Below are 115,343 nucleotides of genomic sequence, written 5' to 3'. Positions count from 1 at the left end.
CGCGGTCGGCTGCGAGTGCGGGGTGGTGGAATTCCTCACCGAAGGCGAAGGCGCCGAGCAACCCTGCGCCCAGGGCGGCCGGCGGCAGGGGAAGCACCTGCGGCCAGGCCGCGATCAGACGTGGCTGCGGTGTGTGTCCGGCACGTGCGAGCAGCACGGAAAGGACCGCGGAGACGGCGAGCACGAGTGCGACGGTGACGTGACCGGTGGCGATGCCGGTCGCGCGCCGCAGTTCGTAGCGCACCGGGCGCAGCGGGCCGCGGGCGGTGCGCACGGTGATCGGTGGCGGCAGCGTCGGCAGGGCGACGGACGTTTCGCGTGCGGATTCGGCCTCAAGCGCACGGCCGTTCGAAGCGGCTCGGCGCCGCGCCACCGGGGCCGACGCCGCATCGGCAAGTGGCACGAATGTGCTGGTGGGGGTGAGGGCGTTGAGGGGCGTGGCCACCGCGGGGGGATGCGCCGGGCCGTCGGTGCCGGTGCCGGTGCCGGTTTCGGCGTGGGTGCCGGTGCCGGTTTGGGCGTCGGTGCCCGCCTCGACGTCGCCACCGCCGTTGCCCGACCGGTCTTCGGTCGCGACAGATGCCGCCGCCGAAGGGCCCGCGTCGCCGATCTCGTCGGCGAGTTGGTGCACGAGGATGCCGTGCCGGAACGCGATGTCCCCCACGTCCGCGCAGGTGCTGCCGTACACCGACAGCCGACTGCCGTCCTCCGTGACCACTTCGACCGAACGTTTGGCCGTGCGCGCTTCCTTCGCCAGGAGGACGCCGAACCTCGCGGCGTGCGGGCTGCGGACCGCGATCCGGGGCCGCAGCCGGGTCCGGGCGAAGTCGGCGACGTCCTGGTCCGCCACCACCTTGCCCTCGTCGAGCGTGACGACGCGGTCGGCGACCCGCGCCGCCTCCTTGGCGTCGTCGGTGGTGAAAAGCACCGTGCCACCGAGCGCGGCATACTCCCTCAGGATGCCGTGCAGCCAGCTGCTCTCCCGGGCGGAGAGGCCGGCCACGGGATCGTCGAGCACCAGCGTGTGCGGGTCGGCGAGCAGCGCGCAGGCCAGGCCGAGCCGTCGGTCCATGCCGCGCGACAGGCTGCCCAGGCGTTCCTCTCGCAGGCTCACGAGGCCCACCACCTCGAGCACGTCGTCCGCGCGTCGCACAGGTACACCGGCCGCGGAGCAGAGCATGCGCAGGTGTCCACGGACGGTTCGGGCCGGATGGCCGGGCACGTCACCGAGCAGTACGCCGACTTCCCGCGCGGGATGAGCGATGCGGTGCAGCGGGCGGCCTCTGAAGTAGGTGACGCCACGGCCTTGTTGGAGTTCGAGCATCAGGCGTACAGCTGTCGTCTTGCCCGACCGCCGTGCGCCGAGCAGGGCGGTGACACGGCCGGCGCGCGCGTCGAAGGACACGTCGTCGACTGCGGGCGGGCTCCCCTTGCGTGCGTTACTCGTCAGTCCGGTGGCCTGGATCATCGCTTCTCTCGCAGGATGGGCGACCGCTCGGCGGCCGGGGTCCGCCCGCAGGCAGGGCGACGGGCAAACCCCTCGGGTACTTCAGCAAGATAACGCGATATTTAGCACTTTTCGGGCATCGCGCTTACGTGAGTGCCCACGATTCCGGGCCTCTTCCGGTGTCGCCGCGACCCACCGGGCGCCGCCCGCACCGCGCGTGAGGTGGCTGCCTCACCGCGGAATCGATCAGGCTTCCGGTCGCAGCATCGGCGGGTTGAGGAGCGTGGCCCCACCGGCACGGAAGAGCTGGGCCGGCCGACCACCCTGGCGGGTGGTGGTGCCGCCGGTCGGCACCAGGAAACCCGGGGTGCCCGTCACCTTGCGGTGGAAGTTGCGCGGGTCGAGGGCGACGCCCCACACGGCCTCGTAGACGCGGCGCAGCTCGCCGACGGTGAACTCGGGCGGGCAGAACGCCGTCGCGAGCGAGGAGTACTCGATCTTGGAGCGCGCCCGCTCCACACCGTCCGCCAGGATCTGCGCGTGGTCGAAGGCCAACGGCGCGGCCTGCTCGTCCTCGCGCCCATAGCCGCCGTGCTTCAGCAGCGCCTCCACCGGGGCCCACCGTGCGCTGTGCGCGTCGCCGCCGGGGCGCGGCGCGGGCAGGTCCGGGGCGAGCGCGAGGTGCGCGACGCTGACCACACGCATCCTTGGATCCCTCTTCGGATCGCCGTACGTGGCCAGCTGCTCCAAGTGTGCGCCGTTGTCCTGCGCCGGTGCCATCGGGTCGTGGGCGCACAGCCCCGTCTCCTCGATCAGCTCGCGCGCGGCCGCCGCCGTCAGGTCCTCGTCGTCCCGTACGAACCCGCCGGGCAGGGCCCAACGCCCTTGAAACGGCGGTTCACCACGGCGTACCGCCAGCGCACACAGTGCGTGACGACGCACGGTCAGCACGACCAGATCGACGGTGACTGCGAAGGGCGGAAAGGCCGACGGGTCGTAGGGCGACATGGAACGATCATAGTCGTCTGCCTGACGATAAACACTCCCTTCGCTCCCCTGCCCCGCCCTGGGTCGGGCGGTGCGCAGTGGTCCCGGCGCGCCGTGCTCCGCGCCCTCACACTCCCAACTGCAGTTCGTCCGCGGCCTCCTCCACCATGGCGAGGCCGAGCCTGCTGACGCGTACGGAGAACACCTGGCCGGCGACCCGCAGCCCGGTCAGCCCGATCTCGCCCAGCGGGGCACTGCGCATCGGCGACAGCGCCACCGTCCGGGCCGGTACGTCGGGGCGGATGCCCGCGAGCGTGGCCAGAAGGTGCACTCCGGCCGCGGCCGAGACGGCAGCGGGTCTGCACGCCGCGGGGTGTGGCAGCGGAACGCCTCCCTCGACCCGCTGCAGCCCCGCGTACATCTCGGGCAGCCGGCAGTCGAAGGCGTCGGCCGCGTCGAGGACGCCCCTGATCAGGGACGCCGCCTCCTTCTCGTACCCGGCGGCGGACAGGCCCGCGACGGCGACAGCGGTCTCGTGCACCCGCACCGCCCCCGAACGGTGCCCGAACGGGTTGTACGACGCCTCCTTCACGCCCAGACTTCTGAGCCCCCATCCGGAGTCGAGCCCCGGCCCGCCGAACAGTCTGGCGAGGTGCTCGGTCTGCACCTTGTCCAGCAGGCCCGGCGCCCACGCGCCCGAGCCGAGCAACCCGGTGTCCAGAAGGTGGGCGGCGCCGCTGCCCAGCCATGCCGACCTGCGCCCGTCCGCCGTGCGCACGGCCGCCGGTCGACCCCCGCCGCGGTCCTCGACCCAGAAATCCTCCTGGAAACGCCGCCGCAGTTCCTCGGCCCAATGGCGCAGTTCACCGCCGCCAGGTCTGTCATGGGCGTCCAACAGGTCGGCGCCGAGCAGGGCGGCCCGGTGAGCATGTGCCTGGGTCTCGCACCGCTGCGGGCCGCCCGGGCCGGGGTCCGGGATGTAGGGGCCTTCGCGCGCGGTGGTCCGCAGCCACTGCAGACAGCGCTCGTCGGCCGGCAGCAACTCCGCCACCTCGGACTCGCCCAGCCCCCAGCGTCTGGCCTCGGCGAGCAGGACCGGGAACAGGAGAGTGGCCTCGATCCCCGTGCAGCTGGGCGGCAGTTGCTCACCCGCCTGCCGCCACGGCCCCGGCAGCTTTCCGAACGCCGCTCCGGGCTCACGCAGCTGCGTACGGGCGAGCGCTCGCAGGGTGCCGAGGGCGAGCCCGGCCCCCAGCGGCAAGGCCATCCGGGCGGCCACCAGCGCCTCGGCGGGAGCCGGACCACAGCGCCACGGAGCGCCCGCGGCCGCGCAGACGTCCGACGGATGCGCGGGATCACGCACCAGGAGCGCCTGCAGGTCGGCGACGCAGGCGCGCAGCAGCGGGCCCACGCGCGGGTCGTCCCCCTGCGCCGTGGCCGGGGCGAACGGTCGGATCGCGCTGTGCCCCGCCGCCCTGCCGACACCCTCGCCGGTTGCCCGCACCTGCAGTCGCACCGTGTGCCTGCCGCCCGGCGGAAGCTCGAACTCCCAGCGCAGCAGGCCCGCGGATGCCAGGGCGTCCATCGGCGGAGGCGTCACCGTGACCAGGACGGTCGGCCCGCTGCCCGTCGGCGACGACCAACGCAGTCCGGAATCATGGACCATGGCGGGCAGTTCACGCCCGCCGTTCCCGGCCGCCACGGCGCCGAGGTCGGCGAGGTCGGTACCCAGGGCCACTTCGAGCGGCAGCCGCAGCGTCCGCTGCGCGGAGCTGTGCAGCGTGATGTCCTCCGTGCCCTCCGCGTGCCGGATCCGCTCGACGACGACGTCCGGGTCGGGCCCGGCATCCGAGGACACCCGTAGGGTCGCCGTGAAGCAGGACCGGTCCGCGGAGATCATGCGCGCCTGCACGGCGAGCGGTTCACGCCCCGCCACTCGAATCTGACAGCGCGACAGCAGGCGTCTGCCCCGGTGGTAGAAGCCTTCAAGCCCTTGCCCCGTCAACTGGCCCTGGCCCGAGGAGATCGCGAGTCCGGGCAGGGCGACACAGATCAACGCCTGGTGAACCGGGGCGAGTTCCGTACTCCGCCGCAGCGCACGGGCCGGTCCCGTCGAAGGAGCCTGGAGACCGGGGTGGCCCGGCGGCGTACGCGGTCGCCCTTGCGCAGGATCGGGCGGCACGGCACCGGGGGTCCGATGCGGGGCCGTTGCCCTCGGTGCCTCACGGACCGCCAGGAGGCGACGGGGCTCGTCAGTGTCACGCACCGTAGACGCGTACTGCGGCGAAGCGTCGGACGTCATCTTCGCTCCTCTCCCGCTGCGGGTACGGCACGCGGCCGACCTGCCCTGCACCTCGGCGGCGCGGCCCGGCCGCCGCCACCGCTCCACGAGATGAACGGGGCGCGCCCACTCCAAGTAACGCCACAGGGTCGCGAAGCGAGAAAGGGGTCCTGCTGGGCAGCTGGTCCTCATCCGTCGCCCCTGCTCCGGTGGCGCCTGGGGCGGCGGAACTCCGTCGGCCGCCGAGGTGCACGCGCACCCGCCCGCGCAGGGCGCGTCCCGGCTCCGGGACGCCGCTCACCCCGCCGGCGCAGGGCGGCCTCCAGGCCACGGGCGGCACGGGACATACCTGGATCGGCGGCGCCTCCGGGGACGGCCACCGCCGAAGGTCGAGGTCCGTCGATTCCGCCCGCACTCGTGGCTTCGCCCTCGGCTACCCCGGTCGGTGTGTCCGATGCCGATTCCGGGTCCAGGCCCAGGTCCGTGTCCAGATCCAGGTCGGTGTCCAGGTCCATGTCCAGGTCCGGGTCCGTCCGCTTCGCCCGCAGGATGCGTCGCACGGGCTCGGGGTCGAGCCCGTCGGCCCGTGCTTCGTTGAGCAAGCGGGCGAACACGTAGCGCGGGTCGGCGCCGAGGGCCATCTCCAGTGCCTGGTCCGCCTCAACGGTGTCGCCGAGCGACCAGGCCACCCAACCCACGAGTGCCAGCGGCGCGGCGGCGTACTCCCCGTAGGAACCGACGCACCGGCGCGCCAGCGCCCGCCACAGTCGCAGGGCGTGGACGGCCTCCTCGCCTTCCATCCACTCCGCCGCCCGGTCTCTGGTCATCCGGTCCTGGATGCCGAGAATCAGCGACGCGGCCTCGTCGTGCGCCAGCAGTTCGTCGTCCTTCAGGTCGGCCGCGAGCGCGTCGACCGCCCCCGGCGCGTCCGCGAGGCGCCGCATGACCAGGCGGGCCAGATCCAGCGTCTCCGTCTCCACCTCCTTGCGGGGAGTCCCCTCGAGGATCCTCGGCACGAGCTCCATCGCCGCCGCGTCGAGAGCACGCGTCTGATCCGTGACGAGCGCTGTCTCCCAGGGGGCCAGGCGCGCCCTCATCCTCCCCAGCGACCCTCGTACCTGAATGCCGGCGAAGGCCGCCGTGGCGGCCATCACCGAGGTGCCGTCGGTGGCGATCGCGTTGCCCTCCACCGGGCAGCACTCGGCGCGTGCGCAGCAGTAGGACCAGTACCTGCCCTCCGAGAGGCACAGCGCTTCCGTGACCGGCACGTCGAGACCTCCGCACTCGGTGCGGAGCAGCTGCGCCAACGGCCTGAGCTGCTGCATGATCTGCCGCCCCGCGCCGGGGCCCGGGGTCGGGGCGTCCTGGCAGAGGAACGCGACGACGCTGTCGGGGTGGCCGTCCCTGCGCTCGCACTCGCCGATCAGGCACTGGGCCATCTGTCGCGCCACGGCCTGCCAGTCCTCGGTGCGCTCGGGAATGCCGAGGCGCACCCGACCGCCGAAACGCCCCTTGTGCAGGGCGACCAGGACGATGCTGTCGTCGGGTCGGAACCCGAGCAAATACGGGAGTGCTTCGGCGAGTTCGCCTGCCGTGCGGAGGGTGATCTTTGCTTCGCCGGTCATCCCGGCCGGCTCGCTGTGATTCGTCATGGGCCGACCATGCCCCGGAACACGATACTCCGGTTCGTCCTGTGGATAACCTCGATCAGGGACACGACAGGAGTTGTCCACAGTCGGCGAGCTCGTTCGCGTGATGTCAGTACGATCGGGTTGCATGGGGGCATGAGCAACGAAGAGCTGCGGACAGCCGCCGATACCGTTCTCGCCCGTCTCGTCGGCGATCCGAGCGGCAAGGCCAGACTGCGTGAGGACCAGTGGCGCGCCATCGAGGCCCTGGTCGCCGACCATCGGCGGGCCCTCGTCGTGCAGCGCACCGGCTGGGGCAAGTCCGCGGTGTACTTCGTCGCGACCGCGCTGATCCGCCACCGCGGCGGCGGCCCGACCGTGATCGTCTCCCCGCTGCTCGCGCTCATGCGCAACCAGGTGGAGGCGGCGGAGCGTGCGGGCATTCGCGCCCGCACCATCAACTCGTCGAACACCGAGGAGTGGGACACCGTGCGGGCCGACGTGGCGGCCGGCGAGGTCGATGTGCTCCTGGTCAGCCCGGAGCGGCTCAACAATCCCGACTTCCGGGACAACGTGCTGCCCCAACTCGCCGCGGCCACGGGCCTCCTCGTCGTCGACGAGGCCCACTGCATCTCGGACTGGGGGCACGACTTCCGGCCCGACTACCGCCGCCTGCGCACGATGCTGGCCGAGCTTCCGCAGGGCGTTCCCGTCCTGGCGACGACGGCGACTGCCAACTCTCGTGTGACGGCGGACGTGGCCGAACAGCTCGGAACCGGATCCGGCTCGGACGCCCTGGTGCTGCGCGGCCCGCTCGACCGCGAGAGCCTCAGTCTCGGGGTCCTGCGGCTGCCGGACGCCGCACACCGCTTGGCCTGGCTCGCCGACCATCTGGACGACCTTCCGGGCTCCGGGATCATCTACACCCTCACCGTCGCCGCGGCCGAGGAGGTCACGGCCTATCTCCGTCAGTGCGGCCACACCGTGTCCTCGTACACAGGGAAGACGGAGAACGCCGACCGGCAACAGGCCGAGGAGGACCTCCTGGCGAACCGCGTGAAGGCGCTGGTCGCCACGTCGGCGCTCGGCATGGGCTTCGACAAGCCGGACCTCGGGTTCGTCGTCCACCTGGGCTCCCCGTCCTCGCCGATCGCCTACTACCAGCAGGTGGGCCGTGCCGGGCGTGGCGTCGATCACGCGGAGGTGCTGCTCCTGCCCGGCAAGGAGGACGAGGCGATCTGGCGCTACTTCGCCTCGCTCGCCTTCCCTCCGGAGGAGCAGGTGCGGCGCACGCTGGACGTGCTCGCGCAGGCCGACAGGCCGCTCTCCCTGCCCGCGCTCGAGCCCCTGGTGGAGCTGCGCCGCTCACGCCTGGAGACCATGCTCAAGGTCCTCGACGTGGACGGCGCGGTGCACCGGGTGAAGGGCGGCTGGATCGCCACCGGGCAGCCCTGGGCCTACGACACCGAGCGCTACGCATGGGTCGCCAAGCAGCGCGAGGCCGAGCAGCAGGCGATGCGGGACTACGCGACGACGGACGGTTGCCGTATGGAATTCCTGCGCCGTCAGCTCGACGACGAGGAGGCGGCCCCGTGCGGCCGCTGCGACAACTGCGCGGCACCGCGGTTCTCCGACACTGTCTCGCCCGAGGCACTGAACTCGGCGCGCGGTGAACTCGGGCGCCCCGGCGTCGAGGTGGAGCCCAGGAAGATGTGGCCCACCGGCCTCGCGGCCGTCGGCATCGAGCTCAAGGGCCGCATCCCTGCGGGAGAGCAGGCCGGGACCGGGCGGGCGCTCGGTCGTCTGTCGGACATCGGCTGGGGGAACCGGCTGCGCCCCATGTTCGCTCCGCAGGCCCCGGACGGACCGGTGCCGGACGACGTCGCGGGAGCCGTCGTCGACGTGCTCGCCGACTGGGCCAAGGGGCCGGGCGGCTGGGCGTCCGGTTCCGCCGATGCCTCGCCGCGCCCCGTGGGCGTGGTGACGATGGCGTCCTACACCCGCCCGCAGCTCATCCAGTCCTTGGGCGCCGGCATCGCACAGGTCGGCCGCATGCCGCTACTCGGCAGCATCTCGTACGCGCCCGGCAGCGACACCGCACACATTCCGCGCAGCAACAGCGCACAGCGACTGCGCGCCCTCGACGGCACGTTGACGCTCCCGGCCGAGCTGTCCGAGGCACTCGCGCGCGCGGGTGGCCCGGTTCTGCTCGTCGACGACTACACGGAGACCGGCTGGACGCTGGCCATGGCCACCCGGCTGCTACGCAGGGCGGGAGCCGAGGGCGTGCTGCCACTGGTCCTGGCGGTACAGGGCTGAGGAACGCGTAGCGATCCAACCTTTGGGCAGGGATATTGGCGACGCATCGTCAGATACAGGAACGCGGTCCCAATTGCTCGTTGCCGTCTGCCACTACGACGGGAAGAATTGGAGCTGCTCCCCGCGCGGCTCCCCGTGATCCGGTGGACGGTAGAGCTGTGTCGCGGTGCGCTCCCCAGTCCGACCCCGCCCTCAGTGTGGGCGTGTAGCCGAAGGGAGGACCGTGACCTTCGGATTCGCTCCGTCCTCGGTGGCATCGATGTCCGCGTCCTTGATGCGCGCCGAGAGGTCCGCCGATTCCGTCAACCGACCGACAAGGCTGCTCGATCCCGCGGAGTGGGCGGCAGCCAGCATCCCACTGCTGCGCAACCCGCGCGAGGTCGTCAGCGGGCTGCACACCCGCCACCGACCGATCCCACAGACCGTCGTCATAGCCGTGCTCGACCCCGACGAGCGACTGCGGGCCAGCGCCTCGTTCGTGCGCCGCGAGAGCACCACCGACGGCTGGACGTTCCGCAACGCCCTGCTGTTCCAGCTGCGCCGGGTGATCCCGCACGACCTGCGCCGACGCACGCCGGTGCGCACCGCGGTGATGCTGTACTGCCGCGAGGGGGACACCCGTTGGACAGAAGAGGACGGGGCCTGGATGTGGGGACTGCGTGACGCGTGCACCCTGCACGGCCTGCGCTGCGGCGCGTACATCACGATGACGCGGGACGGCTGGCAGGTACTCGGAGAGGGCAGGGCCGGTCGGCGCCCGAGCATGGGCTCAGTGGCCGAGGCCCTGGGTGCCGAGGAGCCGTCGGCGCCGCGCACCGGCGGCGCCGCGACGGAGGTGCTCCGCCGCGCCGCTGCGCGCTGAACGGCACTGCGGCCGTCGCGCACCCGCCTGCCGGACTCCCCGGACACCGCTTCGCGGTGCGGGCAGCCGGCAAGCGGCGCGTCAGACTCCGGCGCCCAGCAACGAGTTGATGCGCTCCGGGTCACCGCACACGACGAGCAGCGCACCGGCCCGGCCGAGCGCGATCGCCAGCGCTGTGGTGGCCACCTCGCCTGCTCCACCGTTCACGGCGACGACAACCACCGGGCGGGACGCCGCGCGGCCCAGGGCGGAGGCATCGGCGTAGAAGACGTCGTCACGCGCGTCGTGCTGCGCCCAGTAGGAGTCCTCACCGAAGGACAGCTCGTGGGCCGCCCACGGGTGCGGGTCCCCGGTGGTGACCACCAGGACGTCGCCGGGCGCGCGGCCCGAGTCGAGCAGCATGTCGAGGGCCTCCTCCGCGGCGTCCAGCGCGCCCTCGGCCGAGGCCGGGATGAGCTGGATCTGTGGCTGGGAGGCCGAAGTCGGCGTGGCGGCAGGGGCGTTCGGCCCCGGCTTGTGGGCACCCGCCGACTCGCGCGAGGTTCGCTGCGCGGGCGGCATCGGCCTGGAGGGACCCGGACGTCCGGGTCGCGGTGGCGCCGCGGGACGCGGGCCGGGTACGGGGCGGGGGGTCGACGCTGTACGGCCGCTGGCGGGCGTGGCGCGGGGACCCTGGGCACTCTCGGGAATCTGAGGCTCCTCGGGACTGAGAGGCATGAGCTGATATCTATCAAAACGCAGGTGCGGCTCGCGTCAACGGGTGGCACGTCAGTGCGAGCGTGGCGGTCAGAAGTCGAAGCCGAGCTGGCCCTCGATCTCCGGAACGCCGACGTCCGCCCAACTGCGGGCCTTCTTGAGGTGCCGCCACTGGGGCAGCGCATCAAGATACGCCCACGAAAGCCGGTGGTACGGGGTGGGCCCCCGTTCCTCCAACGCGGCGCGATGCACCGGCGACGGGTATCCGGCGTTCGCCGCAAACCCGAAGTCTGCATGGTCGATGCCCAGTTCGGCCATCATTTTGTCGCGGCGGACCTTGGCGATCACCGACGCCGCGGCGACGGCAATGCAGGAACGGTCCCCCTTGATCACCGTACGAACCTGCCAGGGGGAACCCAGGTAGTCGTGCTTCCCATCCAGGATGACCGCGTCCGGCCGCACCGGCAGGCCCTCGAGGGCGCGCACGGCGGCGAGCCGGAGGGCTGCCGTCATCCCCAGGGCATCGATCTCTTCGTGTGAAGCGTGCCCGAGGGCATGCCCGGACACCCAGCTCTCCAGCTCGACCGCGAGAGTCTCGCGGCGCTTGGGGCTGATCAGCTTGGAGTCGGTGAGGCCCTCCGGCGGACGACGTAGCCCGGTGACGGCGGCGCAGACGGTGACAGGACCGGCCCAAGCACCGCGACCGACCTCGTCGACACCGGCAATGATCTTGGCACCGGTAGTGGCGCGCAGTGAGCGCTCGACGGTGTGGGTGGGTGCTTCGTACGGCATGGCGGCAGACAGCGTACGCCGCCCGAGTACCGTCGCGACACCCGGCTCGCCATCAAGGCGTCTGGCGGCGCAACAACGGGATCATCACGTGGTCGATCATCTCCACCAGATCCCCCTCTCCCCATTCGCTTCCGCAAACCTTCGAGCGGTACATCATCAGCGCCGGAATCACGTCACACACGCTCGCCTCGTCGACATCCGGGCGCACCTCGCCTCGCTCGACACCGCGACGCACGACTTCCTTGACCAGCTCGACACTGGGCTCGATGACGCCCTCGGTGATCACGCTATGGAAGCGCTCGGCGGTGAGGGTGTCGCATTCGTGAAGCACCGCGCGCAGCGCGTAGCCGGGCCGCGAGTACATGGCCGCCCGCAACCGGCGGCACAGCTCCAGCAGGTCCTCGCGCACGCTTCCGCACTCCGGCGCCGAGTCCAACGCGGGCAGTCCCGCCTGGAGCGCGTCGACGACGAGGTCCTCCTTGGAGGGCCAGCGCCGATACACCGCGGCCTTGCCGGTCTGTGCGCCCGCGGCGACGCCTTCCATCGTGAGGCCGTTCCAGCCGACCGTACTGAGCTGATCCAACGCCGCTTCCAGAATGGCCCGTTCGAGCACGGGGCCACGCCTGCGAAGCGCGGAGGCCGCCTGAGCGGGGGCGACCGTCCGACGTGAACTAACCATCATCATCTCTCCGTTGAGCCGTCCGAGAGCGGTTCGGACGCGCGGCAGCGAGCTCAGCACACGCTCACGTGCACTGATGGGGAGCCACCACCGAGCATCTCAGGCTTCACCCCTTCCTTTCGATGGGTCGACAGCGATGTTCTTCCCGCGCGCTCCCAACTCCCGTAAAGAACGCTTGTGTTCACTATGACGGGGACGCTACGATCCCACACAGGGAACGTGACCGTTCTCTAATCATGCCCATGGGGGATCGCTCGTGACACAGGATCAGATCCAGGCACATCCGGCTCCGCCCAGTAAGCCCCGCGCCACCGCGCGCCCACCCCGACCCGGCATCGCGCTGACGGTGATCGCCGCATGCCAGCTGATGGTCGTGCTCGACGCCACCATCGTGAACATCGCCCTGCCACATATCCAGACGGAGCTGGGCTTCTCCACCAACAACCTGACCTGGGTGATCAATGCCTACGCGCTCACCTTCGGCGGACTGCTGCTCCTGGGCGGCCGGGCCGGCGACCTGCTCGGGCGCCGCCGCATGTTCATCACCGGTATCGCCCTGTTCACCCTCGCATCGCTCGTAGGCGGCTTCGCCCAGGAACCTTGGCAGTTGCTCGCGGCCCGCGCGCTTCAGGGCGTCGGCGGCGCGATCGCGTCACCCACCTCGCTGGCCCTGATCGCCACCACGTTCCCCGAAGGGCCCGAGCGGAACCGGGCGTTCGGGGTGTTCGCCTCCGTCTCCGCCGGTGGCGGCGCCGTCGGGCTGCTCGCAGGGGGCATGCTCACCGACTGGCTGGACTGGCGCTGGGTGCTGTTCGTCAACGTACCCATAGGCGTACTGATCGCACTCCTCGCCCCTCGCTACATCAAGGAGTCGCAGCGCCACCCCGGCCGGTTCGATCTGCCGGGCGCCTTCACTTCGACCCTCGGCATGGCCGCCCTCGTGTACGGATTCATCCGTGCCGCCTCCGAAGGCTGGAGCGACGGCCTCGCCATCGCGTCCTTCGGTGCGGCCGCGGTCCTGCTGGTCGCCTTCGTCGCCATCGAGAGGCGCACCAGCCAGCCGATCACGCCCCTGAGGCTGTTCAGGGACCGCAACAGGTCCGGCACCTACGCGATGATGCTGAGTCTCGCCGCAGCGATGTTCGGCATGTTCTTCTTCATCGTGCTCTTCGTGCAGAACGTGCTGCACTACAGTCCGATCAAGGCCGGTCTCGCCTTCCTCCCGGTGACCGCCGCCATCGTGCTCGGCGCCGGGATAGCCACGAACCTGCTGCCCCGGCTCGGCCCCAAACCCTTCATGACCGTGGGCAGCCTGCTGACCGCCACCGGCATGGGCTGGCTGACACTCATCGACCCCAGCAGCTCCTACCTCAGCGGCATTCTCGGCCCGATGCTCCTGTTCGGCTTCGGCATGGGCCTGAACTTCGTCACGCTGACCCTGACCGCGGTCTCCGGCATAGCCGACAGCGAGTCCGGTGCGGCGTCCGGCATGCTCAACACCACACAGCAGGTCGGCGGCGCCCTCGGCCTGTCGGTCCTCACCACGGTCTTCAGCAGCGCCAGCGAGAGCGAGGCCAAGAAACAGATCCCGAAGTTCCTCGCCGAAGGCTCCCCGGAACAGAAGGCCGAGTTCGCCAGGACCCACCGGCTGCCCGCTCCGTGGAACGACTCGGTGCTCGCCCACGGCATCAGCAACGCCTTCATAGCGGCCGCCTCGCTGGCCGTGGTCGCGGCGCTCATCGCTCTGTTCATCATCCAGGTGCGCAAGAGCGATCTGGAGGCGCTGAGCGGGAAGCCAGGGGCCTCGGTCTGAGGGGCACTCCCCCGGACCTGTGCCGTGCCCTACGCGGTCGGCGCCCAGGCCGGCAGTGGCTCGGTTCGCCCGAGCCACTCGGCCGAGGGCGCCCCGTCCGCGCCGGAGGCGACGATGCCGCCCACGATCGCGCAGGTCGTGTCCATGTCGCCGCCGACCTGGGCCGTGCTCCAGAAGGCCCCCTCGAAGTCACCGAGGCCTTGCGCCGCCGACCAGACGGCGAACGGCACGGTGTCGTGCGCGGTCGTCCTCCGGCCGCAGCCGAGGACCGCCGCCACCGTGGACGCGTCCCCGTAGTCGAGCATGTCCTTGGCGCGGCGCAGGCCGGCTCCCACAGCGCTGCGCGGCACGAGCGAGATCACTCCGTCCAGCAGGTCCTGCGGCGTGGGAGGACCTGCGGGATCGGCCACCAGAGCGGCAGCGGCCGCCACGGCCATCGAACCCACGACGGCCTCCCGGTGCTGGTGCGTCGGGTAGGCGGAGATCTCCGCCTGATGCGTGGCCTGCTCGGGGTCGTCGGCGTAGTAGGCACCGAGCGGCGCGATCCGCATCGCCGCGCCGTTCCCCCACGATCCCCGCCCGTTGAACAGCGCGGAGGCCAGGGTCCGCCAGTCCTCACCCTCCCGGACCTGCTGCAGCAGCCGGTTCACGGCAGGGCCGTACCCGCGGTCGACGTCCTGGCGCTCTGCGAACGCTCGCGCCAGCTCGTCCTGGTCGACGCGCTCGTGAGCGGCCAGGACGGACACCACAGAGGCGGCCATCTCGGTGTCGTCGGTCCACTGCCATGTGCCGTCCGGCAGCGCGCGGGCCTTGAGCAGCGGATAGTTCGCGGGGACGAAGAATTGTGATCCCAGCGCGTCTCCCACGGAGAGTCCGCGCAGGCTGGACAGGGCGCGGTTCAAGCGCCCGTCGGGTGAGGAGTCAGCGGTCATCGCCCTGCCACTCTATCCGGTGACTCCGTACGATTCCGGTTCGCACCAGCGGTCGAACGGGCGGTCCATTTTGTACTTTCCGTTCTCCCCGAGAACGAGCAACCGCATCTCCGCGTTCCCCGGGTTCGACAGCGACTCGAAATCCGCGACGGACCAGTGGAACCAGCGCATGCAGAACAGCCGCATGGTCAGCCCATGCGTCACGAGCAGGACGTTCGGCGGATGGTCCGGGTCCTCGAAGCTGCGGTGCAGGCTCTCCAGGAACGCGCCCACCCGGTCGTACACGTCCGCCCCCGACTCCCCCTGGGCGAAGCGGTAGAAGAAGTGCCCATAGGCGTCGCGATACGCCTTCTGCAGCCGTACGTCCTCGCGGTCCTGCCAGTTTCCCCAGTCCTGCTCCCTGAGCCGGGGTTCTTCTCGGATGCGTACGAGATCGGGGTCGAGCCGGAAGGCACGGAAGGTCTCGTGGGTGCGCCGGTACGGCGAGACGTACACGCTCACCCGCTCCCGTCCGAAGAGCCGCCGGAGGTCCTCGCCGGTGGTCTCGGCCTGGCGCCATCCCTTGTCGGTGAGCGTCAGGGCGTGATCGGGCTCGCGCTCGTAGATGGTGTCGTCGGCGTTGCCTTCGGATTCGCCGTGCCGGACAAGAACGATGCGCCGCGGTCGTGCCATGCACACGACCCTAGATCGCCGGGCGGGTTCGAGCACCCGTGCGGGCTGTGCAGCGTGGATCACAGCGGTCGACGGACGTGCAACGCGCGCGTGGTCACACGTTCAGACCGTCCAGGTCGACTCCAGTTCCACGATGTCCCCGGTGACGGCCGCGATGTCGACATCCGTCTGGGCGCGCACCGAAAGCCGCTCCACCCGGTCGACCTGGTACTTGCCGTGCTCGGCCGCCGAGCGCCACATGGAGAGGACCAGGAACTCGTCTCCTGGGGCGTCACCGAACAGCCCCCGGACCATGCCGGGCGAGCCGGCCATCGCCGGGTTCCACACCTTCTGCTGCATCAACGTGTAGTGCTCGGCCCGATCGGCGCGCACCGTGCAGTGCGCCACCCGCACGACGTCCGCGTCCGTGAACCGCGGCTCGAACCCGGTCTTCACATCGAAGCGATGGTCGAAGAGCTTCACCTGGATGTTCTTGAACGTCCCCGACTGTGCGGCCGCGAGCCGGTCGTGGGAGCGGGCCATGAAGGAGTCGTAGAAGGCACGGCTCTCCCAGAAGCCGAAGACGTGGGCCACATCGGCCCGTTGCCTGCTCCAGCCTCCACCCTGACCTCGGAAACCCGGCTCTCCCAGAAGCCCTGCCCACTTCCGCTGTCCCCGCTCGAAACCCCGACGGTCCACCACAGTGCAACGAATCCACTTGACCAGCACCGCGCCATCGTACGGCGCGCCGTCCATCTGCCGCGGTGGTCCCGAACCCACGGTCGAGACGCTCTGCGGGGATGGTCGTGTTGTTGTCAGTGGGACCACGTAGCGTATCCGTAGCACTCAACATCGCACCGAGGAGGGGGAGTTCGGTGAGCAGCCTCCGCAAGGGAATCGAGAAGATCGAGATCGGTCTGAAGTGGGACCCGAGCCCGATGGGTTCGGCTCCCCACGACCTGGACCTGATCGCCGCGGCGTACACGGAGGACGACCCGCACGGCAGCCCCGCGTACATCGTCCATTTCGATAGCCGTTCGCCCGACGGGACCATCACGCTCAACAGGGACAGCAGGACCGGGCAGGGTTTCGGTTTCGACGAGGTCATGACGCTCGAACTGGAGCGCCTCGCGCCCTCGTACGCGCGCGTGGTCGTGGGAGTGGCCATCCAGCAGGACGAGCAAGCGACCGGCCGCGCCAAGGTCTTCGCTGACATCCCGAACACGGCAGTACGTATAAGAGAGGGCTACACCGACCTGTCGCTGCACGACTTCGCGGTGGTCTCCGGCGCCTCTGCGACCACGGTCGCGGAGTTCACCCGGGGCATCGACGGGGAGTGGGTGTTCCACGAGGCGGTGCGGGGCTTCGACGACGGCGATCTGAACGCGTTCGCCGGGGCGATGGGCGCTCTGTAGGCACATCCGGCGGGGCCGCGGCGGGTCCCGGGTGACTACGCCGAAGGGCGGCGGAACCGTGATGGTTCCGCCGCCCTTCAGTTCAGGCGTTCAGCCGGATCGGACGTTCCGTCGGATCAGCTGCAGCCGCTGGTCGAACCGCAGCCCTCGCAGATGTAGCAGGAGCCGGCCCGCTGCATCTTCGTGCCGCAGGAGAAGCAGAGCGGGGCGTCGGCCTGGATACCCAGCTGCATCTCGACGAGCTCGGCGCTGGTGTGCGCCTGCTGCGGCACGGACTGCGCGGTGGCGTCCCCGGCCTTCGGCGTCTCGACGGCCTTCAACTCCTGGGCGCGGGGCGCCGACTGGGCCAGGGCCTCGACGTCGACCTCGTCCTCGTTCGGCTCGTAGGAACCCGTCTCCAGGTGACGCTGACGCTCCTCGGCGGAGTGGATGCCGAGCGCGGAGCGCGTCTCGAAGGGCAGGAAGTCGAGCGCCAGGCGGCGGAAGATGTAGTCGACGATCGACTGCGCCATCCGCACGTCCGGGTCGTCCGTCATGCCGGCCGGCTCGAAGCGCATGTTGGTGAACTTCGAGACGTAGGTCTCCAGCGGCACGCCGTACTGGAGGCCGACCGAGACGGCGATGGAGAAGGCGTCCATCATGCCCGCGAGGGTGGAACCCTGCTTCGACATCTTCAGGAAGACCTCGCCAAGACCGTCGTCCGGGTAGGAGTTGGCGGTCATGTAGCCCTCGGCGCCACCCACCGTGAAGGAGGTGGTGATGCCGGGACGGCCCTTCGGGAGGCGCTTGCGGACCGGGCGGTACTCGATGACCTTCTCGACGGCCTCGCGGATCGTCGCCTCGGTCTTCTCGGTGACCTCGGCCTTCTCCTGCTCCTTCTTCTTGGCGGAGAGGGGCTGGCCGACCTTGCAGTTGTCGCGGTAGATGGCGAGCGCCTTGACGCCCATCTTCCAGGCCTCGAAGTAGACCTCCTCGACGTCCTCGACGGTCGCCGTCTCCGGCAGGTTGACCGTCTTGGAGAGCGCGCCGGAGATCCACGGCTGGATGGCCGCCATCATGCGGACGTGGCCCATCGCGGAGATGGAACGCTCGCCCATGGCGCAGTCGAACACCTCGTAGTGCTCGGGCTTGAGGCTCGGGGCGTCGATCACATTGCCGTGCTCGGCGATGTGGGCGACGACCGCCTCGATCTGCTCCTCCTGGTAACCCAGGCGGCGCAGGGCCTGCGGCACGGTGCCGTTGACGATCTGCATCGAGCCGCCGCCGACCAGCTTCTTGAACTTGACCAGGGCGAGGTCGGGCTCAAGACCGGTGGTGTCGCAGGACATCGCGAGACCGATGGTGCCGGTCGGGGCGATGACGGACGCCTGAGCGTTGCGGAAACCGTTCTTCTCGCCGAGGCGGACGACGTCCTGCCAGGCCTCCGTGGCGGCGGCCCAGATCGGGGTGTCCAGGTCGTCGATGCGGACGGCCGCCGTGTTGGCGTCGGCGTGCTGCTTCATGACGCGCTGGTGCGGCGTGGCGTTCTTCGCGTAGCCCTCGTACGGGCCGACGACCGCGGCGAGCTCGGCCGAGCGCTTGTAGGACGTACCCGTCATCAGCGAGCTGATCGCGCCGGCGAGGGCGCGGCCGCCGTCCGAGTCGTAGGCGTGGCCGGTCGCCATGAGCAGGGCGCCCAGGTTCGCGTAGCCGATACCCAGCTGACGGAAGGCGCGGGTGTTCTCGCCGATCTTCTGCGTCGGGAAGTCCGCGAAGCAGATGGAGATGTCCATCGCGGTGATGACCAGCTCGACGACCTTGGCGAAGCGCTCGACCTCGAAGGACTGGTTGCCCAGACCGTCGTCCTTGAGGAACTTCATCAGGTTCAGCGAGGCGAGGTTGCAGGACGTGTTGTCCAGGTGCATGTACTCGCTGCACGGGTTCGAGCCGTTGATGCGGCCGGACTCCGGGCACGTGTGCCACTGGTTGATGGTGTCGTCGTACTGGATGCCGGGGTCGGCACAGGCCCAGGCGGCCTCGGCCATCTTGCGGAAGAGGGACTTGGCCTCGACCTCCTCGATGACCTCGCCGTCCATGCGGCCGCGCAGGCCGAACTTCGAGCCGGACTCGACGGCCTTCATGAACTCGTCGTTCACGCGGACCGAGTTGTTGGCGTTCTGGTACTGGACGGACGTGATGTCGTCGCCGCCCAGGTCCATGTCGAAGCCCGCGTCGCGCAGGGCGCGGATCTTCTCCTCTTCCTTCACCTTGGTCTCGATGAAGCCCTCGATGTCGGGGTGGTCGACGTCGAGGATGACCATCTTGGCCGCGCGGCGCGTGGCGCCACCCGACTTGATCGTTCCTGCAGAGGCGTCGGCACCGCGCATGAAGGAGACGGGACCCGAGGCGTTGCCGCCGGAGGACAGCAGCTCCTTGGAGGAGCGGATGCGGGAGAGGTTCAGGCCGGCGCCGGAGCCGCCCTTGAAGATCATGCCCTCTTCCTTGTACCAGTCGAGGATCGACTCCATGGAGTCGTCGACGGACAGGATGAAGCAGGCGGAGACCTGCTGGGGCTGTGGCGTGCCCACGTTGAACCACACCGGCGAGTTGAAGCTGAAGATCTGGTGCAGGAGGGCGTACGCCAGCTCGTGCTCGAAGATCTCGGCGTCGGCGGGCGAGGCGAAGTACTTGTGGTCCTCGCCGGCCTTCCGATACGTCTTCACGATGCGGTCGATGAGCTGCTTGAGGCTCACCTCGCGCTGCGGGGTGCCGACGGCGCCCCGGAAGTACTTGCTGGTGACGATGTTGACCGCGTTCACCGACCAGAACTCGGGGAACTCGACGCCACGCTGCTCAAAGTTGACCGAGCCGTCGCGCCAGTTGGTCATGACGACGTCACGATGCGCCCATTCCACCTCGTCGTACGGGTGCACGCCGGGGGTGGTGTGGATGCGCTCGACACGCAGACCCTTGTTGGCCTTGGCACCCTTGGCTCGGGAGCCTCGTGCCGGGCCGCTCGCCGTCTCTGTCATGCCGCCTCCCATATATCGGGCTAAAACGCCCTAAAGTGCCCGGATCTTCCCGTGCACGGTGTCTGTCTTGTGTTGCGGCCGCCGCTCTTGCCGCCCGCAACAGGTCTTGGGGTCGCCGCCGCCCGGCCCGTGGCCGTCAGTCGGCAGCGTGGGCGGGCACCGGGACTTCTACAGTCCCTCCGGGCCCGCACTCGCTCTGTGTGCGCTCTTCGTCCGCGCCGTCCGTTTCGGCGCCGGGCGTCTGTTCCCTCAGTTCCGCGATCGCCGACTCGAAATCCTCCAGCGAGTTGAACGCCCGGTACACGGACGCGAACCGCAGGTAGGCAACGAGGTCCAGCTGCTGAAGCGGGCCGAGTATGGCCAGGCCCACGTCGTGCGTGGTCAGTTCGGCGCTTCCGGTGGCGCGCACCGCCTCCTCGACCCGCTGGCCGAGCTGGGCGAGGGCGTCCTCGGTGACCGGACGCCCCTGACACGCCTTGCGTACGCCATTGATGACCTTGGTGCGGCTGAAGGGTTCGGTCACCCCGCTCCGCTTCACGACCATCAGCGAACACGTCTCCACCGTCGTGAAACGACGGGAGCAGTCCGGACACTGACGGCGCCGGCGGATCGACGTGCCGTCGTCGGTGGTGCGGCTGTCGACGACACGGCTGTCGGGATGCCTACAGAAGGGGCAGTGCATGAACTCCCAACCCTCCTTCACGGCACGACTCGATAGCCCCGAGAGGCTGGTTCACGTCTCTCGAAGCAGCCCCAAGCATAGGCGATGACCACGACCGAGTTGGACCGGGGACCACAACTTCTGGGCTGCGGATCCAATCCAACCACTACATCTGGGGTTCGGCCGCAATTTGCGCCCTATCGCGTGTCGCGCGTGTCGCGCACACGGAACGCGTCGCACCAGGGGGGGCGGCGGGGTCGCGTGACGCCCGAATCCGTACCGGCACGGCACAAGAAAAAAACGAGGGCGGTGCCTGGTTGACGGGGAGGCGAGTGGCAGACTGGGGGACCCACGGGCCGAACCTCGACTCCAGCCAAGAAGCGTACCGGATTGAGCTGAATTGCCACTCCGCTTCGAGGGTCGCCATACACCCAGGTGCATGATCACGACAAGCAATCAACGGTTTTTCACTCGAACGTGTGTTTGGCGCAACCTTTCGAAAGGAACTACCGTTGGCTAGCTAGGGAGACATTCTCGAGAGGGGCCGACCGACGTGACCACGACTGCAGACAGTGCCACCATCACTGCCCAGGGCCGCGCCCAGGGCCGCGCCCAGGGCCGACTCGAGCCGGTGCATGCCATGAATGACACAGCCATGAGCCAGGAGGGCCCCAAGCCGGGGCGCTCCCTGCCCGGCCGGCCGCCAGGAATCCGCGCGGACAGCTCGGGGCTCACGGATCGGCAGCGCCGCGTCATCGAGGTCATCCGGGACTCGGTGCAGCGTCGGGGGTACCCGCCGTCCATGCGGGAGATCGGCCAGGCGGTCGGCCTGTCCAGCACGTCGTCGGTCGCGCACCAGCTGATGGCACTCGAGCGCAAGGGCTTCCTGCGCCGGGATCCGCACCGCCCGCGCGCGTACGAGGTCCGTGGCTCGGACCAGCCCAGCGCGCAGCCCACGGACACCGCGGGAAAGCCCGCGGCTTCGTATGTGCCCCTGGTGGGCCGGATCGCCGCCGGTGGCCCGATCCTCGCCGAGGAGTCGGTCGAGGACGTCTTCCCGCTGCCCCGGCAGCTCGTCGGTGACGGTGAGCTGTTCGTCCTGAAGGTCGTCGGCGACTCGATGATCGAGGCCGCGATCTGTGACGGGGACTGGGTCACGGTCCGCCGCCAGCCCGTCGCGGAGAACGGCGACATCGTCGCCGCGATGCTCGATGGCGAGGCCACCGTCAAGCGCTTCAAGCGGGAGGACGGCCATGTCTGGCTCCTGCCGCACAACTCCGCGTACCAGCCGATTCCCGGTGACGAGGCGACGATCCTCGGCAAGGTAGTGGCCGTTCTGCGGCGCGTGTGACGCTCCCTCCCTGACCGGGCCCCGGAACCAACTGCGCCGGTTCCGGGGCCCAGCGCTGTCCGCGCCGGGCCCGTGCGTGCGTGCGTACGGGCCGGTTGCTACTCCGCGTCCGCCTTCTCCGCATCGGCCTTCTCCGAGGCTGTCTTCTTCGCCGCCGCGTCGATCGACGAGAGTGAACGCCGTACCTGATTCCGGTCCGTCGTGAACCAGAAGTCCGGCATCGAGGCCTTCAGATAGCTGCCGTAGCGCGCCGTCGCCAGACGGGGGTCCAGGACCGCGACCACGCCGCGATCGCCCGTCGCCCGGATGAGGCGGCCCGCGCCCTGTGCCATCAGCAGCGCCGAGTGTGTCGCGGCCACGGCCATGAAGCCGTTGCCACCCGCTTCCTCGACCGCCTTCTGGCGCGCGCTCATCAGCGGATCGTCCGGCCGCGGGAACGGGATCTTGTCCATCACGACCAGCTGGCAGTTCGGACCCGGTACGTCCACGCCCTGCCACAGCGACAGCGTGCCGAACAGACAGGTCTCCGGGTCCGCCGCGAAGGCCTTGATCAGCTCACCCAGGGTGTCCTCGCCCTGCAGCAGGATCGGATACTCCGGAATCCGCGTGCGCAGTTCCTCGGCCGCCGCCTGGGCCGCCCGCATCGACGAGAAGAGGCCGAGCGTACGACCGCCGGCCGCCTGGATCAGCTCGCTCAGCTCGTCCGTCATGTCCGTGCGCGTACCGTCACGCGTCGGCTTCGCCAGATGCTTGGCGACGTAGAGGATGCCCTGCTTGCGGTACTCGAACGGCGATCCGACGTCGACGCCCTTCCAGACCGGCAGATCCTCGCCCTCGGTGCCTTCGGGGGCGAGGCCCATGGAGGCACCCACCCCGTTGAAATCGCCGCCGAGCTTCAAAGTCGCCGAGGTCAGGACGACGGAGCGGTCGGTGAAGAGCTTCTCCCGCAGGAGACCGGACACCGACATGGGGGCGACGCGCAGGGAGGCGCCGAAGCGGTCGTGGCGCTCGTACCAGACGACGTCCCACTCCGAGCCGTTCGAGATCCGCTCCGCCACGTCGTGGATGTTCTCCACGGCGGCGAGGGCCTGCTTGCGGACGGCGTCCTCGTCCTGAACCGACTTGTCGCGCGTGGTGCCGATTGCGGTGATCACCGCACGAGCCGCATCGCGCAGGGCCATGAGCGCGTAGCCGAGGTCCTCGGGGACTTCCTCGAGACGGCCGGGCAGGGCCAGCTCCATGACCCGCTCGAAGCCTTCCGAGGCGGTCTGCAGCTGGTCCGCCGCCTTCTCGTTGACGAGCTTCGCCGCGCGCTTCACCGCACGGTTGACCTGGCCCGGAGTCAGCTCCCCCGTCGCCACGCCGGTGACCCGCGAGACGAGTTCGTGCGCCTCGTCCACGATCAGTACCTCGTGCTGCGGCAGCACCGGCGCGCCTTCGATGGCGTCGATCGCCAGCAGCGCGTGGTTGGTCACGATGACATCGGCGAGCTTGGCGCGCTCACGCGACATCTCGGCGAAGCACTCCTGGCCGTACGCGCACTTCGACGCTCCCAGGCACTCGCGCGAGGAGACCGAGACCTGCGCCCAGGCCTTGTCCGATACGCCGGGCGTGAGGTCGTCCCGGTCGCCCGTCTCCGTCTCGTCCGCCCAGTCGCGCATGCGCAGCAGGTCCTGACCCAGCTTGCTGGTGGGCGCGGCCGCCTCGAACTGGTCGAAGAGGCCCCCTTCCTCCTCCTGCGGTACGCCCTCGTGGAGGCGGTGCAGGCACAGATAGTTCGACCGGCCCTTGAGCATCGCGAAATTGGGGCGGCGCCGCAGCAGTGGGTGCAGCGACTCGACCGTGCGCGGCAGGTCCCGCTCCACGAGCTGGCGCTGCAGCGCCAACGTGGCGGTCGCCACGACGACGCGCTCCCCGTGAGCCAGGGCCGGTACGAGGTAGCCCAAGGACTTACCTGTGCCGGTGCCCGCCTGGACGAGAAGATGGGAACCGTCGTCGATCGCCTCGGCGACGGTCTCGGCCATGGTCACCTGGCCAGGGCGCTCCGTGCCGCCGACAGCGGTGACGGCGGCGTGCAGGAGCTCGGGGAGTGAGGGCTTCGTCATAGCTCGACCACCCTAAACGGACCCACTGACAATCCGGCGATCACGGCTGATGCAGCGGATTGGCGACGGTGCCGTGCACGGCCGCGTGCGGGCGGTCGGCGCGGTCGCGGTAGCCGTCGAGATGCAGCCGGTTGCGGTTGAGGCACAGGCGCTCGATCTCCGGGGTGAGCAGGTCGAACATCTCGTACCGCTCCTTGAGCTCCGGGAAGCGGGCGTGGTGGCGCAGGATCTCGGCGCGCACCAGGGCCCAGAACTCGTCCTCGGGCAGCCCGAGTTGCTCCTCGTACAACGGCGCCAGGTAGCGGAAGACGCCCACGAAGAGTCCCGAATGGATGAACTGGGTGAGGAACGCAGGGTCCTCCGTGAGCAGGACCTCGCGCACGTCGTCGGGCATGGAGTCGTGCTCGGGCAGCGGCTCCGAACTGATGTTGACGTCGTCCACGAAGTCCTTGACCGCGAGCCGCACGGGCACGTCCTGGTCGTCGAAGACGACGATGGCGTTCTCTCCGTGAGGAGAGAAGACCGTTCCGTAGCGGTAGAGAAAGCGCAGCAGTGGGGGCAGCAGGGCGGCGAAGAGCCTACGGAGCCATGTCTTCGGGTCCAGGCCCGAGCGGTCGACGAGCTCCGCAACGAACGCGCGCCCTTCAGTGTCGCTGTGCAACAAGGAGGCGAGCGTTCGGGCGCGCTCTCCGGGGGCGAGGTGCCGGGAGAGGGGCTCGCGCCAGATCGCGCCCAGCAATTCCTTGTACTGGTAGGGGACTTCGTCGAGCCCGTCGTACAGCGGGTGCTCCACGGTCACGGACGCGACCTCGCCCAGTAGGACGACGCGGCATTCGTCACTCAAGAAGGGGTCCGCATCGCGCAGTGCGTGCACCCATGCGGTGACGGCAGGAGCGGCCCAGGTCCGCTCTGTCGGAAGTCCGCGCCATACAAGGGTGTTGAAGATGGACAGCGGCAACTTCACTGTGTGCCGGTCGGGACGCGCCGTGTTCAGGAACGTACGGATGGACTGCTGGGGCAGGCGCAGATCACCGTCCGTGGGCAGTGGAACGATGTCGTTCGTGGCGATGGACGGCGCGAAGAGCGGCAGCACGATGTCGTCCCACTGCCAGGGGTGCACCGGGAGATAAAGATACGCCGCCGAGTCCAGGTCGCGATCCCGGAGCGCCTGCGCGAACAACTCACGGGTCGGACCGTCGAGTTCGCCGTCATAGAGGGAGGCGGGGTCCTCCAGGGCCGCGACACCTCGGTAGGTGGCGAGGCCGGTGTGCACGGCGATCCACGGGAGGCGGGTGGGGCGGCGCGATTCCGGTGCCCAGCGCGAGGTGTCGGTTGCGGAGAACCCGAGACGCCCCTTGTTCAGTACGAGCCAGGGGTGGCCGGTCTGGTGCCCCTCGAGTTCGGCGTATCCGAGGTCGGCCAGCTGCGGCGCGGTGAGCGACGTGTGGTCGAGGCGGGCGTCGGCGGCGAGGGTGACGGTGAGTTCGCGGATGAGATGGCCGAGGGTGCTGCCGTCGAGGCCGAGAGCGTACTTGGCACGGAGGAGGAAGGTGAGCGGATCGGTGACGGGCTCGCGTCCGCCTTGGGCCGAGGCCGTTTCGGCTGTTCCGGTCGGCTCGCGTTCCGCATGGCCGGTCGGCCTGTCCTTGCCCGGCAGACCGGGTTCCCATTCCATGCTCGCCGGGTCGACCTGCCAACTGCCGTACGCGCCGCGGCGGGCGCGGAAATGAAAGGTGCCGCCGGCCGCATCCTTCGCGCCGGCCTCCTCGCCGCTGCCCTCCCTCGCGTCGGCCTCTTCGCCGCTACCCTCCCTCGCACTGACCTCCCCGCCGCCCGCTCCGCCTGGCCGGCCAGCCGGGAGCGGCAGGGCGTAGGGACGGTATCCGGGGCCGGCCGGGGTGAGGGCCGTCGGTCGCAGGATGTCCTCGTAGGCGAATTCACCGATCAGCTTGGCCAGCAGTCGGGCGCCCGCCCTGGCCCAGTTCCCGGACGTCAGCTCGGGCGGGTCGTACAGCTCGGTCGGCTCTTCGGAACTCGGGGCGACGGGCGGATTCGGCACGGGGACTCCTCGGACGGGAACCGGATCGGGTCGAGGTTCGTTACAGAGAGTGACTGGCCTGGAGCACGTTGCGCAGGGCGCGGTCACGGACCATGAGCGCGGCCCGCTTGTCGGGGAGGTCCACCTCGGCGAAGAAGCGGAATCCCGCGCCCAGGAAAGCGGAGACGGAGGGGGTGTTGCGAAGGTCGGGTTCCGCGATGACGCGCGCGCAGCGCGGGCGATGATCGAGTACGAGGTCGGCGACGGCTGTGAGCAGCGTGGTGCCGAGTCCTCGTCCGCGGTCGGCGACGCCACCGATGAGGAGGTGGATTCCGGTGTCGTGCGGGCGGGCGGGGTAGTGGCGGGCCAGCGGGTCGAGGTCGGCGCGGTAGATCTCCCAGTAGCTCATGGGCGCGCCGTCGAGGACGCCGAGGCAGGGCACGCTGCGTCCGTCGCCGTCGAGTTGGGGGCTCAGGTGGTCCGCGGTGACGGTGTCGGGTCCCGCGAGCTCCCAGAAGGCGGCCACGGCGGGGTCGTTCATCCAACGGCTGATGAGTGCCAGGTCTCGCTCGACGCGCACGGGAACGAGCTGGAACACGCCTGAGGGAGTGGTGACCGGTCCCCACTCCCCCACGTCGTCGAGCAGGTCGTGCTCGGTCGGAGCCGTGGGGTCGGGGGCGAGTCGGTGCCCGCCGTCCTGCTCCGCGATGAGCGCGAGCAGTTCGTCGGGGAGACGCAGGTCCAGGGTGTCCTGGAAGTCGGCGCTGTCCGCACCGTCCGCGCTCCGCGTGTGCTCGGCGTTCTCAGCGCCCTCCGCCTTCTCCGCGCCCTCCGCCTTCTCAGCACCCTTCGCCTTCTCCGCGGGTGGGGCGGGGGCGTGGGAGGCGGCGGTGGGAGTGGTGTCGGCGTCGGTGCTCGCATCGGTGGGAGGCACGGCGACGCTCCTCTCAGGTACGACGGGAATGAAAGGGGTTGGCGATGGTGACATAGACGGACTGGGTGTCGACGGGACCGACGAGTTCGTCGAGGCCCTGCAGCCGGGTGAGCATGTTGGCCTTGCAGCGCAGCGTGGGCGAGTCGAGCAGCAGGCTCGGCAGTGTGCTGCGCTGTCGGTTCGGCCCGGCGGCGGCTTCGCCGAGGAAGCGGCGGAACGCGGCGATCAACAGCTGTTCGTCGGCGAGCCCTTGGGAACCGAAGGCTCCGATCAGGCCGAGGACGTTGTTGATGGCGAGGTAGTAGGCGAATCGCTCGTCGGTGACGTCGTCGTCGACGAAGGTGTCGCTGTGCGTGCCGATGCCGGGCAGACGCCGGTCGAGTTCGGCGCGGCGGGACTCGCGGAAGTAGAAGCCCTGGTTGTCCCGGTAGCGCCCGCCGACGGGCCAGCCGTCGCCGTCCAGGAGCAGCAGAGTGTTCTGCTGATGGGCTTCCAGGGCGACGCCGGCTTCGCCGTCGAGCCAGAGCACGGGGCGTACGACGTGTTCCAGATAGCGCAGGAACCACTCGGCGGCCACGGCTCCGCGGGAGCGTCCGGTGCGGGTCGCGAGCCGGGTCACGGTGTCGGCGAGGCGGGAGCTCATGGCCGGGTTGCCGGTGCGGCCGGCCAGGTGGTCGGTGCGACCGTCCTGGCCGGCGGTCGGCCTGGGCGAGACGAAGCCGGCGACGCACGCCGCGTCGTCGTGGGAGCGGAAGGGGTTGGCGCGGATCATCACGTCCAGGCCCTGCACCGGTTCGCCGTCCGGGCCGTCGACGGCGAGCCAGGCCGGGTCGCGGACGACGTCGAAACCGGGGTGCGCGGACTGCCACTGCGCGGCGAGACCGGTGCCGAGGAGCCGGTGGACCTCGACGCCCCGGTGGAGTTCCTTGCGGAGGTTCTCCCGGCGGGAGTTGGTGATGCGCAGGCCCAGGGAGAGCTTGAGCATGGCCGGCGCGCCGGGCCGGTACAGCGTGCGGACGGAGGAGGTGGGGAACCAGGGCTCGCCGTACGGGCCCAGGTCACGCAGCAGGCCGGCGTCCAGAAGGGCGGCGGTGGCGGGGCGCTCACGCAGTTCGCGCAGCTGCCATGGGTGCACGGGCAGCGCGGCGTGCCCCGCGGGCAGTGGGAGCCCCGGTCCTGCCAGTTGGGAGGTGAGTTCGGCGGCGGTGCGGGCGCGGTCTTGTTCGGTCCAGGCCGAGTCGTGGGCCAGGACGTCCGGGGCTACAGCGATCCAGTGCAGGGGGAAGGAGCCACGCAACTCCGGTGAGTAGCGGCCCGCTTCGGCGTCGGAGAGCCCTTCGCGGCTCTTCGGAGTCGGGTGCAGCGGGTGCCCGAGGAGCAGCGCCTGCTCCGCGGCGAGGAAGGGATCGGCCTGGTCCGCGGGGTGGCGGCGGCGGTCCGCGATGAAGTCGGTGGTGCGGCGCATCGAGTCGGCGACGCGGACCACCAGTTCACCGCTGTCACCGCCGGGGGCGGGGGCTCCCTGGGCGGGGCCACCGGCGGCGGCGGGGGCGTCGGCCTCGCCGTGGGCCGACTCCCTGCTCAGGAGGGCGGCGAGTGCGACGGCGTCCACGCCGGGGGCGTGCGGCGGCGCGTCCTCCAGGCAGGGCAGGCCGAAGCGGTGCCAGCCGGAGGGCGACCAGTAGTGGGCCGGGACGAGGAGGACGGTGCCGCTCGCGGGCAGCGGGATGCGGAGCGCGCCGAAGGAAGGAGGAGCGATGTTGTTCTCGCGCACCCAGCAGCGCAGCAGGTTCTCGACCGCTGCCGCCTGGGCGGCAGTCGCGGGGTCCGGGTGTTCCAGGAGATCGACGACGGGGGTGCGGGGACGATCGGTCTCCTGGTCGCCGCCCTGCTGCCGCGGGATCGAGTCGCGCTCCTGGGTGCGCGGGGCTTGCGTGTCACAGGATCCGCCGGCGGTGGGACAGGGACGGCCGTCGGAGGCGGGGGTGGCGTTCAACTGGCTTCCTTGCGTGGGGTGGTGGGCTCCATGAGGCGGTGGTCAGGCCGGTCCGGCGTGTCACTGCCGTCGCTGGTGGTGGCGTGTCGTCGGGCGCTCCTACGACTCGTGACGGCGGGTGCGGGCGACGGACGCCAGGGCGTCGGCGAGCCGGTCCACGATGGCCGCGGCCTGCTCGTCGGTGATGGTGAGAGGAGGAAGCAGGCGTACGACGCTGGAATGACGGCCGCCGAGTTCGACGATCAGGCCGCGGTGGAGGCAGGCGTCGCGCACGGCGGCGGCGAGTTGGGGCGCGGCCGGGAGCGGGGCGGACCCGGCGAACAGCAGGTCGTCGGCGAGTTCGTCGGCACCGGGAGCGGGGACGGCGCCCTCCGGGTCGACGAGCTCCACGCCGATCATCAGGCCACGCCCGCGGACCTCGCCGACACACGCGAACTCGTCGGACAGCCGCCGGAGTTGGTCGAGCATGCGGGCGCCGAGAGTGGCGGCACGCTCGGCGAGGGCATTCTCGCGGACATACGAGAGGGTGGCGGCGCCCGCGGCCATGGCGAGCTGGTTGCCGCGGAACGTGCCGGCGTGCGCTCCCGGAGGCCAGACGTCGAGGTCGTCGCGGTAGACGACCACGGCGAGCGGCAGGCTGCCTCCGATGGCCTTGGAAAGGACCATCACGTCGGGCACGACACCACTGTGCTCCACGGCCCAGAAGGCGCCGGTGCGGCCGACGCCGGTCTGTACCTCGTCGACGACCAGCGGGATCGAGCGCTGCTCGGTGACGGCTCGCATCCGGCGCAGCCAGGCATCGGGGGCGGGGATGACACCGCCCTCCCCCTGCACCGGTTCGAGGATCATGCCCGCCGGCTGCGGCACCCCGGACTTGGTGTCGTCGAGGAGCGATTCGGTCCAGCGGGCGGCGAGTTCGGCGCCGCGCGGGCCCCCGATGCCGAAGGGGCAGCGGTAGTCCTGCGGATACGGCAGGCGCGTGACGCGGACGTCCTGCGCTCCGCCGGAGGCTTCGAGCGCCCCCGCGGTCATGCCGTGATAGGCGCCCGCGAAGGACAGCAGGCCCGAGCGCCCGGTGGCGGTGCGGACCAGTTTCAGCGCGGCCTCGACCGCGTCGGTTCCTGCGGGACCGCAGAACTGGATGCGGGCCCGGTCGGCCAGTCCGGGCGGCAGCGTGCGGAACAGCTCGGTGGTGAACGCGTCCTTGACCGGGGTGGCCAGGTCGAGGACGTGCAGCGGCGCACCCGAGTCGAGCACCTTGCGGATGGCCTCGAGCACCACCGGGTGGTTGTGGCCGAGTGCGAGGGTCCCCGCGCCGGACAGACAGTCCAGGTAACGGCGGCCGTCGGCGCCCTCGATGGTGAGCCCGCGTGCCCGTACGGGCACGATCGGCAGGGCGCGCGCATAGGTGCGCGCCGCGGACTCCCGCGCGCCCTGACGGCGCAGGATCCCCTCGTGCGCGACGGTGTCGCGGACAGGGGTTTGCGGTGTCCCCCCGCCATACGGGGCCGGCACCACCAGGGTCTCAGGATCGGTCACAGGCACAGGATCGGTCACCGCCACGGCTGTTGGTCCTCCCGCTGGATATACGGCCGAAAAGGCCCCTCGACTCACCCATCGGCGGGGCGAGTCGGCGCGCGCTGAACGCCGACTGCGGTTCCCCCGTACGTACCAACGACGGGACGGGCGGAGGAACACGGCTCGTACGGGACTCATGAGCAGACCTTTGCCAGGTGTCCGCGGCGCCGGCGGGCCACCGCAGTCGCCGCTCCCCCACCGCAGACCCGAGGCGCGCCGCCCCGTAACGATCCGTACCGGCCGGAAGATCCCTCCGTGACGGAACCGTTGCTGTTCCGTCGGCCGTCGCCGACGGCACCGACATAGGGTGGTGTGCCGTTCGGAGGCGAGGTTTCGACCCGACTCCACCGCACACGTACGACAGTTCAACCTTTTCGAAGCCCAGGGGGATTCACGACATGCGACCCATACGCCCGCAGTTCGCCGCGCGCCGCGCTCGAGGCGCGCGAAGCAGAACGTCCCCCGTGGCGGCGGCGGTCGCGCTCGGTGCTGTGGTCGCTCTGACCGCCACGGCGTGCGGTCCGAGCGAGAACCACGCGAACGACAAGCCCACCGCCTCGGCATCCGCGGGCGGTGGCAAGTTCAAGATCCCGGACGACATCCAGGACCGGCTGAAGGAACACGGGATCGACCCGGACAAGTGGAAGGGCGGCGAGTGGAGGAATTGGGACAAGGACAAGTGGCTGCGTGAGGCGCAGGACTTCGTCAACCCGATCATCCAGGGGCTGTGGGACTCCAACCGGATGCGGGACGCCGACAAGAACCCCGGTGGCGAGGTCGACGAGAACGACCTCTCCGGCGACCAGGGTGTGACGGACCCGGAGCCCAGGCCGGTGGCGGCCGCGGGCGTGTCCACTCCGTACCACGCGAACGCCCCGTACGCGGGCAAGCTGTTCTTCGACGGCCCCAAGGGCTCGATGGTCTGCTCGGCGACCGTGGTCACCGACCCCGCGCACCCCGGCAGGTCCAACATGCTCTGGACGGCGGGCCACTGTGTGCACGCGGGCAAGAACGGCGGCTGGTACCGCAACATCGCGTTCGTGCCCTCGTACAACGACAGCGGCAAGTCCGAGCAGGAGCTGCAGAACGCGCCCAGGAACGAGGTCGCGCCGTACGGCGTGTGGTGGGGCGACGCGGCACTGACGTCCGACCAGTGGATCGCGCAGGGCGGCCCGAGCGGCGGGGCGGGCGCTTCGTACGACTTCGCCGTGATCCATGTGACGCCGGAGAAGGGCGGCACCACCAAGTCCCTCGAGGAGACGGTGGGTTCGGCGCTTCCGGTGAACTTCAACGCGCCGGCGGTGCCGAAGGTCTCGCAGCTGACCGCGAAGGGCTACCCGGCGGCGGCGCCGTTCGACGGGCAGAAGCTGTACCAGTGCGCCGACAGGCCGGGCCGTCTTTCGCTGAACGACGCGGACCCGACGATGTACCGCATCGGCTGCACCATGACGGGCGGTTCGTCCGGCGGTGGCTGGGTCGGCCAGGGCGCCGACGGCCAGCCGGCCCTGGTGTCCAACACCTCGATCGGCCCGGTGACGGCGGGTTGGCTCGCGGGCCCGCGGCTCGGCAAGGAGGCCAAGGGGATCTACGACTCGGTGAGCAGGAAGTTCGCCGGGCAGTAGTCAGAAGGCCGCCGGGCAACAGTAAGAAGGCCGCCAGGCAGTAAGAAAGCCGCCGGGCGGCAAGGACGTCACCAGACGGTGAGCAGTCGCCGCGCGGCCGACCGACCTCATGGCTGAGCCCCTCTCCGGTCCACCGGGGAGGGGCTCAGCCATGTTCGATACGTCGGTACGGGCCGTCAGCCCGCGACCACCGCCGGAACGTACGGCGCGAATTCCGCCGCGAGTTCCTCGTGGACGCGTGCCTTCAGGAGCGTGCCCTCCGGGGTGTGCTCCTCGGAGATCACCTCGCCGTCGGCGTGCGCCCGCGCGACCAGCTGGCCGTGCGTGTACGGCACGAGGGCCTCGATCTCGACCGCGGGGTGCGGCAGTTCGACGTCGATGAGCTCGAGCAGCTCCTCGATGCCCTGGCCCGAGCGGGCAGAGACGGCGATCGCATGCTTCTCCACGCGCAGCAGCCGCTGCAGCACCAACGGGTCGGCCGCGTCCGCCTTGTTGATCACCACGATCTCCGGCACATCGGTCGCCCCGACGTCGCGGATGACCTCACGTACGGCGGCGAGCTGCTCCTCCGGCACCGGGTGCGAACCGTCGACCACATGCAGGATCAGGTCGGAGTCACCGACCTCCTCCATGGTCGAGCGGAACGCCTCGACGAGGTGATGCGGCAGGTGCCGTACGAAACCGACCGTGTCGGCCAGCGTGTACAGCCGACCGCTCGGGGTCTCGGCCCGGCGCACGGTCGGGTCCAGGGTGGCGAACAGCGAGTTCTCCACCAGGACGCCCGCGCCCGTGAGGCGGTTGAGGAGCGAGGACTTGCCGGCGTTCGTGTATCCGGCGATGGCTACCGAAGGCACCTTGTGCCTGCGGCGCTCCTGGCGCTTGATGTCGCGGCCGGTCTTCATCTCCGCGATCTCACGGCGCATCTTCGCCATCTTCTCGCGGATCCGACGCCGGTCCGTCTCGATCTTGGTCTCACCGGGACCACGCGTGGCCATGCCGCCACCGGAACCGGAGGAGCCACCGCCACCCATCTGCCGGGACAGCGACTGACCCCAGCCGCGCAGCCGCGGCAGCATGTACTGCATCTGCGCGAGCGCGACCTGCGCCTTGCCCTCTCGGGACTTGGCGTGCTGGGCGAAGATGTCGAGGATCAGGGCGGTCCTGTCGACCACCTTGACCTTGACGACGTCCTCGAGGTGGATGAGCTGGCCGGGGCTGAGCTCACCGTCGCACACGACGGTGTCCGCTCCGGTCTCGAGCACGACGTCACGCAGCTCCTGGGCCTTGCCCGAGCCGATGTACGTCGCCGCGTCCGGCTTGTCGCGGCGCTGGATGACGCCGTCGAGCACGAGCGCGCCCGCTGTCTCGGCGAGGGCGGCGAGCTCCGCGAGGGAGTTCTCCGCGTCATGAACCGTTCCCGACGTCCACACGCCGACGAGTACCACGCGCTCCAGGCGGAGCTGTCGGTACTCGACCTCGGTGACGTCCTCGAGCTCGGTGGAGAGGCCCGCGACACGGCGCAGGGCCGCGCGCTCGGAGCGGTCGAACTGCTGGCCGTCCCGCTCTCCGTCGATCTCGTGGCTCCAGGCGACGTCCTCTTCCATCAGGGCATCGGCCCGAAGGCTCTCGGTGTGGTTCTGCACCATGTTCTGCGCGTCCTGGGAAGGGGAAGAAGAGGAGGTCATTGGGTCCTTACGTCTGTGGGATTCGGGAAACGCGACGGGCGTCCCACCCGTCATTTGTCACAACGCTCGGCCTGCTCCGGGGATTCCCGCGAGCGCCGATCCGGTGGCCCGCGCCGTCGACGTCGACGATATTCGCACGGTACGGGCCGTCTCGTCATCTGGATTGTTTCCCCGTGTCAGTGCTTCGACACCGGGTCGACCTTCCAGTCCGGATGGCCCGGCATGGGCGGCGTCTTCTTCCCGTAGAGCCAGGCGTCGAAGAAGTCGCTCAGGTCCCGCCCCGACAGCTGCGAGGCGAGCCGCACGAAGTCCGCGGTCGTGGCGGTGGAGTCACGGTGCGTGCCCACCCACGTGCGCTCCAGGCGCTGGAAGGCGTCCGCGCCGATCTCCTGGCGCAGGGCGTAGAGGACCAGGGCGCTGCCGTCGTAGACGACCGGCCGGAAGATGCTGATCTTCCCGTCGCTCGTGGGCGCCTTGGGCGCGGCGGGCGGTCCGCCGTCGGCGCGCATGGCGTCGGACGCGCGGTAGGCGGCGCGCATCCGCTTCACCATGGGCCGGTCCGCCTTCTCCTGGGCGTACAGGGACTCGTACCAGGTGGCGTGGCCCTCGTTGAGCCACAGGTCGGACCAGGAGCGGGGGCTGACGCTGTCGCCGAACCACTGGTGTGCCAGCTCATGGACCATGATCGACTCGACGTACCACTTCGGGTACTCGGGGCGCTCGAACAGGTCTCTCTCGAAGAGAGAGAGCGTTTGCGTCTCGAGTTCGAAACCGGTGGACGCATGGGCGATCAGCAGCCCGTAGTTCTCGAAGGGGTAGTGGCCGACCTTCCCCTCCATCCAGGAGATCTGACCCGGCGTCTTCTTGAGCCACGGCTTCAGCGCCTTGACGTCCTTGGCCGGCACGACGTCGCGTACGGGGAGTCCGTGCGGGCCTTCCTGGTGCAGCACCGCGGAATGGCCGATGGAGACCTGGGCGAGCTCGGTGGCCATGGGGTGGGCGGTGCGGTAGGCCCACTTCGTGGCACCTCCTTGTCGCGTTTTCCCGACAGGGAGACCGTTGGCGACCACCGTGTACTTCTTGGGTGCGGTGACCCGGAAGGTGAAGTAGGCCTTGTCGGAGGGGTGGTCGTTGGACGGGAAGACACGGTGCGCGGCGTCGGCCTGGTTGGCCATCGCGAGCCCGTCCTTGGTGCGCAGCCAGCCGACTTCCTTCTTGCCGGACCTCGGGTCGCTGGTGTGCTGCACGGTGATGTTCAGGGCTTGGCCGGGGGCCACGGCCGCGGTGGGTGTGACGACCAGGTCCTCGCCCTTGGTGGCGTAGTGCGCCCGCGCCCCGTTGACCGTCACCGAACGCACGGTGCCGTGCGAGAAGTCGAGGTTGATCCGGTCGAGCCAGGAGGTCGCCCGCGCGTTGATCTTGGTGACGGCGTCGAGGGGCTTGTTGTTGTCACCGCGGTACGTGAAGGAGATGTCGTAGTCGGTGACGTCGTAGCCGGGGTTGCCGAGATGCGGGAAGAGCCGGTCGCCGATGCCGAGCGGCTCGGCGGGTGCGGCCGCGGCGACAAGGGCGAGCGAGGCGCCGGCGGCCAGAAGTGCGGCGACGCGGGGCGTTCGGGAGCTGAGCAGCATGAACTACGGCTATCAGCGCGCGCCTCGGCGCACGGTGCGGCACGCGCCGCACCACCCGAACGAGGTTTCCGGGTGGGCCTACAGGGCGCCTGCCGCCGCGTGGCGCGTGCGCCCCACGTCGTACACGCCCGGCACGTTCCGCATCGCCCGCATGAGGCCCTGGAGGTGCGCGGCGTCCGGGAGTTGGAGCGTGTACGTGTGCCGGACGCGGCCCTGGTCGGGCGGGTCGACGGTCGCCGAGATGATGGCGACGCCCTCCAGCGCTATGGCCTCGGTCAGGTCGGCCAGCAGATGGGGACGGCTGAACGACTCGGCGATCAGGGTCACCCGGTACTCGGCCGCGTCCGCGTCCGCCCAGCGCACGCCGACCTCCGCACGCCCCGCGTCCTTCATGCGCGCCACTCCGGAGCAGGAGACGCGGTGCACGGTGACGACGCCGCCGCGCACGGCGAACCCGGTCACCTCGTCGGGCGGTACGGGCGTGCAGCAGCCCGCGAGGCGCACCGTGGCGCCCGGCTGGTCGACCACGGCGTTCGCCGCGAAGGGCCGCGCCGAAGGACCGCTGTACGGGGCGCGGGGCGCCGAGGGGGGCGCGCTCGGCCCCTCCGGGTGGGTGGCGAGCCAGCGGCGGATGGCGATGCGGGCGGCGGGCGTACGGGCGTGGTCGAGCCAGTCGATCGACGGCTCGGACGCGGCGCTGCCCTCCACCCCCGCCATGAGCAGCTGGACGGTGTCACCGTCGCAGAGGACCGTACTGAGCGTCGCCAGGCGGCCGTTGACCCGCGCGCCGATGCAGGCGTGGGCGTCCTCTCCGTACTGCGCGTACGCGGCGTCCACGCAACTGGCGCCTGCGGGGAGGCCGATGGTGGCTCCGTCGGGCCTGAACACGGTGATCTCGCGGTCCTGGGCGAGGTCCTCGCGCAGCGTCGACCAGAAGGTGTCGGTGTCCGGCGCGGACTGCTGCCAGTCGAGCAGCCGGTTCAGCCAGCCGGGGCGCGTGGGGTCGGAGCGCTCGCCCACGGTGTCTAGGTGCTCCTCGCCGGAGGGCGTGTACGGATTGCCGAGCGCCACGACGCCCGCCTCCGCCACCTTGTGCATCTGGTGCGTACGGATGAGGACTTCGGCGACCTCGCCGTCCGTGCGGGCGACCGCGGTGTGCAGCGACTGGTACAGGTTGAACTTCGGTACGGCGATGAAGTCCTTGAACTCCGAGACCACCGGCGTGAAACACGTGTGCAGCTCGCCGAGGACTCCGTAACAGTCCGCGTCCTCGGACACGAGGACGAGAAGGCGCCCGAAGTCGGCCCCGCGCAGCTCGCCGCGCTTACGCCGCACTCGGTGGACGGACACGAAGTGCCGCGGCCTGATGAGGACTTCGGCGCTCAGGCCCGCCTCGCGCAGCACTGAGCGCAGCTCGGTCGCGAACCCGGCCAGGGAGTCCTCCGTGCGCTGCGCGTAGGAGGTCATGAGCTCGCGGGTCTGCCCGTACTCCTCGGGACGCAGGATCGCGAACACGAGGTCCTCGAGCTCGGTCTTCAGTGCCTGCACACCCAGCCGCTCGGCGAGCGGGATCAGGACGTCGCGGGTGACTCTCGCGATGCGTTCCTGCTTCTCCTGGCGCATGACGCCGAGGGTGCGCATGTTGTGCAGGCGGTCGGCGAGCTTGATCGACATGACGCGCACGTCGTTCCCGGTGGCGACGAGCATTTTGCGGAACGTCTCGGGTTCCGCCGCCGCCCCGTAGTCGACCTTCTCCAGCTTGGTCACGCCGTCGACGAGATAGGCGACCTCCTCGCCGAACTCCTTGCGTACCTGGTCGAGCGTGACCTCGGTGTCCTCGACGGTGTCGTGGAGGAGGGAGGCGGTCAGCGTCGTGGTCTCCGCGCCCAGCTCGGCCAGGATCAGCGTCACGGCGAGCGGGTGTGTGATGTACGGCTCGCCGCTCTTGCGCATCTGGCCGCGGTGCGAGGACTCGGCCAGTACGTAGGCGCGGTGCAGGGGCTCCAGGACGGCGTCGGGGTAGTGGGCCCGGTGGGCCTCCGCCACGTGGCCGATCGCGTCGGGGAGGCGGCCGCGGGCGGCGGGGCCGAGGAGCGCCGCGCGGCCGAGACGGCGCAGGTCGATCCGGGGGCGGGCACGCCGACGGTGCGCTCCGGGCGTGATCGGTCCCGGGTTCGCGGGGTTGGTCGCCTCCGCACTCATGAGCACCTCCGGCTTTGTCGACCGGCGGCGGGCTGGCGGCGGCACCCGTCCGGACCGGTGCTTGATGCTACCGAGCCCATCACGTGGCGCAGTCCCGCTCTCGCCGAGCGTGAAACGGATCACCCATTCGAGCGAAGGTTCACTGGTTTACGGTTTCGACTGCCGCGAACCAGTCGGTGTCGAGCCGACCTTCCGCGACGATCACGGCGGGACCGGTCATCTCGATCTCGCCGTCCGCACGCTCGGTGATCGTCAGCCTGCCTCCGGGCAGATCGATCTCGTACGTGACAGGGGCCCCGGTCACAGCCGGGTCCAGGCCGTCCCTGCGGGCGGTCGCGACGGCCACTGCGCAGGCGCCTGTGCCGCAGGAGCGGGTCTCGCCCGAGCCCCTCTCGTGCACGCGCATGGCCACGTGCCGAGGGCCTCGGTCGACGACGAACTCGACGTTCACACCCTCCGGGTACGCGTTCGCCGGCGCGAAGAGGGGCGCGTCGTACAGGGCGCCCGCGTGCGCGAGGTCGGCCACGAAGGCCACCGCGTGCGGGTTCCCCATGTTCACGTTCGTCGCGGGCCAGGTCCGCCCGTCGACACTGACCGTGACGTCGCCCTCGGGGAGCGTCGCCCTGCCCATGCCGACCGTGATCAGGCCTTCCTTGTCGATGTGGACCGCCTTGACGCCGCCCCGGGTGGCCACGGCGAGGTCTCCCTCGCCGACGTGTCCCGCGTGCTGGAGGTAGCGGGCGAAGACCCGCACTCCGTTGCCGCACATCTCGGCCACCGAGCCGTCGCCATTGCGGTAGTCCATGAACCACTCTGCCTCGTCGGCCATGTGCCGCGCCTCGGGGTGCGCGGCACTGCGCACGACATGGAGCACGCCGTCGCCCCCGATGCCGGCCCGACGGTCGCACAGTGCGGCGACGACGGTCGGCGAGAGCGCGATGGCGTTCTCCGGGTCCGGGATGATCACGAAGTCGTTCTCGGTCCCGTGACCCTTGAGGAAAGTGCTCATTTCTCGATCGTACGAGATCGGTGCGACAACCTGGTCGGCGGAGTGCCGCCAGGGGCGCTGAGCACGGTCAGCGCAGGCGTGCCACGCGCCACACGGCGAGCACCGCGACGGCCGCGACCACGACGACGTACGCGCCCACGACCCGCCAGTCCGGCCAGCGGCCCGAACCGCGCGGCGGCAGTCCCGGCAGCGTGTAGCCCACCCTGCGGGCCGCCATCATGCCCCAGCCCGCGGCGCAGGAGCTGATCAGGAGGCCGAGCATCGCCACGACCGCGCCGCCGTCGCCGAACTCGAAGAACAGCGGGAACGCGAACATCAGGGAGCCGATCGCGGCCAGCATCACGATGGGTGCCAGCTGCCAGATGCGGAGCCTGCGCTGCGGGCGCAGCTCGACCTCGACCTCTTGGCCCTCGTCCTGCGCGGCGAGTTCCTCCGCGGTCGGGCCGTCGGCGATCACGCCGTCGGCGGTCGCCTCAGGACCATCGGTACTGAGCTGCTCTCCGCCTGGTGCGGTGTCACGAGGGCCGGCCTCCATCGCCACGCGCCCTCCCACTTCGGACTCCACTGGTCGATCGATGGTCGATGATGGCACGCCCATAGAGGCCGCGATGACGGGCGGAGCGTCCCGATGCCATCACGTGATCAGGCTGTAACCGGTCGTTCGACCAACGACATTGCGCGAGCCGGGAGTTCCCCGCGTTCCGCCACGGCCCCACTGAGCCAATGCACCCGTGGGTCGCGCCGGAACCACGAGTCCTGGCGGCGCGCGAAGCGCTTGGTGGCGCGGACGGTCTCCGCGCGCGCCTCGTCCAGCGTGCACTCGCCGGCGAGCGCCCCGAGCACCTGCTGGTAGCCGAGGGCACGCGACGAGGTACGCCCCTCGCGCAGCCCCTGGGACTCCAGCGCGCGCACCTCCTCGACGAGACCCGCCTCCCACATACGGTCCACGCGCGTGGCGATGCGTTCGTCGAGTTCGGGACGCCCCACGTCCACGCCGATCTGGACGGTGTCGTAGACGGAGTCGTGTCCCGGCAGGTTGGCGGTGAACGGCTTGCCGGTGATCTCGATGACCTCCAGGGCGCGGACGATGCGTCGGCCGTTGCTCGGCAGGATCGCCGTGGCGGCCTCCGGGTCGGCGGCGGCGAGCCGCGCGTGCAGGGCGCCGGAGCCGCGCAGCCGGAGCTCGTCCTCCAGGCGGGCGCGGACCTCGGGGTCGGTGCCGGGGAACTCCATCTTGTCGACGGCGCCCCTTACGTAGAGCCCTGATCCACCGACGAGGACGGGCCAGCGGCCCGCCGCGAGCAGCCGGTCGATCTCCGCGCGGGCGAGGCGCTGGTACTCGGCGACGCTGGCGGCCTCCGTGACATCCCAGATGTCCAGGAGGTGGTGCGGCACCCCGTCGCGCTCCTCGGGCGTCAGCTTCGCGGTACCGATGTCCATCCCCCGGTACAGCTGCATGGAGTCGGCGTTGACCACCTCGCCGCCGAGTTCCTTGGCGAGGAACACGCCTAGATCTGACTTTCCTGCCGCGGTCGGCCCGACGACGGCGATGACCCGCGGGGCGGGAGCTGCGCTACTCACCGCCCCAGTCTCGCAAACCCGGGCACCTGTTCACGAATGAGCGACGTGACGCCACAGGTTCGGGTTCGTTGCCTGTTGCGAGGTTCCAGCCGCCGGTTTCGAGAGCCGGCGCCCCGGTCGCCGCAATGGGACGCACCGGGTAGGGCGGGATTTCGCCCACACGAGTACCGTATGGAGTTGACATGGGCGTTTTTGCCAGGTTTCGCCGGAAGGCCAATGCTGCGGAGGAGGCGTCAACCGCCGAGCCGCAGGCCGCCACTCTGACGGCCGCTCCGGAGGTGGCGGACGCCGAGGAGTCCACCGAGGCCGCCGCGGCTTCCACCGGGGAGCAGGAGGCCACGGAGGCCGCAGCCGACGGCGAGCCGGCGGAGACCGCCGTGGCGGAGGGCGTGGAGATCCCGAAGCAGCAGTCCGCGGAGCAGGCCGCGGACAACGAGGCCGGTGAGGCCGCCCGCAAGTAGCTCCAGAGTTCGGTGCGACGGAAGGTGCAGCGATGGGCATCATCGACTCGTTGAAGGCCAGGTTCGGCCCCGCCAGGAACAAGGTCTCGGACCTCGCGCAGCAGCACGGGGACAAGATCGACCAGGGCTTGGACAAGGCCGGCCGGATGGTCGACGAGAAGACCAAGGGCAAGTACAGCGACAAGATCCAGATGGGCACGGCCAAGGCCAAGGACGCTGTCGACAGGATGTCCGCGACGGAAGGCAAGAACGCCGAGAACGCCAAGGACACCGACGACGGGAACACCCCGCCGTCGCCCCCTTCCGCGGCGTCGTGACCCCGAGCGCCCCCACAGACGGCGACGGCCGCGAACCCTTTGGGTTTCGCGGCCGTCGCCGTCTGTGGGGGCGTTTCGCGCTAGGTCCAGGACGCCACGAAGTAGCCCACTCCGTAGGGAGCGTCCTCGTACAGGAGACGGCCCGTGCCCTCCCGCTTGTCCCAGGCGGCGCTGAGGAGCTGCCACGGGGCGCGTCCGGAGATCTTCAGTTCGCGGGCGAGGTCGGCGTCGAGGTTCGCGAGCGTGCCGTCGACGTCGAGGTCGCGCAGTGCCGCGGCGATGGCCGCGTCCACGCCCTCGGCGCGCTCGTCCAGGTAGCCGGGGGCCTTCAGCGTGCGGCAGGCCGTGCCGTCGCCCATGACGAGGAACGCGACGCGCTCCGCTCCGGTCCTGCCCTCGGCGAGGTGGAACGCACCGTCAGCTTGGGCGGACGCCGAGCCGTCGCCCGCCACCTCGTAGCCGCGCACCGCACCGGTCCATCCCGCGCGCGCGAGCAGCCATGCGCCTACGGAGAGGGACGGCGGGAGCGTCGCCTCGACGGGCTCGGACGGCGCCGCGCCCAGGTGCACATCGAGGTCGACTCCGAAGGGGCGGAAGGAGCCGCGGGCACCCGGCTCGTGGATGCCCGTGCGCGGGCCCTCGCCGATGACCCACACCAGGTCCGGCTCCGCCGCGAGCAGCGCCGCGATCGCCTCGTCACTGGCCGCGCGCGCGGCGTCCAGTTCCGGAGCCGCGCCCGCGGCGACGTCGGGCACGAGCAGGGGCGGGCACGGGCAGGCGGCAGCGGCGACAAGCATGATCGGCAGCCTACTGCGCGCCCACCGTGCACCGGAAAGTCGGCCGCACTCCCCGAGGAGGCGAGGCCGGTCAGTCGACGGCGCAGCCGCCGGTCACCGCGGGCAGCGGCTCGGGAACGCCGATCTTGGGGAGGCCGAGCAGCACGCCCTGCTTCTTGTCCTGCTCCTCCTGGTTGCGCTTTTCCCACGCGTCACCCGCGCGCGTGCGGCGCACGTTCAGGACGTCGCCCTCGGCGAGCAGGTGGTGCGGGGCGGCGTACGTGATCTCGACGGTCACTACGTCGCCGGGGCGCACCTCGGCCTCGGGCTTGGTGAAGTGCACGAGGCGGTTGTCGGGGGCGCGGCCGGAGAGGCGGTGGGTGGCGCCGTTCTTGCGGCCCTCGCCCTCGGCGACCATGAGATCCACGGTGCGGCCGATCTGCTTCTTGTTCTCCTCCCAGGAGATCTCCTCCTGGAGGGCGACGAGGCGCTCGTAGCGGGCCTGCACGACCTTCTTGGGGATCTGGCCCTCCATGGTCGCGGCCGGGGTCCCCGGGCGCTTGGAGTACTGGAAGGTGAAGGCCTGCGCGAAGCGGGCCTCGCGCACGACGTGCATCGTCTGCTCGAAGTCCTCCTCGGTCTCGCCGGGGAAGCCCACGATGATGTCGGTCGTGATGGCCGCGTGCGGCATGGCCTCGCGGACCTTCTCGATGATGTTCAGGAACCGCTCCTGACGGTACGAGCGGCGCATCGCCTTCAGGACCGTGTCCGAGCCGGACTGCAGCGGCATGTGCAGCTGCGGCATCACGTTCGGGGTCTCGGCCATGGCGGCGATCACGTCGTCCGTGAAGTCGCGCGGGTGCGGGGACGTGAAGCGCACGCGCTCCAGGCCCTCGATGCCACCACAGGCGCGCAGCAGCTTGCTGAAGGCCTCGCGGTCGCCGATGTCGCTCCCGTAGGCGTTGACGTTCTGGCCGAGCAGCGTGATCTCGGAGACGCCCTCGCCGACCAGGGCCTCGATCTCCGCGAGGATGTCGCCGGTCCTGCGGTCCTTCTCCTTGCCGCGCAGCGCCGGGACGATGCAGAAGGTGCAGGTGTTGTTGCAGCCGACCGAGATGGAGACCCAGGCCGCGTACGCGCTCTCGCGGCGGGTGGGCAGCGTGGAGGGGAACGCCTCCAGGGACTCGGCGATCTCGACCTGGGCGTCCTCCTGGACGCGGGCGCGCTCCAGCAGGACGGGCAGCTTGCCGATGTTGTGCGTGCCGAAGACGACGTCCACCCAGGGCGCCTTCTTCACGATGGTGTCGCGGTCCTTCTGGGCGAGGCAGCCGCCCACGGCGATCTGCATGCCCGGACGCTCCGCCTTCTTCGGGGCGAGGTGTCCGAGGTTGCCGTAGAGCTTGTTGTCAGCGTTCTCCCGCACCGCGCACGTGTTGAAGACCACGACGTCGGCGTCGCCGTCGGAGCCCTCGGGGGCACGCACATAACCCGCGCCCTCCAGGAGACCCGACAGGCGCTCGGAGTCGTGGACGTTCATCTGGCACCCGTAGGTGCGCACTTCGTAGGTCTTCGGGTGCTCGGGTGAACGGTCGTCCACGGCCGGACGCGGGTCGCTGCTGCTCATGACAACAAGGGTATGGGGTTCCCGGAGTGGTTCTGTGGCGCAGTCCTCGTCCTCCCGACGCCGTGGCAACGACGTCACCGAACGTGACCACAAGGGGACGTTCCGAACCTGGCCACCGCGCGCCCCCAGCTGACAGGATCACGCCATGCCGCAGCCGCCCCTCCGCGTGACCCGCCGCAGCGCCCTCATGGGTTCCGTGGCCGGACTCGTGGTGTTCGGCCTGCTGTTGTGGTGGCTGCTTCCGTTCGGTGAGCAGTCACCCCGGGGCCAGGTGACCTTCAGCACCGGCGCGCGCACGGGCGTCTACGAGAGATACGGCAAGCTCCTCAAGCGTGCCGTGGACCGCGACCTGCCCGACCTGGGCGTCACCCTCACCGGCAGCCAGGGCTCCTGGGAGAACGTGCAGCGCGTGGCCACCGGAAAGGCGGACTTCACCATCGCCGCGGCTGACGCGGTCGCCAAGTACCAGTCCGAGGGCCAGCCCGGCGCGGACCGGCTGCGCGGCTGCGCCCGCCTCTACGACGACTACATGCAGCTCGTCGTGAAGCGGTCCTCATCCGTGCGGAAGGTCGCCGACCTGCGCGGCATGAAGGTGGCGGTGGGCGGTCGGAGCTCGGGGGTGCGCCTGATCGCCGAGCGGATCCTGAAGGCGGCGGGGCTCGACGTCCGCAAGGACGTCACCGAGGTGGGCATCGGCATAGACGCCATGCCGCGCGCCCTGGAGTCGGGCGAGATCGACGCGTTCTTCTGGTCCGGGGGCCTGCCCACCAACCACGTACGGAACCTGTCCGAGGAAGCACCCATCCGGCTCGTCGAACTCGGCTCGCTGGTCGACAAGTTGCACGCCATGGGCGGCTACTCGCGCTACTACCGGGCCGCCGTGATGCCCGCCGACGCCTACCCGGCGGCCCAACAGGGCGCGCCCGTCAATACGTTGGCGGTGTCGAACCTGCTGGTGACGACCGACCGGGTGGACCCGGAGCTGACCGAGGCGGTCACCCGTACCGTCATCGACAGCCGCGACCACATCGGGGCGCAGGTGCACGCGGCCCAGCTCGTCGACCTCAGAACGGCCGTCTACACGAACCCGCTCACGCTCCACGAGGGCGCGCGCCGCTACTACCGCTCGGTCAAGCCCTGAGCGGCCGCCTCCCGGCCTGAACCGTTCTCCCCGCGACTGGCCCCACTATCTGTCTCCGCGACTCCCTGGACCGGCACAGGCGCCGTCCTGGGCACCCGCAGCGTCACCTCCAGGCCGTGCGGTTCCCGCCGCGCGTACCCGAGGGAGCCGCCGCCCGCCGTCAGCAGCGCCCGCGAGATGGACAGGCCGAGGCCCGAGCCCTTGATGTTCTGGTGCCGTCCGCTGCGCCAGAACCGGTCGCCGATCCGGGCGAGTTCCTCCTCGCTCAGGCCCGGCCCGCCGTCCGCGACCTCGATCACCGTCGCGTCGCCGGTGGCCTCGGCCGTGACGGTCACCTGCTCACCCTCGGGCGTGAACTTCAGGGCGTTGTCCACCACCGCGTCCAGGGCGCTGGACAGCGCTACCGGGTCGGCCCAGCCCGTCACCGCGGGGCAGTTGGCCACGAGTCGTACGCCCTTCTCGTCCGCCAGCGGGCGCCAGGCCTCCACCCGCTCGGCGGCCAGCTCGCCGATGTCGGTGAGCTGAAGATCCGCGGCGGCGTGCTCGGCCAGGGCCAGGTCGAGCAGGTCGTCGAGGACCCGGCCGAGGCGCTTGCCCTCGGTCTTCACCGACCCGATCTCCTCGTTCCCCTCCGGCAGTTCGAGCGCCAGTACGTCGATGCGCAGCATCAGGGCGGCGAGCGGGTTGCGCAGTTGGTGCGAGGCGTCGGCGACGAAGGCGCGCTGCTGCTCGAGCACGTCCTCGACGTTGTCCGCCATCTCGTTGAACGACCGGGCCAGGCGCCGGAGTTCCGGCGGGCCGCCGGCCGCCGCAACCCGCGACTTCAGTCGCCCCGTGGCGATGTCGTGGGTCGTCGCGTCCAGGACCCGTACGGGCCGGAGCACCCAGCCGGTCAGCCGCAGTGCGGCGCCCACGGAGAGCAGCATCGCGGCCACCTCGCCGGCTCCGATGACCAGCCAGCCGCGCAGTGTCTTGCTCCGCATCGCGCCGGTCGGCGACTCGGTGACCACGACCGCGACGACATCGCCGTCCCGGATGACGGGCGACGCGACGACGAGCCGGCCCTGCTGCCACGGCCACACCTGCGGCGGATCGTGGCTGCCGCGCGAGTACAGCGCCTCGTCGAACGCGGCGCGCAGCACACCGTCGGAGCCCGGCGGCGGCACCCGGAAGTCGTGGGGCGCGCGCCCCATGGGCTCCTCGTCCCGGTAGAAGACGCCCGCCTTGATTCCGTACACCTCGTGGTAGCGGGCGAGTTCGGTGCGCAGCGTCTGCTGTCGCTCGTCGCTCACCAGCTTCTCGCCCTTGCTCGCCTTGTCCGGGCGCGTGGTCACGAACTGTGCGAGGGAAGCGAAGCGCGCGGTGTCGTCGATGCGGTCGACGACCACCTTCTGCTGCTGGGCGGAGGCCACGCTCACGGCCAGCGGAAACCCGAGTGCGAGCAGCACGCCCGCCATGAGGACGATGAGCAGGGGAAGCAGGCGGGCTCGCACGCCAGGACTCTACGGCTTCTGTTACGCGGCCGGGGCGACGAGCCGGTAACCGACTCCCCGCACGGTCTCGATGAGCGTGGGCATGCGCAACTTGGAGCGCAGCGAGGCGACATGCACCTCCAGGGTGCGCCCCGTGCCCTCCCAGCTGGTCCGCCACACCTCGCTGATGATCTGCTCCCTACGGAAGACGACGCCCGGACGCTGCGCCAGGAGGGCGAGCAAGTCGAACTCCTTGCGGGTGAGTTGAACCACCTCTCCCGCGACCGCGACCTTCCGGGTGGGCAGATCGATGCTGACGTCCCCGAACTGCACCTCGTGGTCGACGGCGGCGGCGGGTTCCTCCTGCACCGTACGGCGGCTCACCGCATGGATGCGGGCGAGCAGCTCTCCTATGTCGTACGGCTTCACTACGTAGTCGTCCGCACCGAGGTTGAGCCCATGGATGCGCGACCGTACGTCCGCGCGCGCGGTCACCATGATCACGGGCGTCGTGGTGCGCTTGCGGATCCTGCCGCACACCTCGTAGCCGTCCAGGTCGGGCAGGCCCAGGTCGAGCAGCACGACACCGAAGGCGTCCGCCTCGGGCACCAGCGCCTGCAGGGCCTCTTCACCGCTGCGCGCGTGCTGGACCTCGAAGCCGTGCCGGGAAAGGACCGCCGAAAGGGCACCGGCCACGTGGTCGTCGTCCTCGACGAGAAGCAGTCTCATTACGCCCCCTCACCTCTCCCGTGCGGTTCATCAAGGCATCCACTCCGAAAAGTAAGGACGACGTCAAGAGCCTTCCGGTTACGGCCGTGTTCCGTTATGCAGCCGGTATGAGCGCCCCGCGCCCCCTTCACGCATAGTGTCCGGTTGCGGCCGGATCGTTATGCTCAATTTCCCCTCAGATGTAATGACGCTGGTCGTACGGGGTTACTACTGTCCTCCCAACCGAGGAGGACGGAGCAAGACCCCGATGACCGAAGTTTCGGTGACCAAGGACGCCACTCCCCCTGCGGGCGACGCACTGGTCGCACTGAGCCGAGTCAACAAGCACTTCGGCGCGTTGCACGTGCTCCAGGACATCGACCTGACCATCGCGCGAGGTGAGGTCGTCGTCGTCATCGGCCCGTCTGGCTCCGGCAAGTCGACGCTGTGCCGCACGATCAACCGTCTGGAGACCGTCGATTCCGGCGACATCGCGATCGATGGCAAGCCGCTGCCCCAGGAGGGCAAGGAACTGGCACGCCTGCGCGCGGACGTGGGGATGGTCTTCCAGTCCTTCAACCTCTTCGCGCACAAGACGGTGCTGGAGAACGTGACGCTGGGGCAGGTCAAGGTCCGCAAGGCGGACAAGAAGGCGGCCGAGGACAAGGCGCGTGCGCTCCTCGACCGGGTCGGCGTCGCCGCGCAGGCCGACAAGTACCCCGCACAGCTCTCCGGCGGCCAGCAGCAACGCGTCGCCATCGCACGGGCGCTGGCGATGGACCCGAAGGTGATGCTCTTCGACGAGCCGACGTCGGCGCTCGACCCGGAGATGATCAACGAGGTCCTGGAAGTGATGCAACAGCTCGCACGGGACGGCATGACGATGGTGGTGGTCACGCACGAGATGGGCTTCGCCCGCTCCGCGGCCAACCGCGTCGTCTTCATGGCGGACGGCCGGATCGTCGAGGAGGCCGTCCCCGACCAGTTCTTCAGCAATCCGCGCAGCGACCGGGCCAAGGACTTCCTGTCGAAGATCCTGCACCACTAGACGCGCGCCCCGCGCGGGCCCCCAACTGGGGCCCCGCGTGCGCGTGTTGCCTCATTCCCTACTGCCGAATCTGCCGACACGAAGGATGTTCACCATGAAGCTCCGTAAGTCCGCCGCAGCGGCTGCCGCCGTCGCCGCGCTCGCGCTCACCGCCACCGCCTGTGGCGGCGAGTCCGGCAACGCCGGCGACAAGCCCGCCGGGGCCTCGGGTGGCAAGAACCAGCCCAAGCTGCCCACGTACGCGGTGAAGAGCGATGTGAAGGTCGACTCCGCGACCCTGGAGAAGGCCCAGAAGGCCGGCAAGATCGTCATTGGTTCCAAGGACGACCAGCCGTACCTGGGCTTCCAGGACTCCGGCGGCAAGCGCTCCGGCTTCGACATCGAGATCGCCAAGATGGTCGCGGCGGACCTCGGCTTCAAGGCCGACCAGATCACGTTCAAGACGATCGACTCCGGTGTCCGCGAGACCACCATCTCCAAGGGCGATGTCGACCTCTACGTAGGCACGTACACGATCAATGACGAGCGCAAGAAGCAGGTCGGCTTCGCGGGCCCGTACCTGATGGCCGGCGCCGACCTCCTGATCCGCAGTGACGAGAAGGGCATCACGGGCCCGACCTCCCTGAAGGGCAAGAAGGTCTGCTCCATCAAGGGCTCGACCCCGCTGCAGGAGATCAAGAAGCCCAAGTACGGTGCCGAGACCGTCGAGCTGGCGAAGTACTCGGAGTGCGTGCAGCAGCTGCTCAACAACGAGGTCGACGCCGTCACCACCGACGACGCGATCCTGAAGGGCTACGCGGCGCAGAACCCGAAGAAGCTGAAGGTCGTCGGCAAGCCCTTCACCAAGGAGCCCTACGGCGTCGGCATGGCCAAGAACGACAAGGCCCTGCGTGACGCGGTCGCGGACGCCATCGAGGCGCACCAGAAGAACGGCGACTACAAGAAGGCCTACGACGCGACGCTCGGCCTCTCGGGTTCCGACTACGTGGAGCCGCCGGCCCTGGAGCGCTACTGAGCGTTCACGCTCCTGAGCGTCCAGCCGCCTGTCACTCGCAGGCAGTGAGTTGACCGTGCCCCTGTATGCCGTCACGCCGAGTACGACGTCCGTGACGGCGTACGGGGCGCGGCTCCCCCTGCCCGACCGCTGCCGCCCCACGAGGAACTCCCCGTGAATGTACTGCTCGACCACCTTTCGGAATTCCGCGAGGGATTCCTCGGCACCATAGGCCTGACCCTGGCCAGTGGCCTCCTCGCGATGCTGCTCGGCACGGTCCTCGCCGGTTTCCGGGTCTCGCCCGTACCGCCCCTGCGGTACTTCGGCACCGCCTGGGTCACGCTGTTCCGCAACACCCCGCTGACGCTGCTGTTCCTCGTCATCTGGTTCGCGGTGCCCCAGGTCCTCGACTTCGGCTTCAGCCCGTGGGTCAAGGCCCTGATCGTGCTGAGCTGCTACACCTCGTCGTTCGTCTGCGAGGCGGTGCGCTCCGGCATCAGCACCGTGCCGCTCGGGCAGGCCGAGGCGGCGCGCTCGATCGGCATGTCGTTCTTCCAGACGCTCGGCCTGGTCATCCTGCCGCAGGCGGTGCGCACCGTGCTGCCGCCGCTGAGCTCCATCTTCATCGCGCTGACCAAGAACTCGGCCATCGCAGGCGCCTTCAGCGTCACCGAACTGTTCGGCTGGCAGAAGCTGTTGAGCGACCAGGGGTACCCGATCGCCTGGGTCTTCCTGTGGGTGGCGCTCGGATACCTGGTCATCACCTTCGCCATCAGCATCTTGTTCCGGGTGCTCGAGAGGACCCTGGAGGTCGCCCGATGAGTGCCAGCGTTCTCTACGACGCCCCGGGCCCCAAGGCCCGCACGCGCAACCGGATCTACACCGTCGTCGGTACGCTCGCGGTCGCCGGTCTCATCGCCTTCGTGGTCATGCAGCTCGCGTCCAAGGACCAGTTCGCCACGGCCAAGTGGGACATCTTCAACTACGCCAACGTTCGTGTGGCGATCCGTGACGGCATCCTGACCACCCTGAAGGTCTTCGCCGCCGCGGGTGCGCTCTCGCTGGTGCTCGGCGTCGTCCTGGCGGTGGCCCGCTACTCGGAGCACCGGCCGATCCGCTGGTTCGCCACGGGCTTCATCGAGCTGTTCCGCGCCATCCCGCTACTGATCACCATTTACGCCCTGTGGGTTCTTTTCCTCACCTACAAGAGCGACCTGGGCGTCGTCGGCCAGAACAACTCCTTCTGGGCGCTGGTGATCGGCCTGACGGTCTACAACAGCTCGGTACAGGCGGAGGTGTTGCGGGCCGGCTTCCAGGCCGTGCCGCGCGGTCAGGTCGAGGCGGCGTACGCACTGGGGCTGCGCAAGTATCAAGTGATGACCATGCTGCTGCTGCCGCAGGCGATCCGCTCGATGCTGCCGACGATTATCAGCCAGCTGGTGGTCACCCTCAAGGACACTTCGCTCGGCTACATCATCACGTACGCGGAGCTCCTGTACGCGGCCCGCAAGCTGGCCAACAACACGTTGGTCGAAGGCGAATACCCGTACGTTCCGGTACTCATCGTGACCGGCACGATCTACGTCCTGATGTGTCTGGCCCTGTCCGGGCTCGCCAACTGGATCGAGCGGCGCGGCCGCCGCGCCAAGACCGGCATCAAGGTGGCCGCGGCCGCCGAACCCGTCGGCGAGGGTGGTCTGATGGACGCCGCGGACCTGCCCGGCGGGGCGGGCCACGGCTCGGCCGCCGCCGAGCCCGTCGAGCGGCCGGCGAGCGATGACCGATCCGAAGGACCCGGTTCGCCAAGGAGTTGACCCGACCCCGGGCGCGGGGCCCGAGCTGTACGGCGGCAGTGGCGTGATCGCCACTGCCGCCGTCACTTGACGCAAGCACCGGCAATGGGTTGCATACGCTCTGTGAACGCGCACCCCGCTCCAACTGCCCGTCCTTGCACGTCCAGTACGCCGCCCGTGCCCTGGCACGGGACACTTCCCGGCGGGTCTTTCGGGGCGGGAGGGGCCGCGCCGTGGACCCGGTGATCGTTGTCGGCGCGGGTCCCGTCGGGCTCGCGCTGTCCCTCGCCCTCGCGCGGCACGGCGTACCCTCCGTGATCCTGGACGAGGGCCCCGGCAAGGACGAACAGCGGCCCGCCCGCACGGTGGTGCTGCGCGAGGACACCGCGGCGCTTGCGGAGCGGCTCGCTGGTACGTCGTTCGAGGGCATCGGCGCCCGCTGGACGGGCTGGCGCTCCATGCGCCGCAAGCAAGTGATGGGTGTGCTCACCTTCGGTGAGCAGAACACGCAGGGTGAGCCGGGCGCATCCGGTGGACCGGGGTCACCCGGTGGGCCGGTATCGCCCGGCGAAACGCTGCCCGCGCCGCTGCACATCGCCCAGCACGATCTGACCGACGCCCTGCGCAGGGCCGTCGACGCCGAGCGGCTCATCAAGGTCGCCGTCAACAGCCGCCTCGACTCGCTCGAGGAGGAGAAGACGGGCCTGACCGCACACACCCGCGGCCCCAAGGGCACATGGTGGCGCGGCAGTTACCTCGTGGGCTGCGACGGTCCGCGCTCCACGGTCCGCAAGCTCCTCGACATCCGCTTCCCCGGCCGCACCGCCGTCGAACGACACGCGGTCGCCGCACTGCGCGCGGAACTTCCGTGGCCCGGTGAAGCGTTGCTCCATCGGAGCCCTCCGTGGCGGACCTCGGGCCGCTCGGGCTCGGAGGTCGTCGGCCGCCCCCTCGCCGACGGCGTCTGGCGCCTGGACTGGCTGCTGCCGCCCCGCAGCGACCTGGTCACCCCGGATGTCCTCGTGACCCGCATCCGGGAGACCCTCGCGGGCTGGTGCGGAGGCTCCACCCCGCCGTACGAACTGCTCGACACCGGAGTCCATACGGTCCACCACCGGCTCGCCCGCCGTTGGCGCGTGGGCCGCGTCTTCCTCGCGGGGGACGCGGCGCACCTGCTGGGCGCGCTCGGCACCCAGGGCCTGGACGAGGGGCTGCGCGACGCCGACAACCTCGCCTGGAAGCTGGCCCTCGCCTGGCACGACGGGGCGCACTCCGCCACCGACGCGCTGCTCGACAGCTACCAGACCGAGCGCCGTGCCGTGGTGGCCGGACGGCTGCGCGCGGCGGATCAGGCGCTGCCGATACTGCGCGGTGGCGGCGGGCTGCGGGCGTACGTCCCCGGTGCCGCGCGCGGGCACGACGCGCTGCTCACGGACGGTCACTTGGGGCACGGGCCGCTCGGCGCGCCGGGGGCGTACGCCGACTCGCCGCTCGCGCCCGCGCGCTCCGAGTCGCAGGTGGAGGTGGGCACGGCGCCCGGCTCACCGATCGTCGACGTCGAGGTGACAGCGCCCGACGGCTCGTTCGTACGGCTCCGGGACCGGCTCGGCCGCGGGCCACTGCTCGTCGTCCTCGTCGCCCCCGGGACCGGGGTGTGGGAGCGCAAGCACTGGATGTCGGCGGGTCTGATGCCACGACTCGCGGCGTCCGTCGCGGCGCTCCCCCACGAGGCAGAGCTGCTTGTCGCGGAGCGTTACCCACAGGCTCCGGCGCACACGGTGCTGCTGATCCGGCCCGACGGCCATCTGGTCACGGCACTGAGCGGCGTACGCCCGGCGGAGCTCTACGAGGCCGCGCGCTCGGCCCTCGGCAGGCCCGCGGAGGAGAAAGGTCCGGTGAAGAGCGGCGCCGGCCGCTGAACCGCTCGCCGACCTTGTCGGTGAGTTGACCGTCCCCTGCCCTCATGGTGTACTCCGGAGCGTGACGGTCGACACCGATGTACGCCTGTGGCGGAGGGTCCATATGGACCTCATCCGCTACGCGGGCTGCGTGTGTCATCCCTCCTGCTGAATTCGCATCCCTTCCTCACACGCGCCCGCCGTCCGGCGTTTCGGCGGCGCGTGCTGCTCGCGAACTCCCAGGACGGTACTGGTGTCCAGTTTCACGCAATCCCTCGCGCACTCCACTGCGCATTCCCCTACGGCTCCCTCCCGGGCGCCGTCGGCCGCGCCCACGCAGGCCGACCTCCTCGCATTCGTCCGTCGCGTCGCTCAGGACCGCGACCTGGTCGCCTCTCTGCCGCTCGATCCGGAGGGCCGTACATGGGTGCGGCTCGAAGGCCCCGACGGCAGCGAGGCCTGGCTCATCGGCTGGCCGCCGGGCACCGGCACGGGGTGGCACGACCACGCCGAGTCCGTCGGCGCCTTCCTGACCGCGGGCGGCGCGCTCACGGAGAACTCACTGGCCGCCCGCCTTCCCACCGACGGGTGGAAGACCCTGGAACTCTCCGAAGACGTCGACAGGGAACGGCACTTGACGGTGGGTGAGGGACGCGCCTTCGGCCGCCACCACGTGCACGAGGTCCTGAACGAGTCCCCCACCGAGCACGCCGTCTCGGTCCACGCCTACTACCCGCCGCTCCCCCGGATCCGGCGCTACAGCCGCACCGGCCCGGTGCTGCGTCTGGAGTCGGTGGAACGCCCGGAGGACTGGCAGTGAGCACTTCATCACCGGTGGGCATCGACGAGCTTCTCGAGCAGGTGCGATCCGGTCTCGACCGGGTCGGGGCGCGGGACGCCTTCGACGCGGCGTCCCGTGGCGAGGCGCTCCTGGTCGACATCCGGTACGCGGCGCTGCGGGAGCACGACGGGCTGATCCCCGGGGCCCTTGTGGTCGAGCGCAACGAGCTGGAATGGCGCCTCGACCCCCGTGGCAGCCACCGCGCTCCGGAGGCCACCGGTCACGACCTGCGCGTCGTGGTCGTCTGCAACGAGGGCTATGCGTCGAGCCTCGCCGCCGCCTCCCTGCACCAACTGGGCCTGCACCGCGCGACGGACCTGGTGGGCGGCTTCCAGGCGTGGCGGGCGGCGGGACTGCCGGTGACGGGGGCCTGAGGGCGCAGGCCGTGGTGAACCGGGGGCGTCCGCAGGTCGTGGCGGTCCGGAGGCGCACGAACGCGGCGCTCCCGGCTCCCGGCTCCCGGCTCCCGGCTCCCGGCTCCCGGCTCCCGGCTCCCGGCTCCCGGAGAGTCGTTACTCCCCGAACCCCAAGTCCTCGGTGTCCTCCCCCTCTTCCTCCAACGCCTGCCGCACCACCCGCAGCGCCATGCCCTCCGGATACCCCTTGCGGGCAAGCATCCCCGCGAGCCGGCGCAGCCGCTTGTCACGCTCAAGCCCCCGCGTGGAACGGAGCTTGCGCGCAACGAGTTCGCGCGCGGTCTCCTCCTCCCGCTCGGAGTCGAGCTGCCCGACCGCCTCGTCGATCACCGTCGAGTCCACGCCCTTGGTCCTCAGCTCACGGGCGAGCGCCCGGCGGGCAAGTCCCCGGCCGTGGTGCCGCGACTCCACCCACGCGTCCGCGAAGGCGCTGTCGTTGATCAGCCCCACCTCTTCGAACCGGGTGAGCACCTCGTCCGCCACGTCATCGGGGATCTCGCGCTTGCGCAGCGCGTCGGCCAACTGCTTGCGCGTGCGCGGAGTCCCGGTGAGCAGACGCAGACAGATGTTCCGCGCCCGCTCAGCCGGGTCTCCTGACGGCGCCCCCTGCTCGGCCCTCGACGAGTCAGGGGGGCCGTCGTCCTGTGCGGCACCGGGCGGATCCCCGAATCCGCCCCGGCGCCGACGCCCACGCGGCCCGGCCCCGCCCCGCTTGCGTCCACCACGGCGCGGCCCGTCCACCGCGCCGCTCCCCGCTTCGACGTCTTCCCCGTACGCCATGTCGTCGTACGCCCCGCCACCCCCGCTCCCCCGGTCCTCGGGAACGGCGGAGCGTACGTCGTCATCGGCCCAGTCGGTTCGTCGTGTCACGGCGGATTAGCTCTTGGCCGCCGCGGCCTTGGACTTGGCCACCTTGGGCGCGGGCACCGTCTTGGCCCCGTCCTCGGCAGGAGCGGCCTCCGCCGCCGCGTCCGCGGCCGGCTCGCTGCTCGGCTCCTCCGGACGGACGCCGACGCCCAGCTTCTCCTTGATCTTCTTCTCGATCTCGTTGGCCAGGTCGGGGTTGTCCTTCAGGAAGTTGCGCGCGTTCTCCTTGCCCTGGCCGAGCTGGTCGCCCTCGTACGTGTACCAGGCGCCGGCCTTGCGGACGAAGCCGTGATCCACGCCCATGTCGATCAGGCCGCCCTCGCGGGAGATGCCCTGCCCGTAGAGGATGTCGAACTCGGCCTGCTTGAAGGGCGGCGCGACCTTGTTCTTGACGACCTTGACGCGGGTGCGGTTGCCGACCGCGTCCGTGCCGTCCTTCAGGGTCTCGATACGACGGATGTCGATACGCACCGAGGCGTAGAACTTCAGCGCGCGACCACCGGTCGTGGTCTCGGGCGAGCCGAACATCACGCCGATCTTCTCGCGCAGCTGGTTAATGAAGATCGCGGTGGTCTTGGACTGGTTGAGCGCGCTGGTGATCTTTCGGAGCGCCTGGCTCATCAGGCGAGCCTGCAGACCCACGTGCGAGTCGCCCATCTCGCCCTCGATCTCCGCGCGCGGCACGAGCGCGGCGACGGAGTCGATGACGATCAGGTCGAGGGCGCCGGAACGGACCAGCATGTCGACGATCTCGAGAGCCTGCTCACCGTTGTCCGGCTGGGACAGGATCAGGTTGTCGATGTCGACGCCGAGCTTCTTCGCGTACTCGGGGTCGAGCGCGTGCTCGGCGTCGATGAAGGCCACCTGGCCGCCGGCCTTCTGCGCGTTGGCCACGGCGTGCAGGGTCAGGGTCGTCTTACCGGAGGACTCCGGCCCGTACACCTCCACCACACGGCCACGCGGGATACCGCCGACGCCGAGCGCGACGTCGAGCGCGGTCGACCCGGTGGGGATGACCTCGATGGGCTCATTCGGCCGCTCGCCCATGCGCATCACTGCGCCCTTACCGAATTGCCGTTCAATCTGTGCGAGCGCGGCGTCGAGCGCCTTCTCGCGGTCGGTTCCTGCCATGGGTTCCACCCGGTTTGCTTGAGTCGATCGCTTCACGCCAAAGACGCTAACGCCTGCCACTGACAATCGGCCTCGACGCCTGTCTCGCCTGTGGATAACTCGAGGCTCCTCGCCCGGCCACCTTCCCCGAATCCCTTGGAAACACTGGGAAAAGTGGCTCTGGACACTCCATAAGAATGGATGTTCGATTTCAGTGTCAAGCGCACCACGCGGGTCGGCGCGCCTCGACTACCGTGGCTCCGCATGACCCACACCTCGATCGAGATCACCGCCGAGCTGGTCCAAGAGCTGCTCCACGAACAGCACCCCGACCTGGCCGATCGCCCCGTGAGACTCGGCGCCCGGGGGTGGGACAACCAGCTGTGGCGGCTCGGCGACGACCTCGCCGTCCGGTTGCCCTGGGCCACCGACTCCGCGGACGCGCTGCTGCGCAAGGAGCACGCCTGGCTCCCCGCGCTCGCCCCGCGTCTCCCCTTGCCCGTTCCTGTCCCCCAGCGCCTCAGTGAACCCTCCGAGCGGTTTCCCCACCCCTGGATCGTCACCACCTGGGTACCGGGCTCGCCCGCCGACCGGGCCCCCGCCACCGCCGCCGAGTCGGCCGACATCCTGGCCGCCTTCCTGACCGCCCTGCACCAGCCTGCACCCGAGGGGGCACCGACCGGCCGCAACCGTGGGGGCCCACTGGCCGAGCATGCCGAGGGATTCGCCCAGCAGCTCTCCGAGGCCACCGAGCACGGCCTGATCCCCGACCCGGACGCCGTTCGCGCGATCTGGGAGGACGCCGCCGGCGCGCCGGAGTGGTCGGGCCCGCCACTGTGGCTCCACGCCGACCTGCATCCGGCCAACCTCCTCACCGCGGACGGCACATTCTGCGGCGTGATCGACTTCGGTGACCTCTGCGTGGGCGATCCGGCCTGGGACCTCGCCGCCGCCTGGCTGCTGCTGCCGGACGGCGCCACCGAACGCTTCCACAGCGCCTACCGGCCGGCCCCCGACGCCGCCACCCTGCGCCGCGCCCGCGGCTGGGCCGTCATGAAGGCCCTGGTCTGCATCCTCATCGGGCACGCCGGCGACCAGGGCCGCCCCGGCGGCAAACCCTCCTGGGGGCCACCCGGACACGCTTCGCTTCGCCGCCTTGTCACGTCTGCCGCGCACTGACAGCCCATCACCTTCGGGCTCTCCTTCGGCCTGACACTCATGGCCATCACCTGGGTGCCAGGAGGCGGCCTGCCACTCGACGGCCGCTCTCAAGCCGCTGCACGGGGTCGGCCTGGCTGAGGCGGGCTACTGGTCCCCGGAGTCCGGTTCCTTCACGACGCGGCGCATCCGCACCCAGAGAGACGACCCGCGTCTGCGGTGCCCGTGCACGCGCGGGTCGTCGGTGACGTCGTAGCGCTTCACGTACGCGCCCAGGAACGCCTGCAGCGTCGCGACGGCCGGGATCGAGATCAGGGCGCCGACGGCCCCCAGGAGCGCGGTGCCCGCGATGACCGAACCGAAGGCGACCGCCGGGTGGATGTCCACCGTCTTCGCGGTCAGCTTCGGCTGCAGCACATAGTTCTCGAACTGCTGGTACACGACTACGAAGACGAACACCCACAGCGCGTACCAGGGATCCACGGTGAAGGCGATCAGCATCGGCAGGGCGCCCGCCAGGTACGTGCCGATGGTCGGGATGAACTGCGAGACGAGCCCCACCCATACGGCGAGCACGGGCGCGTACGGGACGCCGAGCGCCGCGAGCAGGACGTAGTGCGCGACCCCGGAGATCAGCGCCATGAGGCCACGCGAGTAGAGATACCCACCGGTCTTGTCGACGGCGATCTCCCAGGCGCGCAGCACCTCGGTCTGCTTCGCGGGCGGCAGGACCGAGCACAGCGCACGCCGCAGGCGCGGGCCGTCGGCGGCGAAGTAGAACGAGAACAGCAGAACCGTCAGGAGCTGGAACAGCCCGCCGAGCACCTGCGTGGAGACGTCCAGGACACCGGTGGCACTGTTCTGGACGTACTTCTGGAGCCAGTCCGAGTGCAGCAGGCTGTCCTGCACCTCGACCCTGTTGAGATCTGTGTGGAACGTGTCGTTGACCCAGCTGATGAGCTGGTCGAGGTACTTCGGGAAGTCGTCGAACATGTCCACGATCTGGCCCGCGAGCATCGACCCGAGAAGCACGACGAAACCCGCACTCACGGCCGTCACCGCGAGGAACACCAGGAAGGTGGCGAAGCCCCGGCGCAGCCCGCGCGCCGCCATCCTGCTGACCGCGGGCTCCACGGCGAGCGCCAGGAAGAACGCGATCAACACGTTGGTCAGCAGCCCGATCAGCTGGTGGAAGGCCCAATAGCCCAGCTGGTAGCAGGCGATGAGGGCCAGGGCGAGCACCATGGCACGCGGCAGCCAGCGCGGCATCCCCGCGCGCGGAGTCGGCGCCGAGCCCGGCGGCCGCTCGGGCGGCGTGGTGCCGGGTGGCGCGGCGTCGTCCGCCACCTGGAAGGTTTCATCTGTCGGTGCTGGCACGCTGCCAGTCTCGCCCACGCCGCCGACAATCGTCGGCCGCCCCCGTTCCGTCACTCTTCAGCGCTTCTCATCCGGTACATCCATCGCTGTGCACACGACACGCCAGACTTCCTTGGCCTCCCAGCCCGCGTCGAGCGCCTGCTGGACCGTTCGCCCGCCGAGCCCCGCCATCACATGATCACGCGCGAACGTGTCGGAGTAACCGGATCCGAAATGATCCGTCATTCGCTGCCAGAAGACCGTCAACCGCATGCGTCCAGTATCCCGCCCCTGAGAGTGCAGCCGTGCTCGGGAGGCTTACCGAGAACGCTTTCCGTCCTACGGTCGGTGCATGGCCGAAACCGGAGCTTCCCCACTCCCCCCGTCGCCCCCGGCACGCTCCCCGCTCTCCCGTGCCGAGACATTCATCTGGCTGACCGCACGCGTCCTTGAACAGCGCCGCTTCGCCTATCACTTTTTGGACGGCTCACCCACGGCGGCCGACGCCGTCGAGACGGCGCTGGCCGCGTACCGCAACGAGGACGAGGGCTACGGACACGCCCTCGAACCGGACCTGCGCGGCCCGGTCAGCCAGCCCCTGCACACTGGGCACGCGCTGCGCGTCCTCGACTCGATCGGGCGGTGCTCGGGTCAGCGCGTGGAGCGGGTGTGCCGCTACCTGACCGCCGTCTCCACTCCGGAAGGCGCACTTCCGGCGGTGCATCCCAGCCAACGCGGCTATCCCTGCGCCCCGTTCGTCCCGGTGGTGGACGACCCGCCGAGCGAGCTGCTGGCCACCGGGCCCGTCGTCGGTCTGCTGCACCGCAACGAGGTGTGGCACGCCTGGCTGTTCCGGGCCACCGACTTCTGCTGGTCGGCCGTCGAGTCCCTGAAGACATCCCACCCGTACGAGGTCCAGGCCGCGGTCGCCTTCCTGGACAGCGCACCCGACCGCCCGCGCGCGCGGGTCGCCGCCGACCGGCTCGGCCGCCTCGTGCGCGAGCAGCGGCTCGCGGTGCTCGATCCGGAGCGTAGGGAGGACTATCCGGTCGCGCCCGGCTACGCGCCGGACGAGCACCACTTCCCGTACGACTTCGCCAAGGCGCCCGAGTCGCTGGCCCGGTCCTGGTTCACCGACGAGGAGATGGCCCGTTCGCTCGACCATCTGGTGAACGAGCAGCAGGAGGACGGTGGGTGGCCGATCAATTGGCGACAGTGGGCGCCGACGACCGCCATGGAGGCACGCCCCATGGTGACCATCGACGCACTGCGTACGCTGCGCGCCTACGGACGTCCCTTGTAGTGCCGCTTGTAGCGCCGCCGTTGTCGTGTCGCGGCCCTCTGGAGTACCGCGTTCCCGCTCAGTGATCCGCGTCGCGCAGGAGCAGTGCCGCGATGGCCAGAGCCGTGCCGCGCGGTGAGGACAGTTCGATGCCGGTCCACTCGGCGATCTTCGCCAGCCGGTTGTCGACCGTGTTCGGGTGCAGCCCGAGCGCATCCGCGGTGGCCCTGCGGTCCTGCTGGTGGGTCAGATGCGTGCGGAGCGTCTCCAGGAGCTCCGGCCGCTCGGCGACAGGGTCGAGGAGGGCGGCGATGAGGTGGCTGCTCTCGTTGCGCCGAGAGAGGTGGTACTCGAGCAGGACGTCGTCGAGGCGGTGCAGGCCCGGTGGCAGGCCGCACGCGCGCGCGATGCGCAGGACTTCGGTCGCGGTGCGGGCCGCGTCGGGTATGAGCTCGGGGCCGTCCGCCCGCACTGCGGCCACCCGCACGGGCAGGCCGCTCGCCCGGCTCAGGTGGGCCGGCAGGTCGGCGGGCGGCGGGCAGTCCTCCGGGACGACGACCCGTCCCCCGTCGCCGTCCAGGAGGGTGAGCACGGTCGCACCGAAGGTGCGGTCCAGGACGCTCTGCAGACGGCGCAGTCGGCGGCGCACCGCGACGGGCCCCTCCGAAGGAGCCGCGTCCGTGGCGAGTGCGAGCACGTGGGCGGGCCCCGTGAGCCGGAGCTGGTCGAGGAGCACGTGTCCGGGCGGGACCATCCCGTCGAGCAGCCCGCGGACCAACGACCGCCGTTGCGCGTGCTGTTCGGCCTCAAGGGCGGACCGTTCGTCCAGGTACGTCTCGGCGACCGATCCGACGACTCCGGGCTGGGCCCGCAGCAGGAGGTCGACGAGTTCGACGAGGGCGGCCTCGTCGCCGGGCTCCGCCGCTTCGCGTAGCGCCCGCCACAGGACGTAGGAACCGAGCGCGTGCGTGCGCAGCAGGAGGTGCAGCGGCATGCCCTCCTCGGCGCGCTGAGCGGCCCTCTCGCGGAACAGCCGGTGCCTTCCGGGCTGCTGTGTGTCCGGGTCGTCGACGTGGCGCAGGAACAGCCGTACGCCGTACCGCGCGGTCGCCGCGATCTCCAGGTCCTTCACGTCGTCCGGCAGCTCCGCGTAGCCGGGGAGTTCCTCGAAGGCCTCCCTGGCCATGCGCCGCGCCAGTTCGTTGACGCGCGGCTCGCAGCGCGCGGCGAGAGAACGCGCTTCCGGGGACAACGGCACGGTGGCCTCCACCGACATCGGCTACTGGGCGCCCCATTGTGACGCGTCACAGCTCTGGGACAAGCGGAATGTGACGCCAAGCGCTGTTCCGGGCCTCCCTGTGCGCCTTGACTCGGGGAACGCCGAGGAACCACCCCTACCCGGAGGAGCCGCGCCCATGACCGAGCACAACACCGCACCGGAGGCGGCCTCGCGGGAGCTGGTGGACTACGCCGCCTACGCGGACCGGGTCTGGCAGGGGGCGGAGACGCTACTCCCGCACCTCTCGGGCGCCTACACGGGGGACGAGCTGGTGCGGCTGAGCCCGCGGGTGGGCTTCTTCCCCGCCTTCGCCAACGTGACGGTCTTCGACACCGGTGACGGCGCGGTGCTCGTCGATTCGGGCGACTTCCGTACGGCGGCGCAACTGCACACGGCGGTCAAGGGGTTCGGGGCGGGTCCTGTGCACTCCGTGGTGTACACGCACGGGCACGTGGATCACGTCTTCGGAGTGTTCCCCTTCGACAAGGAGGCGGAGCAAACCGGCACCGGGCGCCCCGAGGTGGTGGCGCACGAGGCCGTGTCCGCCCGCTTCGACCGCTACATCCGGACGGCCGGCTACAACTCGTGGATCAACCGGCGGCAGTTCGGTGTGCCCTCCCTGGAGTGGCCCACCACGTACCGCTACCCGGACACCGTCTACCGGGACCGGCTGACGTTCCACCGCGGCGAGCTCACATTCGAACTCGTCCACGCGCGCGGGGAGACCGACGACCACACCTACGTATGGGTGCCGGAGCTCAAGGCCCTGTGTACGGGCGATCTGTTCATCTGGAACACGCCGAACGCGGGCAACCCTCAGAAGGTGCAGCGCTACCCCGAGGACTGGGCGCGGGCCCTGCGCTGCATGCAGGAGCTGGGCGCGGAACTGCTGCTGCCGGGGCACGGCGTGCCCATCATGGGCGTCGAACGCGTGAACCGCGCCCTGGACGACACCGCGCGCTTCCTGGAGTCGCTCTGCGAGCAGACGCGGGAGCTGATGAACGCGGGTCACCGGCTCGACACGGTCATCCACGAGGTGAAGGTCCCCGAAGAGCTCCTGTCCCGCCCGTACCTCCACCCCGCCTATGACGAGCCGGAGTTCGTGGTGCGGAACCTGTGGCGTCTATGGGGCGGCTGGTACGACCAGAACCCGGCCCACCTCAAGCCCGCCCCGGAGGCGGCCGTCGCGGCCGAGTACGCGCGCGCGGCGGGCGGCGCCGTGGCACTGGCCGAGCGGGCACGGGAGCTGCTCGCCGCGGGCGACGCACGGCTCGCCTCGCATCTGGCGGAGACGGCGGCCCTGGCGGCCCCCACGGATCCCGAGGTGGCACGCACGCGTGCCGAGGTGTACGCGCAGCGGGCGGGCAAGGAGACCTCGACCATGGCGCGCGGCGTCTACGCCTGGGCGGCCGCCGAGTCCGCCGCGGTGGCCGAAGGCACGGACGTGGCCACGGAGTTGACGCGCTCCCCCGAGGGCCGCAAGCGGGCCGGAGGCGCGATCAGTGTCGGCCTGGTCGACGACGAGGACGGATGCTGCTGATGCGCGGGGCATGGCGCACCACATGGCTGCTGCTCGCCTTCATGGTGGTGAACTTCGCGGACAAGGCGGTCCTGGGGCTCGCGGGTCCCGAGATCCGGGCGGACTTCGGCATCACCCGCCAGGAGTTCGGCACCGCGCAGTCGGCGTTCTTCGCGCTGTTCTCGGTCGCGGCCCTCGGCGTCTCGGCCCTCACGAAGCGAGTGCGCACGACGCCGTTACTCCTGGGGCTCGCCCTGCTGTGGTCGGCGGCGCAGCTGCCGATGCTGTGGGGCGCGGCGGGCTTCGGCGCGCTGGTGGCCACCCGCGTCCTTCTCGGCGCCGCCGAGGGGCCGGCGTCGCCGGTCGCGATGCATCACGTGCACGGCTGGTTTCCGCAGCGCGAGCGGGCACTGCCGACCGCGCTGCTGCTCGTCGGCGCCGCGGCCGGGGTCGCGGTGGCCGCGCCCGCGCTGAGCTGGGTGATCACCCACTGGGGCTGGCGCTGGTCGTTCGGCGCGGTGGGTCTGGTCGGCCTTGTCTGGGCGGCGGTGTGGTTCCTGTGGGGCAAGGAAGGCCCCCTGGCCCCGAGCGTCGGCAAGGAGGCGGAGCAAGCACCGCAGGACAGCCTCACGGTGCCGCTGCGCCGCATCCTGTTGTCACCCACGTTCCTGACCGCCTCCTTCGGTTCGTTCGCCGCCTACTGGTCGATGAGTGCGACGCTCACCTGGGCGCCGGACTACATGGAGAACGTCATGGGCTGGAATCTGCACCAGGCGAGCACCATGGTCGGCGCCGGTGCCGTCGCCCATGGTGCCGTCCTCCTGGTACACGGCCTGCTGGCTCGGCGCTCGGCCCTGAGAGGCACGCCGCCCCGCTTCCCTGTAGGCGCGGGTGCCGGCCTCCTTGTCACGCTCTCGGGCTGTGCCACCGCTCTGTTCGGCCTGTCCGACTCCCAGGTCGTGAAGGTGCCGATGATGCTGGGTCCGATGGCGCTCGCCATGGTGATGCTCACGGTCGCGGCGACGGCGTGCTCCCGTATCGCACCCCCGGTCCAACGGGGCACGGTCCTGGGCGTACTGACGTGCGTGTACGCCCTCGGGGGCATCGTCTCGCCGCTCGTCCTGGGGCGCTTGGTGGACGGCGCCGCCACCGTGTCGGCGGGCTATGAGCACGGCTGGCTGCTGACCGCCGCTCTCCTGGTGGCGGGCGGTGTCCTCGCGGCCGTCTTCTGCCGCCCCGAGCGCACGGCGGGGCAGCTCGGGGTCCCGGAGACCCCGGCCGCCCTCCCCGCGCACCAGGTCACCCCGTAAGGGCCCGCATCCCCGCGGTGACCGCCACGGCCACCGCGACCACCACCAGGAACGGCGCCCGCAGCACGAGCGCGACGGCGGCCGCGGCGAGCCCGGCCGCCCTGGCGTCGAGGACCAGCACGCGCCCGTCCGCGAAGGTCTGCTGGGCCGTGAGGGCAGCCAGCAGAGCGACCGGGAGCAGCGCCGCAAGACGCTTCACCACGGGCCGTTCCAGGGCGCCCGCGGGCACCAGCAGACCGATCAGTTTCACGGCGTAGCAGCCGACCGCGGTGACCGCGATGGCGATCCAGACGTTCAACGGTCTTCTCCTTGTCGTGCGTTGGAGGCCGCGGCGCGGCGGCGTCCCTCTACGTAGAGCACGGCCGGGGCAGCGAGCGCGGCCACGAGCACGGGCACCCCGGCCGGCAACACGGGCAGCAGTCCGAGCATCAGAACGACGGCGAGCCCGGCGACGGCGCGGTCCGTCGTGGACTTCAGCATCGGCGCGAGCAGCGCCAGGAACACCGCGGGCCCGGCCGCGTCGAGGCCCCAGGCATCGGTGTCACCGATGGCCTCGGCGCCCAGGGCACCGGCCAGCGTGGTGAGGTTCCACAGCACGTACAGGGTCAGTCCTGTGACGGTGAAACCGAGCCGCACGCCGCGCCGCGTCGGCTGCGCCAGTGCGACGACCGATGTCTCGTCGATGATCCAGTGCGCGGCGAACGGCCGCACCGCGCGCGGAAGAGCGAGCAGCTGGGACAGGCGCAGTCCGTAGAACGCGTTGCGCACGCCCAGGAAGAACGCTCCCGCGGCGGCGGTGAGCGGGTTACCGCCGGCCGCGAGCGCCCCTACGAGCGCGAACTGCGACGCCCCCGTGAAGACCAAGAGGCTGAGCGCGCAGGTCTGCAGCACGCTGAGCCCGCTCCCCGCCGAAGTCACCCCGAAGGCGAACCCGGAAAGGCCTACGGCGACTCCGACACCGAGCGCGTCACGGACGACGGCGGAGTCCGGCTTGCCTACCGCGTCGGCCCGCCCGGTCTCGGCCCCGGCCCCGGGCTCGGCCTCGGATTCGAGCAAGAACTCGGTCGACTGCTCGGCGGGCTCGGGAGGCTTGGCCTCTGCTCTACGTATGTCTGTGGGTGTTGTCTTGTCTGCCACGCCTCGCACGGTACGAGGAGGGACGGGTCCTGTTCTTGTACGTTCTTGCGCTCGCGCTGGTACGCGCCCGGCGGCACCCCGACGATCCGGGTGAAGTGCCGGTTCAGGTGCGGCTGGTCGGTGAAGCCGAGGGCTACAGCGGCATCGGCGGGCGCCGTCCCCGCCTCCAGGAGCCGCCGTGCCATGCGCACCCGCGCGTTGGTGAGCCAGGTGTGCGGCGGCATCCCGTACGCGTCGCGGAAGGCCCGCAGCAGCGCGAAGGGGCTGGTGCCGAGCTCGGCCGCGAGGGCTTCCAGGGACGGCGGGTCCGCCAGACGCTCTTCGAGGACTTCGCGCGCGCGGTCCGCGGCCGTGGACCCCGCGGACCGCCGGGGCCGCGCCGCGAGGGAGGACCCGTGGGCCCGGAGCAGCCGCGCGAGCACGACCCTGAGGAGGCTGTCAGCGGCCAGCGCGTTGCCCTCCTCCGCCGCTCTGTGCACCTCGTTGATCATCTGCGAGGCCCCTGGGTCGGTGACGATCGGTTCACCGAAGACCGCGGTGCCGCGCACCGTGCCGGTCTCGGCTGCGATCTCGGCGACGACGTCCGCTGACGGATAGAGCGTGGCGTACGCCCAGCCGTCGGGCCCGCCCGCCCGCGCCGTGTGCGCCACTTCCGGATTGAGCAGCACGACGCTGCCGGGCCCGGCGTGCAAGGTGCCGTCGGCCAGGCCGACCGCCTCGACCCCACGCGTGACCGCGCCGATCACGAAGCCGTCGTGGCTGTGGCGCGGGAAGGTGTGCCGGACGTAGCGGGCCCGCAGCAGGTCGAGCCCCGGCAGCCGCTCATAGCGCCAGTGCCGCGCCCATTCGCCCTGCCCCGCTGTCCGAGCCATGGCCCCATTCTGCGTCAGCCACCCTCGACGAACCACCCCGTTTCCGCAGCTCACCGCCATTGTCAGTGGTGGGGTGCAGGATGGGGGCATGGTCAGGTCCAGGCAAGGGGCCCACAGCGCCTCGCAGGCCCTCAGTGGCTTCTCTCCCGCGACCCGTGGTTGGTTCACGGGGGCCTTCTCCGCGCCCACAGCCGCACAGTCAGGTGCGTGGAAGGCGATCGGCGAGGGTTCGGACGTGCTGGTCGTCGCGCCCACCGGCTCGGGCAAGACGCTCGCCGCGTTCCTCGCCGCGCTCGACCAGCTCGCGTCGACACCCCCTCCGGCCGACCCGAAGAAGCGCTGCCGGGTGCTGTACGTGTCCCCGCTGAAGGCCCTCGCGGTGGACGTGGAGCGCAATCTGCGCAGCCCGCTCACCGGTATCCGCCAGGAGGCCGTCCGCCTGGGCCTGCCCGAGCCCGAGGTGAAGGTCGGCATCCGCTCCGGCGACACCCCGCCCGCCGAGCGCCGCGCGCTGGCCACGCGCCCGCCGGACATCCTCATCACGACGCCGGAGTCGCTGTTCCTGATGCTGACGTCGGCCACGCGCGACGCGCTGGCGGGCATCGACACGGTGATTCTGGACGAGGTGCACGCGGTGGCGGGCACCAAGCGCGGCGCCCACCTGGCCCTCTCCCTGGAGCGGCTCGACGAGCTGCTGCCCCGCCCGGCCCGCCGCATCGGCCTGTCCGCGACGGTCCGGCCGGTCGACGAGGTGGCGCGCTATCTCTCGCCGCAGCGCCGGGTGGAGGTCGTCCAGCCGCCGTCCGGCAAGGAGTTCGACCTGTCGGTGGTCGTCCCCGTGGAGGATCTCGGCGAGCTCGGCGGCTCCCCGGTGGCCGATTCCGACCAGGGAGCCGAGCGTCCCTCGATCTGGCCCTCCGTGGAGGAGCGGATCACGGACCTGATCGAGGCACATCGCTCGACGATCGTGTTCGCCAACTCCCGCCGCCTGGCGGAGCGCTTGTGCAACCGCCTGAATGAGATCGCCTACGAGCGCGCCACCGGCGAACCCCTTCCCGAGGCCCACTCCCCGGCCGAGTTGATGGCGGAATCGGGCGCCGCGAAGGGCGCTCCCCCGGTCATCGCGCGCGCCCACCACGGCTCGGTCTCCAAGGAGCAGCGCGCACTCGTCGAGGAGGACCTGAAGGCGGGCCGGCTTCCCGCCGTGGTCGCCACGTCGAGCCTGGAGCTGGGCATCGACATGGGCGCGGTCGACCTCGTCGTCCAGGTGGAGTCGCCCCCGTCCGTGGCGTCGGGCCTGCAGCGCGTGGGCCGTGCGGGCCATCAGGTGGGCGCGGTTTCCACGGGCGTCGTGTTCCCGAAGTACCGCGGTGACCTGGTGCAGTCGGCGGTCGTGACCGAGCGCATGCGTTCAGGTGCCATCGAATCCCTGCGCCTCCCGGCGAACCCGCTGGATGTGCTCGCCCAGCAGTTGGTCGCGATGACGGCCCTGGACACCTGGCAGGTCGACGACCTGCTGGCGCTGGTCCGCCGCGCCGCCCCCTTCGCCTCGCTGCCCGAGTCCGCGTTCACGGGCGTGCTCGACATGCTGGCGGGCCGCTACCCCTCCGATGCCTTCGCCGAGCTGCGGCCCCGCGTCGTCTGGGACCGCGTCGCCGGCACGATTACGGGCCGCCCCGGAGCGCAGCGCCTCGCCGTCACCTCCGGGGGCACGATCCCCGACCGCGGCCTCTTCGGAGTCTTTCTCGCGGGAGCCGACCCCAAGAAGGGCGGCGGCCGCGTCGGAGAGCTCGACGAGGAGATGGTCTACGAGTCCCGGGTCGGGGACGTGTTCACGCTCGGCACCAGCTCCTGGCGCATCGAGGACATCACGCGCGACCGCGTCCTCGTCTCGCCCGCCCCTGGTGTCCCCGGCCGCCTCCCCTTCTGGAAGGGCGACCAGCTGGGCCGCCCGCTCGAACTGGGCCGTGCGTTGGGCGCGTTCCTGCGCGAGGTCGGCTCCCAGAAGCCCGACGACGCGCGCGTGCGCCTCACGGAGGCGGGACTCGACGAGTGGGCGGCGAACAACGTGCTGTCGTACCTCGCCGAGCAGCGCGAGGCCTGCGGCCACATCCCCGACGACCGCACGATCGTGGTCGAGCGGTTCCGGGACGAGCTGGGCGACTGGCGCGTTGTCGTCCACTCCCCGTTCGGCGCCCAGGTGCACGCTCCGTGGGCGCTGGCCCTCGGCGCCCGGCTCAGCGAGAAGTACGGCATGGATGCCCAGGTGATGCACGCCGACGACGGCATCGTGCTGCGCCTCCCGGACGCCGACCTGATGGGCCTGGACCTCCTCGACCAGGAACCTTCCAAGCCGGGCATGGAGTACGACGACGAGCAGGCCCCCATCGGAGCGGCCGACGTCGCCTTCGACAAGGGTGACGTGGACCAGATCGTCACCGACCAGGTGGGCGGCTCCGCCCTGTTCGCCTCGCGCTTTCGCGAGTGCGCCGCCCGCGCGCTGCTGCTGCCCCGCCGCAACCCCGGCAAGCGCACCCCGCTGTGGCAGCAGCGCCAGCGCGCGTCCCAACTGCTCCAGGTGGCGAGCGAGTTCGGCTCGTTCCCCATCGTCCTGGAAGCGATCCGCGAGTGCCTCCAGGACGTCTTCGACGTACCGGGCCTCGCCGAGCTGATGGGCGACATCGAGTCCCGCAAGGTCCGCCTCGTCGAGGTCACCACCCCGGAGGCCTCCCCCTTCGCCCGCTCGCTGCTGTTCGGTTACGTGGCGCAGTTCCTGTACGAGGGCGACTCCCCGCTGGCCGAGCGCCGCGCGGCCGCGCTGTCCCTGGACTCCCGCCTGCTCGCCGAGCTCCTCGGCCAGGCCGAGCTGCGCGAGCTGCTCGACGCGGAGGTCCTTACCGAGCTTGAACAAGAGCTGCAGTGGCGCACGGAGGACCGTCGCGTCAAGGACGCGGAGGGCGTCGCGGACCTGCTGCGCATGCTCGGACCGCTCACGGAAGAGGAGTTGGCCGAGCGGGGCGCCGAGACCGGCTGGGCCGAGAGCCTGGCGGGCGCCCGGCGCGCCATCCGCGTACGGATCGCGGGCACCGAGCACTGGGCGGCGATCGAGGACGCGGGCCGCCTGCGCGACGCCCTGGGCACGGCGCTTCCGGTCGGTGTCCCCGAAGCCTTCACCGAGCCGGTCAAGGACCCGCTCGGCGACCTCCTGGCCCGCTACGCCCGCACACACGGCCCGTTCACCTCCACGCAGGCGGCGGCCCGCTTCGGCCTCGGCTCCGCGGTCACGGAGGGCGCACTCCAGCGCCTGGCGGCCAACGGCCGTGTCGTACAGGGCGAGTTCCACCCCGCGGGCATCGGCCAGGAGTGGTGCGATGCCACGGTCCTACGCAGACTGCGCCGCCGCTCGCTGGCCGCGCTGCGCCATGAGCTGGAACCGGTGCCGCCCGCGGCGCTCGCCCAGTTCCTGCCCCAGTGGCAGCACGTGGGCGGGCACGGCCTGCGCGGGGTCGACGGCCTGGTCAGGGCTGTCGAGCAGCTCCAGGGCGCCTCGGTACCCGCCTCCGCCCTGGAGAAGCTCGTCCTGCCCTCGCGCGTCTCCGGCTACGCGCCCGCGCTCCTCGACGAACTCACGGCATCCGGCGAGGTCTTGTGGGCCGGTGCGGGCTCGCTGCCCGGCAAGGACGGCTGGGTCAGCCTCTACCTCGCCGACACGGCCCCGCTGCTCCTCCCGCCCCCGCACCCTTTGGAGCTCACGCCACTCCACCAGGCGGTCCTGGACGCGCTCTCCGGCGGCTACGGCCTGTTCTTCCGCCAGATCGCCGACCAGGTCCGCGCCGCCCCTCCCGCCCAAGGCCTTGAGGGCCAGAGAGGCACCCCCTTCGAGGTCACCGATCCCCAACTGGCCGACGCCGTCTGGGAGCTGGCCTGGTCGGGCCGCCTCACGAACGACACGCTGGCCCCGATGCGCGCCGTCCTCGGCTCCGGCCGCACCGCGGGCTCCACCGCGCACCGGGCCCGAAGAGCCGTGCCGCGCGGCCGCTACGGAGGCCTCACGGCGGGCGCCCGGCCCACGTCACGCACCGGTCCACCCACGGTCGCGGGACGCTGGTCGCTGCTGCCCGGCCCGGAGCCCGACCCGACCGTGCGCGCCCACACCCTGGCCCGCACGCTCCTCGACCGCCACGGAGTGGTCACCCGGGGAGCGGTGGCCGCCGAAGGCGTCGAGGGCGGGTTCTCGGCGACGTACCGGGTCCTGTCCGTCTTCGAGGAGAGTGGCCAGGCACGGCGTGGCTACGTGGTGGAGGGTCTCGGCGCGGCCCAGTTCGCGATGGACGGCGCCGTGGACCGCCTGCGCGCGGCGGCGAACGCGCAGGAGCGCGGCTCCGCACCCCCGGATCCGTACGCCCCGGTCGACGCCCCCACCGGCCAGGGCAGGACCACCGCGCCCCACGCCCTCGTCCTGGCGGCGGCCGACCCGGCCAACGCGTACGGGGCCGCTCTGCCCTGGCCCGATCCCCCCACCGGCGCGGGCCAGAAGCCCGGGCACAAGCCGGGGCGCAAGGCGGGCTCCCTGGTGGTCCTGGTCGACGGCGAGCTGACGCTCTACATGGAGCGCGGCGGCAAGACCCTCCTTGCCTGGTCCGCGTCCGACCCAGCTCATGCCGCCCCGGCTTCCGAAGCGGCCGGCACCGCGACCGGAGCGCGCACCCCGAGCCCCGCCCTCACCCCCGCCCAGCTGGCGGAGGACCCCCGCGTGCCCGCCGCCGCGCAGGCGCTCGCCGAGGCGGCCCGCTCCGGCGCCCTCGGCACCATCACGGTCGAGCGCGTCAACGCGGAATCCGCGCTCACCTCCCCGTACGCCCCTCTCCTGGAAGGAGCCGGATTCCACGCGACACCGCGCGGCCTGCGCCTGCGCGCGTGACACCAACCCCTGGCCCCGCCGGGCCCACATTTCAGCCCCTGCGGCGATTGAGCAGCGGGGTCCGGGGCAGAGCCCCGTGTCGTTGCACCGCGCCCCGCCCACTCCGCCCCCACACCCGCCTACCCTGACCCCATGCCCGAAGGAGACACGGTCGCGCAGGCGGCGAAGCGGCTGCACAGCGCCCTCGCGGGCCAGGTACTCACCCGCTCCGACCTGCGTGTCCCCCGGTACGCCACGGCAGACCTCACCGGGCGCACGGTCCTGGACGTCACCCCGCGCGGCAAGCATCTGCTGACCCGCATCGAGGGCGGCCTCACCCTGCACTCGCACCTGCGGATGGACGGCTCGTGGAAGGTCTACGCGCCGGGCGAGCGCTGGCGCGGCGGTCCGTCCCACCAGATCCGCGCGATCCTCGGCACCGAGACCCGCACCGCGGTCGGCTACCGGCTCCCGGTCCTGGAACTGCTGCGCACCACCGAGGAGTCCAAGGCCGTCGGTCACCTGGGACCGGACCTCCTCGGCCCGGACTGGGACCCGGACACCGCGCTGCGCAACCTCCTCGCCGACCCCGCCCGCCCCCTCGGCGAGGCCCTCCTCGACCAGCGCAACCTCGCGGGCATCGGGAACATCTACAAGTCCGAGCTCTGCTTCCTCCTGCGCGTCACCCCGTGGCTCCCGGTCGGCGAGCTGCCCGCCGAGACCTCCGGCCGCCTCCCCCTCCTCGCGAAGAAGCTGCTCGAGGCCAACCGCGACCGCCCGGCCCGCGTCACCACGGGCCGCCCCCGCCCCGACGAGCGCCTCTACGTCTACGGCCGCACCCACCGCTCCTGCCTGCGCTGCCGCACCCCCATCCGCACGGCCGACCAGGGCGACGGCTCCCGCGAACGCCCCACGTACTGGTGCTCGCACTGCCAACAGGGCCCGGCTCCCACGGCGTAGGGCCTGTCGTGCGGATCAGACTGGGCTCACGAGGTCCGGCCTGATCCAAACAACACCCCGTAGCCGACCACACAACACCGCCTGGCCGACCCACACACCCCCCCCTCACAGCCACAGAACACAACCACCGCACGACAATTGACGACCCGTCAGACAACCTCGTACGGTCCCTGCATGCCCCTCACTGCGTACGACCTCACCGGACGCACCGCATTCGTCACCGGCGCGGCGAGCGGCATCGGCCGCGCGTCGGCGACACTCCTCGCGCAGGCTGGAGCCACCGTCCACTGCGCCGACCGCGACGCACAGGGCCTGCACGAGACCGCGGCCCTCATCAAGGAGAGCGGCGGCACGGCCCACACCCACACCGTCGACGTGGCCGACCACGCCCAGATCGCGGAAGCCGTCGCGAGCGCGAGCGCCACCTCCGGCGGCCTCGACATCATGGCCGCCATCGCCGGGGTCATGCACAACAGCACGGTCCTGGAGACCCGCGAAGAGGACCTGGACCGCGTGCTCGCGATCAACTTCAAGGGTGTTCTGTACGCGTGCCAGGAAGCGGCCCGCACCATGATCGCGGCCGGCACCCGCGGCAGCATCGTCACGATGGCCTCCGGCGCGATCGACACCGGCGGCCCGGGGCTGCTCTGCTACGGCGCGGCGAAGGCCGCCGTCGTCCAGCTCACGAAGACGCTCGCCACGGAGATCGGCTCGCACGGCATCCGCGTCAACGCGGTGGCGCCGGGCTGGATCCGCACTCCGATGACGACCCGCCACGACGAGAGCGCGCAGGCCCACACCGAGTCCCTGATGGTGCGCATGTCACCGCTCGGCCGGGTCGGCGAGGCGGAGGACATCGCGCACGCGGTGCTCCACCTCGCCTCGGACGCCGCGTCGTTCACGACGGGCCAGATCCTCCGCCCGAACGGGGGCGTCGCCATGCCCTGGTGACCTGTCGCCACACCCCGCCGGCGGCCTCGCGCCCGGCGCGCACGGCCCGTGTCCGCACGCGCCGCGCACCGTGCCGCCCGGGCGCCCCGGCCACACCGGCCGCGCGCGCCTTCGGCAGTGCGTGCACCGGCAGCAGGCTCAGTCCCCAGCCGCCGGCGACGAGCGCCCCTTCGAACATCCCGGCGCCCGGCGCGAAGGCGAGCCGCAGGGCGCCCCACCACCACAGCGCCCCGCACACGACAGCCGGCGCCCACCGGAGCATCCGCCACCCAGCCCATGCCACCGACCGCTCACCTCCGCCCGACGACCTCCGGGACCACGGACCACGACCACAGCCAATCTGCCCCGAGCCGCCGGCGCCACGCCCAGGAGCACGCGGGGCGCCGAGGTACCGGGACTCTCAGCCCCGGTTCTCCGCCTGGAACATCCAGTGATGCTTCTCCAGGTCGGCCGTGATCCCGATGAAGAGGTCCTGACTCACGGGATCCGCCTCACCGGTCGCGTCCACCCGCGCGCGCATCCGCGCGATGACCGCGCCGAGCGCGTCCACGAGCGTCCCCACCGCGTCCGTGTCCTTCACCCAGCCCTCAGGGGCCACTCCCACGCCACTGGTGTCCGCCACGGTCTTCGCGCGACCGTCCGGCGGGACACCCAGCGTCGAGGCCCGCTCGGCCACCGTGTCGGAGTGCTGCCGAGCGGTGTCCACGACCTCGTCGAGCTGAAGGTGCACCGACCTGAACCGCGGACCGACCACGTTCCAGTGCACCTGCTTCGCCACAAGGGACAGGTCCACCAGATCCACGAGCGCACCCTGCAGCGCCTCGCCGACGGTCTTCAGGTCGCCATCGGGCAGCGGGCTCTTCACGACGTCCATACGTCACCTCCGTATCGAAACCACCATCAACAATGGCACACACGGACTATTACGGACACATCGGGTCCGGTCCTCACTCCGGCCCTCGCTCACGCACACCGAAAGCGCGCAGCAGAAAGCCCCGGCCGATCCTCCCGGCCGGGGCTTCCCCACATTCGAACTGGGCTCAGAACGCTGAGCGCAGGCGCTACGCCGCTACGACGTCCACAGCCTCCGCAGGCGCCTTGATCGTCACACGTTCCGGCGGGACGCCGGCCACGGAGACGGAATTGAGCATCGGACGAACCGGTGCGGGCACCGGCTCCGACGGGACCGCTGCTGCCGACTCGGCCAGCTCGGCGAGAGCGAGCTCATCGCTCACCTCCCGCATCAGCTCGGACATCCGTACGTCAAGCGCGTCGCAGATCGCGGAGAGCAGCTCGGAGGAAGCCTCCTTCTGCCCCCGCTCCACCTCGGAGAGATAGCCGAGCGAAACTCGGGCGGACGAGGAGACTTCGCGCAGAGTACGGCCCTGGCGCTGGCGCTGCCGACGCAGCACGTCACCCAGCAGGCGACGGAGCAGAATCATCGGTGGCTCCCTCCTCGGACCGCGTAGCCGCATCCTTCACGCCCCACCGTACCGCCTCGTGCCGCGGCCGTGCGGGGAGCGATGTCGTGTTCACTCAGGGCTGCAAACATCAAAACCCCCCGTTCTGTTCCGTATCCTGTGCCCGCGCTTTCCCAGAACGTTCGCCGAACTGCTCTCCGACCAGCTCTTCGACGAGCAGTCCGAGCACGCTCCGCACACTCTCCATACGGATTTCCGTCCGATCGCCGTTCAACCGCAGGGCGGCCACTTTGTGGCTACCAGCGAAATCGGCCGCGCCCTCGGAACGATCAGCTCCAGGCCCCACCGCGGCCACGTACACGGTCCCGACCGGCTGCCCGTCCTGCGGCTCCGGCCCCGCTACGCCGGTCGTGGCGACGCCCCAGTCCGCGCCCAGCGCCTCCCGCGCCCCGGCCGCCATGGCCAGTGCGACCTCTGGATGCACGGGCCCGTGCGCGGCGAGCAGATCCGCGTCGACACCCAGCAGCCGGTGCTTGAGCTCGGTCGCGTACGCCGTGACAGAGCCGCGGAAGGCCTTGGAGGCCCCCGGCACCGCCACGAGCTCCGCGGCCACCAGACCGCCGGTGAGCGACTCGGCGACGGCGAGGGTCTCCCCCCGCTCCGTCAACAGGCGCAGCGCCTCGACCGCCTCGTACGTCACTTCTCGGCAGCCTCCGCGGACGCCTGCGCCGCAGCCTTCGACTCGGCGATCCCCGCGCGCCGCAGCACGACGGCCTGCCGCACGTAGTCGAGCCCGGTCACCACCGTGAGCGCGACGGCGACCGCCATCACCCACCAGCGCAGCGTCGCGAGCGGCCCGGTCAGCGCCAGGATGTACATGCCGACGGCCGTGCCCTGCGCGAGCGTCTTCAGCTTGCCGCCGCGGCTGGCCGGAATGACCCCGTAGCGAATGACGATGAATCGCAGCAGCGTGATCCCGAGCTCGCGCCCGAGAATGACGCCGGTCACCCACCACGGAAGATCACCGAGCGACGAGAGACAGATCAGCGCGGCGCCCATGATCGCTTTGTCGGCGATGGGGTCGGCGATCTTTCCGAAGTCGGTGACCAAGTTGTATGCACGCGCCAGATGCCCGTCAAAAACATCCGTGATCATGGCAACGGCGAACGCCGCCCACGCCCAGGCCCGCCACGCCGGGTCGTACCCGCCGTCGGCCAGCATGAGCGCCACGAAACCCGGCACCAGAAGGAGCCGGATCATGGTCAGGATGTTCGCGATGTTCCACAGGCTCGCCTGATTGACGGCCGCAGTACCCAGCTTGCCTCCGGGCGACGGCCTGCCGGTCCCGCCCGTAGCGGACGCCGGGACTCCGGTCATCTGTCCGTCTCCTCAGCGATCTCCAGCGGCTCGGCCACGAGATCGACACCTTCGGTGCCGACCACCTTTGCCTCGACCATACGGCCGATCGTCAGACCGGCGCCGCTCGTGAGGCGCACCTGCCCGTCGGTCTCGGGTGCCTGGTGGGCACCGCGCCCGAGGACACCGTCCTCCTCGTCGACGGACTCGACGAGCACCTGCACGGTCTCGCCCACGCGCTCCTCGGCGCGCTGCGACACCAGCTGCTCGGCGAGCCGGGACAGGCGCGCGAGACGCTGCGCGACGACGTCCTCGTCGAGCTTGTTCTCGTACGTCGCCGCTTCCGTGCCGTCCTCGTCGGAGTAGCCGAAGACACCGATGGCGTCCAGGCGCGCACCGTTCAGGAAGCGCTCCAGCTCCGCGTAGTCGGCCTCGCTCTCGCCGGGGAAGCCCACGATGAAGTTCGACCGGACACCTGCCTGCGGGGCCTTGGCCCGAATGGTGTCGAGCAGCTCCAGGAACCGGTCCGTGTCACCGAAGCGCCGCATCGCGCGCAGCACGCCGGGCGCCGAGTGCTGGAAGGAGAGGTCGAAGTACGGGACGACCTTCTCGGTCCCCGTCAGTACGTCGATCAGGCCCGGCCGCATCTCGGCCGGCTGCAGGTAGCTGACCCGCACCCGCTCGATCCCGTCGACATCGGCCAGCTCGGGCAGCAGCGACTCCAAGAGCCGGATGTCGCCCAGGTCCTTGCCGTACGACGTGTTGTTCTCGGAGACCAGCATGATCTCCTTGACGCCCTGCTCGGCGAGCCAGCGCGTCTCGTTCAGTACGTCGCTGGGGCGGCGCGAGATGAACGAACCACGGAACGACGGGATGGCGCAGAACGAGCACCGCCGGTCGCATCCGGAGGCCAGCTTCACGGACGCCACAGGGGCGCCGTCGAGCCGCCGCCGCAGCGGGGCACGCGGCCCGGACGCGGGCGCGAGCCCGTCGGGAAGATCCACCGGAGCGTGCCCCGGCAGTGCGATCCCGGAGCCCGCCTCCTGGCGCTCGGCCGGGCTGATCGGCAGCAGCTTGCGCCGGTCACGCGGGGCATGCGCCTCCACGTTGCCCCCGGACAGGATCGTCTGGAGGCGGCCGGAGATGTCCTCGTAGTCGTCGAAACCGAGCACACCATCGGCCTCGGGCAGCGCCTCGGACAGCTCCTTGCCGTAGCGCTCGGCCATGCAGCCGACCGCGACCACCGCCTGCGTTCTGCCATGACCCTTGAGGTCATTGGCTTCCAGGAGGGCGTCGACGGAGTCCTTCTTCGCGGCCTCCACGAAGCCACAGGTGTTCACGACGGCGACATCGGCTGCGTCGGCGTCCTCGACGAGCTCCCAGCCGTCCGCCTCCAAGCGGCCTGCGAGCTCCTCCGAGTCCACCTCGTTACGGGCGCAGCCAAGGGTGACAAGTGCGACGGTACGGCGTTCGGGCATGGAAACAAGACTACTTCGTTCCACTGACAGCCCTACCCGCGAGGGGTTACCGCAAGATCGCCGACTCAGCCGACCTCGGGGTCACCCTTCGTGTACGACAGCCGCTCGACCTGCCCGGCCCTGAACTCGTCCTCGATCTGCTTGCCGTTCACAAACAGCTGGATGTTGCCCGCGTCACCGAGCACGAGGTCGATCTTCTGGTTGTCCTGGAAGGTCTTCGTCTGGCCGTCCTGCAGCAGCCCGTCGAACATGATCCGCCCGTTGTGGTCCTTGGCGGAGATCCAGCTGCGCCCGTCCGCCGCGCTGACCTTGACGGTCACCTTGTCCGCGGGGGCCGCGGCGATCGCACTGTCGGTCGGATCCGGCTTCGGGTCGGTGGGCTTCTTGGTGCTGGGGCTCGGCTTCTTCGTCGTGGGCTTGCCGGTCGCCGGGGTGGACCCCTCGGCGGCCTGCTGCTGGCTGCCGTCGCTGTCGCCGCCGCTGAAGGCGGTGTAGCCGACGAAGGCGACGACCGCGACGATCGCCGCGACCATGGCGGCCGTCCAGTTGGGCCTGCGCGGCTCGGAGCGGATCCGCTCCGTCTCGAACAGCGGCGTGGCCGGCGTCGGCGCGGGGCGTCCACCGTGCTCGTCGCCGTACTGGTCGATCAGCGGCTCGGGGTCGAGACCCACGGCACGCGCGAGCGTGCGGATGTGGCCTCGTGCGTAGACGTCACCACCGCAGCGCGAGAAATCGTCCTGCTCGATGGCCTGCACGATAGGGATGCGCACCCGGGTCGACTGGCTTACCTCGTCGACGGTCAGACCCGCGTCGACGCGTGCCTGCTGGAGGACACTGCCGATCGACGGCCGGTCGTCGTCCGCGTGCGGGATACGGTCTTCCGAAGGGCGGTCGTCTTCAGGGGAGTTGCCGATGGACACGGGGGCGCCTTTCGAGCGTGTAGCCACCTGCTGGAGGTTCAGTGTAGGGGGGGTGTGAATGGGTGAGGCAACCGGGCGGTCGGACTTTGTACGCCATCAGAATGGCCAACCATCCCGCTGGCGACGTACACAGCTGCCTCCCCCTCAACTTGACGTAGCCGACGAGGAAACGGTTGCTCCGATGCCCGTACGGGTGACGTCGTTCGAGGGGATCACCTTAGGGTTGAGCCTCCCCGCGGATCACCGCGAGCACTCCCTCTAGTTCATCGGCTTTCACAAGAACGTCTCGAGCCTTTGAACCTTCACTGGGTCCGACGATGCTCCTCGATTCCATCAAATCCATGAGCCGCCCGGCCTTGGCGAAGCCCACGCGCAGCTTGCGCTGCAGCATGGAGGTCGAGCCGAACTGCGTGGAGACGACCAGTTCGACGGCCGCGCACAGCAGGTCCAGGTCGTCGCCGATGTCCTCGTCGATCTCCTTCTTCTGCTTGGTGCCCACCGTGACGTCGTCCCGGAAGACGGGCGCCATCTGGTCCTTGCAGTGCTGGACGATGGCGTGGATCTCGTCCTCTATGACGAAAGCGCCCTGCATACGGGTCGGCTTGTTCGCCCCCATGGGGAGGAACAGGCCGTCGCCCTTGCCGATGAGCTTCTCGGCGCCCGGCTGGTCGAGGATGACCCGGCTGTCGGCGAGCGAGGAGGTGGCGAAGGCGAGCCGCGAGGGGACATTTGCCTTGATGAGGCCGGTGACGACGTCGACCGACGGACGCTGCGTGGCGAGGACCAGGTGGATCCCGGCCGCGCGCGCGAGCTGCGTGATCCGGACGATGGAGTCCTCGACGTCCCTCGGCGCGACCATCATCAGGTCGGCGAGCTCATCGACGATCACCAGCAGGTACGGGTACGCCTTCAGCTCCCGCTCGCTGCCCTCGGGCGTGGTGAGCTTGCCGTCCTTGACCGCCTGGTTGAAGTCGTCGATGTGCCGGTAGCCGAAGGCCGCGAGGTCGTCGTAGCGCAGATCCATCTCCCGCACGACCCACTGCAGCGCCTCGGCGGCCTTCTTGGGGTTGGTGATGATCGGCGTGATCAGGTGCGGGATCCCCTCGTACGCGGTCAGCTCCACGCGCTTGGGGTCGACAAGGACCATCCGGACGTCCTCGGGCGTCGCCCGCATCATGATCGAGGTGATCAGACAGTTGATGCACGACGACTTACCGGAACCGGTAGCACCGGCGACCAGGATGTGCGGCATCTTCGCCATGTTGGCCATCACGTAGCCGCCCTCGACGTCCTTGCCGAGCGCGACCAGCATCGGGTGATCGTCCTCGGCCGCGTCCGCGAGGCGCAGCACGTCGCCGACGTTGACCATCTCGCGGTCCGTGTTCGGGATCTCGATGCCGACCGCGGACTTACCGGGGATCGGCGAGATGATCCGGACGTCGGGGGACGCGACGGCGTACGCGATGTTCTTCGCCAGGGCCGTGATCTTCTCGACCTTCACGGCGGGGCCGAGCTCGATCTCGTACCGCGTGACCGTGGGGCCGCGCGTGAATCCTGTGACGCCCGCGTCGACCTTGAACTCGGTGAAGACGGTCTGCAGCGACTCGACGACGGCGTCGTTGGCGGCGCTGCGTGATTTCCCGGGGCCACCACGGGTGAGCAGGTCGAGTGACGGCAGCGCGTACGTGATGTCGCCGGCGAGCTGGAGCTGCTCGGCGCGCGGCGGCAGGTCCCCCCTCGCCTCGGGCGCGGACTTGGTGAGGTCCGGCACGCCGAGGGACGTGGGAGTCGGCTCAGGCTCCTTCTGAGCGCCCGCCGGGGTCTTCTTGACCCTGGCCCCCGGCACGGGTGCCGAGCGGTCCCCTGTGGCCGTCTCACCGCTGTTCTCGCCGTTGCTCTCACCGGAGACGCCCTGCGTGAGGTCGGCGACGAGCGGCGACGGCGGCATGCCGTGCAGCACGGCCCCGTCGAGCGCGGCGGCCGCCGCCGCGGCCACGTCGACCGCGTCCATCGGCCGCTCCATCGCGGGCTGCACGGACCGCCGCGACTTGCGCCGCTTGGCAAACGCCTCCTCCTCGGCCCGGTCCGGGTCGTACGACTCCGGGGCCGCGGGGCGCTTGCGCGAGCGCACGGGCGTGGCGTCGCGCCATTCGTCGTCGTACTCGTCCGCCGTTCCGTCGGCGAAGGCCGCGTCCTCGTGCACGACGCCGAGCTTCACGCCGAGCTGGTGCAGGCGCTGCGGAATGGCGTTGACGGGCGTCGCGGTCACCACGAGCAGCCCGAACACGGTCAGCAGAACGAGCAGCGGGACCGCGAGCACCTGGGTCATGGTGAAGCTCAGCGGCGTCGCGGCGGCCCAGCCGATGAGCCCGCCCGCGTCCCTTATGGCGCGCATGCCGTCCCCGCGCGCGGGTGAACCGCACGCGATGTGGACCTGTCCGAGCACGCCGATGACGAGCGCGGAGAGGCCGATCACGATCCGCCCGTTGGCCTCGGGCTTCTCGGGGTGCCGGATGAAGCGCACGGCGATGACCCCGAGCAGGATCGGCACCAGCAGGTCGAGGCGGCCGAACGCGCCGGTCACCAGCATGTCGACGAGGTCGCCGACCGGGCCCTGCAGGTTGGACCAGGTACCGGCCGCGCAGATCAGCCCGATCCCGAGCAGCAGCAGCGCGAGCCCGTCCTTGCGGTGTGCCGGGTCAAGCCCCTTCGCGCCACGCCCTATACCGCGGAACATCGCCCCCACGCTGTGCGCGACGCCGAGCCACAGGGCGCGTACGAGCTTGTACAGGCCCCCGGTCGGATTGGGCGCCGCCTTGGGGGCGGGCTTCTTCGCCACGACCTTCTTGGCGGGTGCCCTCTTGGGCGCCGGCTTCTTGGCCGCGGCCTTCGCGGGGGCTTTTTTGGCAGCGGCCTTTTTCGCCGGAGCCTTGGTCGGCGCCGCCGTCTTCTTCGCGGGCGACTTCTTGGCTGCGGGACGTGAGGCCATAGGTGTGAGGTTACCGGGGGAGCCGACCTTGGACACGTGTGCCCACTGCTTCACCCGATCGTGTCGCGAACTGACGGGGCGAAAACTGACGTGTCCTCAAAGCCCGAGCGCCGCCCCCGATTCGGGGGCGGCTGCTTCAGATCTGGGGCGGTCGTCTCAGTTCTGGGACGGCAGTGAGGGCGCTCCGCTGCCCGCCCCGGGCTCCAGGGCGTCGAGCGCCCTGCGCAGTCCAGTGAGTTTGCGCTCCAGGTGCGCCGCCGTGGCCACCGCCGCCGCGTCCGCGGACTCGTCGTCCAGCTGCTTCGACAGCGCCTCGGCCTGCTCCTCGACCGCGGCGAGCCGCGCCGACAGCTCGGCGAGCAGTCCCGCCGGCTCCTTGGTGTCGCCGATGGCCTTGCCGCCGCCCTCCAGCTGGAGCCGCAGCAGCGCCGCCTGCTCCCGGAGCTGGCAGTTCTTCATGTACAGCTCGACGAACACCGAGACCTTGGCGCGCAGCACCCAGGGGTCGAACGGCTTGGAGATGTAGTCGACCGCCCCTGCCGCGTAGCCACGGAACGTGTGATGCGGTCCGTGGTTGATCGCGGTGAGGAAGATGATCGGGATGTCCCGTGTCCGCTCGCGGCGCTTGATGTGCGCAGCGGTTTCGAAACCGTCCATTCCTGGCATCTGAACGTCCAGCAGAATGACCGCGAAATCGTCCGTGAGCAGCGCCTTCAGCGCTTCCTCCCCGGACGATGCCCGTACCAGTGTCTGATCGAGCGCGGAGAGGATGGCCTCCAGCGCCAGCAGATTCTCCGGCCGGTCATCGACCAGGAGGATCTTGGCCTTCTGCACCATGGCCCGCCCTCCTCGCCCCGGCATGGGGCCGCCCCTGTCCGCAGGACTCGGGGAGGCTCCTTTCGCCACCCCAGGGGACGACTCCCTTGCGTCGTCCGTCCTTGTGCCGGTCATGGTAGCCGCACCCCGCCTGTCGCCACACCCTGTCACCGCGATGTCACCGTGCACGTAGCAGAAACGCGGTGGGAGACCAGAAGGTTCCCCGAATCCCGCGCCTCTACACGACTTCGACCACACTCAGTCAGCAACTCATCTTGAACATTTCGGTTTCCGGTCACTCACCATGCATCCACCGCTCCATCACAGAGAGCAGATGATCCGGGTCGACCGGCTTCGTAACGTAGTCGGAAGCGCCCGACTCGATGGCCTTCTCCCGGTCGCCCTTCATCGCCTTCGCGGTGAGCGCGATGATCGGCAGCCCGGCGAACTGCGGCATCCTACGGATCGCCGTCGTCGTCGCGTAGCCGTCCATCTCCGGCATCATGATGTCCATCAGCACAACTGTCACATCGTCGTGCTGTTCGAGGACTTCGATGCCCTCGCGCCCGTTCTCCGCGTACAGGACCGAGAGGCCCTGCTGCTCCAGGACGCTGGTGAGCGCGAACACGTTGCGGATGTCGTCATCGACGATGAGCACCTTCTCGCCGCCGAACAACAGCCCGCGCCGGGGCGTGGGCGCGCTCTGCTCGGCCGCGCCCGTCGCACCCGACATCCCGCCGTCCCAGTGCTCGTCCGCGCGCTCCTGAGCGGGCAGCGGCTGGCCCTGCAGCGGCCCCTGCAGCGCCGTCCGCTCGGGCGGCGCCGAGTTCGTCGGAGTTGTCCTGCGACGGCGCCGGAACAGCGCCGCGGGCCCGTTCTGGGTGTCCTGGTAGGACCGCACCTCGGCCGGGGTCTCCACCTCGGCGGGCTCGGGCGCCGCGTCGAGGGCGAGCCGCTCCCCCGGTTCGATGGTCGGCGCGAGCTGCGCGTACCCCTGGGGCGGCAGTTCGCTCGGGTGCATCGGCAGGTACAGCGTGAAGGTCGAGCCGCGTCCGGGCTCGCTCTGCGCGTGGATCTCGCCGCCCAGGAGGCGGGCGATCTCGCGGCTGATGGACAGGCCGAGGCCCGTACCGCCGTACTTGCGGCTCGTCGTGCCGTCGGCCTGCTTGAACGCCTCGAAGATGACGCGCATCTTGCTGGCCGCGATACCGATGCCGGTGTCGGTCACCGAGAAGGCGATCACATCGCCGTCGACCTCGGTCAACGAGCCAGCTTCCAGCAGCTGTTCACGGATCGCGTTCGGCACGTCGCCACCGGCCGGCCTGATGACGAGCTCGACGGCACCGGAGTCGGTGAACTTCACCGCGTTGGAGAGCAGGTTGCGCAGCACCTGAAGGAGGCGCTGTTCGTCGGTGTGCAACGTAGTGGGCAGTTCCGGCGACACCCTTACGGAGAAGTCGAGTTGCTTCTCCGCGGTCAGCGGCCTGAACGTGGCCTCTACGTAGTCGACAAGCTGCACCAGGGCGATGCGTGTCGGCGAGACGTCCATCTTGCCCGCCTCGACCTTCGACAGATCGAGGATGTCGTTGATCAGCTGGAGCAGGTCGGAGCCCGCTCCGTGGATCGTCTCGGCGAACTCGACCTGCTTCGGGGTGAGGTTCGCGTCGGCGTTGTCGGCCAGCAACTTGGCAAGGATGAGCAGCGAGTTGAGCGGCGTGCGCAGCTCGTGCGACATGTTGGCGAGGAACTCGCTCTTGTAGCGCATCGAGACGGCGAGCTGCTCGGCGCGCTCCTCCAGGACCTGTCGCGCGTCCTCGATCTCGGTGTTCTTCACCTCGATGTCGCGGTTCTGCTGGGCGAGCAGTTCGGCCTTCTCCTCCAGCTCGGCGTTGGACGCCTGGAGGGCCTTCTGCCGGTTCTCCAGCTCGGCGGAGCGCTCACGGAGCTGCTCGGTCAGCTCCTGCGACTGCCTCAGCAGGACCTCCGTCTTCGTGTTGACGGAGATCGTGTTGACGCTCGTCGCGATCATCTCGGCGATCTGCCCGAGGAAGTCCTTCTGGATCTGCGTGAACGGCGTGAACGACGCCAGTTCGATCACGCCGAGCACCGTGTCCTCGAACAGCACGGGGATCACGATGACCTGCGCCGGAGGCGCCTCACCGAGCCCGGAGGCGATCTTCAGGTAACCGCTGGGCGCGTTGTCCACGAGGATCGTGCGCCGCTCCTGCGCGGCCGTCCCGATGAGCGTCTCGCCGGGCCGGAACGCCGTCGGCATGGAGCCCATGGAGTAGCCGTAGCTCCCACACATGCGCAGCTCGTACGCGTCCTCGTCCGCGATCGCCGCGTCGGCGCTGTCGTCCAGCGGCAGCGCCAGGAAGAACGCGCCGTGCTGCGCCGACACCACCGGCGTCAGCTCGCTCATGATGAGCCCCGCCACGTCGTCGAGGTCGCGGCGGCCCTGCATCAGACCCGAGATGCGGGCCAGGTTGCCCTTGAGCCAGTCCTGCTCCTCGTTGGCGATCGTGGTGTCGCGCAGGTTCGAGATCATCTTGTTGATGTTGTCCTGCAGGACCTGGATCTCGCCCGCGGCATCGACGTCGATCTTGAGGTTGAGGTCGCCGCGGGTCACCGCGGTGGCGACGGCCGCGATGGCGCGCACCTGACGGGTCAGGTTCCCGGCCATCTCGTTCACCGACTCGGTCAGGTCGCGCCACGTGCCGTCCACGTCGCGCACCCGCGCCTGGCCGCCCAACTGGCCCTCGGTACCCACCTCTCGGGCCACCCGGGTCACCTGCTCGGCGAACGACGACAGTTGGTCGACCATCGTGTTGATCGTGGTCTTCAGCTCGAGGATCTCGCCGCGCGCGTCGATGTCGATCTTCTTGGTCAGGTCGCCCTTGGCGATGGCGGTCGTGACCATCGCGATGTTGCGCACCTGTCCGGTCAGGTTCGAGGCCATGCCGTTCACGGATTCGGTCAGGTCCTTCCACGTACCGGAGACTCCGGGTACGCGGGCCTGGCCGCCGAGGATGCCGTCCGTACCCACCTCGCGGGCCACCTTGGTGACCTGGTCGGCGAACGAACTCAGGGTCCGCACCATCGTGTTGAACGTGTCGGCGAGCTGCGCGACCTCGCCGCGCGCCTCGATGGTGACCTGACGGGTCAGGTCACCGTTGGCCACCGCGTTGGCGACCTGGGAGATGTTGCGCACCTGCATGGTCAGGTTGTTGGCCATCAGGTTCACGTTGTCGCTCAGGTCCTTCCAGATGCCCGTGACACCCGGAACCCTTGCCTGACCGCCCAGTTGCCCCTCGGTGCCCACCTCACGGGCCACCCGGGTCACCTGCTCGGCGAACGACGACAGCTGGTCCACCATCGTGTTCACCGTGGTGACGAGTTCGAGGATCTCGCCCTTGGCGTCGACGGTGATCTTCTTCGACAGGTCACCACGCGCCACAGCCGTCGTGACCTCGGCGATGTTCCGCACCTGAAGCGTCAGGTTGTTGGCCATGCCGTTCACGGACTGCGTCAGGTCCTTCCACGTACCCGACACGCCCTGCACCTCGGCCTGGCCGCCGAGGATGCCGTCCGTACCCACCTCGCGGGAGACCCGCGTGACCTGCTCGGCGAAGGCGGACAGCTGGTCCACCATCGTGTTGAGGGTGTTCTTGAGCTCCAGGATCTCGCCGCGCGCATCCACGTCGATCTTCTGCGACAGGTCACCCCGCGCCACCGCCGTGGCGACCTGGGCGATGTTGCGCACCTGGGCCGTGAGGTTGCCGGCCATGCCGTTCACGGAATCCGTCAGATCGCGCCACACGCCGGCGACGCCGGGCACCTGCGCCTGGCCGCCCAAGCGGCCCTCCGTGCCTACCTCACGGGCCACGCGGGTCACCTGGTCCGCGAAGGCGGAGAGCTGGTCGACCATCGTGTTGATGGTGTTCTTCAGCTCCAGGATCTCGCCGCGCGCATCCACGTCGATCTTCTGCGACAGGTCACCACGCGCCACCGCCGTCGTGACCTGAGCGATCTGCCGTACCTGTGAAGTCAGGTTTCCGGCCATGAAGTTGACGGAGTCGGTCAGTTCCTTCCACGTGCCGCTCACGCCGTCCACGCGGGCCTGACCGCCGAGGCGGCCCTCCGTGCCCACGTCACGCGCCATCCGCGTCACCTGGTCTGCGAAGCTCGACAGCTGATCCACCATCGTGTTCACGGTGTTCTTCAGCTGGAGCATCTCGCCGGAGACGTCGACGGTGACCTTCTGCGACAGATCACCGTTCGCCACCGCCGTCGTCACCTGGGCGATGTTGCGCACCTGTCCGGTGAGGTTCCGGAACGCGGTGTTGACGGAGTCGGTCAGGTCCTTCCACGTACCGGCCGCGCCCGGCACGAGGGCCTGACCACCGAGCTCACCCTCGACACCGATCTCCCGGGCCACTCGCGTGACTTCGGAACCGAAGGCGGACAGCTGGTCCACCATCGTGTTCACGGTGTTCTTCAGCTCGAGCATCTCGCCCGCGACGTCGACAGTGACCTTCTGCGACAGATCACCGTTCGCCACCGCCGTCGTGACGGTCGCGATGTCCCGCACCTGAGTTGTGAGGTTCCGGAAAACCGTGTTCACCGAATCGGTGAGGTCCTTCCACGTGCCGGCGGCTCCCGGCACATTGGCCTGGCCACCGAGCTGGCCCTCGGCACCGACCTCGTTCGCCACACGCGTGACCTCGTCCGCGAAGGTACGCAGGGTCTCCGTCATCTGGTTGATGGTCTCGGCCAGCTGGGCGACCTCGCCGCGCGCCGACACCGTGACCTTCTGCGACAGATCGCCGTTGGCCACGGCCGTGGTGACCTGAGCGATCCCACGCACCTGCGCGGTCAGGTTGCCGGCCATAAGGTTCACCGAATCGGTGAGGTCCTTCCACACTCCGGCCACACCGGGCACCTGCGCCTGACCGCCGAGCTCACCCTCCGTGCCCACTTCGCGGGCCACACGCGTGACCTCGGAGGAGAACGACGACAGCTGGTCCACCATCGTGTTCACGGTGTTCTTGAGCTCGAGCATCTCGCCCGCGACGTGAACCGTGACCTTCCGGGACAAGTCGCCCTTGGCCACCGCAGTGGTGACGAGAGCAATGTCACGTACCTGTGCGGTCAGCCGGTACGCCATCGTGTTGACGGAATCCGTGAGATCCTTCCACGAACCGGACATTCCACGTACGCGCGCCTGTCCACCGAGCTTGCCCTCGGTACCCACCTCGCTGGCCACGCGCGTGACCTCGTCGGTGAACGTGGAGAGCTGGTCGACCAGATTGTTGACGGTCCGGCCGACCTTCAGGAACTCGCCGCGCAGCGGATGCCCGTGCGCCTCGGGCTTCCCTTCCGGCACCTGGGCCCGCAGCTCCATACGGGGCGACAGGTCGCCGTCCGCGACCGCCGAGAGCACCCTCCCGACCTCGGAGACGGGCCGTACGAGGTCGTCCACGAGCGCGTTGGACGCATTGATCGCCGTGGCCCAGGAACCCTCGCAGGCGCCCGTCTCGAGCCGCTCGGTGAGCTTGCCCTCGCGCCCGACGGTGCGGCGCACCCGGGACATCTCACCCGTCAGGTGCAGATTTCGGTCGGCCACTTCGTTGAAGACGGCCGCGATCTCCGACATCACGCCGTCGCCGCTGACGGTCAGGCGCTTGCGGAAATTGCCGTCTCTCATCGCGACAAGACCTGCGAGCAGCCTGTTCAGAGCCGCGGTATCCACGGTCGTCGTTCCACTGCCACCGCGCGTTTTGCGCTGTTTTGCCAGGGACTGTCCGTCTTCTGCGCGCGTCTTCTTGCTCCGCGTCGCTGCGCCAGACTCCACTGTGTCCCTCCCGCAGGGGTCGACCTGTACTGCTCGGGTAGCTCGGGTTTCTTCGGATTCGCTTCTACCGCCGCATCGGCACTTCAATGCGTTCTTCTATGGAAGCTTGCCCAGTGTTTCACCATGGCTGAACCAGGCCATAACAGTTCGGCAGCTTCGCACACCGCCCGCACACCCTCCGGGCGGAAACACAGACGACCGGCATCCGCATGGACCGCGAAGGTAAGTAACCTTGCATGCGGCTGTCCACCCACCCCGGTCTGCCCGGCCTGGGCGGTGGCGGAAAACGAGCGGGCATCGGAGGGGCGGCCGAGACATGGGTACGGGAGACCTGGGCCTCGACACTCGGACAACGAGTACAACTCGTACAGGGAGTTCTGTGATCACCGCGCGCGCGGCTGCCACTTTCGAACCGGTCGGGCGATCCGTCGCGACCGCCCGCTCCTTCGTACGCGACACCCTCCAAGGGTGGGGCCATGCCGACATCATCGACGACGCCGTCGTTCTGACCAGCGAACTCGTGACAAATGCCGTAGTTCACGCGGGCACATCCGCGGAGGTTCTGTGTCTACGGAGTGAGGATCACGTCCGGATCGAGGTCTCTGACCGCTACCCGGAGCGCGAGATTCCGCTGCAGTCGTCCGCCATGAACATGGGCAGCCCCGACCGCGAGGGCGGCCGCGGCCTCCAGCTCTGCGCCGCGCTCGCCGGCCGCTGGGGCGTCGACTATTCGGCCACCCACAAGCGGGTCTGGTTCCAACTCGACCTGCCCGAGCGCTCGGTGGGCACCCGCGCCGCGGGCCCCAACCTCCCCACCGACCTCCTCCCGCTCGCGGACCAGCGGGTCCGCGTGGCCGTCGTCCAGATCGACCGGGTCGGCGCGATCACCGGGTGGAACGAGGACGCGGAGGAGCTCTTCGGGTACGTGGCCGAACAGGTCACCGGCAAGCCCCTCACGGACTTCGCTGCATGGCCGCACACCCCCGGCACCAGCACGGGCATCGTCGACGCGCTCCAACTCTCGCGCTGGGAGGGCAGCTACGGCATCCGCACCTCCAACGGCCGCGTGACGCCCGTGTACGCCTCGCACCTGCGCGTCCGCGACACCGACGGCGACCCGTCCACCGTGTGCCTCCTGGTACGCGATCACGAGCGGGCCGTCCTCCAGACCCCGCTGCGCCTCCCCTCGCCCGACTCCGCGACGCACTCCGACAGCCAGGGCTCCGACCCGTTCGAGGTCTTCATCGGCTCGCCGGCCCCCGACGACCTCGACGGGCTGCTGCAGCGCACCGTCGAGCGCGCCCGCGACATGCTCGACGGCGACTCCGCGTTCCTGCTGCTCGCCACGGACGACGAGACGGAGCTGGAGGTCCGCGCCTCGACCGGCCTGCCCTCCGCACGGCAGCGCTTCGCGCGCGTGCCCGTCGAAGTCGGCCCCAACCGCTACGGCTCGGCCCGTATGCCCGCCGTTCACGAGGACCTGACCCAAGTGCCGGGCGCGGTCCCGCTCTTGAACGGCACGGGCATGCGCTCGGTCGTCACGGTCCCCCTCAAGGTCGAGGGCCGCCTCACTGGCTCCCTGGGAGTCGCGGCCGAGGCCCCGGACCGCTACTCGAACGAAGAGGCGCTACGCCTACAGTTCGCCGCCGACCGCATCGCGCTGGCCGTCGAGTCGGCCCGCCTCGGCGAACTCGAAAAGCTCCGCCGCGGCTCGCTCAGCTTCCTCGTCGAAGCCTCCGACCTCCTGGCGGGCACGCTCGACAGGGACCAAACCCTGGCGCTCATGGCCCAGATGACGGTCCCGACCCTCGCCACGTGGTGCGCGGTCTACACGATCGCCGACCAGGCCTCGGAGCCGTACCTCTCCTATGTGCTGCACGAGGACGAGGAGCGCATCGACGGCCTGAAGGCACTCCTTTCGAAGATCGCCCCGCCGGACCCGGTCCCGACTCCTGGCGCCCGCGTCTGGGCGGCCCCCGCCGAGGCGGCCCACCAGGCGGCTCTCCGTACGTCCATGAGGAGCCTGGGACTCGGCGAACCGGCCAGTGTCAGCTCCGGCATCGGCACGACGCTCCAGACGGCCTCCGCGGTCGGCGGCGAGACCGTCGTGCTCCCCCTCGTCGCCCGCAACCGCGTCATCGGCATGCTGACCCTCGGCAAGCCGACGGACGAGCACTTCCGCCAGGAAATCCTGGAGCTGGCCGAGGACTTGAGCCGCAGGGCCGCCCTGGCCCTCGACAACGCGCGCCTGTACTCGGAGCGCATGGCGATCAGCCAGTCCCTCCAGCGCAGCCTCCTGCCCCCGGAGCTCCCCGACGTCCCCGGCGTCGAGGTGGAGGTCATCTATCGCGCGGCCGGCGAGGGCAACGAGGTGGGTGGCGACTTCTACGACCTGTTCCCCATCCGGGACGGCGCGTACGGCTTCGCCATCGGCGACGTCTGCGGCACGGGCCCGGAGGCGGCAGCCGTCACCGGCCTGGCCCGCCACGCCCTGCGCCTGCTCGCCCGCGAGGGCTTCGGCGGCCCTGCGGTCCTGGAGCGCCTGAACGCGGCGATCCTCGACGAGGGCGCCCGCAGCCGCTTCCTGACCCTGCTCTACGGGGAGTTGTGGCCGCAGGAGGACGGCTCGGCGATCCTGAAGATGGTCTGCGCAGGCCACCCCCTCCCGCTGCGCCTGCGCCAGGACGGCACGGTTGCTCCGTACGCGGAGCCCCAGCCGCTGCTCGGCGTCATGGACGACCTGGAGCTGTACGAGCAGACGCTGACGCTCGACCCGGGCGACGTCCTGCTCTGCGTCACGGACGGCATCACGGAGCGCCGCGAGGGCAGCCGCATGCTCGGCGACGACGGCCTCGCGGATGTCCTCTCCACCTGTACGGGCCTTACTGCGGGGGCCGTTGCCGCCCGCATCATGCGCGCGGTGGAGCGCTTCGCCGCTGACGCCCCGTCGGACGACATGGCGATCCTCGCGATGCGCGTGCCGGGCCTGCACCACGACTGAGGCCGCCGGGGCGGGGGCAACGAAAAAGGCCTCCGCCCATTGGGCGGAGGCCTTAATTCAATGAGCCCCCAAGCGGAATCGAACCGCTGACCTTCTCCTTACCATGGAGACGCTCTACCGACTGAGCTATAGGGGCCTGTCGCTTTCGCGGTTTTCCGCTCGGCAACGAAATAAAGCCTACCTGATGTTGAGGCCCCTCCGAACCACCCCCCAGAGCGGCCTCAGAAGGCCGGCTGCAGCAATCCACCCAATGCGTTGCAGGCCTGCACGACGCGCTGCAACTGCCGCCGCGACATGGTGGCTTCGACCGGCAGAGCGAGCGTCTCGTCGGCGGCCAGCTCGGTTTCCGGAAGCGTGATGTCGAACCGGAAACCCGGCAGCCGGTGCACCGGCGTCTTCACCGGCACGTGGCACTCGACGCCCTTCCCGCGCAACACCCGGGCGAAAGCGTCCCGATCCGGCCGCCCATTACCGGGCACCCAGACCACGTACTGCTGATATGTGTGCCCTTCCTGCCCGACAGGCGTCCGTACGCCGGTGAGCCGCGCGCTCAAATAGGCGGCGTGCACGCGGCGTTGAGCCACCTCGTCGTACGACTTCTCGGACTCGCCCGGCTCCTCCAGCACAAGCAGGCCGTGACGCCGGCCCAGCTCCCGCAGCCGGGCGAGATCCGCCCGGTGCCCAAAGCGGTGCACGGCGACGACCGCGGCGGTGCGTGCGCTCACGCCTGCGGCTACGTGGGAGGGATCGATGCAGTATGTCTCCGGGTGAATGTCGGCGAAGACCGGCACGGCCCCCGCCCGCACGACGTCCTCGGCCACCTCGGTGTTCCCGAAGGCCGGCACGACGACTTCGTCCCCGGTACCGACACCTGCGGCTCGCAGCATTTCAACTGTGCCCATGACTCGGATCGTGCCCAGGCGACGTGAACGACGGGTGAAGCGCAACAAAAAAGAGCTGGTCCCCGAACCAAAAGGTTCGGGGACCAGCTCTTTTATAAAATTAGTTCGGCGGCGTCCTACTCTCCCACAGGGTCCCCCCTGCAGTACCATCGGCGCTGTGAGGCTTAGCTTCCGGGTTCGGAATGTAACCGGGCGTTTCCCTCACGCTATGACCACCGAAACACTATGAAACTGTCAACCGCACCGTAGTCGTGGCCCGACATACGGGGTTGTTCGTGGTTTCAGAACCAACACAGTGGACGCGAGCAACTGAGGACAAGCCCTCGGCCTATTAGTACCGGTCACCTCCACACCTTGCGGTGCTTCCAGATCCGGCCTATCAACCCAGTCGTCTACTGGGAGCCTTAACCCCTCAAAGGGGGTGGGAATACTCATCTCGAAGCAGGCTTCCCGCTTAGATGCTTTCAGCGGTTATCCTTTCCGAACGTAGCCAACCAGCCATGCCCTTGGCAGGACAACTGGCACACCAGAGGTTCGTCCGTCCCGGTCCTCTCGTACTAGGGACAGCCCTTCTCAATATTCCTACGCGCACAGAGGATAGGGACCGAACTGTCTCACGACGTTCTAAACCCAGCTCGCGTACCGCTTTAATGGGCGAACAGCCCAACCCTTGGGACCGACTCCAGCCCCAGGATGCGACGAGCCGACATCGAGGTGCCAAACCATCCCGTCGATATGGACTCTTGGGGAAGATCAGCCTGTTATCCCCGGGGTACCTTTTATCCGTTGAGCGACGGCGCTTCCACAAGCCACCGCCGGATCACTAGTCCCGACTTTCGTCCCTGCTCGACCCGTCGGTCTCACAGTCAAGCTCCCTTGTGCACTTACACTCAACACCTGATTACCAACCAGGCTGAGGGAACCTTTGGGCGCCTCCGTTACTCTTTGGGAGGCAACCGCCCCAGTTAAACTACCCATCAGACACTGTCCCTGATCCGGATCACGGACCCAGGTTAGACATCCAGCACGACCAGAGTGGTATTTCAACGACGACTCCACAACCACTGGCGTGGCCGCTTCAAAGTCTCCCACCTATCCTACACAAGCCGAACCGAACACCAATATCAAACTATAGTAAAGGTCCCGGGGTCTTTCCGTCCTTCTGCGCGAAACGAGCATCTTTACTCGTAGTGCAATTTCACCGGGCCTATGGTTGAGACAGTCGAGAAGTCGTTACGCCATTCGTGCAGGTCGGAACTTACCCGACAAGGAATTTCGCTACCTTAGGATGGTTATAGTTACCACCGCCGTTTACTGGCGCTTAAGTTCTCAGCTTCGCCACACCGAAATGTGACTAACCGGTCCCCTTAACGTTCCAGCACCGGGCAGGCGTCAGTCCGTATACATCGCCTTACGGCTTCGCACGGACCTGTGTTTTTAGTAAACAGTCGCTTCTCGCTGGTCTCTGCGGCCACCCCCAGCTCATGGAGCAAGTCCAATCACCAGGAATGGCCCCCCTTCTCCCGAAGTTACGGGGGCATTTTGCCGAGTTCCTTAACCATAGTTCACCCGAACGCCTCGGTATTCTCTACCTGACCACCTGAGTCGGTTTAGGGTACGGGCCGCCATGAAACTCGCTAGAGGCTTTTCTCGACAGCATAGGATCATCCACTTCACCACAATCGGCTCGGCATCAGGTCTCACCCTCATGTCTCCCGGATTTACCTAGAAGACGGGCTACACCCTTACCCCGGGACTACCATCGCCCGGGCTGGACTACCTTCCTGCGTCACCCCATCGCTCACCTACTACCAGCTTGGGCCGGCGGCTCCACCACTTTCCATTCCCCGAAGGGTCCGGAACGGCTTCACGGCCTTAGCATCACTGGATTCGATGTCTTTCGCGTCACAGCGGGTACCGGAATATCAACCGGTTATCCATCGACTACGCCTGTCGGCCTCGCCTTAGGTCCCGACTTACCCTGGGCAGATCAGCTTGACCCAGGAACCCTTAGTCAATCGGCGCACACGTTTCTCACGTGTGTATCGCTACTCATGCCTGCATTCTCACTCGTGAACCGTCCACAACTACCTTCCGGTGCTGCTTCACCCGGCACACGACGCTCCCCTACCCATCACAGCGGGCGTTGGCCCTATAGCTGCAATGACACGACTTCGGCGGTACGCTTGAGCCCCGCTACATTGTCGGCGCGGAATCACTTGACCAGTGAGCTATTACGCACTCTTTCAAGGGTGGCTGCTTCTAAGCCAACCTCCTGGTTGTCTCTGCGACTCCACATCCTTTCCCACTTAGCGTACGCTTAGGGGCCTTAGTCGATGCTCTGGGCTGTTTCCCTCTCGACCATGGAGCTTATCCCCCACAGTCTCACTGCCGTGCTCTCACTTACCGGCATTCGGAGTTTGGCTAAGGTCAGTAACCCGGTAGGGCCCATCGCCTATCCAGTGCTCTACCTCCGGCAAGAAACACACGACGCTGCACCTAAATGCATTTCGGGGAGAACCAGCTATCACGGAGTTTGATTGGCCTTTCACCCCTAACCACAGGTCATCCCCCAGGTTTTCAACCCTGGTGGGTTCGGTCCTCCACGAAGTCTTACCTCCGCTTCAACCTGCCCATGGCTAGATCACTCCGCTTCGGGTCTTGAGCGCGCTACTAAATCGCCCTATTCGGACTCGCTTTCGCTACGGCTTCCCCACACGGGTTAACCTCGCAACACACCGCAAACTCGCAGGCTCATTCTTCAAAAGGCACGCAGTCACGACGCATTGAGTAAACTCAATGCGCGACGCTCCCACGGCTTGTAGGCACACGGTTTCAGGTACTATTTCACTCCGCTCCCGCGGTACTTTTCACCATTCCCTCACGGTACTATCCGCTATCGGTCACCAGGGAATATTTAGGCTTAACGGGTGGTCCCGCCAGATTCACACAGGATTTCTCGGGCCCCGTGCTACTTGGGTGTCTCTCAAACGAGCCGTTAATGTTTCGACTACGGGGGTCTTACCCTCTACGCCGGACCTTTCGCATGTCCTTCGCCTACATCAACGGTTTCTTACTCGTCTCACGGCCGGCAGACCGTAAAAGAGAGATCCCACAACCCCGCACACGCAACCCCTGCCGGGTCTCACACGTATACGGTTTGGCCTCATCCAGTTTCGCTCGCCACTACTCCCGGAATCACGGTTGTTTTCTCTTCCTGCGGGTACTGAGATGTTTCACTTCCCCGCGTTCCCTCCACACTGCCTATATATTCAGCAGCGGGTGACAGCCCATGACGACTGCCGGGTTTCCCCATTCGGAAACCCCCGGATCAAAGCCTGGTTGACGACTCCCCGGGGACTATCGTGGCCTCCCACGTCCTTCATCGGTTCCTGGTGCCAAGGCATCCACCGTGCGCCCTTAAAAACTTGGCCACAGATGCTCGCGTCCACTGTGCAGTTCTCAAACAACGACCAACCACCCGTCACACACCAAGAACCTTGGTGCTTCACCGGGGCCGGCACTGAAGGCGACCTCACGGCCGTACCTTCAGACACCCAACAGCGTGCCCGACACCCTCGCCACTCGTGATCAGCTTTCCACGCTCCGAAGAGCAGTACTTGCAGCCCGAGATGACTGACGGTGCCGAATAATCAACGTTCCACCCATGAGCAACCACCGTCGAACGTTTGCCGACGTAGTGGCCTCTGACCTCATCCCGTAGGACTCGGTAAGAAGTGCTCCTTAGAAAGGAGGTGATCCAGCCGCACCTTCCGGTACGGCTACCTTGTTACGACTTCGTCCCAATCGCCAGTCCCACCTTCGACAGCTCCCTCCCACAAGGGGTTGGGCCACCGGCTTCGGGTGTTACCGACTTTCGTGACGTGACGGGCGGTGTGTACAAGGCCCGGGAACGTATTCACCGCAGCAATGCTGATCTGCGATTACTAGCAACTCCAACTTCATGGGGTCGAGTTGCAGACCCCAATCCGAACTGAGACCGACTTTTTGAGATTCGCTCCACCTTGCGGTATCGCAGCTCATTGTATCGGCCATTGTAGCACGTGTGCAGCCCAAGACATAAGGGGCATGATGACTTGACGTCGTCCCCACCTTCCTCCGAGTTGACCCCGGCGGTCTCCTGTGAGTCCCCATCACCCCGAAGGGCATGCTGGCAACACAGAACAAGGGTTGCGCTCGTTGCGGGACTTAACCCAACATCTCACGACACGAGCTGACGACAGCCATGCACCACCTGTACACCGACCACAAGGGGGCGCCTGTCTCCAGACGTTTCCGGTGTATGTCAAGCCTTGGTAAGGTTCTTCGCGTTGCGTCGAATTAAGCCACATGCTCCGCTGCTTGTGCGGGCCCCCGTCAATTCCTTTGAGTTTTAGCCTTGCGGCCGTACTCCCCAGGCGGGGCACTTAATGCGTTAGCTGCGGCGCGGACAACGTGGAATGTTGCCCACACCTAGTGCCCACCGTTTACGGCGTGGACTACCAGGGTATCTAATCCTGTTCGCTCCCCACGCTTTCGCTCCTCAGCGTCAGTAATGGCCCAGAGATCCGCCTTCGCCACCGGTGTTCCTCCTGATATCTGCGCATTTCACCGCTACACCAGGAATTCCGATCTCCCCTACCACACTCTAGCTAGCCCGTATCGACTGCAGACTCGGGGTTAAGCCCCGAGCTTTCACAATCGACGTGACAAGCCGCCTACGAGCTCTTTACGCCCAATAATTCCGGACAACGCTTGCGCCCTACGTATTACCGCGGCTGCTGGCACGTAGTTAGCCGGCGCTTCTTCTGCAGGTACCGTCACTTTCGCTTCTTCCCTGCTGAAAGAGGTTTACAACCCGAAGGCCGTCATCCCTCACGCGGCGTCGCTGCATCAGGCTTTCGCCCATTGTGCAATATTCCCCACTGCTGCCTCCCGTAGGAGTCTGGGCCGTGTCTCAGTCCCAGTGTGGCCGGTCGCCCTCTCAGGCCGGCTACCCGTCGTCGCCTTGGTGAGCCATTACCTCACCAACAAGCTGATAGGCCGCGGGCTCATCCTTCACCGCCGGAGCTTTTAACCCCCATCCAGGAGAATGGGAGTGTTATCCGGTATTAGACCTCGTTTCCAAGGCTTGTCCCAGAGTGAAGGGCAGATTACCCACGTGTTACTCACCCGTTCGCCACTAATCCACCCCGAAGGGCTTCATCGTTCGACTTGCATGTGTTAAGCACGCCGCCAGCGTTCGTCCTGAGCCAGGATCAAACTCTCCGTGAATGTTTCCCCGTAATCGGGGTGACACACACGAGAGCGGAACAGTCGGAGGAATAATCCGACCGTTCACAGCGTCCTCGCTGTGCGCCTGCCGACCCAAAGGCCTGCAGGACTTTTCAAAGGAACCTCGCCCCAGCAGATGCTGGAGACGGGGTATCAACATATCTGGCGTTGATTTTTGGCACGCTGTTGAGTTCTCAAGGAACGGACGCTTCCTTTGTACTCACCCTCTCGGGCTTTCCTCCGGGCGCTTCCCTTCGGTACTTCTTTGCAGTGTTACTGCGTGTTTCCAACTCTACCAGATCCGTTTTCCGTTCCGTTTCCGGTTCGGATTTCATTTCCGGTGGCCGTTGGAGGGCCTTTGCCTTTCGGCGGTGCCGACTTTATCAGAGATTCTGAGTCGGAATTTCCCGCCCCTGTCGGGAACTTGGTCCGAGCACCGTGGTGCGCCGGGTTCCCCTTGAGCGGAGCCGTAAACGTACTGGAGCGGGGCGCCCCGATGCAAATCGAGGCGCCCCGCTCCTTACGTGCCTCAGACCTCGACGACGACCGGAAGGATCATCGGGCGTCGGCGGTACGTGTCCGAGACCCACTTGCCCAGCGTGCGGCGGATGAGCTGCTGCAGCTGGTGGGGCTCGACGACGCCGTCCTGGGCCGACTTCTCCAGGACGTCCTGGATCCTCGGGAGGACCGCGTGGAACGCCGAATCCTCGATACCGGAACCACGGGCCTGGATGTTCGGGCCGCTGGTGATCTTGCCGGTGCTGGAGTCCACGACCACGAAGACCGAGATGATGCCCTCGTCCCCGAGGATCTTGCGGTCCTTGAGCACGGGCTCGCCGATGTCGCCGACGGAGAGACCGTCCACGTAGACGTAGCCGGCCTGGACCTTGCCGGAGATCTTCGCCTTGCCCTCGACGAGGTCGACGACGACGCCGTCCTCGGCGATGACGATGCGGTCGTGCGGGACGCCGGTGAGGGCGCCGAGCTCGGCGTTGGCGCGCAGGTGGCGCCATTCGCCGTGGACCGGCATCAGGTTCTTGGGCTTGCAGATGTTGTAGAAGTACAGGAGCTCGCCCGCGGACGCGTGGCCCGAGACGTGCACCTTGGCGTTGCCCTTGTGGACCACGTTCGCGCCCCAGCGGGTCAGGCCGTTGATCACGCGGTAGACCGCGTTCTCGTTGCCGGGGATCAGCGACGACGCCAGGATCACCGTGTCACCGGAGACGATCCGGATCTGGTGGTCGCGGTTGGCCATGCGGGACAGGGCGGCCATCGGCTCGCCCTGGGAGCCCGTGCAGACCAGGACGACCTGGCTGTCGGGCAGGTCGTCGAGCGTCTTGACGTCCACCACCAGGCCGGCGGGGACCTTCAGATAGCCGAGGTCCCGGGCGATGCCCATGTTGCGGACCATCGAGCGGCCGACGAAGGCGACCCGGCGGCCGTACTCGTGCGCGGCGTCCAGGATCTGCTGGATGCGGTGCACGTGGCTGGCGAACGAGGCCACGATGATGCGCTTCTGGGCGCTCCCGAAGACGCCGCGGATCACGTTCGAGATGTCGCGCTCGGGCGGGACGAAGCCCGGGACCTCGGCGTTCGTCGAGTCGGTGAGGAGGAGGTCGATGCCCTCCTCGCCGAGCCTGGCGAAGGTCGGGAGGTCGGTCAGGCGACGGTCCAGCGGGAGCTGGTCCATCTTGAAGTCGCCGGTGTGGACCACCATGCCCGCCGGGGTGCGGATGGCGACGGCCAGCGCGTCCGGGATGGAGTGGTTGACCGCGATGAACTCGCAGTCGAACGGGCCGAGCCGCTCGCGCTCGCCCTCGGAGACCTCGAGCGTGTACGGGCGGATGCGGTGCTCCTGGAGCTTCGCCTCGATGAGAGCGAGGGTCAGCTTGGAGCCGATCAGCGGGATGTCCGGCTTCTCGCGGAGGAGATACGGGACGGCGCCGATGTGGTCCTCGTGGCCGTGCGTCAGGACGATGCCCTCGATGTCGTCGAGGCGGTCCCTGATGGACGTGAAGTCCGGCAGGATCAGGTCGATTCCGGGCTGCTCCTCCTCGGGGAAGAGCACTCCGCAGTCGACGATCAGCAGACGGCCTTCGAACTCGAAGACGGTCATGTTGCGCCCGATCTCACCGAGGCCGCCGAGCGGGGTGACCCGCAGGCCGCCCTTCGGAAGCTTCGGCGGGGCGCCGAGTTCAGGATGCGGATGACTCAAAAGACTCTCCTCAACCACGCGCGCCACGTACCTGTAGGCACGTGGCGCGCATGACGTTCGTGCAATAGCAGTTGTGGTGGTTCCTGGGGTCTTGCTGTTCAGTTGGTAATTCTGTTCATTCAGTTGTGAAGCTTTGCAAAGTCTGTGATCAGAGTTGTACCCCGCCGGCGGCAAGATCGATCTTGAGCTGGGCCGTTTCTTCCGGGGTGAGTTCCACGAGCGGCAGCCGCAGCGGTCCTGCGGGGAGGCCCTGGAGGCCGAGGGCGGCCTTCGTCGTGATGACACCCTGCGTGCGGAACATGCCGGTGAACACCGGGAGCAGCTTCTGGTGGATCTCCGTCGCCTTGTGCACGTCACCCGTCGTGAAGGCGTCGAGCATGGCGCGCAGCTCGGGCGCGACGACGTGGCCGACGACCGAGACGAAGCCGCACGCGCCGACCGAGAGCAGCGGCAGGTTGAGCATGTCGTCGCCGGAGTACCAGGCGAGACCCGAGCGGGCGAGGGCCCAGGAGGCGCGGCCGAGGTCGCCCTTGGCGTCCTTGTTGGCCACGATGCGCGGGTGCTCGGCGAGACGGACGATCGTGTCGGTGTTGATCGGAACGCCGCTGCGGCCCGGAATGTCGTAGAGCATCACGGGGAGCTCGGTCGCGTCGGCGATCGCCGTGAAGTGGCGGAGCAGGCCCTCTTGCGGGGGCTTGTTGTAGTACGGCGTCACAGCGAGCAGGGCGTGCGCACCGGCCTGCTGGGCCTGGCGGGCGAGCTCGATGCTGTGGCGGGTGTCGTTGGTGCCGACGCCGGCGACGACGTGGGCGCGGTCACCGACCGCTTCGACGACGGCTCGTACGAGATCCGATTTCTCCGCGTCGCTGGTGGTCGGGGACTCGCCGGTGGTGCCGTTGACGACCAGGCCGTCGTTGCCTGCGTCCACCAGGTGGGCGGCGAGCCGCTGCGCGCCGTCGAGGTCGAGTGCGCCGTCCGCCGCGAAGGGCGTAACCATGGCGGTGAGGACCCTCCCGAAGGGGGTCTGCGGAGTGGAGGTCGGAGCCATGGGTAACACGCTACTCGCTGCTCAGTACCGGGTCCCCCCTCGGGGGATGCGACAAGTCTGGACGAATCGCCGACAAGCCTGACAAAGATGGAGCCCGGCACTGCCTGCTCGGGGGTTCAAGCAGTGCCGGGTCCGTTTGATCAGGCTAGATGAACTTTACGAAAAGCCGCAATACGGACACTTCGGTCGAGCGCCCGTACATCTGTGCCGATGCCCGGACTACGGCGCCACACGACCGTTGGCATTGAACGCCGCGTAGGTGAGCGGCATGAGCGCGGCCCACTCCGCCTCCATCTTCTCGCCGACCATCTCGATCTCCCGCTGCGGGAAGGACGGCACCTTGGCGAGCTCGTGCTGCGTGCGCAGGCCGAGGAAGTGCATCAGCGAGCGCGCGTTGCACGTCGCGTACATCGACGAGAACAGGCCGACCGGGAGCACCGCGCGGGCCACCTCGCGGGCGACACCCGCGGCCAGCATCTCCTGGTACGCCTCGTACGCCTGGCGGTACGAGTCCTCCATCACGCGGCCCGTCAGCTCCTGCTGCGCCTGCGTGCCCTCGACGAACCGGTACTTGCCCGGGCGGCCCTCCTGGACCAGCTTGCGCTCGGCGTCCGGGACGTAGAACGTCGGCTGGAGCTCCCTGTAGCGGCCCGACTCTTCGTTGTACGACCAGCCCACGCGGTGTCGCATGAACTCACGGAAGACGAAGATCGGGGCGCTGATCAGGAACGTCATCGAGTTGTGCTCGAAGGGGCTGCCGTGCCGGTCCCGCATCAGGTAGTTGATCAGGCCCTTGGAGCGCTCCGGGTCCTTCGACAGCTCGTCGATCGACTGCTCGCCGAGCGTCGAGACGCGGGCCGCGAACAGCACGTCCGTGTCGCTCGCGGTGTGCTTCACCAGCTCGACGGTGACATCGCCGCGGTACGTCGGCTTGAGGTCTTCAGCTGGGGTTTCGGTCATGCTGCCGGGGTCCTTCCCATCACTTCGCAAGGGCGGCGCCCACTCTACGGGCCACGACTGACAACAGGTCATTCGCGCGCTTCTCACGACGATCTCCGGCGAAGAGGAGCGAAGTTTGGTGAATTTGGTGAAACAGGGCACCCTTTGAAGCGATCGCTCGTCTGTGTAGATGAACACACTTTGTTCGAGCATCAAGAGTCTCTTGAGGAGAAGCAGCCCCATGTTTCGTCGGCGCGAGCCCGTACCGTTCGCCTTCATAGCCGAAGCCGACAAGTTCCGTAGCAACGTCGCACCGCCCCCGCGCGAGCGTCCCTCCATCGGGCAGCGCGCCGGACGCGCGCTCGTCGGCCTCACCGTCGTGGCCGGTCTCGCAGGCGCTCTGCTGATCGGGATGCCGGCCCTGTCGATCGATCAGACCACGCAGCACGTACAGCAGTCGGAGGCGTCCGACAGTCGCTGACGGTCGCGGAGTCGCCCTGTCCACCTCCGGCCCCCCTGGGGTGGAAGGCCGGTGCGACCCCGGATAGCCTCACCGGGCACAGCCCCCATACCGCGTGGACCGAGTGAGGACCCGTCGTGCCCCTGCCCTTCCTGACGGCCGACCGTGCTTTCGACGAGGCCGCGGACATCCCGCTGCCCTTCGACGACCGCGACCAGTGGCGCCGCCCGTACCGGCCAGGTCCTTACCGGGTGGGCGCGGCCGCGCTGCTGCTGCTCCTGGCGTCGTACGTGCTGTTCGCCTCGGTGATCATCGCCGTCGCGGGTGACACGTCCGCCGCGACGATCTGCGGCGTTCTCGCGGTGCTGATCATCGCGTCGGCGCTGCGGCTGCTGCGCATGGGCACCTGGGTGAGCGCGCGCGGGCTGCGGCACGTCGGCTTCTTCTTCACCCGCACGGCGCCGTGGGACAGGGTCGCCACGGCACGTACGGTGCAGCAGCCCGTGCGCTGGCTCGGGCTGCCGCGCACCGTGCAGGGGCAGGCGCTGATCCTCGTACAGCGGGATCAGCAGGGGGATCAGGCGACGCTGTTCACCAGTCACGGCGCGGACTTCCTGGGGCGGGGCACGGCGTTCGACCGGGCCGCCGACACCGTCGAGGTCTGGGCCGAGGAGTACCGCGCCCGACGCTGACGCACGCGTGCGTGCACGCACATACGAAAGGGGCCGCACCAGCATCGTGCTGGTGCGGCCCCTTCGTCGTACGTGGATGAGAACCGGCCGTGGTTCAGACTCCTACGGAGCGGCCTTCATGGAGTGCGATCGCGCGCTGCATCGCCTTCCGCGCGCGCGGGGTGTCCCGTGCGTCGCGGTAGGCGACGGCGAGGCGGAACCAGCAGCGCCAGTCCCCCGGCTCGTCCTCCGTCTCGGCCTTCCGTTTGGCGAAGACCTCGTCGGCCGAGTCGCGGTCGATCCGGCCGTACTGGTCGCGGCGGAGCTCGTCGACGGGCAGGCCGCCCTCCGACTCCAGGAGTTCGCCGAGCCGGTTGGCCTTGGTGACGAACCTGGTGTTCGCCCACAGGAACCACACGCCGATCACCGGCAGGATCAGCACCGCGACACCGAAGGTGATCGTGAGCAGCGTGCCCTGCTGGAGGAGCATCACGCCCCGGTCGCCGGCCAGGACGAAGTAGAAGACCAGGACGACGGCCGTGACGGCGTAGGTGATTTTCGCGCGCATCGCAGCAGGTCAGCCGTTCAGATCGAGGAAGTGTTCCAGGCCGAAGGTGAGGCCGGGGGTCGATACGACCTTGCGGGCGCCGAGCAGGATGCCCGGCATGAAGCTGCTGTGGTGCAGCGAGTCGTGCCGGACCGTGAGCGTCTCGCCCTCGGCGCCCAGGAGGACCTCCTGGTGCGCCAGGAGGCCGCGCAGGCGGACCGAGTGGACCGGAACGCCGTCGACGTCCGCGCCGCGCGCTCCGTCGAGCGCTGTGGCCGTGGCGTCGGGCGCGGGGGCGCTGCCCGCCTTCTCCCGCGCCGCGGCGATCAGCTGGGCGGTGCGGGCGGCCGTGCCGGACGGGGCGTCGACCTTCTTCGGGTGGTGCAGCTCGATGACCTCGACGGACTCGAAGTAGGGCGCTGCCGCCTCCGCGAACTTCATGGTCAGGACCGCGCCGATGGAGAAGTTCGGGGCGATGAGCACGCCCGTCTGCGGGGAGTCCGCCAGCCACTGGTTCAGCTGCGCGAGGCGTTCGTCGGTCCAGCCCGTGGTGCCGACGACGGCGTGGATTCCGTGGCGTGCACAGAACTCCAGGTTCTCCATCACCGAGTCGGGCGTGGTCAGTTCGACCGCGACCTGGGCGCCGGACTCGACGAGGACGTCCAGCTTGTCGCCACGGCCGAGGGCCGCGACCAGCTCCATGTCCTCGGCCGCCTCGACGGCCCGTACGGCCTCGGAGCCGATGCGGCCCTTGGCCCCGATGACCGCCACGCGCAGCTTGCTCATGATCTCCCAGTTCCTTCGGTGCGTACTGACATGCGTACCGGCATGCGTACTGAAATGCGTACGGAAGCGGTGTTACGCGACCGCTTCGTGCAGGCGCGATGCCTGCTTGTCCTTGAGCGGGCCGATGACCGACAGGGACGGGCGCTGTCCCAGGATGTCGCGTGCGACCGCGCGCACCTCGTCCGGGGTCACCGCCGAGATGCGCTCCAGCATCGCGTCGACCGACATCTGCTCGCCCCAGCACAGCTCGCTCTTGCCGATGCGGTGCATGAGCGCCCCGGTGTCCTCGAGGCCGAGGACCGTGGAACCGGCGAGCTGGCCGATGGCACGGCCGATCTCGTCGTCGCTGATGCCGTGCTGCGCGACGTGGTCCAGCTCGTCGCGGCAGATCTTCAGCACGTCGTGCACCTGGCTGGGCCGGCAGCCCGCGTAGACGCCGAAGAGGCCGCAGTCGGCGAAGCCCGACGTGTACGAGTACACGCTGTACGCCAATCCGCGCTTCTCCCGGACCTCCTGGAACAGGCGGGACGACATGCCGCCGCCGAGCGCCGTGTTGAGCACGCCCATGGCCCAGCGGCGGTCATCCGTACGGGCGAGGCCCGGCATGCCGAGGATGACGTGGGCCTGCTCGGTCTTGCGGCCGAGGAGCTCCATGCGTCCGGCGGCGCGCAGGGTCTTGCGGCCGGCGCGCGGGGCGACCGGCGCGGCGGGGCCCTGCGGTGCGCCCGCCTTGTCGAAGGCTGCGCGGACCTGGCGTACGACCTTGTTGTGGTCGACGTTGCCCGCCGCGGCCACGACCAGGTGCGTCGGGTCGTAGTGCTTCTTGTAGAAGCGCGTGATCTGGCCCCGGCTGAGCGCGTTGACCGTGTCGACCGAGCCGAGGACCGGGCGGCCGAGCGGGGTGTCGCCGAGCATCGTGTGCGCGAACAGGTCGTGCACGACGTCGCCCGCGTCGTCCTCGGTCATCGCGATCTCTTCGAGGATCACGCCGCGCTCCGCGTCGACGTCCTCCTCCTCGATGAGCGAGCCGGTCAGCATGTCGCAGACGACGTCGATGGCGAGCGGCAGGTCGGTGTCGAGCACGCGCGCGTAGTAGCACGTGAACTCCTTCGCCGTGAAGGCGTTCATCTCGCCGCCGACCGCGTCTATGGCGGCCGAGATGTCCAGTGCGCTGCGCTTCTTGGTGCCCTTGAAGAGCAGGTGCTCCAAGTAGTGCGTCGCACCGTTCAGCGTCGGCGTCTCGTCGCGCGAGCCGACGTGCGCCCAGATACCGAAGGTGGCCGAGCGGACCGAGGGGAGGGTCTCGGTGACGATGCGCAGGCCGTTCGGCAGCGTCGTCTTGCGGACCGTGCCGATGCCGCTCGTGCCCTTGATGAGGGTTTGGGTACGGGCGACGGCCCGCCCCTCCGAAGAGGTGCGGGCCGTCGCCTGGGTGCTACGGGACGTCACTTGTCGGTGTCGTCCTTCGCCTCGTCGCCCTCTTCGCCCTCGACCACGGGGATCAGGGAGAGCTTGCCGCGGGAGTCGATCTCGGCGATCTCGACCTGGACCTTCTGGCCCACGCCGACGACGTCCTCGACGTTCTCCACGCGCTTGCCGCCGGCGAGCTTGCGGATCTGCGAGATGTGCAGCAGACCGTCCTTGCCCGGCATGAGCGAGACGAACGCGCCGAAGGTCGTCGTCTTCACGACGGTGCCCAGGTAGCGCTCGCCGACCTCCGGCATGGTCGGGTTGGCGATGCCGTTGATCGTGGCGCGGGCGGCCTCGGCCTGCGAACCCTGCTGGGCACCGATGTAGATGGTGCCGTCGTCCTCGATCGTGATGTCGGCGCCGGTGTCCTCCTGGATCTGGTTGATCATCTTGCCCTTCGGGCCGATGACCTCACCGATCTTGTCCACGGGGATCTTGACCGTGATGATCCGCGGGGCGTTCGGGGACATCTCGTCCGGGACGTCGATCGCTTCCATCATCACGTCGAGGATGTGGAGGCGGGCGTCACGGGCCTGCTTGAGGGCGGCGGCCAGGACGGAGGCCGGGATGCCGTCGAGCTTCGTGTCCAGCTGGAGCGCGGTCACGAACTCCTTGGTGCCGGCGACCTTGAAGTCCATGTCACCGAAGGCGTCCTCGGCACCGAGGATGTCGGTGAGGGCGACGTAGTGCGTCTCGCCCTTGATCTCCTGCGAGATCAGGCCCATGGCGATACCGGCGACGGGGGCCTTCAGCGGCACACCGGCGTTCAGCAGCGACATGGTGGAGGCGCAGACCGAGCCCATGGACGTCGAGCCGTTGGAGCCCAGCGCCTCGGAGACCTGGCGGATCGCGTAGGGGAACTCCTCGCGCGTCGGCAGGACCGGCACGATCGCGCGCTCGGCGAGCGCGCCGTGGCCGATCTCGCGGCGCTTCGGGGAGCCCACGCGGCCCGTCTCACCGACGGAGTACGGCGGGAAGTTGTAGTTGTGCATGTAGCGCTTGCGGGTCACCGGCGAAAGGGTGTCCAGCTGCTGCTCCATGCGCAGCATGTTCAGCGTGGTGACGCCCAGGATCTGGGTCTCGCCACGCTCGAACAGGGCCGAGCCGTGCACGCGCGGGATGGCCTCGACCTCGGCGGCCAGGGTGCGGATGTCGGTGACACCGCGGCCGTCGATGCGCTTCTTCTCCTTGATGACGCGCTCACGGACCAGGGACTTGGTCAGCGAGCGGTACGCGGCGGAGATCTCCTTCTCGCGGCCCTCGAACTCCGGGAGGAGCTTCTCGGCGGCCAGACCCTTGACGCGGTCCAGCTCGGCCTCGCGCTCCTGCTTGCCCGCGATGGTGAGGGCGGCGGAGAGCTCGGTCTTGACCGCGGAGGTCAGGGCCTCGAGCACGTCGTCCTGGTAGTCCAGGAAGATCGGGAACTCGGCGGTCGGCTTGGCGGCCTTCGCGGCGAGGTCCGACTGGGCCTTGCAGAGGACCTTGATGAAGGGCTTCGCGGCGTCCAGACCGGCGGCGACGACCTCCTCGGTCGGCGCCTCGGCGCCGCCCTTGACCAGCTGGATGGTCTTGTCGGTGGCCTCGGCCTCGACCATCATGATCGCGACGTCGCCGTCCTCGAGGACGCGACCGGCGACGACCATGTCGAAGACGGCGTCCTCGAGCTCGGTGTGCGTCGGGAACGCGACCCACTGGCCGTTGATCAGCGCGACGCGGACGCCGCCGACCGGGCCGGAGAAGGGCAGGCCGGCCAGCTGCGTGGACGCGGACGCGGCGTTGATCGCCACGACGTCGTACAGGTGGTCGGGGTTGAGCGCCATGATCGTGGCGACGACCTGGATCTCGTTGCGCAGGCCCTTCTTGAAGGACGGGCGCAGCGGGCGGTCGATGAGGCGGCAGGTGAGGATCGCGTCCTCGGAGGGCCGACCCTCGCGGCGGAAGAAGCTGCCGGGGATCTTGCCGGCCGCGTACTGCCGCTCCTCGACGTCCACCGTGAGGGGGAAGAAGTCGAGGTTGTCCTTGGGGTTCTTCGAGGCCGAGGTGGCCGAGAGCACCATGGTGTCGTCGTCGAGGTAGGCGACGGCGGAGCCGGCGGCCTGGCGGGCCAGACGGCCCGTCTCGAAGCGGATGGTGCGGGTGCCGAAGGAGCCGTTGTCAATGACGGCCTCGGCGTAGTGGGTCTCGTTCTCCACTAGCGTTTTCTCCGTTTACTTTCGTCTGAATGCGTCTTTTGTCCAGCACGGCCCGTGTGGCCGAGGGACGAACGGAGAAGCGTGCCTTGAGTGCGGGCCGGTCTTCGATCGAAGCTCCCGGGGATCCTCTTGCGTCTCCGGGGGCCACTACCGAGGACCGGCGGCGGCGAGGTGGCGCTTCTCCTCATATGCGTAGTCGTACGTCACTAGACTACAAAGCCTCGGCGACAGTGCGCACGTACGGCAAAGGGAGCGGCCCCCTCAATCGGGAACCGCCCCCTCTCACAGCGTCTTTATCGGGCGCCGGCCGCACCGCGGCGGATGCCGAGGCGCTCGACCAGCACACGGAAGCGCTGGATGTCCTTCTTGGCCAGGTACTGCAGCAGGCGGCGACGCTGACCGACCAGGATGAGCAGGCCACGACGCGAGTGGTGGTCGTGCTTGTGCGTCTTGAGGTGCTCGGTCAGGTCCGAGATGCGGCGGGAGAGCATGGCGACCTGGACCTCGGGAGAGCCGGTGTCGCCCTCCTTGGTGCCGAACTCGGTCATGATCTGCTTCTTCGTAGCGGTGTCGAGAGCCACGCTTACTCCTCGTAGAGTCTGATTGCCGCCGAGTGCCCCTGGTCTAAATCTCAGGAGAGCTTCCACAACTCGGGAGGCGGGGATCCGCTGGGCGCTGCCCCCAGGAATGTCCTGCAATGCCGGGGGCGCGTACACAAACGGCCGTCACACAGCGTACCAGCCGCCCGGCGGCCGTCCTGACGACGGCCGACCGGGCCCCGGATCAGCTGACCATGCTGCGCACCTGCGTGTAGAGGCCGAGCACCGCGAGGCACAGCGGTACGAGGGTCAGCAGCACGAAGCCGTCGAACAGGTCGAGCATGCGACCCCAGAACGGGGAGACACCCTTGCGCGGCACGGACAGGCCGACGATCACGAGCAGGGCCGCTCCCCCGCCGATCGCGGCGGCGAACCAGAGGATGTGGATGTTGAGCGGGGCGCTGTCGCCCTGGATGAAGCTCTGGAGCAGGGCGTGCGGGGTGTTCAGGGTCACGCCGAGGATCAGCAGACCGAGAATCACCAGGCCGCCCACGACCAGGGACGCGACCTGCGCGGTGTAGTCGAACAGACGGGCGCGCAGCATGAGGGCGATGCCGGCGGCCAGGGCGAGCAGCTGCGCCCAGACGTCGTCGGAGAAGCCGAGAACCACACCGGCCGAGGCGACGGCGAGCGCCGCGCAGCCGATGACGAGGCCGAGGAGCAGCTCGTGGGCGCGGCGGACCTGGGCACCGATGCGGTCGAAGTCGATGTGCTCTTCCTCGTCGCGCCCGTAGTCGCGGCCCTGGGAGATCTGGTCCGGCGAGCGGTAACCGATGGGCAGCCGGGCGGAGCGGGCGGACATGCCGGGCAGCCAGGCCAGCGCGATGATCGCGACGACCGCGGTGACGCCGGCGACCTCGCTCGGCGAGGCCTCGGTCATCAGCGCGCCGAACGTGGCCAGGGCGCCGATGGCCGAGCCGAGGGCCGCCGCGACGAAGACGGCGTCGCCGTGCGGCAGCAGCACCACGAGCAGCGCGGAGGCGATCAGCACCACGACACAGCCGGACAGCAGCTGCAGCCGGCCCGGGCCCGAGTCGGCACCGGTCGGGAAGATCCCCGAGCCCGCGATCAGCAGGTGCGGCAGGGCGGCGAGACCCAGCGAGGTGGACGCGGCACGGTCGTCGTACACCCGCGCACGGACCACGGAGAGGGCCACGAGCAGCACGCCGACGACACCGGCGATGATGCCGGGCAGGCTGTGCATGTCGCGCTTGATCGGGTTCGAGAACCAGAGCGCGAACGCCATCAGCGACAGCAGCAGGACGCCCGCGCCGAGACCGACGACGCTCATCAGGTCGTCGCTCCAGCGGCGCCGGTCCCGGCGCACGGCGGAGGCGACCGCGTCGGAGACGTCGTCGAACACGGCGGCGGGCAGCGACTCGGAGAACGGGCGCAGCATCAGCACGTCGCCGTCGAGGACCCGCTGGTCCGCGAGCGAGCGGCCGGCGTCGAGAACGGTGCCGTCCCGGCGGACCAGGTGGTACCCGGTGGGGTCGCCCTCGGCCTGGCTCTGCCCGGAGAGCTGGAGGATCTCCGGGTAGATGTCGGCCAGAGCGGCGTCCTCGGGCAGGGCCACATCGATACGTGCGTCCGGTGCGGCGACGGTGACCCGGCAGAAGCCGGTTCCGCCTCCGGCAAGAGCTGTGGTGCTCACCTCGCGGTTCCCCCTAATGTCATGACTTGGTGTGGCATCGGTGCGGCGGCGCGGCGTCCGGACGGCGTCACGCGCGGTGCGACAGCGTAGCGTCCTGAGCCCATCTCACCCCACAGGCCCCGGCACTTGACGAGAGTCAGTAGGATCACCGGGCACGCCGGAGCTCTTTGCCTTCGGCCTGGGGGAACCGCCAGTAACGGGGGCGGTCCGACATGTCCCGACGTGCACGACATCCGTGCGCGCTGAACTGATCGACGACTGAAGATTTAAGGACTGGTGCTTCGGTGAGCGTGGTCATCGTCAAGCGACCGCCTCGGGTGTTGCCACCCGACGTACCGACGGACGAGGTGCGTCTCGAGCCGCCGCCGGAGCTGGCGCGGGCCGAGGACCAGAACCTCATGATGAGCCTGCTGCCCATGCTGGGCATGGGCACGTCGTCGGCGTTCTTCTTCACGTCCGGCCAGTCGATCATGAAGATCATGGGTGGCGTCATGATCGTCTCCACCCTGGCCATGGCGCTGACGCAGTTGGTCAAGGCCCGGCAGGGCGGCGGGGCCGAGATGGCCCAGGAACGCCAGGACTACCTCAAGTACTTGACCCAGATCCGGCGTGACGTGCGCACCACCGCGCGCATGCAGCGGGACGGACAGTACTTCCTGCACCCCAACCCCGAGCAGCTGTGGGCGCTGGTCGCCGAGGGCCGCCGGGTGTGGGAACGGCGCGGCAGCGACTCGGACTTCACTCAGGTGCGGCTCGGGCTCGGCCCGCAGCAGCTGGCAACTCCCTTGATGGCGCCCGAGACTGCGCCGCTCGACGAGCTGGAACCGCTCACCGCGCACGCGATGAAGTCGTTCCTGGAGACCCACGGCACGCTGGACGCACTGCCGTTGGCCGTGTCGCTGCGCTCCTTCTACCACGTGAGCGTCTCCGGTGATCCGGACACCACGTACGGGGCCGCCCGGGCGATGATCGCCCAACTGTGCACCCTGCACTCGCCCGAGGACCTGCGGGTCGTCGTCGTCGCGTCGCCCGGCGCGATGGCCGAGTGGGAGTGGACGAAGTGGCTGCCGCACGTGCAGCACAGCAGCACCGACGGCGCGGGCTCCCAGCGCGTGATCGTGGGCGACCTCGGCGAGGTCGAGGAGATGCTCGCCGACGAGCTGGAGGGCCGCGGCCGGTTCAACCCGCAGGGCGCACCGGTCGTCGACCAGCCGCACCTCGTCGTCGTCATGGACGGCGGAGACATCCCCGACGACTCGCTCATCGCGGGCGCCGAGGGCCTGCAGGGCGTCACCATCATCGAGGTGGTCCCCGGCATCGTCGAGGAGCTGCGCGGCTCGCTGTCCGTGCAGGTCCAGCCGGACAGCCTGCTGCTCGAGTCGCAGGGCGGCACCCAGTACACCGGCACCTGCGACACCCTGTCGCTCACCGAGGCCGAGGCGCTGGCGCGCCAGCTCGCGCCGCTGCGCGCCGGTTCGGCGGACGGCGACGAACCGCTCCTCGCCAACCTGGACTTCACCGAGCTGATGGGCATCGGCGACGCCGGTTCGGTGGACGTCGGGCGCACCTGGCGGCCCCGCACGCTGCACGAGCGGCTGCGTGTGCCGCTCGGTGTGGACCGCGACGGGCAGCCGGTCATGCTCGACATCAAGGAGGCCTCCCAGGAGGGCATGGGCCCGCACGGCCTGTGCGTCGGCGCCACCGGTTCCGGTAAGTCCGAGGTGCTCCGCACGCTCGTGCTCGCGCTCTCGGTGACGCACTCCTCGGAGACGCTGAACTTCATCCTCGCCGACTTCAAGGGCGGCGCGACCTTCGCGGGCATGTCCGAACTCCCGCACGTCGCCGCCGTGATCACCAACCTGGCCGACGACCTCACCCTGATCGACCGCATGCGCGACTCGATCACCGGTGAGCTCCAGCGCCGCCAGGAGCTGCTCCGCTCGGCGGGCAACTACGCGAACATCACCGACTACGAGAAGGCCCGTGCGGCCGGCGCCCCGCTGGACCCGCTGCCGTCCCTCGTCATGGTGCTCGACGAGTTCTCCGAACTCCTCACGGCCCGGCCCGACTTCATCGACATGTTCATCCAGATCGGCCGCATCGGCCGGTCCATGGGTGTGCACATGCTGCTCGCCTCGCAGCGCCTGGAAGAGGGCAAGCTCCGCGGCCTCGACACCTTCCTGTCGTACCGCATCGGTCTGCGTACGTTCTCGGCCGCCGAGTCGCGTACCGCGATCGGTGTCCCCGACGCGTACCACCTGCCGAACGTCCCCGGCTCGGGCATCCTCAAGTACGACACCGAGACGATGATCCAGTTCAAGGCCGCGTACGTCGGTGGCGTGTACCGCGCCGGCGGCTCCGGTGGCGGTGGCTCGCGCACCCACCGGCAGCCGGTGCTCTTCACGGCCGCGCCCGTCGCCGAGCAGATCATTCACGAGCCGGAGCCCGAGGTCGTTCCCGACCAGGTCGACGACGCGCTCGCGGACACCGTCCTCGACGTGATCGTGGCCCGCATGATCGGCCAGGGTCCGCCCGCCCACCAGGTGTGGCTGGCGCCGCTCGAGGAGTCCCCTTCGGTGGACTCGCTGCTCCCGCCGCTGTCGACGACTCCGGAGCGCGGCCTGCACGCCGCCGACTACCCGGCGCTCGGCAAGCTGGTCGTGCCGATGGCGCTGGTGGACAAGCCGTTCGAGCAGCGGCGCGACATCCAGTACCTGGACTTCTCCGGTTCGTCCGGTCACGGTCTCGTGGTCGGTGGTCCGCAGTCCGGCAAGTCGACGCTGATCCGGTCGATCATGACCTCGTTCGCGCTCACCCACACCCCGTCCGAAGTGCAGTTCTACTGCCTGGACTTCGGTGGCGGCGGCATGCTCGCGATGGAGGGCCTGCCGCACGTCGGCGGGGCCGCCTCGCGCCTCGACTCCGAGAAGGTCCGCCGTACGGTCGCCGAGGTGCGCGGGATCCTCAACGAGCGCGAGGAGTTCTTCCGCGCCAACAACATCGACTCCATCGGTACGTTCCGGTCCCGGCGCGCCGCCGGGCGGTACCCGGACCAGCGGTGGGGCGACGTCTTCCTCATCATCGACGGCTGGGCCGCCTTCAAGACCGACTACGAGCAGCTCGACCCGGTCATCCTCGACCTGGCCTCGCGCGGCCTCGGCTTCGGCGTCCACCTGATCATCGGCTCCGGCCGCTACACCGAGGTCCGGCCCGCCCTGCGCGACCAGCTCCTCAACCGTGTGGAGCTCAAGCTCGGTGACCCGATGGAGTCCGAGTTCGACCGCAAGAAGATGGAGGCCGTGCCGCTCGGCATGCCCGGTCGCGGTCTGACCCCGGACAAGCTCAGCTCGCTCGGCGCCCTGCCCCGGATCGACGCCGCCTCCGACGTGGAGACCCTCGGCCAGGCCATCGAGCACATGGTGACGACGATCTCCGAGCACTGGCAGGGCCCGCCGGCCCCGCCGGTGCGCATGCTGCCGACCAAGCTGCACATCAGCGAGGTCCCCAAGGGCAGCGACTTCCCCGAGCGGGGCGTCGCGATCGGTGTCGACGAGACGACGCTCTCGCCGTCGTTCATCGACTTCGAGACCGACCCGCTGATGGTGGTCTACGGAGAGTCCGAGTCCGGTAAGTCGGCGGTGCTGCGCATGATCGCCAAGCAGATCTCCGAGCGGTACGCGACCGACAAGGCGCTCATCGTCGTCGGCGACTACCGGCGCGCGCACCTGAGCGAGATGCCCGAGTCGCACCTCTACAAGTACTGCGCTTCGGGACCGCAGCTCCAGGAGGTCGTCACGAGCCTCGCGGGTTCCATGGGCCGCCGTATGCCGGGTCCGGACGTCACTCCGGAGCAGCTGCGCAACCGCTCGTGGTACGACCTGCCGGACGCGTTCATCATCGTCGACGACTACGACCTGGTGGCCACCAGCTCGGGCAACCCGCTCCAGTCGCTGCTCGAGTACCTGCCGTTCGCCCGCGACCTGGGCCTGCGCATCATCATCGCGCGCAGCTCCTCCGGTGCGGCGCGTTCGTCCTTCGAGCCGGTCATGCAGCGCATGAAGGAGCTCGGCGCGACGGGCCTTGTGCTGTCCGGCGACCCGGCCGAGGGCCAGATCTTCGGCCCGCTCAAGCCTCAGCGGCTGCCGCAGGGCCGAGGCATGCTCGTCACCCGCAAGGGTGGGGCGCAGCTGGTGCAGACGGCTTGGCTTCCGATGCGCAGCAATTAGTCGGCGAGCCATTGGTCGGCCGGGCCGGCCGCCCAATGGGCACAGCTGACGCGCGTGTAGTTCTTGCGTACGGTACGGCGCCGGGGATCGGTTGAATCCGATCCCCGGCGCCGTACGCGCAACAAGACCCGAGGAGACGGAAGTTGACCACCGCACCGCGCACCGCCGATGAGGCCCTCGCGATCGCCCGGACGACGTTCCAGCCGCAGTGCGCGGACGGCACCCCGGCGACGCTCAACGTCCAGGAGTTCGACCTGGGCTTCCTGATCTACGCGACCTTCCCGCCGACCGAGCCGCCTTCGTACGGAGGCAGCCACCTGGTCATCTCGAAGGCGGACGGCTCGACGATGTACGTCCCGAACTTTCCGCCGGAGTCGGCGATCAGCCTGTATCGGCGGCAGGTGGGGCGGGGTTGACGGGGGCCGGGGGCTCTCTCGCGGCCCTCTCCGGCCCACTCCCGGCCCACTCCCGGCCCACTCCCGGCCCGCTGTCACCGGGCGGCACTAGACTTTGCGGTCAACGCTCCGCCTTCCTTGACCGTTTACCACCCCGTCCGAGGGAGACCCAGCCGTGACCACGCACGACCAGGACGAACGGCAAGCCGGACAACCGGCCGATGGCGGCTCCCCCGCCGTCACCGGCCCCGGCAACACCGCGGTGTTCACGTACGTCGATCCGCGCACCGGCGAGGAGACGTACCTGACGCGTGTCTCGGGCCCGGGCCTGCCGCACGTCGAGTACCAGGCGTGGGCGGACCTGCGCGCCGCGGACGTACCCGCGAGCAACGTGGTGGCGGTTCACACCGACCTCAGCCCCGGCTCCCTGCCGGGCGGCTACACGCTCAACGCGCTCAGGGCCGGTTTCCCGAGCGCGGCACTCTCCTCCAGCCACCCGTACGGCGGGGACCCGGCCGAGCGCGCGGAGGGCGTCGCCGCGCTGACCGAGCGGGTGGCGTCGATGGCGCAGCTCGCGGGCCAGGCGCCGCCGCCGCGCCCGCACCGCGTGCCGCTGCCCTCGCCGACGGCCTCGGCGCCGACGCTGCCGGCCGAGCTCCCGGGGAATCTTCCGGTGCAGCGCTACGGGACGGAACTGCTCGCTTCGGCCGCGCTCCCCGACGCCGCGCGCGCCACCCTCGCGAGCCCCGGGCTCCCCGCCGACGTCCGCTTCTTCTTCACCGCGGACCGGCCCGAGAGCCCGCCGCGCGGCGGGCTGTTCGTGGACGCGGCGACGCACTTGCGGGAGCTCGGTGCGGAGCTGTCCCCCGCCGCCGACATCCTCTCCGCGCACACCCGCATCGGCACGGACGGCCAGTACGTCATCACGGTGCAGCAGGAGGCCGGCAGCGTATGGGCGGCGAACCCGACGACGGGCAGCGGCCGTTACGTCAACGCGTCGGTCGCCGCCTTCGCGCACTGCCTCACCACGCTCGCCACCACGCGCGAGCTCATGGTGGGCAGGAACCCGTACGAGGCGGGGTCGACGGTCGCCGACCTCCAGGCCCGCCTGATCGCGCTCGACCCCACGTGCTTCGACGACGCCGGCAACTGGTGGTCGGTGATCATCGAGCAGATGTGGCACGGGCTGTTCTGACCGCTACGCCGCTGTTAGCTGTCCGCTGTCCGCCCGTTCGCAGCCCGAGAGGACTCTCATGCCCCGCGAAGGATTCCGTTCCGATACGACGACCCTGTCCGACGAAGGCACGAACTTCCAGGACCTGGGCACCGCGTTCGCCAAGGCGGCGGCCTCCCTGCAGAACGGCCTCGCCTCCGTGAACGCCTGCGCCCCCACCAGCGGCGAGGCCCCCGCCCCCGAGAAGGGCCAGGTGGAGGGCTTCGTCCAGGGCCTGACCAGCTTCGCCGACAAGGCGGACATGCCGCCGTGGGGCGACGACGAGATCGGCGAGAAGTTCGGCATCGCCTACGAGGGTCTGCAGACCGGAATGTTCGAGTCGATGAAGCACCTGGCTCAGGAGCTGACGAACATCGGGGGCGCGCTCAGCGCGATGGCCAAGAACCACGACGAGAACGAGTCCTTCAACGAGCAGCTGATCCGCCAGGAACAGAACGACGTCGACTTCGCGGCGGGCAGCGGAGGCACGATCTCCAGCATGAGCAAGATGACGTGAAGGGATGGGTGGCTGCCGGGCGAGACCAGGAGGCGGGTCAGATCGCCTGACCGACCCCGATGACCAGCAGCGCGCCGACCATGACCCACAGGCCCGTACGTCCCATGCCGCCCGTTCCCCGCACGGCGAGCCACAGCGCGTAGCAACCGCCCGCCACACCAAGGGCGTTGGCACCGATCGCGACCGCGCCGGCGCTCCCTACGGCCTGACCGACGAGCGCGGCGACGGCCGCCGCGAGGAAGACGGCCGCGCACACGATCCCCCGCAGCCGCTCGCGCCGCACCACCTCGGCGACCCGCGCCCG

Annotated in this window: 88 protein-coding genes, 1 tRNA gene and 3 rRNA genes (2 of these 92 only partly in view); 32 read left to right on the top strand and 60 right to left on the bottom strand. The window is 69.5% G+C overall.

Annotation, left to right across the window (positions count from 1 at the left end):
- The 3 genes from OG746_RS14260 to OG746_RS14250 form a co-directional block, all read right to left on the bottom strand.
- Window positions 1–1,468, bottom strand: the 5' portion of a protein-coding gene (locus OG746_RS14260) for an ABC transporter ATP-binding protein (protein ID WP_266714959.1). It extends 506 nt beyond the left edge of the window; the window shows 1,468 of its 1,974 coding nt (coding positions 1–1,468); the start codon lies at window positions 1,466–1,468; its stop codon lies off the left edge, out of view.
- A 225-nt stretch (window positions 1,469–1,693) separates the two neighbouring features.
- On the bottom strand, window positions 1,694–2,455 hold the full coding sequence (locus tag OG746_RS14255; RefSeq protein ID WP_266714958.1) for an NUDIX hydrolase: 762 nt from the start codon (window positions 2,453–2,455) through the stop codon (window positions 1,694–1,696).
- A 106-nt stretch (window positions 2,456–2,561) separates the two neighbouring features.
- A complete protein-coding gene (locus OG746_RS14250; protein ID WP_524540464.1) occupies window positions 2,562–4,490 on the bottom strand; it encodes a glucosylglycerate hydrolase family protein in 1,929 nt (642 codons plus the stop codon).
- 199 nt (window positions 4,491–4,689) lie between these two features.
- On the opposite strand from OG746_RS14250, the gene OG746_RS14245 reads away from it, so the two are divergent.
- Window positions 4,690–4,830, top strand: a complete 141-nt coding sequence (locus OG746_RS14245) for a hypothetical protein (RefSeq protein ID WP_266714957.1) — start codon at window positions 4,690–4,692, stop codon at window positions 4,828–4,830.
- A 73-nt stretch (window positions 4,831–4,903) separates the two neighbouring features.
- Here OG746_RS14245 and OG746_RS14240 read toward each other — a convergent pair whose 3' ends face one another.
- The gene (locus tag OG746_RS14240; RefSeq protein ID WP_266714956.1) at window positions 4,904–6,367 is read right to left on the bottom strand and encodes a DUF4192 domain-containing protein; all 1,464 of its coding nucleotides are present in this window, start codon (window positions 6,365–6,367) and stop codon (window positions 4,904–4,906) included.
- A gap of 132 nt (window positions 6,368–6,499) precedes the next feature.
- Between OG746_RS14240 and OG746_RS14235 the strand changes: the two genes are divergently transcribed.
- Together OG746_RS14235 and OG746_RS14230 are read left to right on the top strand one after the other, a co-directional pair.
- A complete protein-coding gene (locus tag OG746_RS14235) occupies window positions 6,500–8,662 on the top strand; it encodes a RecQ family ATP-dependent DNA helicase (RefSeq protein ID WP_266714955.1) in 2,163 nt (720 codons plus the stop codon).
- Between the two features lie 223 nt (window positions 8,663–8,885).
- Window positions 8,886–9,524, top strand: coding sequence for a hypothetical protein (locus OG746_RS14230; RefSeq protein WP_266714954.1), 639 nt, complete (start codon window positions 8,886–8,888; stop codon window positions 9,522–9,524).
- 81 nt (window positions 9,525–9,605) lie between these two features.
- Here the strand turns inward: OG746_RS14230 and OG746_RS14225 are convergent, their stop codons facing one another.
- The 3 genes from OG746_RS14225 to OG746_RS14215 form a co-directional block, all read right to left on the bottom strand.
- Window positions 9,606–10,241: a hypothetical protein gene (locus OG746_RS14225; RefSeq protein ID WP_266714953.1), complete on the bottom strand. Its 636-nt coding sequence runs from the start codon at window positions 10,239–10,241 to the stop codon at window positions 9,606–9,608.
- 69 nt (window positions 10,242–10,310) lie between these two features.
- Window positions 10,311–11,012, bottom strand: a complete 702-nt coding sequence (rnhB, locus tag OG746_RS14220; RefSeq protein WP_266714952.1) for a ribonuclease HII — start codon at window positions 11,010–11,012, stop codon at window positions 10,311–10,313.
- A gap of 52 nt (window positions 11,013–11,064) precedes the next feature.
- The gene (locus OG746_RS14215) at window positions 11,065–11,691 is read right to left on the bottom strand and encodes a TetR/AcrR family transcriptional regulator (protein WP_266718935.1); all 627 of its coding nucleotides are present in this window, start codon (window positions 11,689–11,691) and stop codon (window positions 11,065–11,067) included.
- Between the two features lie 256 nt (window positions 11,692–11,947).
- On the opposite strand from OG746_RS14215, the gene OG746_RS14210 reads away from it, so the two are divergent.
- A complete protein-coding gene (locus OG746_RS14210) occupies window positions 11,948–13,504 on the top strand; it encodes an MFS transporter (RefSeq protein WP_524540409.1) in 1,557 nt (518 codons plus the stop codon).
- Between the two features lie 29 nt (window positions 13,505–13,533).
- Here OG746_RS14210 and OG746_RS14205 read toward each other — a convergent pair whose 3' ends face one another.
- The 3 genes from OG746_RS14205 to OG746_RS14195 form a co-directional block, all read right to left on the bottom strand.
- On the bottom strand, window positions 13,534–14,436 hold the full coding sequence (locus OG746_RS14205; protein WP_266714951.1) for an ADP-ribosylglycohydrolase family protein: 903 nt from the start codon (window positions 14,434–14,436) through the stop codon (window positions 13,534–13,536).
- Between the two features lie 12 nt (window positions 14,437–14,448).
- Window positions 14,449–15,108, bottom strand: coding sequence for a histidine phosphatase family protein (locus tag OG746_RS14200; RefSeq protein ID WP_266714950.1), 660 nt, complete (start codon window positions 15,106–15,108; stop codon window positions 14,449–14,451).
- A 102-nt stretch (window positions 15,109–15,210) separates the two neighbouring features.
- Window positions 15,211–15,816: a YdbC family protein gene (locus OG746_RS14195; protein WP_266718931.1), complete on the bottom strand. Its 606-nt coding sequence runs from the start codon at window positions 15,814–15,816 to the stop codon at window positions 15,211–15,213.
- 146 nt (window positions 15,817–15,962) lie between these two features.
- On the opposite strand from OG746_RS14195, the gene OG746_RS14190 reads away from it, so the two are divergent.
- On the top strand, window positions 15,963–16,502 hold the full coding sequence (locus tag OG746_RS14190) for a TerD family protein (protein WP_266714949.1): 540 nt from the start codon (window positions 15,963–15,965) through the stop codon (window positions 16,500–16,502).
- A gap of 116 nt (window positions 16,503–16,618) precedes the next feature.
- Here the strand turns inward: OG746_RS14190 and OG746_RS14185 are convergent, their stop codons facing one another.
- Both OG746_RS14185 and nrdR read right to left on the bottom strand, forming a co-directional pair.
- The gene (locus OG746_RS14185) at window positions 16,619–19,513 is read right to left on the bottom strand and encodes a vitamin B12-dependent ribonucleotide reductase (protein WP_266714948.1); all 2,895 of its coding nucleotides are present in this window, start codon (window positions 19,511–19,513) and stop codon (window positions 16,619–16,621) included.
- Between the two features lie 136 nt (window positions 19,514–19,649).
- Entirely contained in the window at window positions 19,650–20,195 is a 546-nt protein-coding gene (gene nrdR / locus OG746_RS14180) for a transcriptional regulator NrdR (RefSeq protein ID WP_266718929.1), read from the bottom strand.
- A gap of 532 nt (window positions 20,196–20,727) precedes the next feature.
- Here nrdR and lexA point away from each other — a divergent pair.
- Window positions 20,728–21,525 (top strand): transcriptional repressor LexA, encoded by a 798-nt coding sequence (gene lexA, locus OG746_RS14175; RefSeq protein WP_266714947.1) that lies wholly within the window; start codon window positions 20,728–20,730, stop codon window positions 21,523–21,525.
- A gap of 98 nt (window positions 21,526–21,623) precedes the next feature.
- On the opposite strand, the gene OG746_RS14170 is transcribed toward lexA, so the two are convergent.
- From OG746_RS14170 to OG746_RS14150, 5 genes are all read right to left on the bottom strand, one after another.
- Window positions 21,624–23,630 (bottom strand): ATP-dependent DNA helicase, encoded by a 2,007-nt coding sequence (locus tag OG746_RS14170; protein WP_266714946.1) that lies wholly within the window; start codon window positions 23,628–23,630, stop codon window positions 21,624–21,626.
- Window positions 23,631–23,670: 40 nt separating this feature from the next.
- Window positions 23,671–25,689 carry an IucA/IucC family protein gene (locus tag OG746_RS14165; protein ID WP_266714945.1) on the bottom strand — a complete coding sequence of 673 codons (2,019 nt, stop codon included), beginning with the start codon at window positions 25,687–25,689 and terminating at the stop codon, window positions 23,671–23,673.
- Between the two features lie 40 nt (window positions 25,690–25,729).
- Window positions 25,730–26,602 carry a GNAT family N-acetyltransferase gene (locus OG746_RS14160; protein WP_266714944.1) on the bottom strand — a complete coding sequence of 291 codons (873 nt, stop codon included), beginning with the start codon at window positions 26,600–26,602 and terminating at the stop codon, window positions 25,730–25,732.
- 13 nt (window positions 26,603–26,615) lie between these two features.
- Window positions 26,616–28,598, bottom strand: coding sequence for an IucA/IucC family protein (locus OG746_RS14155; protein WP_524540408.1), 1,983 nt, complete (start codon window positions 28,596–28,598; stop codon window positions 26,616–26,618).
- A 99-nt stretch (window positions 28,599–28,697) separates the two neighbouring features.
- On the bottom strand, window positions 28,698–30,116 hold the full coding sequence (locus tag OG746_RS14150) for a diaminobutyrate--2-oxoglutarate transaminase family protein (RefSeq protein WP_524540463.1): 1,419 nt from the start codon (window positions 30,114–30,116) through the stop codon (window positions 28,698–28,700).
- Window positions 30,117–30,574: 458 nt separating this feature from the next.
- Between OG746_RS14150 and OG746_RS14145 the strand changes: the two genes are divergently transcribed.
- Complete coding sequence (locus OG746_RS14145; RefSeq protein ID WP_266714943.1) at window positions 30,575–31,798, top strand: trypsin-like serine peptidase; 1,224 nt, start codon at window positions 30,575–30,577, stop codon at window positions 31,796–31,798.
- 176 nt (window positions 31,799–31,974) lie between these two features.
- Here OG746_RS14145 and hflX read toward each other — a convergent pair whose 3' ends face one another.
- From hflX to miaA, 6 genes are all read right to left on the bottom strand, one after another.
- Window positions 31,975–33,483: a GTPase HflX gene (gene hflX, locus OG746_RS14140; protein ID WP_266714942.1), complete on the bottom strand. Its 1,509-nt coding sequence runs from the start codon at window positions 33,481–33,483 to the stop codon at window positions 31,975–31,977.
- Between the two features lie 176 nt (window positions 33,484–33,659).
- A complete protein-coding gene (locus tag OG746_RS14135; RefSeq protein WP_266714941.1) occupies window positions 33,660–35,114 on the bottom strand; it encodes a M1 family metallopeptidase in 1,455 nt (484 codons plus the stop codon).
- A 78-nt stretch (window positions 35,115–35,192) separates the two neighbouring features.
- Window positions 35,193–37,316 carry a RelA/SpoT family protein gene (locus OG746_RS14130; protein WP_266714940.1) on the bottom strand — a complete coding sequence of 708 codons (2,124 nt, stop codon included), beginning with the start codon at window positions 37,314–37,316 and terminating at the stop codon, window positions 35,193–35,195.
- Window positions 37,317–37,455: 139 nt separating this feature from the next.
- On the bottom strand, window positions 37,456–38,325 hold the full coding sequence (gene dapF / locus OG746_RS14125; protein ID WP_266714939.1) for a diaminopimelate epimerase: 870 nt from the start codon (window positions 38,323–38,325) through the stop codon (window positions 37,456–37,458).
- Between the two features lie 67 nt (window positions 38,326–38,392).
- Window positions 38,393–38,860, bottom strand: a complete 468-nt coding sequence (locus tag OG746_RS14120) for a hypothetical protein (RefSeq protein ID WP_266718923.1) — start codon at window positions 38,858–38,860, stop codon at window positions 38,393–38,395.
- A gap of 107 nt (window positions 38,861–38,967) precedes the next feature.
- Entirely contained in the window at window positions 38,968–39,906 is a 939-nt protein-coding gene (gene miaA, locus OG746_RS14115; protein ID WP_266714938.1) for a tRNA (adenosine(37)-N6)-dimethylallyltransferase MiaA, read from the bottom strand.
- A gap of 182 nt (window positions 39,907–40,088) precedes the next feature.
- Here miaA and OG746_RS14110 point away from each other — a divergent pair, with 182 nt between their 5' ends.
- Both OG746_RS14110 and OG746_RS14105 read left to right on the top strand, forming a co-directional pair.
- The gene (locus tag OG746_RS14110) at window positions 40,089–40,367 is read left to right on the top strand and encodes a hypothetical protein (RefSeq protein ID WP_266714937.1); all 279 of its coding nucleotides are present in this window, start codon (window positions 40,089–40,091) and stop codon (window positions 40,365–40,367) included.
- Between the two features lie 32 nt (window positions 40,368–40,399).
- Window positions 40,400–40,684, top strand: a complete 285-nt coding sequence (locus OG746_RS14105) for an antitoxin (protein ID WP_266714936.1) — start codon at window positions 40,400–40,402, stop codon at window positions 40,682–40,684.
- Window positions 40,685–40,764: 80 nt separating this feature from the next.
- Here the strand turns inward: OG746_RS14105 and OG746_RS14100 are convergent, their stop codons facing one another.
- Complete coding sequence (locus OG746_RS14100; RefSeq protein ID WP_266714935.1) at window positions 40,765–41,481, bottom strand: class III extradiol dioxygenase subunit B-like domain-containing protein; 717 nt, start codon at window positions 41,479–41,481, stop codon at window positions 40,765–40,767.
- 70 nt (window positions 41,482–41,551) lie between these two features.
- The gene (miaB, locus tag OG746_RS14095; RefSeq protein ID WP_266714934.1) at window positions 41,552–43,084 is read right to left on the bottom strand and encodes a tRNA (N6-isopentenyl adenosine(37)-C2)-methylthiotransferase MiaB; all 1,533 of its coding nucleotides are present in this window, start codon (window positions 43,082–43,084) and stop codon (window positions 41,552–41,554) included.
- Window positions 43,085–43,229: 145 nt separating this feature from the next.
- Between miaB and OG746_RS14090 the strand changes: the two genes are divergently transcribed.
- Window positions 43,230–44,225 carry a TAXI family TRAP transporter solute-binding subunit gene (locus OG746_RS14090; protein ID WP_266714933.1) on the top strand — a complete coding sequence of 332 codons (996 nt, stop codon included), beginning with the start codon at window positions 43,230–43,232 and terminating at the stop codon, window positions 44,223–44,225.
- Here OG746_RS14090 and OG746_RS14085 read toward each other — a convergent pair.
- Together OG746_RS14085 and OG746_RS14080 are read right to left on the bottom strand one after the other, a co-directional pair.
- On the bottom strand, window positions 44,204–45,718 hold the full coding sequence (locus OG746_RS14085) for a sensor histidine kinase (protein WP_266714932.1): 1,515 nt from the start codon (window positions 45,716–45,718) through the stop codon (window positions 44,204–44,206). The genes OG746_RS14090 and OG746_RS14085 overlap by 22 nt on opposite strands.
- A gap of 21 nt (window positions 45,719–45,739) precedes the next feature.
- Complete coding sequence (locus OG746_RS14080) at window positions 45,740–46,426, bottom strand: response regulator transcription factor (protein WP_266714931.1); 687 nt, start codon at window positions 46,424–46,426, stop codon at window positions 45,740–45,742.
- 247 nt (window positions 46,427–46,673) lie between these two features.
- Here OG746_RS14080 and OG746_RS14075 point away from each other — a divergent pair, with 247 nt between their 5' ends.
- The 8 genes from OG746_RS14075 (at window position 46,674) to OG746_RS14045 (ending at window position 53,353) form a co-directional block, all read left to right on the top strand.
- Window positions 46,674–47,453 carry an amino acid ABC transporter ATP-binding protein gene (locus OG746_RS14075; protein WP_266714930.1) on the top strand — a complete coding sequence of 260 codons (780 nt, stop codon included), beginning with the start codon at window positions 46,674–46,676 and terminating at the stop codon, window positions 47,451–47,453.
- Window positions 47,454–47,547: 94 nt separating this feature from the next.
- Complete coding sequence (locus OG746_RS14070) at window positions 47,548–48,468, top strand: glutamate ABC transporter substrate-binding protein (protein ID WP_266714929.1); 921 nt, start codon at window positions 47,548–47,550, stop codon at window positions 48,466–48,468.
- A gap of 153 nt (window positions 48,469–48,621) precedes the next feature.
- A complete protein-coding gene (locus OG746_RS14065) occupies window positions 48,622–49,269 on the top strand; it encodes an amino acid ABC transporter permease (RefSeq protein WP_266714928.1) in 648 nt (215 codons plus the stop codon).
- Complete coding sequence (locus OG746_RS14060) at window positions 49,266–50,261, top strand: amino acid ABC transporter permease (RefSeq protein WP_266714927.1); 996 nt, start codon at window positions 49,266–49,268, stop codon at window positions 50,259–50,261. Before OG746_RS14065 ends, OG746_RS14060 begins: the two co-directional genes overlap by 4 nt.
- A 212-nt stretch (window positions 50,262–50,473) precedes the next feature.
- Window positions 50,474–52,159, top strand: a complete 1,686-nt coding sequence (locus tag OG746_RS14055; RefSeq protein WP_266714926.1) for an FAD-dependent monooxygenase — start codon at window positions 50,474–50,476, stop codon at window positions 52,157–52,159.
- A gap of 61 nt (window positions 52,160–52,220) precedes the next feature.
- Window positions 52,221–52,310, top strand: a complete 90-nt coding sequence (locus tag OG746_RS45550; protein WP_323187227.1) for a putative leader peptide — start codon at window positions 52,221–52,223, stop codon at window positions 52,308–52,310.
- Between the two features lie 81 nt (window positions 52,311–52,391).
- Window positions 52,392–52,958 (top strand): cupin domain-containing protein, encoded by a 567-nt coding sequence (locus OG746_RS14050; protein ID WP_266714925.1) that lies wholly within the window; start codon window positions 52,392–52,394, stop codon window positions 52,956–52,958.
- Window positions 52,955–53,353 (top strand): rhodanese-like domain-containing protein, encoded by a 399-nt coding sequence (locus OG746_RS14045; RefSeq protein WP_266714924.1) that lies wholly within the window; start codon window positions 52,955–52,957, stop codon window positions 53,351–53,353. Before OG746_RS14050 ends, OG746_RS14045 begins: the two co-directional genes overlap by 4 nt.
- A 138-nt stretch (window positions 53,354–53,491) precedes the next feature.
- Here OG746_RS14045 and recX read toward each other — a convergent pair whose 3' ends face one another.
- Both recX and recA read right to left on the bottom strand, forming a co-directional pair.
- Window positions 53,492–54,265 (bottom strand): recombination regulator RecX, encoded by a 774-nt coding sequence (gene recX, locus OG746_RS14040; RefSeq protein WP_266714923.1) that lies wholly within the window; start codon window positions 54,263–54,265, stop codon window positions 53,492–53,494.
- 6 nt (window positions 54,266–54,271) lie between these two features.
- Entirely contained in the window at window positions 54,272–55,393 is a 1,122-nt protein-coding gene (gene recA, locus OG746_RS14035) for a recombinase RecA (protein ID WP_266714922.1), read from the bottom strand.
- Between the two features lie 243 nt (window positions 55,394–55,636).
- Between recA and OG746_RS14030 the strand changes: the two genes are divergently transcribed.
- Window positions 55,637–56,551, top strand: a complete 915-nt coding sequence (locus tag OG746_RS14030; protein WP_266714921.1) for an aminoglycoside phosphotransferase family protein — start codon at window positions 55,637–55,639, stop codon at window positions 56,549–56,551.
- A gap of 126 nt (window positions 56,552–56,677) precedes the next feature.
- Here OG746_RS14030 and OG746_RS14025 read toward each other — a convergent pair whose 3' ends face one another.
- The gene (locus OG746_RS14025) at window positions 56,678–57,799 is read right to left on the bottom strand and encodes an AI-2E family transporter (protein ID WP_323179682.1); all 1,122 of its coding nucleotides are present in this window, start codon (window positions 57,797–57,799) and stop codon (window positions 56,678–56,680) included.
- 165 nt (window positions 57,800–57,964) lie between these two features.
- Entirely contained in the window at window positions 57,965–58,159 is a 195-nt protein-coding gene (locus OG746_RS14020; protein ID WP_266714919.1) for a DUF3046 domain-containing protein, read from the bottom strand.
- Between the two features lie 79 nt (window positions 58,160–58,238).
- Here OG746_RS14020 and OG746_RS14015 point away from each other — a divergent pair, with 79 nt between their 5' ends.
- On the top strand, window positions 58,239–59,189 hold the full coding sequence (locus OG746_RS14015) for a hypothetical protein (RefSeq protein ID WP_266714918.1): 951 nt from the start codon (window positions 58,239–58,241) through the stop codon (window positions 59,187–59,189).
- 58 nt (window positions 59,190–59,247) lie between these two features.
- On the opposite strand, the gene OG746_RS14010 is transcribed toward OG746_RS14015, so the two are convergent.
- Complete coding sequence (locus tag OG746_RS14010; protein WP_266714917.1) at window positions 59,248–60,426, bottom strand: PucR family transcriptional regulator; 1,179 nt, start codon at window positions 60,424–60,426, stop codon at window positions 59,248–59,250.
- Between the two features lie 157 nt (window positions 60,427–60,583).
- On the opposite strand from OG746_RS14010, the gene OG746_RS14005 reads away from it, so the two are divergent.
- The gene (locus tag OG746_RS14005) at window positions 60,584–61,987 is read left to right on the top strand and encodes an alkyl sulfatase dimerization domain-containing protein (RefSeq protein ID WP_266714916.1); all 1,404 of its coding nucleotides are present in this window, start codon (window positions 60,584–60,586) and stop codon (window positions 61,985–61,987) included.
- Window positions 61,978–63,276, top strand: coding sequence for an MFS transporter (locus OG746_RS14000; RefSeq protein ID WP_266714915.1), 1,299 nt, complete (start codon window positions 61,978–61,980; stop codon window positions 63,274–63,276). The genes OG746_RS14005 and OG746_RS14000 overlap by 10 nt, the downstream gene beginning before the upstream one ends.
- Here OG746_RS14000 and OG746_RS13995 read toward each other — a convergent pair.
- The 3 genes from OG746_RS13995 to OG746_RS13985 are packed head-to-tail and all read right to left on the bottom strand — an operon-like array spanning window position 63,266 to window position 65,285.
- Window positions 63,266–63,574, bottom strand: a complete 309-nt coding sequence (locus OG746_RS13995; RefSeq protein WP_266714914.1) for an AzlD domain-containing protein — start codon at window positions 63,572–63,574, stop codon at window positions 63,266–63,268. The genes OG746_RS14000 and OG746_RS13995 overlap by 11 nt on opposite strands.
- Window positions 63,571–64,332 carry an AzlC family ABC transporter permease gene (locus OG746_RS13990; protein ID WP_266714913.1) on the bottom strand — a complete coding sequence of 254 codons (762 nt, stop codon included), beginning with the start codon at window positions 64,330–64,332 and terminating at the stop codon, window positions 63,571–63,573. The genes OG746_RS13995 and OG746_RS13990 overlap by 4 nt, the downstream gene beginning before the upstream one ends.
- A complete protein-coding gene (locus OG746_RS13985; RefSeq protein ID WP_266714912.1) occupies window positions 64,272–65,285 on the bottom strand; it encodes an AraC family transcriptional regulator in 1,014 nt (337 codons plus the stop codon). Before OG746_RS13985 ends, OG746_RS13990 begins: the two co-directional genes overlap by 61 nt.
- Window positions 65,286–65,373: 88 nt before the next feature.
- On the opposite strand from OG746_RS13985, the gene OG746_RS13980 reads away from it, so the two are divergent.
- From OG746_RS13980 to OG746_RS13970, 3 genes are all read left to right on the top strand, one after another.
- Window positions 65,374–70,206: an ATP-dependent helicase gene (locus OG746_RS13980; protein WP_266714911.1), complete on the top strand. Its 4,833-nt coding sequence runs from the start codon at window positions 65,374–65,376 to the stop codon at window positions 70,204–70,206.
- 132 nt (window positions 70,207–70,338) lie between these two features.
- A complete protein-coding gene (locus OG746_RS13975) occupies window positions 70,339–71,145 on the top strand; it encodes an Fpg/Nei family DNA glycosylase (RefSeq protein WP_266714910.1) in 807 nt (268 codons plus the stop codon).
- Window positions 71,146–71,319: 174 nt separating this feature from the next.
- Complete coding sequence (locus OG746_RS13970; protein WP_266714909.1) at window positions 71,320–72,096, top strand: SDR family NAD(P)-dependent oxidoreductase; 777 nt, start codon at window positions 71,320–71,322, stop codon at window positions 72,094–72,096.
- On the opposite strand, the gene OG746_RS13965 is transcribed toward OG746_RS13970, so the two are convergent.
- The 10 genes from OG746_RS13965 to OG746_RS13920 all read right to left on the bottom strand — a co-directional run bounded on the left by OG746_RS13965 (window position 72,044) and on the right by OG746_RS13920 (window position 86,930).
- Window positions 72,044–72,358, bottom strand: coding sequence for a hypothetical protein (locus OG746_RS13965; protein WP_266718921.1), 315 nt, complete (start codon window positions 72,356–72,358; stop codon window positions 72,044–72,046). The genes OG746_RS13970 and OG746_RS13965 overlap by 53 nt on opposite strands.
- A 138-nt stretch (window positions 72,359–72,496) precedes the next feature.
- Window positions 72,497–72,970: a Dps family protein gene (locus OG746_RS13960; RefSeq protein WP_266714908.1), complete on the bottom strand. Its 474-nt coding sequence runs from the start codon at window positions 72,968–72,970 to the stop codon at window positions 72,497–72,499.
- Between the two features lie 187 nt (window positions 72,971–73,157).
- A complete protein-coding gene (locus OG746_RS13955; protein ID WP_188336490.1) occupies window positions 73,158–73,538 on the bottom strand; it encodes a helix-turn-helix domain-containing protein in 381 nt (126 codons plus the stop codon).
- 109 nt (window positions 73,539–73,647) lie between these two features.
- The gene (locus OG746_RS13950; protein ID WP_266714907.1) at window positions 73,648–74,217 is read right to left on the bottom strand and encodes a CinA family protein; all 570 of its coding nucleotides are present in this window, start codon (window positions 74,215–74,217) and stop codon (window positions 73,648–73,650) included.
- On the bottom strand, window positions 74,214–74,894 hold the full coding sequence (gene pgsA, locus OG746_RS13945; protein ID WP_266714906.1) for a CDP-diacylglycerol--glycerol-3-phosphate 3-phosphatidyltransferase: 681 nt from the start codon (window positions 74,892–74,894) through the stop codon (window positions 74,214–74,216). The genes OG746_RS13950 and pgsA overlap by 4 nt, the downstream gene beginning before the upstream one ends.
- A complete protein-coding gene (gene rimO, locus OG746_RS13940) occupies window positions 74,891–76,351 on the bottom strand; it encodes a 30S ribosomal protein S12 methylthiotransferase RimO (RefSeq protein WP_266714905.1) in 1,461 nt (486 codons plus the stop codon). Before rimO ends, pgsA begins: the two co-directional genes overlap by 4 nt.
- A 65-nt stretch (window positions 76,352–76,416) precedes the next feature.
- The gene (locus tag OG746_RS13935; protein WP_266714904.1) at window positions 76,417–77,271 is read right to left on the bottom strand and encodes a helix-turn-helix domain-containing protein; all 855 of its coding nucleotides are present in this window, start codon (window positions 77,269–77,271) and stop codon (window positions 76,417–76,419) included.
- Between the two features lie 217 nt (window positions 77,272–77,488).
- Window positions 77,489–80,260, bottom strand: a complete 2,772-nt coding sequence (locus OG746_RS13930; protein WP_266714903.1) for a DNA translocase FtsK — start codon at window positions 80,258–80,260, stop codon at window positions 77,489–77,491.
- 156 nt (window positions 80,261–80,416) lie between these two features.
- On the bottom strand, window positions 80,417–81,097 hold the full coding sequence (locus OG746_RS13925) for a response regulator (RefSeq protein WP_266714902.1): 681 nt from the start codon (window positions 81,095–81,097) through the stop codon (window positions 80,417–80,419).
- A 274-nt stretch (window positions 81,098–81,371) separates the two neighbouring features.
- Window positions 81,372–86,930 (bottom strand): HAMP domain-containing protein, encoded by a 5,559-nt coding sequence (locus tag OG746_RS13920; RefSeq protein ID WP_266714901.1) that lies wholly within the window; start codon window positions 86,928–86,930, stop codon window positions 81,372–81,374.
- Window positions 86,931–87,309: 379 nt separating this feature from the next.
- Between OG746_RS13920 and OG746_RS13915 the strand changes: the two genes are divergently transcribed.
- Window positions 87,310–89,931, top strand: a complete 2,622-nt coding sequence (locus OG746_RS13915) for a SpoIIE family protein phosphatase (protein WP_266714900.1) — start codon at window positions 87,310–87,312, stop codon at window positions 89,929–89,931.
- Window positions 89,932–89,994: 63 nt separating this feature from the next.
- On the opposite strand, the gene OG746_RS13910 is transcribed toward OG746_RS13915, so the two are convergent.
- From OG746_RS13910 to thyX, 8 genes are all read right to left on the bottom strand, one after another.
- Window positions 89,995–90,067 (bottom strand) — tRNA-Thr (locus OG746_RS13910).
- Window positions 90,068–90,152: 85 nt separating this feature from the next.
- Window positions 90,153–90,818: a DegT/DnrJ/EryC1/StrS family aminotransferase gene (locus tag OG746_RS13905; RefSeq protein WP_266718919.1), complete on the bottom strand. Its 666-nt coding sequence runs from the start codon at window positions 90,816–90,818 to the stop codon at window positions 90,153–90,155.
- Between the two features lie 118 nt (window positions 90,819–90,936).
- Window positions 90,937–91,053, bottom strand: a 5S ribosomal RNA gene (gene rrf, locus OG746_RS13900).
- Window positions 91,054–91,144: 91 nt separating this feature from the next.
- Window positions 91,145–94,267 (bottom strand): 23S ribosomal RNA (locus OG746_RS13895).
- A 314-nt stretch (window positions 94,268–94,581) separates the two neighbouring features.
- Window positions 94,582–96,107 (bottom strand): 16S ribosomal RNA (locus tag OG746_RS13890).
- Together the 16S, 23S and 5S rRNA genes form the textbook arrangement of a ribosomal RNA operon.
- Window positions 96,108–96,636: 529 nt before the next feature.
- Window positions 96,637–98,322, bottom strand: a complete 1,686-nt coding sequence (locus OG746_RS13885) for a ribonuclease J (protein ID WP_266714899.1) — start codon at window positions 98,320–98,322, stop codon at window positions 96,637–96,639.
- 148 nt (window positions 98,323–98,470) lie between these two features.
- Window positions 98,471–99,370 carry a 4-hydroxy-tetrahydrodipicolinate synthase gene (dapA, locus tag OG746_RS13880; RefSeq protein WP_266714898.1) on the bottom strand — a complete coding sequence of 300 codons (900 nt, stop codon included), beginning with the start codon at window positions 99,368–99,370 and terminating at the stop codon, window positions 98,471–98,473.
- A 219-nt stretch (window positions 99,371–99,589) separates the two neighbouring features.
- Window positions 99,590–100,330 carry an FAD-dependent thymidylate synthase gene (thyX, locus tag OG746_RS13875; protein WP_266714897.1) on the bottom strand — a complete coding sequence of 247 codons (741 nt, stop codon included), beginning with the start codon at window positions 100,328–100,330 and terminating at the stop codon, window positions 99,590–99,592.
- A gap of 220 nt (window positions 100,331–100,550) precedes the next feature.
- Here thyX and OG746_RS13870 point away from each other — a divergent pair, with 220 nt between their 5' ends.
- Window positions 100,551–100,790, top strand: a complete 240-nt coding sequence (locus OG746_RS13870; protein WP_266714896.1) for a hypothetical protein — start codon at window positions 100,551–100,553, stop codon at window positions 100,788–100,790.
- Between the two features lie 116 nt (window positions 100,791–100,906).
- Complete coding sequence (locus tag OG746_RS13865; protein WP_266714895.1) at window positions 100,907–101,461, top strand: SCO5741 family PH domain-containing membrane protein; 555 nt, start codon at window positions 100,907–100,909, stop codon at window positions 101,459–101,461.
- A 94-nt stretch (window positions 101,462–101,555) separates the two neighbouring features.
- On the opposite strand, the gene OG746_RS13860 is transcribed toward OG746_RS13865, so the two are convergent.
- From OG746_RS13860 to eccD, 6 genes are all read right to left on the bottom strand, one after another.
- Window positions 101,556–102,008 carry a tetratricopeptide repeat protein gene (locus OG746_RS13860; RefSeq protein WP_266714894.1) on the bottom strand — a complete coding sequence of 151 codons (453 nt, stop codon included), beginning with the start codon at window positions 102,006–102,008 and terminating at the stop codon, window positions 101,556–101,558.
- 9 nt (window positions 102,009–102,017) lie between these two features.
- Window positions 102,018–102,773 (bottom strand): 4-hydroxy-tetrahydrodipicolinate reductase, encoded by a 756-nt coding sequence (gene dapB / locus OG746_RS13855; protein WP_266714893.1) that lies wholly within the window; start codon window positions 102,771–102,773, stop codon window positions 102,018–102,020.
- A 72-nt stretch (window positions 102,774–102,845) separates the two neighbouring features.
- Window positions 102,846–104,222 carry a M16 family metallopeptidase gene (locus tag OG746_RS13850; RefSeq protein WP_266714892.1) on the bottom strand — a complete coding sequence of 459 codons (1,377 nt, stop codon included), beginning with the start codon at window positions 104,220–104,222 and terminating at the stop codon, window positions 102,846–102,848.
- On the bottom strand, window positions 104,219–106,435 hold the full coding sequence (locus OG746_RS13845) for a polyribonucleotide nucleotidyltransferase (protein ID WP_266714891.1): 2,217 nt from the start codon (window positions 106,433–106,435) through the stop codon (window positions 104,219–104,221). The genes OG746_RS13850 and OG746_RS13845 overlap by 4 nt, the downstream gene beginning before the upstream one ends.
- A 293-nt stretch (window positions 106,436–106,728) precedes the next feature.
- Window positions 106,729–107,016: a 30S ribosomal protein S15 gene (gene rpsO / locus OG746_RS13840; protein WP_266714890.1), complete on the bottom strand. Its 288-nt coding sequence runs from the start codon at window positions 107,014–107,016 to the stop codon at window positions 106,729–106,731.
- A 202-nt stretch (window positions 107,017–107,218) separates the two neighbouring features.
- The gene (eccD, locus tag OG746_RS13835; RefSeq protein WP_266714889.1) at window positions 107,219–108,688 is read right to left on the bottom strand and encodes a type VII secretion integral membrane protein EccD; all 1,470 of its coding nucleotides are present in this window, start codon (window positions 108,686–108,688) and stop codon (window positions 107,219–107,221) included.
- A gap of 284 nt (window positions 108,689–108,972) precedes the next feature.
- Between eccD and eccCa the strand changes: the two genes are divergently transcribed.
- The 4 genes from eccCa (at window position 108,973) to OG746_RS13815 (ending at window position 115,039) form a co-directional block, all read left to right on the top strand.
- Entirely contained in the window at window positions 108,973–112,914 is a 3,942-nt protein-coding gene (eccCa, locus tag OG746_RS13830; RefSeq protein ID WP_266714888.1) for a type VII secretion protein EccCa, read from the top strand.
- 143 nt (window positions 112,915–113,057) lie between these two features.
- Window positions 113,058–113,330, top strand: a complete 273-nt coding sequence (locus OG746_RS13825; protein WP_266714887.1) for an SUKH-4 family immunity protein — start codon at window positions 113,058–113,060, stop codon at window positions 113,328–113,330.
- A gap of 154 nt (window positions 113,331–113,484) precedes the next feature.
- Window positions 113,485–114,504 carry an SUKH-4 family immunity protein gene (locus OG746_RS13820; RefSeq protein WP_266714886.1) on the top strand — a complete coding sequence of 340 codons (1,020 nt, stop codon included), beginning with the start codon at window positions 113,485–113,487 and terminating at the stop codon, window positions 114,502–114,504.
- Between the two features lie 58 nt (window positions 114,505–114,562).
- Complete coding sequence (locus OG746_RS13815; protein ID WP_266714885.1) at window positions 114,563–115,039, top strand: hypothetical protein; 477 nt, start codon at window positions 114,563–114,565, stop codon at window positions 115,037–115,039.
- A 37-nt stretch (window positions 115,040–115,076) separates the two neighbouring features.
- Here the strand turns inward: OG746_RS13815 and OG746_RS13810 are convergent, their stop codons facing one another.
- On the bottom strand, window positions 115,077–115,343 hold the 3' portion of the coding sequence (locus tag OG746_RS13810) for a hypothetical protein (RefSeq protein ID WP_266714884.1). It continues 105 nt past the right edge of the window; only the last 267 of its 372 coding nucleotides appear in the window; its start codon lies beyond the right edge, outside the window; it ends in the stop codon at window positions 115,077–115,079.

The organism is Streptomyces sp. NBC_01016, assembly GCF_026341035.1.
Taxonomy (GTDB): domain Bacteria; phylum Actinomycetota; class Actinomycetes; order Streptomycetales; family Streptomycetaceae; genus Streptomyces.
This window is presented reverse-complemented; position numbering and strand designations above follow the sequence as displayed.

Bases quoted from the DNA above. Each gene is read 5' to 3' on its own strand.
- dapB (WP_266714893.1), bottom strand. From the start codon at position 102,773: ATGAGCAAGCTGCGCGTGGCGGTCATCGGGGCCAAGGGCCGCATCGGC.
- OG746_RS14205 (WP_266714951.1), bottom strand. From the start codon at position 14,436: ATGACCGCTGACTCCTCACCCGACGGGCGCTTGAACCGCGCCCTGTCC.
- OG746_RS14075 (WP_266714930.1), top strand. From the start codon at position 46,674: ATGACCGAAGTTTCGGTGACCAAGGACGCCACTCCCCCTGCGGGCGAC.
- OG746_RS14060 (WP_266714927.1), top strand. From the start codon at position 49,266: ATGAGTGCCAGCGTTCTCTACGACGCCCCGGGCCCCAAGGCCCGCACG.
- OG746_RS14225 (WP_266714953.1), bottom strand. From the start codon at position 10,241: ATGCCTCTCAGTCCCGAGGAGCCTCAGATTCCCGAGAGTGCCCAGGGT.
- OG746_RS14000 (WP_266714915.1), top strand. From the start codon at position 61,978: ATGCTGCTGATGCGCGGGGCATGGCGCACCACATGGCTGCTGCTCGCC.
- OG746_RS13965 (WP_266718921.1), bottom strand. From the start codon at position 72,358: ATGCTCCGGTGGGCGCCGGCTGTCGTGTGCGGGGCGCTGTGGTGGTGG.
- rnhB (WP_266714952.1), bottom strand. From the start codon at position 11,012: ATGCCGTACGAAGCACCCACCCACACCGTCGAGCGCTCACTGCGCGCC.
- nrdR (WP_266718929.1), bottom strand. From the start codon at position 20,195: ATGCACTGCCCCTTCTGTAGGCATCCCGACAGCCGTGTCGTCGACAGC.
- OG746_RS14015 (WP_266714918.1), top strand. From the start codon at position 58,239: ATGGCCGAAACCGGAGCTTCCCCACTCCCCCCGTCGCCCCCGGCACGC.
- OG746_RS13860 (WP_266714894.1), bottom strand. From the start codon at position 102,008: ATGCGCGCGAAAATCACCTACGCCGTCACGGCCGTCGTCCTGGTCTTC.
- OG746_RS14080 (WP_266714931.1), bottom strand. From the start codon at position 46,426: ATGAGACTGCTTCTCGTCGAGGACGACGACCACGTGGCCGGTGCCCTT.
- OG746_RS14110 (WP_266714937.1), top strand. From the start codon at position 40,089: ATGGGCGTTTTTGCCAGGTTTCGCCGGAAGGCCAATGCTGCGGAGGAG.
- OG746_RS14120 (WP_266718923.1), bottom strand. From the start codon at position 38,860: ATGGAGGCCGGCCCTCGTGACACCGCACCAGGCGGAGAGCAGCTCAGT.
- OG746_RS14255 (WP_266714958.1), bottom strand. From the start codon at position 2,455: ATGTCGCCCTACGACCCGTCGGCCTTTCCGCCCTTCGCAGTCACCGTC.
- pgsA (WP_266714906.1), bottom strand. From the start codon at position 74,894: ATGACCGGAGTCCCGGCGTCCGCTACGGGCGGGACCGGCAGGCCGTCG.
- OG746_RS14070 (WP_266714929.1), top strand. From the start codon at position 47,548: ATGAAGCTCCGTAAGTCCGCCGCAGCGGCTGCCGCCGTCGCCGCGCTC.
- rimO (WP_266714905.1), bottom strand. From the start codon at position 76,351: ATGCCCGAACGCCGTACCGTCGCACTTGTCACCCTTGGCTGCGCCCGT.
- OG746_RS13975 (WP_266714910.1), top strand. From the start codon at position 70,339: ATGCCCGAAGGAGACACGGTCGCGCAGGCGGCGAAGCGGCTGCACAGC.
- OG746_RS14100 (WP_266714935.1), bottom strand. From the start codon at position 41,481: ATGCTTGTCGCCGCTGCCGCCTGCCCGTGCCCGCCCCTGCTCGTGCCC.
- OG746_RS14130 (WP_266714940.1), bottom strand. From the start codon at position 37,316: ATGAGTGCGGAGGCGACCAACCCCGCGAACCCGGGACCGATCACGCCC.
- recA (WP_266714922.1), bottom strand. From the start codon at position 55,393: ATGGCAGGAACCGACCGCGAGAAGGCGCTCGACGCCGCGCTCGCACAG.
- OG746_RS13925 (WP_266714902.1), bottom strand. From the start codon at position 81,097: ATGGTGCAGAAGGCCAAGATCCTCCTGGTCGATGACCGGCCGGAGAAT.
- OG746_RS14025 (WP_323179682.1), bottom strand. From the start codon at position 57,799: ATGCCGCGCTGGCTGCCGCGTGCCATGGTGCTCGCCCTGGCCCTCATC.
- OG746_RS13970 (WP_266714909.1), top strand. From the start codon at position 71,320: ATGCCCCTCACTGCGTACGACCTCACCGGACGCACCGCATTCGTCACC.
- OG746_RS13985 (WP_266714912.1), bottom strand. From the start codon at position 65,285: ATGGCTCGGACAGCGGGGCAGGGCGAATGGGCGCGGCACTGGCGCTAT.
- OG746_RS14240 (WP_266714956.1), bottom strand. From the start codon at position 6,367: ATGACGAATCACAGCGAGCCGGCCGGGATGACCGGCGAAGCAAAGATC.
- OG746_RS14105 (WP_266714936.1), top strand. From the start codon at position 40,400: ATGGGCATCATCGACTCGTTGAAGGCCAGGTTCGGCCCCGCCAGGAAC.
- OG746_RS14135 (WP_266714941.1), bottom strand. From the start codon at position 35,114: ATGCTGCTCAGCTCCCGAACGCCCCGCGTCGCCGCACTTCTGGCCGCC.
- OG746_RS14090 (WP_266714933.1), top strand. From the start codon at position 43,230: ATGCCGCAGCCGCCCCTCCGCGTGACCCGCCGCAGCGCCCTCATGGGT.
- OG746_RS13870 (WP_266714896.1), top strand. From the start codon at position 100,551: ATGTTTCGTCGGCGCGAGCCCGTACCGTTCGCCTTCATAGCCGAAGCC.
- dapF (WP_266714939.1), bottom strand. From the start codon at position 38,325: ATGAGCACTTTCCTCAAGGGTCACGGGACCGAGAACGACTTCGTGATC.
- OG746_RS13815 (WP_266714885.1), top strand. From the start codon at position 114,563: ATGCCCCGCGAAGGATTCCGTTCCGATACGACGACCCTGTCCGACGAA.
- OG746_RS13960 (WP_266714908.1), bottom strand. From the start codon at position 72,970: ATGGACGTCGTGAAGAGCCCGCTGCCCGATGGCGACCTGAAGACCGTC.
- OG746_RS13930 (WP_266714903.1), bottom strand. From the start codon at position 80,260: ATGGCCTCACGTCCCGCAGCCAAGAAGTCGCCCGCGAAGAAGACGGCG.
- thyX (WP_266714897.1), bottom strand. From the start codon at position 100,330: ATGACCGAAACCCCAGCTGAAGACCTCAAGCCGACGTACCGCGGCGAT.
- OG746_RS13905 (WP_266718919.1), bottom strand. From the start codon at position 90,818: ATGCTGCGAGCCGCAGGTGTCGGTACCGGGGACGAAGTCGTCGTGCCG.
- OG746_RS13955 (WP_188336490.1), bottom strand. From the start codon at position 73,538: ATGATTCTGCTCCGTCGCCTGCTGGGTGACGTGCTGCGTCGGCAGCGC.
- OG746_RS14030 (WP_266714921.1), top strand. From the start codon at position 55,637: ATGACCCACACCTCGATCGAGATCACCGCCGAGCTGGTCCAAGAGCTG.
- OG746_RS14170 (WP_266714946.1), bottom strand. From the start codon at position 23,630: ATGACGAAGCCCTCACTCCCCGAGCTCCTGCACGCCGCCGTCACCGCT.
- OG746_RS14215 (WP_266718935.1), bottom strand. From the start codon at position 11,691: ATGGTTAGTTCACGTCGGACGGTCGCCCCCGCTCAGGCGGCCTCCGCG.
- OG746_RS13980 (WP_266714911.1), top strand. From the start codon at position 65,374: ATGGTCAGGTCCAGGCAAGGGGCCCACAGCGCCTCGCAGGCCCTCAGT.
- OG746_RS14145 (WP_266714943.1), top strand. From the start codon at position 30,575: ATGCGACCCATACGCCCGCAGTTCGCCGCGCGCCGCGCTCGAGGCGCG.
- OG746_RS14235 (WP_266714955.1), top strand. From the start codon at position 6,500: ATGAGCAACGAAGAGCTGCGGACAGCCGCCGATACCGTTCTCGCCCGT.
- hflX (WP_266714942.1), bottom strand. From the start codon at position 33,483: ATGACCTCCTCTTCTTCCCCTTCCCAGGACGCGCAGAACATGGTGCAG.
- dapA (WP_266714898.1), bottom strand. From the start codon at position 99,370: ATGGCTCCGACCTCCACTCCGCAGACCCCCTTCGGGAGGGTCCTCACC.
- OG746_RS14185 (WP_266714948.1), bottom strand. From the start codon at position 19,513: ATGACAGAGACGGCGAGCGGCCCGGCACGAGGCTCCCGAGCCAAGGGT.
- miaB (WP_266714934.1), bottom strand. From the start codon at position 43,084: ATGAGCAGCAGCGACCCGCGTCCGGCCGTGGACGACCGTTCACCCGAG.
- OG746_RS14200 (WP_266714950.1), bottom strand. From the start codon at position 15,108: ATGGCACGACCGCGGCGCATCGTTCTTGTCCGGCACGGCGAATCCGAA.
- OG746_RS14020 (WP_266714919.1), bottom strand. From the start codon at position 58,159: ATGCGGTTGACGGTCTTCTGGCAGCGAATGACGGATCATTTCGGATCC.
- OG746_RS14005 (WP_266714916.1), top strand. From the start codon at position 60,584: ATGACCGAGCACAACACCGCACCGGAGGCGGCCTCGCGGGAGCTGGTG.